This window comes from Neobacillus nitrireducens (assembly GCF_030915405.1).
Taxonomy (GTDB): domain Bacteria; phylum Bacillota; class Bacilli; order Bacillales; family Cytobacillaceae; genus Neobacillus.
Map to the genome: position 1 here is coordinate 922,741 of NZ_CP133262.1, position 115,343 is coordinate 1,038,083.

Consider the following 115,343-nt stretch of genomic DNA (forward strand, 5'->3'; position numbering starts at 1 on the left):
AACTTGTTTATAGGAAATTTTTGTCCGCTTTTCCTTCCCGTATTCATAGAGGAAGCTTCCGTTTTTATCATAAAACTTCGTTGAAAGCGGATCTGCCAGTTTAGAAGAATCTAAATTGGGGACATCCTTAATCATGGAAGCGAACGTGATAGCTCCTGCTCCTGTTATAACAAGGCCAAGGAACAAACAGACGATGATCACTTTTTTTATGAAAGACCCTTTTTTAGGCGAGCCTTTACTTGTTTGTTGAATCTGTCTTGTTTTTTCCGCTTGTTTTCGTTCCTCGCGAGATTTGTATGTTTCTTCTGTCATTCTTCTTCTCTCCCATGCACGTTTACTCAAAGTTGATTCATTCCAAAAAAAGGAAGTATGACTCTCCCTGCTTAACTTTATATACGTTCGTAAAGTATCTTCCGTTTATGAGGGAAATGAATAAATTCTCCGTCCCAATGGCACGCAAAAAAAGCCAACATCACTTAGGATGCTGACTTTCTCTCTTAAAATAACATTTTAGGTTTATCCCCAAAAATCTTAAATTAGCTTGAGTCCACTTACAAAAATCAATACAGCAACAATCGTTCGCAGCGGTCTTGTCGGGACTTTAGCTGAAATACTGCTGCCGACCAATACGCCAGGAATAGAACCCAAGAGTAAATTACCAACTAGCATATAGTTCACATTTCCATAAGAAATGTGGAGCAATCCTGCAACGGTTACCAAAAGAAACGCATGAGTAATATCCGTTCCAACCATCTCTGATGTCTTCATTTGATACAGATAAATCATTGCCACAGCGAATAATGAACCTGATCCTAAGGATGTGAGTCCGACGATAAATCCAAAAAGGCAGCCAATAAAAATCGTTAACGCCTTCTTTTCTTTCAAAGGCTTTAATTGCCAGCGATTCGGTCTTATTTTTTTCTCCACAAAGGTTCTGATAATGATCGCCAGGGAAACAATTATTAGGATGTATCCGAGGGCATGCCTGATAATCTGTTCCTGATTATGGTAAGAGGCTTCAAAATAGTGAAGAGAAGCTATCGCAACCACCGCACTCGGAATACTTCCTAACGCTAATAACTTCACCATCTGAAAATTAACTGTTTTTTGTCTCCAATGTTGAAAAAGTCCAAAGAATTTCGTGATGGCGTTATAGACAAGGTCTGTACCAACAGCTATGGAAGGATTCACCCCGATTAGAATCAATACGGGGGTTAGCAGTGCTGCACCTCCAACTCCAGTCAACCCCACCAAAAAACCTACAAATAAACCCATCAGTGTAATCCCTATACTCATATGCGCACGCCCTATCAATTCCTAGTATTTATATAGGATTATATACATTTATAATTATCTTGTAAATAACTAAATATTTATTAGATTCTGCGAGTTTACTACAGGTTACTTTCATCATTGAAAAAAAGAAGGAGTTCACATTTCTGTGGCCTCCTTCCATTACAGTTTAATATTCATAATATCGCCTAAGTCTTTAGCGAATTTCCCTTTTCAAAGATCCTTTAATCAGCTTGATCTCTCCATTTTTAGGAATTAATTCACTAATGTTTTCATATCTTTCTTCCCTTTTTGAACGGTTTAGTTTCTCGACTCCATATTCCTTAAAGGAGCAGCAAAAGAGTTTACGGGCAACTTTTCCTTTTTCACCAATGAAGTTAAACCAACCCTGCCCAACATAAAAAGAATTCGTTAGTAATCTATCAATCACATAAGAAATACCAGCATTTTCTTCCCCTGGATTAAATTTTATTTTAGAAGATAGGGCCAAGATAAAATAGTTTTTAAACCGATCAAATTCTAGTAATTGAAGATGATACTTCTCACGCTGCCTTTGATTAAAATCCCTCAGTACTGTTTTGATACTTTTATCCACATCGATTTCAAATTTACTTGCATCTTTCCAAGTCGTTAAACGAGAGTCAAAGATAGACAATGTGAGGATATAATAAGCAGAATAATTTTGGGGATCATACACTTCATTCTCTTGCTTCTCATCTTCCGGTACCACGATGTAGTTTTTATAGTCAGCAAAGAAATTTTCAATCATAGCGTCTACCTTCTTTCATAATTGATAGAATGGATAATAAATTTAGCTTGATCTATTTGAATCTGCAGATATTTGTTAGATGAAAAACATCCAGAGATGTTCTCCTTATTCCTTTTGAATAGCGCAGTTTTCTTGTAATCTGACAAAATAACTTCTATGAACCACTGAATCGAAATTTAATATAATATATTCCTCTTTTAAAACTAAAAATCCTGCTTATTCCTCCAAAAATCCGCATCTTTCACCGTATTTAATCAAAAAGTCCCATTTATGGTTTTACCATTTGTCGTAACAGGTCTTTTGGCCGAGTAGGTGATAATTACGATGAGAGAGAAATCTTACAGTTTTTTCCGTATCTACTTTTTGAAAAAAACGTCTCAATACTCTATGTAACCAAACTGTAAAACTAATCAACTTAACTGTAATACTAATCTATTTTTTCCATTCATAATATTAGATTTAAACAAGGTAACGAACTAGGAGGACTAGAATCATGAAAAAACTAATTACCATTTTTCTATTACTGGCTTCATTTTTATACGCTTCCCCCGCTTTTGCCTATCCGATTATACAAGGATACCCACTTTCGGACAATTTATCGGGATATAAACACCTTGATGGACTTAATCGAATTTCTGTCCGACAGACTGATGTTACTACAAAACCCAATAATACTAGTAAATCTAATATTGGAAAAATAAGTCTCACAGAAAAAGAAATAGACCTGCTTTCTCGGTTAGTTCGAGCTGAGGCTGAGACGGAACCTTATGAAGGAAAGATTGCTGTCGCTTGTGTGGTCCTTAATAGAGTTGAAAGTAGTAAATTCCCTAAAACGATAAGAGAGGTGATTTATGCCCGAGGTCAATTTCAACCTGTTCAAAATGGCGAAATCAATAAGCCGGCCGATGAGGAATCTATTAAGGCTGTGAAAGCCGCCTTAACAGAACAGCGCAACTTGGCACCGGGAGCTTTATTTTTCTATAATCCTGACATTGCTACCAGTCGTTGGCTCGATACAAGAACAACAACCATGGTCATTGGGCAGCATGTCTTTAAAAAATAGGTACGAGCCAAACCCTTGAAAGTCATAAAAATTTTGAATGATACTTCCTTAACAACATAATCATGAAGTAGCAACTCCATTCTAAGGAGGTAGTAATATGGATCAATCTCCTCTAAACAAAGTTAGACCTTATCTGATTACCAAGAAGTTAGTTCCTGAAAATCAGGAAACACCCATACATTTTCAAAAGTGCGATAACGTGAATGAAAATCTATTTTATAGAAGAAACCATTTTCCTTATCCCAAATTCACATCTTCCTTCTACTTTCTTCCAATTGAAGGATTAGTGTACACTCCAAGAGTTTTTTCTTTACAGGAAATTTACTCATTTCCGGCAAAAACGATAAACCTTGTTTTAGAATGCTCAGGTAATAAGCGAGAATTGTTTGAACCGAAAGTGTTCGGAGAGCAATGGGGAAAAGGCGCGATGAGTCAAGGGATTTGGAAAGGTGTCTCTTTAAGATCGTTAATGAAGTACACAGAATTGCTTGATACTGCCAAAGAAATTGTTTTTGAGGGTTACGATTATGGTGAAAGATCTGATTCTAATCAACTTCACCATTTTTCGAGGAGTTTACCGATTGAAAAAGCCCTTGATCCTGATACCATTCTTGCTTATGAATACAATCATCATCCAATCCCCTTTAAGCACGGATTCCCTCTGAGATTAATTGTCCCTGGCTGGTACGCCATGGCCTCTGTTAAATGGATTAAAAAAATGATTGTGATTGATCACGAATTTAAAGGTCCCTTTCAATCTGTTGATTACGTTTACTATCCGAACAAAGAAAACGATCATAGAAAAGCTCCTGTCAATTCAATCCATATTAACTCAACCATACAATCTCCGCTAAATATGCAAGTATTGAATACAGGGGTGTATGAAATTAATGGAATTGCTTGGACAGGATCAGGACAAATTACCACGGTAGAAATTAGTATAGATGAAGGAAAAACCTGGAAAACGTGTGAATTAGCTTCTTCAACGGAGAAATATGCTTGGGTTCGCTGGAAATATAAATGGGATGCTCTTAAAAAAGGAGAATACACGATAAAATCAAAAGCAACTGATTCTTTAGGCAATATTCAACCATTGAAACCAATCTGGAACAGGAAGGGATATGGTTATAACGCAATAGATTGTATAAAAGTTAAAATCGAGTAACCTTCCAAAAGCACAAGTATGAAAGTAGTAACATCTCTTTCAAATATAAAAATCACATCCGTAAATTGGATGTGACCCTTATGTGTATGTTTTAGCATTTTTATTTCGTCCTATGTAATAGCCCACACAATTTCACTAGTTATGGCTGCTGCGTTCCCGCCCTGACCCGTTTCCTAGTTTCCTCGTTGGACTATAACTCCGCAGGTAGGACTCGAACCTACGACCGACCGGTTAACATCCGATAGCTCTACCACTAAACTACTGCGGAAAAATTTCACTTGATGATGAATTTTTTCAATATGGTTTTTTGGTTATTTAGTGGAAATGACGGGAGTTGAACCCGTGTGCAAAGATATTGGCACTTATACATCTACGAGTGTAGTCAGTAAAATTGATTTCACGAACTTCTTTAGCCTACTGACAGGCGTTGAAGCAGCTAGTCTGGTTCGTCTCTTCCTTCATCCTCAGACGGTGGAATTTGGCGTAGTCCACTTATCGTGAGTCCCTTACCCTACCACATGGACGATGGAGGGAGGAACCGCTATCGTCTGTTATTAGGCAGCGAAAGCAAAGTTGTTGTTTTGTTTGCCAGTTATAGGCTTTATCGTTTTTACGAGGCCGAATCCCTCGACTCGCCATATAAGCTCAAACTATCCCTGTCGATACCAAGACATCCCCATAATATAATGGCAGAGAAGAAGGGATTTGAACCCTCGCGCCGGTTACCCGACCTACACCCTTAGCAGGGGCGCCTCTTCAGCCTCTTGAGTACTTCTCTGTAACGAAAGCTTATGCGTAAGTCGTTAAGAACTTACAAGAGAAATATATCATGTCTGCCAACTGGAAGATAGCTGTAAAATTTGGTAGTTCAAAAGACCCAGCACAAAAGAGTGTCAGGCACTACCCAATGATTGGCTGGTACCAACACTTTTAGTTAGTAAGTAGTTCGATGACTTATTCTTTTAAAGAAACCACCATTTTATGGTATGATAATTCAAATGTTAACCAAATTATTATTATAGTTTACTCTTTAAATCAAAAGGGAGTAAACCATTGGGGGAAAATTATGTATAAACTGCGAGGACATCATCTGTTTTGCCTTCTAGGCTATCGGGGAATGGGCTACTCCAAAGAATACGTCGAAAATATGACACGTTTACATCAAACTTTGAGAAACAACCCAAAAACGTTGATTCTGCTTGTAAAGGGACCAGACCAGTTGTGCGAAAAGTTCCCTAACTCAGGTGAATACCATTGCCAAGACGACCGGATCGATGAAAGAGATGCCGTTATTTTAGAAAAAATGAACCTGAAAATCGGACAAATTCTTAGTTGGGAGGAAATAGAGTCCCATATCCGAAAACATGTCATCCCCGCCGATATTCAAGTGGTCTGTAAAACTTGTTCTTGGCGTTCTTACGGAGTTTGTGAGGAAGGTATTCGCGAGATTCATAATGGGAGGGGCTTAAGAAAAGTTGAATAAGCCCGATAAAACTCACTCCTTTAAATATGTTGTTCTATCCTTAATCGAGTAACCATCAAAAGTAAAATAAGCGGAAATTTTCCGGTTAAATGCGAAATGGAGCTCATTTCGGGATATATAAGCGGAGATTTTCCGGTTATGCAAAGCAAAATCAACCATTTTCGAATTTATCGAGTCAATAGGCGGAGTCTCTCCGTCTATTCAAGCTTTTCTTAACAGGAATTACCAATTAAGCGGAATTTTTCCGTCTATTTATCAACTCGGCCGTCCCCCCTGGCTCCAGTGAACCGTCCGCCTTGCCTCCCCACCCCGCCCATTTGAATATGGACATCTCCCCTCTCTTGTACGGGTGAATATACTGCAGTAACAAGGGAGGTGTGTTGATTGAGTAATCTTTATAAGGATAATCCCTCAAGCAGGAATCATCTAAAAGATTGGGAAAAAAATGCCTTGGAAAAATTTTCGGCTAAAATGAGTGACAAAGAGAAACCATTTCCCTGTATTCCTGCGACAATCGGGTTCACTCAAAATAAGCTCAGGTACAGCTTTATCGGAGATCCTCGAGAACCATCCTCGATTTATGAATTAGCTGAATCATTGAGCAGTTATACGCAAGTTTCACGCGAAATTGGCCATTACACATCACTGATCGTATTTTACGAAACCCCTGAAGATATGAAGGAAATGTATTCTGTGGAAAATTATGAACAATTATTCTGGGAGCATCTTAGCGGATTACGTATGATTGACCCAATCGATTGGCCAGAGGATATACCGTCGGACCCTCATGACCCTGTATGGGAGTTTTGTTTTAATGGAGAGAAATACTTTATGTACTGCGCTACACCTGCACATAAAAATCGAAAAAGCAGACAGTTTGATGTGATGATGCTCGCGATTACACCTAGATGGGTGCTTCAGGAATTTAACAGGTCCCCGAAGTTTGCTATGGGTATTAAAAAGCAAGTAAGAAACCGACTGAAAAACTACGATTCTGCCCCCATTCATCCAGATTTAAACACTTATGGGTCAGATAATAATTTTGAGTGGAGGCAATATTTTCTGCGGGACGATGATTCATCATTGTCCAAATGCCCCTATCACCGGATGCTAAAATTCTTCAAGTTAGATGAATGAACGCAGGAAAACCAGCTGCGTTATTAATTTAGGAGCTAAGTAATTGGCTTAAAACTTCATCCGTTGTCATAATCGTTGCAAATTCATTGTGAAGCATCGCCAATTCATGTTCATGTATTACTTCGGCAGAATGGTAAACTCCTTTGTGATCAGTGATTTCAAATGCGGCGATGGCATCCGATACCAGAAAAGTTTGATAGCCTAAATTTTCGCTCATCCGAGTCGTCGTTGAAACACAGTGCTGTGTGGACAACCCAGTAATGAGAACAGATTTAATCTTCTTTTCTTTTAAGTACATTTCTAGTCCTGTCCCAATAAAAGCACTGTTCACGCTTTTAGGAAAAATGATTTCTCCCTCCCGAGGCTGGATGATTTCCTTAAACTCCGTACCTACCTTATTTTTATGGTGAAGTGGCGAGCCTGGTTGAACGGATAGATGTTGCGAGAAAATGACATGCCCCTGTAGAATCCGCCATTCTGCTAAAAGACGAGCCATATTTTCTTCTGCCTGCGGGTTGTTCCGCTGCCCCCAATAGGGATCATCAAACCCTTTTTGCACATCTAAGATTAATAAGGCAGGCAGTTCTCTTAACTTATTTATCATCACTTTGAAACACCCTTCTGCTTCATTTATCTTTATTTTACCCAAAATAAAAATACTTAATGAAAATTTAAATTCATTCTATATTAGTTTTTTCCTAGAAATTATATATCCAAAGCCAATAACAAGAACTGTAATTGTCATTGGAACCAATAAATGTAAATCACGAGTTAGTAGAGGTTCAAATTTTGGTTCTCCGATGATCATTTCACCTGCAGTCCAAGCTAGAATTCCTGCACCGGCATAAGAGATAGCTGGATACCTTTCCATTGCTTTTAATATGATCTGACTCCCAAAAACAACGATCGGAATACTAACAATAACCCCGATCATAATACCGGCTAAATTTCCTTCAACGGCCCCGGCAATGGCTAGTACGTTATCAAGAGACATGACTGCATCAGCAATAATGATCGTTTTCACCGCGGAAACTAGACTTGAACCCCCTTCCCTAAGATTTCCTTCTTCCTCACCAATTAATAGTTTAATCGCAATATACACGAGCAGGAGCCCGCCAATAAAAGTGACGAAAGGTATGTTTAATAGATAAATGATGGCCACTGCAAAGATTAACCGTAAAATAATGGCTCCAAATGTTCCCCAAAAGATTGCTTTCTTTTGTTGCTTCTTGGGGACATTCCGAGATGCCATTGCAATGACCACGGCATTATCGCCACTTAAGACAATATTGATTAAAATAATTTTCAAGAGAACAGCTAATGACAAATCAAAAGTCTCCAAAATAATCACCTCTGGACAAAGTTAATCTTGTCATTATATGAAGTTAATATTAAAAGAAGACCTGACTTCATCATATAAAGCAACGCAAAAAACTACTCCCAACAAAGATTAGGAGTAGTTCATGAACCTATCGAATTAGGAATTATGCTCCCTACTAAATATAAAACTAGATAGCCCTTATTCCCGTGAGTCACCTACACGCCGCGCTTATTTCCCCAAAGAAGCGCATGTAACTGCGGCAAAACCTTCACATCATTCAATTGCTGATCCGCAACTACACAATTGACTAACCACTCATATTTCAACAGTAGTTTCTGAATCAATTCATTGTTATTGAAATTGGTGATATCATCGTTCCCAACCTGGAGATAAAAAGGGATGTCTGCATAGCGGTTATGGACCATCTTTGCATACTCAAGATCGACCTCATCAAAGATGACTACTTTTAGACTGACTTGATGTTTAAACTCATTGTCGTTTAAATTTTGAAAAATAGAATCTAAGATTTCAAAATTAGTAACCATACGGGAACTTGGCGGTTTTGGTGAAATGGTTAATTCATCGATGTTTAAGAACCAGTCCTGCCACCTGCTGCCTTGTGTTTCAATACCAACTTTGATGTCGTTTTCTCTAAGTAAATCAATAAATACATCTAAATTTTTCAACAGCGCCGGATTTCCCCCTGAGATGGTTACAAAAGAGAAATTATCGCCGCCGATTCGCTTCAATTCAGCCCAAATTTCTTCTGCCGTCATTAACTGAATATCATCTTTGGCACTGCCATCCCATGTAAAGGCTGAATCACACCAGCTGCATGAATAATCACAGCCGGCCGTTCGAACAAACATCGTTTTTTGCCCAATGACCATGCCTTCTCCCTGAATGGTTGGGCCAAATATTTCTAATACAGGAATCTTACTCATTCCTCCATCCACTCCCTTCTTGCTTCTGCGTAGCTGGTTGGAGTTTCAAAAAGACGGACAAATTCCACTCTTGCTCCATCATACTGATGCTTACGATCTTCTGCTGCTAATGCTTCCTTCATTTTCTCGTAAATCCAAACCACCATATTTTCTGCTGTGGTATTCATGAAAGGAAGGGTTTCATTCAAGTATTGGTGATCAAGGAATATTTCGATATCGTTTTTCCAGATTTCTTTTATATCGCCAAAGTCAATCATTAAGCCGCGATCGTCGACAAAGCCGCTTAATCCAAAAATCACTCGGTACGTATGACCGTGCAAATTCTTACATTTCCCTTCATAGCAGTGCAAGTGGTGTGAAGCATCGAACGTAAATTCTTTGCTCACGAGTACACGCTTGGTATGATATTTTAATTGATGCGGATGAATATCTTCATTTATTTTCTGAAGTTTATCAACGATTCTAAAACCCATCGCTAAAACCTCCCATGAAGGAAGTCATCGAGCCCTCGTTTTCTTAATACGCAAGCTGGGCATTCGCCGCATCCGTCTGCAATCACACCATTGTAGCAGGTTAACGTTTTTTCGCGAACAAAATCCAATGCGTCTAATTCATCTGCCATAGCCCAAGTTTGGGCTTTGTTGATCCACATTAACGGGGTATGAATGACAAAATTATCGTCCATGGATAAATTCAAGGTGACGTTTAATGATTTGATAAAAATATCGCGGCAATCCGGGTAGCCGCTAAAATCTGTTTCACAAACACCGGTCACTAGATGCTTGGCACCGGTTTGACGTGCTAACACACCAGCAAAAGTTAGGAATAACAAGTTACGACCTGGCACAAAAGTTGAAGGAAGTTCTCCTTCGCCCCCATCCGTGACCGCAATATCTGAACGTGTTAATGCATTCGGTGCCAGTTGATTTAATAAGGACATATCTAAAATATGGTGTTTTACACCAAGTTCATTCGCTATATTTTTGGCACATTCAATTTCTAAACTATGCCGTTGATTGTAATCAAACGTAACAGCTTCTACTTCTTTAAATTGTTTTAACGCCCAAAATAAACAAGTGGTGCTGTCTTGTCCACCACTAAACACGACAATTGCCTTTTCATTTTTCAACATTTAAATCTAATACATCCTTTCAAATAGAAAAAACAGTACCCCAAGATAGAAGTACTGCTTCATCTTAGTTTTTTTAATGAGGGGGGCTAGAACCTCTATCGCACGATGCGAATTATATAATTTTTAAATGACTAAATGATTATAAACCATTTATTCAACTTTTTCACCTATTTGACGAGATTTTATTAGGAAAATTAAAAAAGACAAGTGACTAGAGTTATCTTTGTCACCTGCCCCTTCGCTGCATATAAAGTTTTCTTTTTATTTCCTTCTCCAATGTTTGAAAAAATGATTCCAAACCCCTATTCGCTCCGCCCTCAATTACACGCTGTCCTGCCAAAGCAAGTGCACCGGTAACCTGGGCTTCCGCCGTACAGTTTAGTTTGGTTGTCCCTTTGATATCTTTTATAAACAGGTCTGCGTTACCGACGATTTCTCCGATATTCCCTGCCCCTTTTACTTGTAAGTGAATTAAGGAAGATGACTGCATTTCATTAAGTCGAATCTTAACGGAAAACAGATCTTGGATGGGGCCCATATTTACCTCTAATTGTGCTTGGTAAACATCCTTAGAAGTTTCCATAAATGACTTACAACCTGGAAGAGAATTTCTCAATACATTTTCATCCTTTATATACTTCCAGACAACATTCCTCGGCAAGCCGAATGTGTAATCGTACTCAATTTTCACTGTGTCCCCTCCAATTGACCACAAGAATAACCATTAATTATATGTATTCAATTGGAGTGTGGAAGGTTATTACATAAAAAAGGGCAGTTTTTAATCTGCCCTTTTCCAACTATTTAAATTATGTCCTATAAAACCCGAACTGTAACAATACCTTCTATTTGGTTGATTTTTTCCAATACCCCCGGAATGATATCCCCATTTACTTTATTGTCAATATCAATCATCGTATAGGCGTATTCTCCGCGACTTCTATTAATCATGTCAGCGATGTTTAAATTATAGCTTGAAATCGCCAATGTGATCTGACCCACCATGTTTGGCACGTTTTTGTGGAAAGCCGCCACACGGCGCTTGCCTGTAAATGGAATAGAAGCATTTGGAAAATTCACTGAGTTTTTGATATTTCCTGTTTCCAAAAACTCTTTCACCTGGCGAGCGGCCATAATGGCACAATTCTCTTCTGATTCTTGAGTAGAGGCACCAAGATGCGGAATGGGAATAGCATTTTTCATTTTCAATACCTTTTCATTTGGGAAGTCTGTTATATACTTACCAACTTGCCCGCTTACAAGAGCTGCAGCCATATCCGTTTCATTGACAAGCTCTCCCCGAGAGAAATTTAAAATATGAACACCTGGCTTCAAAATGCTGAAGGTTGCTTCGTTAAACATACCTCTAGTATCATCCGTTAACGGAACGTGAACCGTAATATAATCAGAATTAGCAAACAGCTGTTCAATCGTCATCGCACGCTGAACATTGCGAGACAAGTTCCAAGCGGTATCAACAGAAATAAATGGGTCAAATCCAATAACATCCATGTCTAAATCAAGTGCATCATTAGCTACTAGCGCACCGATTGCACCCAATCCAATGACACCCAGTGTTTTCCCTTTAATTTCTTTTCCAACGAATTGTTTCTTACCTGCTTCAACCAGCTTCGGAATTTGGTCACCTTCGCCATCTAACGCCTTTGTCCATGTAATGCCGTCAAACAGGTTTCGGGATGAAGCCATCAAGCAAGTTAGCACCATTTCTTTTACAGCATTAGCGTTTGCCCCAGGGGTATTGAAAACCACAATCCCTTGCTCTGTGCATTTTTCAACAGGAATATTATTAACTCCCGCTCCCGCACGGGCAATCGCCTTTACGTTGTTCCCCAATTCTAAGGAATGCATGTTAAAACTGCGGACAACAATCGCATCAGGATTTTCACTGTCATTATCAATGATGAAGTGATCCTTATTGAATACCTTTAACCCGCTCTCTGCAATATTGTTTAACGTTTTAATTGTTTTCATTTTGTCTACTGTTGTTGTGCTCATATTGTTTTCTCCTCTATTCTTTTATGATAGTTTGAAATCCCAAAAATTCCGAGCGAGCAGATATGATTAAATTTTCTCAAAATCTGTATCTACTAAAATATTGAAATATAAAAGTAGCCTTGGCTACAAGCCACTTAATCTATCCCCTCCTAATATACAGAAAGAGGTAAGGAACAATTCCCTTACCTCTGCCCAGGCGAACGGCTTCGACTTAATGTGCTCCCTCACGGTACTCCGTGTTTCGCCAGTTACACATCGTCTTTTCATTTATCTTACAATATCAAATTTTCCAAAAACATTCAAGCGTTATGTGTCAAAAAAAATGCTTTTTTAATATATTATTTTCGACTTCACTTCATGACAGCGCTTCCTACTTTAACTTTTTAAAATCCTCAATAAATGCTACTACCTCTTTCTCTTTTGTTGCCCAAGAGGTTACTAGACGAATAGCTGAATAATCGGTATCAACCTTTTCCCAAATATGAAACAAATAATTTTTTTCGAGTTCCGTAATCAGCGCATTTGGTAATATCGGAAAGATTTGGTTCGATGGAGAATGGGTTAGAAATGGAAAATCTCCCTTGCTGATTTCATTTCTTAGTATGGTTGCCATTTTATTGGCATGTGTAGCCAACTCAAAGAACAAATTGTCTCGGAACAGTTCAAGAAACTGAATACCCAACAGCCTGCCCTTTGCAAGCAGAGCACCCTTTTGCTTCATATGATAGCGAAAATCCTCTTTCAGAGAATCATTGCAAATCACTAAGGCCTCACCAAGAAGCGCTCCATTTTTTGTTCCCCCAATATAGAAAGCATCGACAAGTCCAGGGAGATCGCTTAATTGAAGATCATTCCCCTCCGAACAAAGGGCAGAACCTAGTCTTGCACCATCCATATACAAAAAGAGTTGGTTCTTTTTACAAAAATCACTTAACTGGATGAGCTCGCTCCGGTTATAAATGGAACCTATTTCGGTAGAGTTCGATATGTACACCAGCTTCGGTTTGACCATATGCTCATCAGGATGACCTTCAAGGACCGCTTTCACGTCAGATGGCGTTAGCTTCCCGTTCTTAGCTTCTATCGAAAGAACTTTATGTCCAGTGGCTTCGATTGCACCTGTTTCATGACTCAAAATATGACCGGTACTGGCAGCCATTGCCGCTTCATGAGGTCTTAAGAAAGCTGAAATGGCAATTAGATTAGTTTGTGTTCCGCCTGATAAAAGATGAATATCTACATCTGGCCGTCCCATTTTTTCCTTTAATAGCTCAACCGCTTTTCGTGAAAATTGGTCCTCCCCATATCCATCCGCCTGAACAAGGTTGGATTCCAATAATGCATTCAAAATTCTAGGATGTGCGCCTTCGCTATAATCGTTCTTAAAGCTGTACATCGGATTTCCCCCGTCTACTTTTTTAAATTGTAACTACATGTCCATCCTAACATATTTTTTCAAAACGCAAATGAACAAACTTCATCAACTTAAATAAATCAACAACCTTCATCATTAGCTGGGTTCCGCTTTCCCACAACTTATTTCTGGGCATCCCTTTAAAATATGGTTCGCTGGAAAGTACCTTGATTCTTTTCGACCATCTTTCAAGAACTTTAGGATTGTTGACATAGAAATACATTTTCGCTCCCTTGTTCCCTGTTTTTTCCACTGTACGATTAGAAGTCTTTAACATTAATTTGGATTCCGCATCGAAGAATAGCTCTCCTCCTGGAAAGCGAAGCGCCATCTCCTGAAACATTACTCTTAACTGATTCTCCTGAAAATAGTAGAAAACACCGGCAGAAATAAAAAGGATGCCATCTCCCTCCTTAAAAATCACGTCATCAAACCAAGAAACATCTAAGAAAGATTTGGCAATGCTGATGTTCCTGGGTGAGTCAGGAATGAGGCTTTGCCGGAAAGCGATCGCATCAGGTAGATCCAGGTTGTACCAGTTTAGTGTGCCATTATCCACTCTTGAAAAACTCGTATCTAGTCCAGCACCGATGTTTACAATTGTGGCCCGAGGGCGTTTTTCTATAAACGCTCGGATGGTATCATCCATCTTTCGTGCCCGAACGATATAGCTAATCCCTCCGTATTCACCAAAGGTATTAGCTATTTCCGTAAAATCAAAATCACAACCTTTAATGATCTCGATTGCTTCTTTGTCATTCAGTATTTCCGGATTCTTCACACTAGCAGTTGCTCGTCCCCAAAGAGGAATTAACATGGTGCCTTGAACGGATTGTAAATCTAATGACATCCTAGCTTTCCTCCATTTTTTTTAGTAGATAGTTCACTTTATGCAAAGCATAGTGAAGATCGAGTTGCTCTTCACGATTTAATTTTGTTAGGTCATCAACGAAATTCTGATAAATTTTCGTCCATTTTTCTTGTTGTAAAGATTTTCCTTGCTCAGTTAATTCAATTACAAATGACCTCTTATCCACCCTATTTTGGCTTTTAGTTATAAAACCTTGATCCATTAATCGCTTAATCAAGTCGGTCATTTGCTGCTTAGGTACATTTAAGGCCTCGCTTATTTGCTTGATTGACAGGGGATGCTGATTCATAAACAAAAATTCTAAGATTTGATTCTGCAGGTGCGTTAAGTGACTAGATTTTTGATTTAGCCGTTGAAAATTCTTAAACAAATTAGGGATTAACTCGATATATTCCTTACTAATTTCAGACATAGTGTTTGATCAACTCCTAATATAGTAATGAATTATATACCCATTTTATTATTATTCAAGTTTTTTATCATATTTAGTAAAAAATAATATACTATATTAAATTTTATTCATTTTATAAATACAAAATCTTAGATGTATGTTCACCTGATATTGGCAATACTTTTATGTTTTACGTTCCGAAATAGGTTGTTATAATGGTGGGTATGAAATATTAGGAGGATGTCACATGACCACATTTGAAAAGTTAAAGCCTATTATCGCAGACCAACTGGGTGTCAAAATGGACCATATCAAACCTGAAGCTTCATTCAAAGATGACTTTGAGGCCGATTCCCTTGATATGGTGAACCTGACGATGGAAATTGAAGATGAATTCGCGATCGAAATTAGCGAAAAGGTTGCAGAGACACTTCAAACCGTCGCTGATGTTGTAAACTTTATTGAAAATTCTCGTTAATTAAATAGGAAAAGAGTTATTTTGAATTTATATCAAAATAACTCTTTTTTTATAATGTTGAAAAGCCGCTCTCGCTTTGTGCGAGAACGGCCAGTTCACCAAAAAAGTTTATACCATTATTTTACAAATATCATTAGTAAATTCAACTGGGTCTTGGATTGGTAATCCTTCAATTAATAGTGCTTGATTGTATAATAACTTGGTGTATAGATCCAATTTACCTTTGTCATTTTCAAAAGCCTCTTTTAGTGTTTGGAAGACCTCGTGATTATTATTGATTTCTAAAACCTTATCCGCTTTAACATTTTGGTTATTCGGCATCATCGCAAGAATTTTTTCCATTTCAATCGATATTTCGCCTTCAGTTGCCAAGCAAACCGGGTGGGATTTTAATCGTTTTGAAATCCTAACATCCTTTACTTTATCCGCTAAAATATTTTTCATAAAGTCAAAGAGTTCTTTGTTTTCCTTCTCATTTGCTTCGGATTCGTCTTTAGTGTCTTCTCCTTCGATTCCTAAATCTCCGCTTGAGATCGATTTGAATTCTTTTTCATTGTAGTTTATTAACATTTTAATCGCGAACTCATCGATATCCTCGGTGAAATAAAGAATTTCGTAGCCTTTTTCAGAGACGAATTCTGCCTGAGGTAACTTTTCAATACGATCAATCGATTCACCAGAAGCGTAATAAATATATTTTTGATCTTCAGGCATTCTAGACACATATTCATCTAGGGTAACCAGTTTCTTCTCTTTAGATGAATAGAACATGATTAGATCTTGTAATAATTCTTTATTTGCCCCGAAGTCATTATATACTCCGTACTTTAACTGACGACCAAACGATTGATAAAATTCTTCATACTTTTCTCGTTCTTTCCTTTGAAGGCTCAGTAATTCGCTTTTGATGTTTTTGTTAATATTTTTCGCAATTAGCTTCAATTGACGATCATGCTGAAGCATTTCTCTTGAAATGTTAAGCGATAAATCTTCAGAATCGACCATCCCTTTCACGAAACTGAAATGGTCCGGAAGTAGGTCTGCACATTTTTCCATAATCAGAACCCCATTGGAATAGAGTTCTAAGCCCTTTTCAAATTCTTTGGAATAGAAGTCAAACGGTGTTTTTTCAGGAATATAAAGAATCGCATTATAGCGAATCGAACCTTCGACACTGATATGGATATGTTTGATTGGCTTATCAAAACCGTAGCGTTTTTCGCTATAGAAGTTCTCATAATCAGCATCAGTCAGTTCGCTCTTATTTTTTTTCCAAATTGGAACCATGCTATTGATGATCTGTTCTTCTTGATAATCCTCGTATTCGGACTCACTGCCTTCTTTCAGTCTATTGCTAGTGACATCCATTTTGATTGGATAACGAATGAAATCCGAGTATTTCTTAATAATCGACCTCAAACGATATTCTTGTAAATATTCATCATAATTTTCATCTTCGGTATTCTCTTTAATTTTTAAAATAACTTCTGTGCCAACTGAATCTTTTTCTACTGACTCAATCGTATACCCTTCAGCACCTGTCGATTCCCATTTAAAGGCCTCATCACTGCCTAATGGTTTACTAATTACAGTTACGACGTCAGCTACCATGAATGCAGCATAAAAACCTACCCCGAACTGACCGATAATGTCATAGCCATCTTTAATTTCGTTTTCCTTTTTAAATGCTAGGGAACCACTTTTGGCAATCGTCCCGAGGTTATTTTCCAATTCTTCTTTCGTCATTCCGATTCCGGTATCAAGAATCCTTAATGATCTGTTTGCTTGGTCTGGGATCAATTTAATGAAATAGTTATCTTTGTTGAAACTTAAAGCATCGTCCGTTAACGCTTTGTAATAAATTTTATCAATCGCATCGCTGGCATTCGAAAGTAACTCCCTTAAAAATACCTCTTTGTGTGTATAAATGGAGTTAATCATCATTTCTAGCAATCGTTTAGATTCTGCTTTAAACTGTTTCTTCGACATGAAAAATCCCCTTTCTATCTTTATTATGTAAAAGCTGATTTAGACTATCTAAAAAGTAAATCAGCATTTCTTAGCACTCTAACCACAAGAGTGCTAATCCATATATTTAAATATCATATTCTTAGTCATCCTGTCAATACGTAAACAGATTTTTGCCCCTGAAACAATCGTTGGAAAAATAAAAATCATACCGCTTTTCTAGGGTTCGTATCAATTTCTCACACAACTGTCATATTCGTAACAATATTGACATATACTTTATCAATCGCATAGGAAGGAGGGTGAACCAATGGATAATCGAATTTTCTTATTTCTTGCCACGATATTATCTGGTTTTGCACTTATTAGAGTTCCTTTAGCTGATTCATTTCTTGATAGCATTTCCCCCGTCACAGATATTATTGGCATACTAACTATCCTCATCTTCTCACTCGTGTTAATTTATAAAGGCGTAAAAAGCTTGTTCACTAAGTAAATATAATGAAGAAAAGCACTCTTTTAGAGTGCTTTTCTTCATTAGGACCCCTTTTTTGAAAACACAAACAGCTTTTGCCCAAAATAGTTTAACAACGTGTATAAACAGGTACTTATCAGGACGGAGATATCGGTTTTAACTACTAGGCTGAAGAACTCATTATTCTTTAGAATCCATTCAACAAAACTTCTTCCCATTTCATAAGAAATGAAATAGCAGCCTAAGATAACAACAATAAAGCGGAAACCACTCTTTGAAACTGAATTTTTACTTTTAAATGTAAAATTTCTATTTAAAATGAAACTGACACAGGCCCCTATCGAATTGCCTAAGAAGGTAGCTACCCAATAGGATTGTCCAAGGGCATGTATAAGGAGATACATGATCGATAACCCAACGCCAGTATTCACAACTCCTACCATTATAAAGCGAACGAATGAATATTTCATAACCGACTCCTAATTTATCACTGCTTCACTCTGTTGTTTTTCTCTTATTATATTTGTGTACAAATCTTTTTCAACGGCATATCTTGGCCGTCTTTTAACCTCATGATAGATTTTACCGATATACTCTCCAATTATACCGATACCCAACATTTGTAACCCCCCAACAAACCAAATGGAAATAATTAGAGAAGTCCATCCGGATTCGGTGTGACCTAATAATTCTTGGGTTATCGCATAGCCCCCTGCAATGGCACTTATTAACACAGCCAAAAATCCAATAAATGTGACAAATCGAATGGGGGCGACACTAAAGGATGTCATTCCATCAAATGCGAAAGCAAGCATTTTCTTAAGTGGGTATTTGGACTCTCCAGCAAACCTCTCTTTTCTGTCATAGTAGACCTTTGTAGATTTAAAACCTACAAGTGATACAAGCCCACGAAGAAATAAATTAGTTTCTTTATATTTTAATAGCTCATCTAAAGCACGTTTACTCATCAGGCGAAAATCTGCATGGTTTGGGACAAGTTTAATCCCGATTCTTTCCATTATGCGATAAAATCCTAAAGCAGTTGTCCGTTTAAAATACGTATCCGTCTCTCGGCTATCCCTAACACCCAATACAATATCCTGTCCTTCCCAAAACTTTTCAATAAATTGATGGATAACCGTTATGTCATCCTGCAAATCTGCATCGATTGAAATGACACAATCCGAATGTTTAGCGGCTGTCTCTAATCCGGCAAGGAGTGCATTTTGATGACCAACATTTCTAGCAAGCTTCAATCCTCTAATATTTGGATTTCTTTCATTCTCCACTTCAATTAATTCCCAGGTCCGATCCCTACTGCCATCGTCAACAAAGAGAATCATGCTGTCTATTGAAATCATCGAATCCTCGATTAATTCAAGTAAAACAGAAGATAATTGTGCCGACGTTTCAGCTAATACTTCCTCTTCATTAAAACAAGGGACCACAATCGTTAACACTGGTTTATTCAAATGGAACACTCCTTTCCAACCTTATTTGACTTGGTAAAGGTAAATTTTCCAAGCAGAATCTCTTTGCTCAAAGGCTTTTTTGAATACAAGCCCATTTTCATCTGCATTTAAGATCGGGACCGCTGAGAAGATATATTCTCCGCCCATCTTTTTAAGTACATTTGTATTAATTTCTAAATGGTCAAGCTTTACCTTTGAATCTTTTTTGAACTCATAATTTTTCCCTAACTTTGCGACAAAAAGATAACATCTGCCGCCCCAATCATCGAAGTATTCCTTCAATGCAGGACTTTTATCTAATTCTTTCGAAATGATTTTCCGGAACTCTTTTTTATAAGCTAAGGGATAGAAATTATTATACGTATCAAGTGTATAAAAACCATTGTATTGAGCAATTGCCGGGTGGAGTCCGATACTTACCACCCTGTAACTACTTTGGGGTTTACCGATATATTTTTTAATTTCATGAAATTGACTTGTCGCATAGAATTGCTTTACAGAAGGCTTTCCAGCTACTCTGTAGACAATTTCATCATTTGCTGCAAACAAGACTAAAATTTGAAGAATGAGACATATTTTAACAAACTTCCGCCAGTTCTTTCCTAACTTCCAAAGTAAATACGAACCAACTGCAAAGATGAGATAAATGATTAACGGTCTCAGGAAATGAAATCTTGCAAAGTTGAATGTATTTAGGAGAGAAACACGCTCCTTTAGCGGCTCCCAGCCTTTATAAAACCAAAAAGCATACCAAACTGATAAAACGATATTAAACATGAAAAGATAAAGGTAGCGATTTTCTAACCAGTCTCTCTTTTTATTTTTCAACATACATAAAACCAGAAAAGAAAGTGGGACAATGATAAAGCTGTGAAGTGTTAATACATGTGTATGTCCCCAAAAATAGTTTTTAAAAACTAACCGGATGGTGTGCCAAAAGCTAAGTTTTGAACTAACAAATTCATTTCTGCTGGTCGGTGCATCAGGAAATACTAACGAGTAAACTAGACGATACTCAATCAGTAAATAAATAACCGTCATTAGTGCGATACTGAAAAAGAAGCACCAATTGCTTTTTCTTTTCACAAGAAAATCTCTTAGCCACAATATCCCCATGAAACATAAAAAAAAGAAAAATCCTAACACAAAACTTGAATAGAACGGTAACAATATAAGAGTGAGCCACTCTTTCCAGGTATGACTACCCTCTCTTATATTCAAAAAAGCCCATAAGGCGAGTGGCATTCCCAGCGTACTAAGCATACCCGACGGCCAAAAAGGGGTCAGGGCAAAAGCCACCGATACCCATACACGGATCAGGTACGCTTCTTCATCCCTTACAAAATGTTTCTTTAGGAGAATATACATACCTAGAAAGGCAAACACTCTTGTAATTGCTTGACTAACAGAATAAGCGAACATGGATGGAAACAAGTTATGTAACCACTCGATCCCGCTGAACTCAGTTCCAAAAGCATTTCGCGGCAGACCATTAATAATTTGCGGGAGTGTACTGTTAATCCCGCCAAATAATTGCCCGCTATTTTTCAACACTTTGTACCAGGCAATGTTAGAATCTAAATTATCATGAACCCTTATATGGGCGTTTTCCCCTAAAATAAACAAGGGTGAAACGTATACGATCAATAGAAGTGTTGCAATGTATAAATTCTTTTTCTCTAGATTAGCGTTCTTCCAAAAATTAAACATTTTTTCACCGCATTATATAAATTTCTTCGTAAACTACTTTCAAATCCGTTTCAATTTATTGAGTACAGGGATAGTATAGTGTGACAACCTAAAAATCGTATGAATGAAACATTAAAAATTAGTTAAAAAATTGTTTCAACAGCAAAAAAAAATCGTGAATTCTAATAAGAATTCACGATAACGCGTACTTAATGCCGGCAAGCTTAATATTATTTTTATCGTGTGACCCACAAGGTGTAACCACATAAGTCATTTCACAGCTTGGACAGTTCATAATAACTGTTTCTAATGTAAAGGTCTCTCCGCATTCACAACGAATCTCGTGTGCAACTGTTGGAGCAATATGATCTTTCCCTTTACTTTTCACATGATCAACCAGTTCTTTCCCATCTTTTAAATCCGGATGACAACCGCAGCTCACTAAATACCCCTCCAAGAATATATCATTTAAATAAAGAATAGCATAAAAACGTATTCATCCATGTCTCTAAAAGTAAACATATTATGAACGAAACAAAAAAAGAAAAGGCGATGCTTCTCTAATAGAAGCATCGCATCCCAGACATTACTTATCATCCATCATAACGCTCTCTTTTTCTCTCTTCTTCTTCAAACATTTCGTCATTGTCCTTGATTGGATTGCGTTGGAGTATATCCTGTGATTCGTTTGACGGGTGACTTTTGTTCAATTCCTCTGCGAATTCAGTCAAAAAACTTGGTTGATGTTTCATGATAGGGTTCCCTTTTCTTGTCGTATTCTGCACTTTGCTCCTCGAGGTTAATCTCATCACATAATAAATCAACGAATACACCACTACCATAACAATCCCTGCTACCAGCCCTACTCCCTGGCCGGGAATAAACGGCATACACATGAGGACAATAATCATGCTGATTAAAGCAGTCCAAGAAGTGTACGGATACCCGCGCATTTGACATACACCCTCGGGAGGACAGCCGTTTCTTTTGCGGAAGCGAATATGACTCGCCATAATCACGGTGTATGTAAAGATCAAAGCGAAGCCGCCCGTCGTGATAAGCACCAAATACACTCTAGGAAACAAGAGGCCAAAGCCGAGTCCAACAAGCATTGCAAATCCAGAAAATAGGATTCCGCGATACGGTACGTCCGTTTTATCCCTTAGCACATTTGGCGCATGTCCTTCGTCACTAAGCGACCTAATCATTCTCCCAAGCCCAAATATACAAGCCAGCATAGCAGATAGGATGGCAGATATTAACACAATATTTATTGCTTTCCCTGCCCAGCCAATCCCCCATCTTTCCAAGGAGGCCACCATCGGACTTACGTTTTCGTTAAGAGTTGCTGTAGGAATTAGGGGTAAAAGAACAGCAGCATAAAGGATGTATAAACCAACAAGTGAAAACACGGTATACCGAATCGCTTTAGGAATCGTATCTCGTGGATTCTCAGCCTCTGTTGCCGCAAGTCCAATGATTTCAAAACCTGCATAAGCAAAAATCACCAGCAGCATACTTCCTGCGATCCCCTTTATCCCACCAGGCATGATCGGCTCAGTTTTTAACTCACCCGCACCGATGGGCGGATTTCCCGGAAACAGACCGAGAATTAATACAATGGCCGTGATGATGAAAAAAATAATCGCGAATATTTTTATTGCTGATAAGCCGCTTGCCAGCTTGCCAATTTTATCAGCACCTAGTAGGTTAAGGAGTGTAACACCGATAATAATCGCACTTCCCAATAACCCAATGGATACATTCGGAAACCACTCACGGATTAGAATGGAGATAGCTGTCGCTTCACTTGACATGGATAAAACGGTTCCTGTCCAATAAAGCCAACCCACAACAAACCCCGTTCCCTCGCCAAGTTCTCGAGCCGCAAAAGTACTAAAGGATCCTGTGGTTGGATTGCCGACGGTCATTTCAGATAAGGCATATAGAATTAAATATACTAATCCACCTGCTAAAATGTAGGATATTAAAATTGATGGCCCTGCGGCATGGATTGCGACGGATGAACCTAGAAAAAAGGACCCTCCAATTACACTTCCTAAAGCCATCATGGTTAACTGCCAGGCGGAAAGCCCTTTGCGTGTTTTCTCCATTTATTTAGTTCTCCCATATCAGTTATTTTGTAAAATGACATTAATCGTATTATTTACTCGTCACATTAAAATGATTCTGACAAGAACACAAGTACTCACCTACATTGGGTGATATTATTTTTTTAAAACACTAAAGCATGCTATTCTGTACTTAACTATTCAGTAATATTGGATGATCAGAAAATCAGGGGGAGTATTATTGAAGACCTATACGAATTTAGATAATGTCACAAGCTACAAAACGTTTAAGGATATGAAGAAATGGCAGAAGGAACGCAGGAAGAAAGTGAAAGATTTAACCGTAAACATTGAACAGTGTCCTTCTAAAAAGGTTCTAGAACTAAATGAAAACAGAAGTAAGACTTCCTATACATGGGTGGGTCATTCCACCTTTTTCATTCAAATGAATGGGATCAATATCCTAACTGACCCAGTTTGGGCCAAGCGGATGGGACTAGAAAAAAGGTTAACAGAACCGGGTCTCCCGTTAGCAGAATTGCCCGAGATTGATGTGGTTGTGATTTCGCACGGCCATTACGATCACTTGGATTTCCCAACTCTTAAAAAATTACCAGGGAATCCGCAATTCTTTGTTCCCGCTGGTTTGAAGTCTCTTTTTAACAAAAAAGGTTATCAAAAGGTAGTCGAAATGAATTGGTGGGAAAGTACTGAACACAGCGGAATTAGCTTTCACTTTGTCCCTGCACAGCATTGGACAAGAAGGTCGCTGAAGGATATAAATACCTCACATTGGGGTGGCTGGATCTTTCAAACTCTTGAAGAAACATTGTATTTTGTCGGGGATACCGGCTATTTTAGCGGCTTTAAACAAATTGCCGAACGTTTCACGATTGATACAGTGTTTATGCCCATTGGCGCCTTTGAGCCAGAATGGTTTATGGCACCGGCCCATATTTCACCAGAAGACAGTGTGAAAGCCTTCAGTGAATTAAAAGCAAGATATTTTGTTCCGATGCATTATGGCACCTACCGATTAGCTGATGATACAGGACCAGAAGCGTTGGAACGATTAATCCAAGAATGGGGAAAGCAGCAAATACCTAAGGAACAATTAAAAGTACTGCTACTTGGAGAAACGGTATTTTAGTCCCCCTGCATCCATTCAAAATTTACCTGTTCGTTTCTTCGAATACATTCTCTTAAAAAGGTGACGATATGTTTGTAAGACTTTTTAAGGGAGTGACTATATTGGTGAAAAAAAGCTGGATGACCTTTGTTTTAGCAACAAGCCTTTTTGGATTAACCGGCTGTGCAAATACTAATAACGATGTAGCCAATGACAATAATGCAGGCAATATGGGTGTCAACAATGTTAGAAACAATGCCTTAAATGATGTGAATGTCAGGAATGTTTCTAACCAAAATTTACGTGTTTCCGCTCGTGCCGTTCAGAACGTGGAAAATTTAAAAGAGGTCGATCGTGCAAATGTCATCATTCGCAATAATGATGCTTATGTGGCCGTCCGATTAGAGGGTACTCAAAATGGGACGCGCGCCGGTGGCAGTACAACAGGTACGGGTCCAAATATGCATGCCACATACGGGAATGGCTATAATTCCGGCACCACTGGGGCCAATGGCTCTACTAACCTGAATGCTAATACGGGTAATCGCTACAACGATAACATTACTGGAACCACTGGAACAAGTTTGAATGGACGTGTTAAACGTGCCACTGATCTTAATGGACGCGGCACCACTTCACTGGACCGAAAAATCAAAAATCAAGTTCGTGCTGCTGATCGCAGTATTGACAATGTATATATTTCTTACGATACCGATACGTTCGGTCGAATGACCAACTATACCAATGATATTCGTACTGGAACAAACCGAGATGGTCTATGGAACGATTTTACGAATTCTGTAAATAGGATGTTTAGATAAGAAAGCAGCTGCCGGAAAATTTTCCGGCAGCCTTTTTAGATATAGACCTCTTCTCTCTTCTCTCTTCACTCTAATAGTCTGGAAATCACTACCTACTTATTTCACTCCCTGAATATTTTTGTTATAATTGAATATTCAAGGAGTGGATAATATGAAATTTGTTAAATATCTGTCCGTTTTCGTATTGCTCATTGGCCTTGGTATTTCTGCATGGTTTTTTTATCCACAGTACCAAATACACCAGATGAAAAAACACGCGGTTGCAACAAGCAAGAGCGATAACCAAATCTCTTATCTCAATTATTATCGCACAGCTAAAACATCACCGATACACCATTTGGCGCTCGGCGATTCCATCATACGTGGTGTAGGTGCCGGAAAAAATGAAAATTTTATCAGTTTGTTTTCTAGTAAATTAGCAGAACAAACCGATAAAAGGATAGAATTTCAAAATCAAGGAATGAACGGGATAACGAGTGGTGAACTAAACAACCTGGTTCAGGATGGTCGATTTGATAAATTGATCAAGGATGCCGACATAGTCACAATTAATGTGGGCGGCAATGACATCCTTCGAATGGCAAACGGACAAAACTTTCGTACAGTATTTCAAAGTTATGACCAATTACAAACTACGTTCTCGAACAATTTGTCAGACATTACGGCCAAAATTACTTCGCTAAATCCCAATGCTACGATTGTATTCTTAGAATTGTACAATCCATTACCATCTGATGAACAGATGTATTCATTGGCGGATAAATTGCTGCCGAAATGGAATCTTAATATCTATGAAGTTGCTAATAAAATCCCGGGTCGATTGTCATCGAAACGACCAAGGTTATTAACGGGGATCATCTGCAGAACCTTTCACCTGATGGCGTCCATCCTAATTTGGCTGGTTATACCGCCATCTCCGAGCAAATGATGTATCAATTTAAACATCAATTTAGAAAAAGTTCGGTATGAATTGAAAAAAACACCCTCCACGATTCAATAATTGCTAATTGAATGTGGACGGGTGTTTTTTGTTTCAAGAATACTACTCACATAAACTTAGTGATGACGCTTTCTTTCCTAGGTCAATTATATATAGTTCTGTTTTACTGATTTGAGAGTCAACTCATGTTTATTGCGTCGTTTTTTTAGCCTTTTCGCCTTTTCCTTTTCATAAAAATGGTAGACAATAAAGTATGAGCATGTACCTAGAATCACCCCGAAAATGGTCATTCCTATTAAAGTATGGAACCCTCCATGGAGAACACTAACTAAACTATGAAAATCACCGTGAATTAACTTTTGAAAAGAAAATGACGATTTGTGCCCGCGCCCTAAATGGACCTTCATTGGAAAGATCAATTTCCCAAGTGTTTTAGCAAACGGTATTAAAATAACTGGAAGTAAGGTTAATTTTCCGATGACATTCCCAATAATCGATGCAGGTAAGGAACCTTTCGCTAATCGGACAATCGGAACAAATAATATATAAATAAGTGAACCAGTTGAAAGAACCAACATTTCCAATCCTAGTCCAAGTGCAAATCCTAATGATACTTTTCTTGCTCCACCAGGAGACCGAAGAAGTTTAGTAATATTAAACTTAAAAGCACGTCCAAATCGTTGAAAAAAATTATACTTTTTTGGTTTTATGCTCATACAGGTGTCTCCTTACTACAATTTATAAGTTTATTATACTATTTATAAGCCGAAACTACTATTCTAAAGAATGAAAAAAATTTCCCAATATAATTGGAAGGCTGACCCTTGCCAGTATCTCTAAAGTCCATTATTTATTTTTATATAGTATAATAAGAAAATTATATCAAACAGGAGTAGAGATTATTGGAAAAACAAACAAGCAAGTACCGATGGGTCGTTTTTGTGTCAGTATTATTTACTTACTTATTAATTGTAAGTCAAAGAACCGCACCGGGGTTAATATCCGATCAATTGATGAAGGATTTCAACATTTCAGCCGCTACGATTGGATTACTGACAAGTATTCAATTTTTTGCTTATGCTGGATTACAGATTCCCATTGGGATTTTTTCGGATCGGTTTGGTCCTAATTTATTTCTAGTCATCGGGGCACTTCTTAATGGGGTGGGAACGTTAGTGTATAGTTTAGCCTCGAATGAAGTGGTATTTCTTTTCGCAAGATTATTAGTAGGTATCGGTGATGCGGCTATTTGGGTAAATTTAGTCCTTATCTTAAGTCAATGGTTTAAAGTGAGGGAATTTATCGGATTGCTCGGTATTGCCGGGATGGCCGGCAGTTTAGGATTTTTGCTCGCGACTGTCCCTTTTTCCGCATGGATTACTGTATCAGGCTGGAGAGCTCCCTTTTTTACAACAGGAGTTTTGTTAATTCTTTCTGGCATCCTCCTTTATTTTGTGCTTGTAAAAAAACCTAAATCTTATGTTTGGAATCAAACACCCTCGAAGAAACCAAAAAAGCCTCGTGAAAAAACGGTGGTTATGTTGCGTCGTATTTTTTCCAGTCGTCAAGCTTGGGCAGCCTTCTTTTGCCACTTTGGAACGGTCGGTACCTATGTAGGCTTTATTGGTTCATGGGCGGTCCCCTATGGGATGCATGTGTATGGATTATCTCGATCAGATTCGAGTCAGCTTATTATGGTCGGCCTTGTGGGGGCAATGATCGGTGCCCCATTAACCAGCTGGATCTCGAGCCGTATCGACTCCATCAAGCGTCCGTATCTTGTTGTTCACTGCATCGTGTTTTTAAGCTGGGCTTCCTTCCTAATAATGAATGGTAAGCCGCCAATCTATTTGCTCATGGTTATTTTCTTTATAACCGGTTATGGTAATGGGGCGAGTGCCTTAACCTTTGCCATTGTTAGAAAATCCTTTGATATCAAAGAAGTCGGAGTTGTTTCCGGCTTTGCGAATATGGGCGGTTTTTTAAGTGCCGTCCTTTTGCCAAGCATTTTTGGGAAAGTGTTAGACCACTTCCATTCCTCAGCAAGTAGTGTTGGCTATCATTATGGTTTTATCATTCCGGTCCTTTTCTCCTTACTCGGGTTATTAGGCGGGACGATTATTGTCGAGAAACGTAAGAAAGCTGTGCAAGAACAGGCAATTTAAGATAAAAACTAGGAGACTCCGGTGGAGCCTCCTAGTTTTTTATGTTTTTATTTGATTTTGTAATCCATTACCCATTTGGTGTTTGGCAAATAATTAATTAAGAATCGTCTCCCATCCATATTCTTATCGATGGGGTAGTGTGGATTGGGCGCAATACTCAGGCGTTTATTGTTGATTATGATGGTTACCGGCCCTCCAATTTCACCTTTTGCAGGCTGCTCATAAATAATTTTTGAAGGAATCCCTTCTAATTTTGTGTAATTTTTTTTTATGTAAGCAGGTGAATCTGCCCAAAAGCTTGAGGCACTAAATAATGCCAGAGCTCCAAGCCCTAAAATAACCAAGCGAGATACCCATGTGACGGATGATCCGATATATGGTAATTCTTGTATTCTGTTGAATCCCTTCCAGTCGTTTTTTACTTTTAAACTCAACAATATAAATGATAAACCAGCACCAGTTAGCCCAATTGCGCAGAATGGAAAGTTATTTGTATAAATGCCAAGTGGAACTAATAATAAGAAGGTAATACCAAGTCCTAATATAAATGGTGCTTTCATATATTACTCTCCTTTTCAGATATACTTTCCCTTATATTATGTGTAATTCTTTCCAAAATTAGTTCACCAACTATTTGCATGTAATTGATGGCAAGTAGTTAAACTATGAGAAAAACGGAGAATTAAAATGAACGAAAAAATAGCAATCATAACTGATATTCATGGTAACTACTCTGCCTTAAAGGCTGTTTTAGACGATATTAATGAGGATCAAGAAATAAAGCATACCTATTGTTTAGGGGATTTGGTCGGGATTGGCTATGAAACGAACGAGGTTCTTCAGTTACTAAGCTCACGAGCTGATATTTCCTTTGTGATGGGAAACCACGATGAAGCTATTTTGGATATTATTGCGGGTAGAGAGCCGTATAGCAGGGGTAGTGAAAAGATCCATCATCAATGGATTGCATCCCATCTTGACCGAAAATTTATTCCCTTCTTGAAAGAGATTCCTGTCACTTTAGAATCGGTATACAATAGTAAAAAGCTGTATTTTGTTCATTACCATCTAAGTGAACAAAATGATTTTATCCCACTGGATAAAGAACCATCTGATAAGAAGCTTGATGAGCATTACCGAGCATCCGCAGCTGATATCGTTTGTTTTGGCCACCATCATGTAATTCACCACTTTAAGTCTAAGGAGCGACTCTATCTTAACCCGAGTTCTTTAGGTTGCAATTATCAGCCCTTGGCACCCTATGCAGTTGTGATGATCGGTGAACAAGGAGATATTTCTGTTTCATTTAAAGAAGTGCCCTATGACAATAAAGAGTTCTTGTTAGGTTTTAAAATTCAGAATGTCCCTGATGCTGATTATATTTTAAAGATTTTTTATGGTGACCAACATTTGAAGTATATGTAGGTAAGGAAGATTTCTCTTTATATACGAGGTCCAAACGCTTTAGGAGCAGGGTAAAATGTCCATCGGTCACGTTCCGATGGACCAATCGATGTAGTCATTTACTAAACTTCAATATGCTTAATAACTTTCGCAGGATTTCCACCCACAACTACATTATCTGGTATATCTTTTGTTACGACAGCCCCAGAAGCGACAACGACATTGTTCCCAATATTAACCCCAGGATTAATCACCGCTCGCCCGCCAAGCCAGACATTATGACCGATATTTACCGGGATCCCGTATTCAGCACCTGATACTCTTTCCGTTGGATTTAAGGGATGTGTTGCAGTATAGATATGTACTCCAGGTGCAATAAAACAGTTATCACCGATGCGAATTTCGCAAACATCCAAAAACACACAATCATAATTCGCATAGAAATTTTCACCAAGATGGATGTTATACCCGTAATCACATCGAAATGTTGGTTCTATGTAGAGACTTTTTCCAGTTGTCCCAAACAGTTCTTTTAAAAGTTCGGTCCTTTTGTATACATCGGTTTCAAGTGTTTGATTGAATAACCTGGTTAACCCCTGAGCGTTCAATCTTTCTTTTACCAATTCTGGGTCTGCAGCATTATAAAGTTCGCCATTTACCATTTTCTCTTTTTCAGTTTTCATCTATCAGAATCTCCTTATTTATGTAAAATAAATATTTTTTAAAAACATTATACCATTTTTTATATTGCTTGAAATTCGATATAGGTACAAAGCCTTAAGGAAGATAGATGGATTTACTTTCCTTAAGCATCTCGTAAAATACATAGAAGGAGGTTGTGAAAAATGTTCAAACGAGTAATCATCCTTTTGGTGCTCTCATCAGTTTTAATTGCATTAGTATTAGTTAATGACCATGCATCCGCTCCTGTTAACCATACGATAACTAAAAGTAATGGTTCCACTAATTACACAATGGTAGAATACAAGATTAGCAAAATAAAAGGAAATCAATATTATGGAAAAAATGAAGACGGGACGGATATTATTTTTTCATCAAAGAACATCCTTTCAGGAGACAAAATCCGGGTTCATGATGTGGTCATCTGCTATTTTGAAAAAGATAATTTAGGTAAGGGCCTAGTGAAAGTTGAAAAGAAATAATTTTTAACAGAAAGGATAAAAATTTTGAAGGAATTTACTATTTGCTATACGTTTGATAACGATATAATAACCGAAAAAGTGATAAAAGATTTAGATGTAAAGAAAGAAGATGTTGAACAAGAAGTAGTCGAAATGATGGATCAAAATAGATACTTTATTGTAAAAAATGACCAAGGGAATTATATCATTAATTCATATCTAGTTCGTTTTGTACAGATAATTAATGAAAGAATATTAGTTAAGTAAAATAGGAGAATTAGTTTCGATCACTCCCCTCCTATTTTACTTTTCTTTTTCCTGCTCACAAAGAAAGTAAAGCAACCTATGATAAAACACAACTATAATTAGGGATAGACCTTAACGTATTCTACGTGGGGTTTATCCCTTTTTATTGTACTTTATTGACAGTAAAACCCTATTTCATAATTATAGTAGTCAAAGTATACTACGAAGGTACATTCTGTTTTGTTGAAATTAGGATAAGTCCAATATGATTGAAATTTACTAATGGAGTAAATTCCCCATTAAATAAGTAAAAGAGGATGGTTGGTTATGAAAGTCCAAGAGATCATTGTCTCAGGTAATAGAAAGAGATATTTACTTCAAGATAACCATGGGGAATTTGTAAAACCAGTAGTAAAATTCCTCAAGTATATGGACAACACTGGATCTTCCAGAAATACACTCCGTTCTTATTGCTTTGCATTGAAATTATTTTTTGAGTTTCTGGAGCAAAAGCAGGCAGATTACAGGGATATCGGAATTGACAATATGGCGGAGTTTGTTAGGTGGCTTCAGAATCCCTATCGGGATTTAAAGGTAATTAATATAAAACAAACAGATGTTAAAACGAGAAAGGCTTGTACAATTAATATCTATCTTGACAAGGTCTACTCATTTTATGATTATTTGATGAGGCATGAAGACTACGCTTTGGATTTATCTGAGCGTCTGAAAAGTCAGATACTCGCCTCTAGGGGTAGTTTCAAGGGCTTTCTCCACCACACACTTAAAAATAAATCAAAAAATATTATGATTTTGAAACTTAAGGAACCAAGGGAAAAGTTAAAAGTTTTGACATCAGAACAGGTACAAAAATTAGTTGATGCATGTCGGAACGTCAGGGATAAATTTTTATTGGCACTTCTTTATGAGACAGGCATTAGGATTGGTGAAGCCCTATCACTTCACCTTTCTGATATTGTTCCAGCAGCAAAAAAGATCACAATACGAGATCGTGGAGAACTTATTAATGGTGCAGAGATTAAGACAATATGTAGCCCCCGCACGCTTGATATATCAAATGAATTAGCTAACCTTTACCGGGCTTATATCATAGATATTCATACAGACGAGATTGATACAAATTTTGTTTTTATAAAACTTCGCGGGGAACAAAAAGGGAGCCCCCTCGATTATCATTGCATTCAAGCACTTTTTAATCGTCTTAAAGCAAAAACTGGAATAGATGCGACACCCCATATGTTACGTCATACAAATATAACGGAGTTATGGAAAACAGGTGAAATGCGTCCTGAAACTCTTCAAAAGCGAGCAGGACATGCCCATGTGCAAACAACAATTCAAATGTATATTCACCCTTCTGAAGATGATATACGGAATGATTGGGAGAAAGCTATGATGCAAAAACAATTAAGGGAGGAGAAAAATGAAGAGTAACACTGTTGCTTATCAACCCTGCGTAACATCCGAGAAAACGGCAGTGATTCAAGAGCAATTGTGTGGGTATTTTGAAAATGATGTATGGGATTTAACAAACTCCTTTTTTAAGGTATACGGTGGTGGTAGTTCTTGGTCCGCCTCGAAAACAAAAATAGATTTTACATTCTTATCTAATTCAATTAGACATGAAATTAAATTTTTCTTCGCTAATAAATTGGTGAATGAGAGTTTATCCCTTAGTACATTAGTGTTGTATTCATTTTCACTTGTACACTTAAGTCATTTCTTGGAGAAATATTATTCTAAGATTGAGAGTTTGGTAGATATACCTTTTAATCAGGGCTTAATGAAATACAAAACTTTTTTGACCAATACAGGTATCAGAATAATAACAAAGAGTGGCAATAACTCCTCACATATTACAGTTTTTAATTCAATTATTAAATATTTATCTCACTTCTATGATACACGGGAAGAGCTTGAGAAGGATGTATGGGATTTGAGAAAGATACCGAATGCAAGGTATACAATAAACGGAACCCATTATCTCCTTTCTTTTGAGAAAATCCCTACACCATTTCGAAAAATAGTAAAGGAATATTGTGCTTATGCATTAACCTATTTAAGTCAGGGTAAATTAGCTGGTCATATTATAGGGATCAGTAGTTATTTAAACTACGTTAAGGGACAACATCCAGATTGGAAAGATTTTAGCCAATTAAAAAGAGAAGACATTGAAAAGTATTTAATTTATTTTAATCAGAGTAACTCCTCTTATAGCCCATATTATAGGAATTTTTTGATTTCATCTGTTAAATACTTTTTAGAGTATCTTCAACGTTCTGAACGATCTGAAGCTCCGTTAAAGCATATCGGCACATTATTTTTTAGGGAGGATTTTTTGAAGCAACCGAAGCAAAATGAAAATCAAATTAAATATATTCCTGAAACCGTCATGAATCAGTTGGAGCTTCTTATAAACCTGAATCCAGAAGACGTTAATCCACCTATGAAGGATAATGAAAAAGAATATGTACCAATTGTGATATTACTTATAGCTACCGGATGGAGAATAAGTGATATTTTGAACCTCCGGTTCCAAAATTGTTTGATACCCACAAACAATGGTTATTATTTACAAGGAGATATTCCAAAAACAGATGTGAAACAACACCGAGTGCCTATTGATAAGGAACTAGCTAAAGTTTTACAAGTCATTATAGAGCAAACAAAAGACAAAACAACACATAAGAACAATCCCGAAGGGTATTTATTTGTTCGAACAAAAGGAAAACGGAAGGGAAAACCTTTCACTGACCAAAGTATTCGCGATGCATTAAATCGTTGGGCTGAAAGATATTCCATTGTAGATCAAAACGGAACTGTCTATCACTTTGGAAACCATGCATTCCGGCATACAAAAGGTGTAGAATTAATCAACCTTGGAATGAATTTAACTCACATTATGAAATGGTTTGCCCATTCTTCACCTGAAATGACAATGAGGTATGCCAAAATTGCCGATGATACCCTTAGAAAAGAATGGTTAAAGGCACAAGAAAAAAAGGGTCCACTCTTACGAGTTGACCTTGGTATGGCGAGAGTATCAGAAATGAATTTGGATGAGGACCTTATCCATTGGGAATATATTCAAAGTAATATTGAGGCAGTACGTGTTCCTTTAGGCTATTGTTTGGCTTCTAAAAAAGAGGGTTGTCCATATGTAATTACACCTTGTTTAACATGTCCTAATTTTTGTACAACCCCCGAAAATCTTCCCGATTTTAACAGAGAAATCAAAAAGGTTGAAGAACATATAGAAATGACGAGGCATTACCCAATATACAACGAAAAAACGCTAGAACAATTGAACAATCTAACAAGAGTTAGGGATCAACTTACCGAGGGTAAAGCTCACCGTGGTTCTAGTGCCAAAAGAATATTACTACAAGCTCAGGAAAGAAAAGATAGTGTGGTGAAATAATGAAACACAAAAGAAATACTGAGGCAGTCGTTGCATATGCAAAAAAGAAAAAAGAAGAAACAGTTGATAAGGTTGAACAAACGATTAAACAATTGATCCAGCAGAATGAAAAAATAAATTTCAATACTGTTACAATCGCAGCAGGAGTTTCTAAGTCTTATTTATACAACCAAACTGAACTAAGGGAAAGGATTGAAACCCTTCGTCAGCAACAACGAGAAGTGGCATCTCCAAAGAATATAAAGAAGAATATGAATGTTGAGAATAAAGATAGCTTAATTCAAGTCTTTCGCGAACGCATTCGAGAATTAGAAAAGGAAAACAAGCAATTAAAAGAGGAAATTAAAAGAGTTAACGGTAAGCTATATGAAAACTTTTAGGAGACAACTTTATTACGAAAATTTGAAGAAAGGCTCTCACGTTGTGTACATATACACAACGTGAGAGCCTTTTATTTCCTTACATTTTAATTATTTTAGTCTTGATTTCATAGCGGCGGCTGTCCATACAACTATTCGATTTGCGGGCCCTTCATTATTACTTTATTATAAGCTAATTTAAAACCGCTCTTTCCATATTCCTGGCCGATGTGTTATTCGGTTTAGTCGTCACAGTCAAATAGGTACAACCCTTAGATTTTGCATAATTTATTCTTTCTTCAATCAGCAGGTTTTGATAGCCTCTCCCTTTATGTGTTCGAATCGTACTAGTTAAAAACATTTCACCCAGCTGGTCTGATATCACTATAAATCCACCTGCCACACTTTCTTCCTTTTCTTTTACTAAAAAAGCAGCTGAATTAGATAAATTAAAAAATCCTCTAACTGATTCGATTGAATCCTCTGTTGTTTTCTGATTTTCTGAAAAACCCAATGCAACCGTCCGGGCCCATTCAGATGATTCTTCTGCACTCACTTTTACAATGGAAATATCTTCATTTTTCCATTTGCCCTTACTGGGATTCCAATCCTCTAATTTGAGTATCCAAACCGTTAGAAAATGATCTAGGGTGTAACCTTTAGCCTGGAGTATTTTTAGTAAGGATTGATTAGCATATGGGGTTACTTCAAAATGGATAGTTGCACAATTTCCCTTTTTTCGAATATAGTTTTCTACACTTTCGATATCACTTAATAAAACATCGCCAGTTAAGCCAAAGCCTACCCCAAAACAATAATTATCCATTTGAAACATTGTGCCCTTTGCATTTAATGAGAAATAATCCCCATTATAAGATGTTGACATTTTATTTCGATTAATTATGTATTCCATTGTACCTTTTATTTTTATATTCTCTATTTTTCGTACTAAATCTTCTTTGTATAAAGTCACTATATAGCCCCCGAGCGCATTTATGTCCTAACTATACCTATTTTCACCATAATTATATATTAATTGTAAACATCTTAGAGACGTTCTTATATAATTTTCTTTGGAGATAAGGTAATATTCTTTTTCAAAAATTTTTTTATTAGTCATTTGGTCTAAATCTATCTCATATATTTTATATGAGCATTTTTTATGTATCAAATCCCCTAAGAAATAGGTGAGACCAAAATGTTTGCTGTTCATTTTATTGAAAAAAATAACGTTTTATTAACTCAACTATTAAATACACTGCCAACCGAAGGTGAAGAGTTAAAAATTAAAGGCCGTAAAGCGAAGGTATCAAGTGTTAAGAAAGTTGATGAACTAAATGTTCATGTGCTTGTTACCATCGAGGTCGTTACTAAAAGTAAGTTTGTTGTCGATAATTCAAAAAAGAAAAAGCGGTAGAAATTGTTTATCCCTTATTTAAGGGATTTTTTTATGCTTAAATCTGCCTCTTGAGCTCCCTCTATAAACATTAGACGGAAATTTTCCGCCTATGAATTCTCATACCTACGCAAAAATCAATACGAGAAGGCGGAAATGGTTTGCAAACCTCTTCGACTCGAGTCTTTAAATTACTTTTTAAAAATTCAAATAAATAGTAGCAAAATATCAATACGTGTTATACAATATATTTATTATCAACAATCTGTTACATAACAGAATAACCAAATTAAACATTTCGGGTTACTACTAACATGAATAAGAATTATAAAAAATGAGAGAAAAGGGGAATTTACGATGAACAAAACTGATTCGATTGCACGTAGAATACTTGGTTGGAAGTTAAATCGATGGGATCGCTGGTATGATTATGAAAAGGCTACCTTCATCCACGAATCTGATTTCCAGCCCGAGAAAAATCTTGACCATGCCATGCTAATCGTGGACAGATTAAAGGATTTTGGCTATACCTTTACAACCAATGGAGAATCTGAAGCAAGCTTTAATGACGTCCGTGCAACCGGAAAAACACTATCACAAGCCATTACGAATGCTGCCTACACCATCATTGAAAATAACGTGGAAGATAGGTCGACCATTTGGGCACAATTGTGCTAAAACTAATAACAAAAGGAGTTGATTACCCACGTATGGTAGGTTATCAACTCCTTTTATTCATACCTGAGCTTTCTAATGATTGATTAATTCTGTACCATATGAGTTATCAATTGCACAAAGCCATTCACCTTGTGAATTTTTCTTAAACACATAAGTCGCCTTTCATCAACGTATCAAAATCTTCTGATTTGATTGCAATATCACACTTTTTGATGATCTCTTTTAATTCATGTTCCATCCTCTATTCCCTACCATACATACTCAAATTAACCTCATTTCGGATAGAGAATCTCATCGATGATCCCATATTCTTTCGCCTCTTCAGCACTCATGAAGTAATCCCGGTCCGTATCCTTCGCTACCTTTTCAAGCGGTTGTCCGGTCCTTTCTGAAATTATTTGATTGATATGCTCTCTTAGCTTTAAAATTCTTCGTGCGGAAATTTCAATCTCCGTTGCCTGCCCTTTTGCCCCTCCTAAGGGCTGATGAATCATAATTTCACTATTCGGCAGTGCATACCGTTTTCCCTTTTTTCCGGCAAGCAGTAACATCGCCCCAAATGAAGCGGCCATTCCTGTGCAGATTGTCCTGACGTCCGGCTTAATGTATTGCATTGTGTCAAAGATAGCAAAGCCAGCGGTAGTCAAGCCTCCCGGGCTATTAATATAAAGCGAAATTTCTTTATCCGGTGCGTCTGCTGCTAAAAATAATAATTGGGCAACCACACTATTGGCAGTATGTTCATTGATTTCATCACCAATGATGATAATTCTGTCCTTTAACAATCTTGAGTAAATATCATAAGAACGTTCCCCACGATTCGATTGTTCGATTACATATGGAATGGTACTCATTCCAATCCCTCCTTAAAAGCAATTTGGCTATGCAGCCATGCAGAGAGTGCTTGAAGGAGAATAATCTGATTTGGACCGTATTTTACCTGTCACCAACATAGAAACTTCACTATTTATTCTTAATGGAATTGATTCAATGAGGATAGTTGGATCTTGATTTTTTAATGCCTCATAAAATAGATCCGAAAGCTGTTCCCTTTCATTCTCTTCCCAAAAGGTTTCCGCCGAAAGGAATTGTTGTTCTTCATTTATCTTTTCCAAACGCTTTTTGGCACGATGAAGATTGGACTTCACTGCCATTTCTGTAGAATCTAATATTGATGCGATTTCCTTCAGCTGGTATTGAAATCCCTCTTTTAACAAAAAAATAATCGCTTGATTAGGCGTAAAGTTCTTCAGGAGTATATCCACCAATTCCCTTGTGTCATCCAGTGAATTGGTTAAAGCAGTATTGGCAGAATCGAGATTTGCCTCCACTGTTTCCTTTTTTCTTTTTCGAAGCATATCTACCCAATGATTATAAGCAATCTTATTTAGTAAAGCAGTGGACATCTTTTGCTGATTACTGCAATATTTTAACGCCTTGATAAAAGTCTCTTGTGCAATTTCGTCTCCATCCCATCCATTTCGGGTGAGAAAGTGACAATATCGTTGGAGTTTTGGATAATTTTCAATCCAAAAATCCTCCCCAATCCTATCTTCAAGCTCTTTCCCCTCCAGGGTGACTTGACTAAGTTTGTATGACATTGATTTCACTCCTTTGCACTCTCTACATTATTAACGTTTCAAATTAGCTGAAAAGATACGGGGGGATAATTTTTTTTTGATAATATAGGATGCTCCCATTATATTCATATTTAACCGATGGAGAAGAATTTTAGATGATTTTGGTGAAAAATAATGATGGACTATTTTTATAAGCCTGATATAATCCATATATAAAACAATAATTTATTCTTAAAGGTGGACATTATGGCGAACACTTGTAGATATGTTGTCAACGCACTTGGTAAAGGTGGGGAAACATATTATACGCTTTGTAAAGATAAACAAGAATTACAGAATTGGATTACAACCAATCAAGAGAAATTGATCATGGAAGAATTAAAGGTAACTGATAAGAATCAAACTTTGTTCTCTAAACTATTTAACTTAAAAAAATTATATTAATTTTTCAGATGCCATTCTTAATAGAATGGCGTCATTATTTTTGTAGATTACTAGTCGATGATAATAAGTTGGAATTTTTTGTGAATAAACCTATAATATATTTAATGTAGGGGGTGCTTGTTTGTGGAGGAAATGAAAGAGGATAATAGCCAACCAGGTTCCAATAACAACAAAAATGATATAAGAGTAAATAATCATTTCACTTTAACCATTAACCTTGGAGATCCCTTAAATTTATTTGCACTAATCGGCAGCATATATGTAGTTAAGCGATTGGTAAAAAAACGTAAAGCCAGACGTAAAAAAATGCAATGGCCTTAAACCATAGCATTTTTTTACGTGTACTTTTCAGTCTTCTAATTTTCTTAATTTCTTTCTTAATTCAATCATTACAGCTCTCGGGTTCTCAACTTCAAAAATGACATATTTATATTTTCCGAAATTCTCAAGCTCTATATGGACTAGTGGTACCTTATGTTCAGATGAAATAAAATACCATTCGTTTCCAAACTTGAAACTGCCTTCATAAATATTAAGTGGTGCGATGGCAGTACCAGGCATGCGAAGCATCCACATAGGCGGGTCAAAGTCATCAATATAAACATTTTTAATCGTTTTATAAGGAATTTTTAACTGCCATTTTAGTGCAAAAAGGCTTAAAACCCCTGTTAACTTTAGTACGAATTCTTCCTCTTTAAAGTGCACTTCCCTTCCCATAAAGGGTCACCTCACTTGCAGATTTGAAACATACCATCATTTATATTTTACCACTGGAAGATTCCGGAAGCCAATTATTTTAAAAATTTTCTACACTGACAAATTTTCTCCTTTGAATGTAGATGAGCCTAATGGAAAGGGCGATTCCGGCTGCGAGCAGGCCGATGGTCAAGCCGATCCAATAGCCTCTTGCACCTAAACTAGTGTAATTAGCAAGCAGATAACCTGCTGGAAGACAGATGAGCCAATAAGCGATTAATGACATAATAAAGGCAAGATTGACATCCTTATACCCTCTTAAGGCGGCTTGTGCAGTCGCCTGAATGGCATCACAAATTTGGAAAAATAGTGCAAAGATTAAAAAATTAGCTGTTAAGTTGATAACGGCCGTTTCATTCGAATAAAAACCAGCCACTTGATAGCGAAAGATGACTACCAATAACCCAGTCACAACGGCAATTAGAATAGCCAGATAAACACCTAACCAACTGTATTGTTTGGCATCTTTATAACGCCTTGCCCCTACTTCATATCCGACAAGTACAGTCAGAGCAGTGGAAATACTAATCGGGATCATGTAAAGAAACGAAACAATATTTAAGGCAGATTGATAGGCAGCAATCGTAGTAACATTAAATTTACTTAAAAGAATGGTAACCAATGCAAACATACTCGTTTCAAAGAATGTTGAAAGGCCCATCGGCACACCAATCTTTAATATTTCTTTACATTTATCCCAAGAAAACTCTTTAATATCGGCGAAAACCGGGTACGAAGAGAATGGTTCTTGTGTTCTAACAATGAAGACCGTCATCAGCATAATCGCCAAATACGTAAATGATGTCGCATACCCTGCCCCAGCACCCCCAAGCTTCGGAAAACCTAATTTTCCAAAGATGAGCACATAGTTCAAAAAGAAATTAGCAGGTAATGATAATAACATGATGATCATGATGACCCTTGTTTTTCCAAGGGCATAAATAAAGGATCTTAACACATTAAAAATAAATAAAGGCAGAATTCCATAGCTGAGTCCAACTAGATAATCAAAGGCAGTATCTTGAACACCTGTTGGCAGTTTCATTTTATCCAGGAGCGGGTCTAACAAAAAGCATCCAAAAATGATCACCAATGATGCAATCAGAATGGACAGATAGATTCCATGCTTCACAATTGATGCCACTTCATTGCTCTTCTTTTCACCAAAGCGTTGGGCGGCAATAGGTGAAACAGCTAGAAGTATCCCGCTGATCCCCGTAAATATCGGACTCCAAATCGACGAGCCAATCGCAACTCCGGCTAATGCGGTGGAATTGAACTTCCCTGACATAATCGTATTAAAAAACACCATTGAAAACATCCCTAGCTGAGTAATTAAGATAGGAATTAACAAGATCAATATTTGCTTTGTTTTTTCCTTTAAAGTAAAGGTTTGATTCATAGATTGGTTCTCCTTGATAAATAAAAGTCCGAAACTTCATTATACTCTATATTGGATGAATATTCCTCAATTAAATTGGAGGACATTGAAGTAATTGACTTGTTAAATTCTAATGGACACGATGTGTGATTGTAACCTCTTCTATTCAAGATGTGACTCCAATCACAACTTCAACATTTTCATTATTTTAAAATAAATACAAAGGGACTGGTGATATTGACATGGAAAAACATAGGATTGATTTTGGTGTTTTTGAAAGCTATCACAATCGACAGGTAATTCTGAACTACTATGATGACGAGGATTTTTTATGGAAAAGAGATGGGTTTCACTTTCATTCGATCCAATTATTAAATGACCAGCTTATATTTTCAAAAAAGGATGGCAATACCCTAACCATTTCATTGAAAAATTATGATACCGTTGCTAGAAACAATGATTTTCAAAATTATTTTACATTAGGAAAGGGAGAGGCACGGTTAGAGATCTATCTCCCTTAAAAATATAAAAATAGGACCTCCATGAGAGCGTCCTATTTCTTTACAATTTTTGACGGATTATTGATTTTATATGGCACAGGCACATCTACTAAAAATTCTTCGTCCACATCTTTTCCCTTACCAAGCTTCTTTGCAGCCACTTTTCCATCGAATTCCAGTGAATCCCCTAACACTAGTTCAAACTTTTTGAGTGTCTTGCTGTGACTGCACCAAGCCAGTCCGATTTCAAGTGGATTTTCCGCATGGATGACCTGTACATTTTCTAAGACAACTACTTCATCATTTTCTTCATTAAATGGATTGTAGACAAGCGCAAACTGTTTGACACATGCAGTAAAATGAACTTTATCCATCGGAAGTTCGAGCTTTGGTGCCTTCTCCTTTTTAGGTTTAGGTTCCTTTGCTTTTGGTGGCTTTACTGCTTCCTTTTTGGCAGGTTTTTCGGCAGGTTCAGAGGTAACCTCTGCAATTATTGGGTCATTTCCATCACTTGTCACAAGGTCGGGGCCAGCGGTTTCTTTTTCATCAAAAGTTAACAGGCTTTCCTTTCCAAAGCTCGATTGTTGCATTTCCTTTAAATAGGCCGGGTGGATGCAGGTGAGATTTCCGTCTTGGAATTCAATCACTAACGTATTAATATCCAACGCGCTCCCGTAAGTTTCATATCCTTTAATGGTCACAAGACGCTGATAGTTTCGGTCCTTATACCAGAATTCCTTTTTCGCTTCCCGTGCCGAGGATAAACCCCATTCCTTTAACTTCACCTTATAATGATCAATATCAAGAAAGGTTTCATACTCACCTTTTGGCGGAATATATTTCGTCAACTCTGACTGTTCCAATTGCGGACGCTGAATTATCATCCTAACACTTCCTTCTACTATGTATGTGATTTTATTATATTTCAACTACTGCAAATAAAAAAGGGGGAAGAGCTAATCCTCTCCTCCCTCCATTCTTTATATTGAATCGAGTAGAGGGAAAATAATTAATTATTTTCGCCCCTCTCACACCACCGTACGTACGGTTCCGTATACGGCGGTTCAATTTATATTACAGTGTGTACTTTTAGATAATGTTCTAAAGCGGAGGGAAGTCCCCTCTGCTTTAGTCTTTTGTTCGAAATTGCTCTTTGAACGACTTTCGATAATCCGATGAATCGGTAACCTCTTCGACAGAAAGTTAATCCTTTCGCCTCTTCCTCAGGAATCCCTAATTGAACAAGCGATTTGATTTGTTTCTTCGATACCTTCCATTGCTTCCAGATGATAACTCTAATTCTGGAGCGAAGCTTCTTATCTATCTCAGTCAACGCTTTTTTCATATTTGAGATTCTAAAGTAATTGACCCACCCAAGTATGACTTGTTTCAGTTTTAAAATTCGGAAGTCTAGCGGAACACTCCAGTTTCGCTTTGTTAATTTTCGAAGCTTCCTTTGGAATTTCTGTATTGACATGGGATGGGGTTTTACTTGATACCTCTTGTTTTTTGTATCGTAATAATATCCAAAGCCTAAGAATTTTAACTCTTTTGGGCGAGAGATTTTGCTCTTCTCCACATTGACTATTAATCCTAGTTTTTCTTCTATAAATCTCACGATTGATTTCATCACTCTGTTTGCTGCTGTCTCACTCTTTACAAAGATAAGAGCGTCGTCAGCGTATCTCACGAATCGTAGTCCTCTTTTCTCTAGTTCCTTATCGAGTTCGTTTAACATAATGTTACTCAATAACGGACTAAGGTTTCCTCCTTGCGGAGTCCCGACTGGTGTTTCTTCATATTTCCCTTTCACCATGACTCCACTGACTAAGTATTTTCTGATTAACGAGATGACATTACCATCATCTATTGTGTTGGCAATAATTCGCATGAGTTTATCGTGATGGACTGTATCGAAGAATCTTTCGAGGTCAATGTCTACCACCCAATCGTGCCCATCGTTCAGAAATTCCAAGCTTTTTATAATAGCCATCTCACAGCTTCTTTTTGGTCTAAAGCCGTAACTGAATTCGCTGAATTGCTTTTCAAATATCGGACTGAGAACTTGATGAATGGCTTGTTGAACTACTCTATCCACTACTGTTGGTATTCCCAACTTGCGCATCTTGCCATTTTCTTTTGGGATTTCCACTCTTAAGGCAGCTTGTGGTTGGTATTTTCTTGTTCTGATGCGCTGACGTAGCTCATCCTTATTCTCTCTCAGATATTGCTTTAGTTCTTCGACTGTTACTCCATCGACCCCGCTCGCACCTTTATTTTTATAGACACGCAGGTAGGCTTCGTTCATATTATGATTACTTAGAATCTGTTCTAAAAGTTCCACACTCGTTTCTCCTTCCCTCTCACGTAGTAAGTAATAGCTCCATTTTGGTTAGCCTTTGAGATACGCTCATACTTTCACCATTAATACATTCGGAGTCCGTCACTTACGCATTCGTGGTGTTGAAACACTATAAATTGTTCAGCCCTTCATGAACTAAATTCACTACTATGGCTTCTGCTGACTTCTTGCGGCTAACCTTTTTCGACTGTACTTCCGTACATCCGCAAGACCTCCCAGGGTAAGACAACTATCTTTCCTCTTTTACTCGCCTGATTTACTCTATAAAGTTACGCACATCTTTTGGACTTTGACTTGTATTGGAGTCTCATCCCTTTATAAAGCCTTAGTATCAGATTTCTGTTCGTCGAGCCAAGATTTTATTCCACGCTTCCTTCAGCCCTTACCTCACGGTAAGTACCTTGCGCTTCCTTAGTGGTTGGTCGATGTGTACCCCCACAGTGGACTTTCACCACCTAGGTAGTTGCCATGCCTGGCACACAATTAAAAAAAGGCTCTACGAGAGAGCCTTTTTCTTCACATTTATGTGGTTTAGATTATGCTTTACGAACGTTAGTAGCTTGTGGTCCACGTTGACCTTGCTCAACTTCAAAAGTCACTGCTTGACCTTCGTCTAAAGATTTGAAACCTTCGCCTTGGATAGCAGAGAAGTGTACGAATACGTCGTCTCCAGCTTCGCGCTCGATGAATCCAAAACCTTTTTCTGCATTAAACCATTTTACTTTACCTTGTTCCATTTGTGTTTCCTCCTGCTGTGTGCTTTGCACACATAAAATTACTATCCTTGCTCAGTTCGATCTTTTAGACAAAAAGCAGTATTCCCTTTTTTCATCCTTACCGACTAACAAAAATAATTCTCCCTAACTATAACAGATGGTCCAACATAATGCAAATGTATCTGCGGAATTTATTATATCTATTGTAAAAATACTGGAATTATTCCGTTGTTTTTCAATTCTTAATTAGCATTAATATAACAATCTAGGAGGTGAATTTTTTCTTGTTCAACTTACTTTTTTTCGTTGAACAAGAAAAAAGTTATTTTAAAATATAATTATTTTTTAAAAAAAATGCAGTATTCTTGATGTATAATGACTATAGAATTTTTTATAAAAATGGTGGGTGGACATGCGCACATACAACGAAAAAGTAAGTATCTATCATGGAATGGTGTCGACCATTGCTGTGAACCTTGCTAGTAACTTTTTTCCTATTTTCGCCATATCTATTCTCGGCGCAAGCAACTATCAAGTGGGGCTAATCAGCTCCCTGCCGCCCTTGGTTGCACTTATCATGACCATTCCAGCTGCAATCCTATTGAATCGCTTAGAGCAGCAAAAGAAGACCGTAGCCATGTCTGTTTTATGGGCTCGAATCTTGTTTGCCCTTTTAGCTGGTGTGCTTTTCATTGGCTCAGCTTATCAAGCATGGGCGTTTTTAATCATTGTAGCTGTAATGAATGTTCCGGGAACGATATCAAATATTGGCTGGCAAACACTGATTAGCGGAATGATTAAAGAAGACCGAAGAGGAGCATTTTTCAGTGACAGAAACCGCCTATTAACGATTGTCGGGATGATCACTACGTTGATCATTGGAATCATCATGAAAAACCAAACCGACAATGCCATTGCCTACCAGGTTTTATTTCTGATCGCATTTCTTTTTGGATTATTAGAAGTATTTTTCTTAATGAAGCATAAAGAAACAGTTCAAACGAAAACTACCAAGCAGCAAAAGAATTCGCCCATGGATTGGTCCATTTTTAAGGATAATGGGTACAAATGGTTTCTAATAACTGCCCTCTGCTTTAACTTCTCATGGCAAATGGCCTGGGGATTATTCAATATTTATAATGTAAGATATGCTCATGCTACAATTCTTTGGATCAGTATTTTCTCAGTAGCTAATCAATTAGTACAGATCTTTACCTTCCCATTATGGAAAAAATGGGCCGATCAAAAATCCACCACTTTGGTGCTCGTTTGGGTAGCAGTTGGGATGGCCACTGCCCCGTTCTTGACCGTTTTGTCTACTAATCTAATCTATTTGACATTTGTATCAATGACATCCGGGTTCTTTGTTTCCGGTACGATGCTGCTTTTGTTCAACTTGCTGTTGGAGCAATCTCCACAGGAAAAAAGAACGTATTGCATCACAACTTATAATGTTCTATTATCCTTTGTTGCCTTCATCGCACCGCAAATCGGGATATGGCTGCTCGAAGTAACTGGCATGCAAAAATCGATGGGCATCATATCCATCCTAAGATTCATCAGCGCCATCGTCTTCTTTCTCATGTATGTAAGATTTATGAAAAATAGGAAAACAGCCTTGCAAGAAAGCTAATCATATAGTTTTGGTGTCCGTTTTGGTGTCAGGCACCAACAATGGACATTCGTCCGTGTACAGTGGACATTTATTTTGAAGTTGGTTCAATTGTTAATTTTCGCAGCAAGGTGAAAAGTTGGTCTTTTTCTTCTTTTGTTAATCCACTTGTAAGAAGTTGGTTTGATGTTTCTAAGATGTCTTGGAGGGTTGGATGAAATTCCAGCCCTTTTTGTGTTGGGTAGAGTTGATATGAACGGCGGTCCTCTTTATCAACCCTGCGTTCAATATACCCTGCTTCCTCTAATTGTTTCGCGGCACGCGCAGTGGTAGCTTTATCAAATTTTAATTCTAAAGTCAATTGATCCTGATTGATGCCAGGACGCCTTAATATCTCAATTAAAAAACTATGCTGCCCTCCCCCGCCAATTTGATATACTTTTAATTCTTTTGTTAAGAATTTCTGGTTTTGTCGATTGATTTGAGAAATCAGCTTTCCAAATGGTTTTCGTTCCATCTCGGATCCCCCTTTTAAATGTGTCAACAAAAGAAATATTACCTCAAATTAGTTGCACGCGCAACAATCATAAGATAGACTTTCCGTGACGATATAGTTGCATGCGCAACTATTAATCTACCATTCCTAAAATGAGGTGTTTCCCATGAATCCCCATGCTAAGACCTTTCAAGCCGATGAAATGATTCAAAAAAGACGCTGGTCAATATTAGTTATTCTCAATTTAATTGTCTTTATGTCTACGCTCGACGGGAGTATTGTCAATATTGCACTCCCGGTAATATCAAAAGAAATGCACCTGCCCATCTCCCAAACGCAATGGATTGTCAGCGGTTATCTAATCACCGTTTGCACGTTTATTCTATTGTTTGGTAAATTAGGAGATTTATTTGGGAAAATTAAAATTTTTAAAATAGGGGCCATTATTTTTTTACTAGGTTCCTTATTATGCGGATTTAGTTCCTCTCTCCTAATGCTAGTTCTCTTTCGGATTATCCAGGCGATCGGTGCTTCGATGACGATGGCAAACAGCCAAGGAATTATCACTGAAATTTTTCCACCAAATGAGCGTGGAAAGGCACTAGGTCTAATTGGTACGTTTGTTTCACTTGGGAGTATTGCTGGTCCTAGTCTGGGTGGAATATTAGTCTCTTCCTTAGGCTGGGAATATATATTCTGGGTGAATATCCCAATCGGATTAATCATCATTGCGATTGGCTGGAGAATACTTCCAGTTGATATTACATTTGTGAAGGCAAAGCTTGATCTAATAGGCAGTTTTTTATTTTCCACCTTTATTATTTCCTTGTTTACTGGACTCCTATTAGGGCAGCAAGCGGGTTACGAGGATATTCGTATATTAGTTTCATTTACCATTGCCGTGTTTACCTTTTTCTTGTTTATTAGAGTTGAGAAACAAAAGTCTGACCCCATGCTGCAATTGGCTCTCTTCATGAACCAGTCATTTTCAGTAAGTATACTCTGTGGATTTCTTACCTTTGTGGCAACCTTTTGCTTTAATATCCTTGCACCGTTTTATACGCAAAATATTTTACATTTATCGCCAGTCAATGCCGGATTATTATTAATGTTATTCCCAATAACCATGGCAGTCGCTGCACCACTTAGCGGAGCGCTCTCCGATAAAATTGGGTCGGAACAGCTAACCTTCGCTGGATTACTTGTCATGGTGATTGCCCAAGTTGGCTTTTCCACCTTACATATGGGCAGTTCGATCCTAACGTTTGGATTGTTAGTGGCCCTATTAGGAGTGGGGAATGGACTTTTCCAATCACCTAACAACTCGTTGGTTATGTCTTCTGTCCAGAGATCGCAGCTTGGCATTGCTGGCAGTGTCAATTCACTGGTAAGAAATATTGGAATGGTCGTCGGAATATCAGTAGCAACGACTAGTTTATTTAGCGTTATGAGTTCGAAGGCTGGATACCGGGTCACCGATTTAATACCCAACCGTCCGGATATCTTTATTGAAGGGATGCATTTTGTCTTCATCGGCTCAGCATCGATTTGTTTATTTTCCGCCCTTTTTACCGGCTGGCGCTTACTTAAATCCAAGGCTGCCATTAGTCATTTGTAATCACCTTATCTTTTACTAAAAGAATTTACGAGGATATACCCAGAAATAGCTTGGATTAAAGGAACGAATAGTTTAAAAGTTTCATACTTTTTTAGAAGGAGTGGTTGTGGAAGGAAGCAGGTGCGAAAATGATTAATATAAATCAGCAAACGATTCATCTGGATGACCTTAGTAATTACCTTACAACAAATGAACAGAAAGACATCGTTACGAAAATGGTGAAATCAAAAGAGGTTTTTTATTTTCAGACGTTGAGTGAATTTGAATTCGAGCTGCTGTTCAGAACAAAGACACTTAAGGCTGCACATGATCTTAATAATAGTAAAGTACAGTTTACGACCTTTACGTATGCGTTTTGCAATAGAAAGTATTGGGATCGTCTAGGTAATGGCGGTTTTCTTCTCAAACCAAACGTTAGACCCTCGGGCGCCATTCTTGATATCTTAAAAAATGGATCGCTTTATGCCTTTGACTGTTCCACAGGAATTGCCATTGTCTTATATCTTGCGACCCTGTATTCGATTGGTAGCAGAAGATTTGATCTCCTTTTTGATCGGCTGCTTTTATTGGATTGGCAATTTCATCATCCCCTAAGGCTAACTCAGAAATATGGGGATGACTTCATACCAGGTGATATCGTGCATTTCAATAATCCGGATGTTAACCCGAAAGAAGCGCATTGGCGTGCAGAAAATGTGATTTTTATGAGTGATGACCAATACTATGGACATGGAGTAGGCATCAAAAAGGCAAGCACGATACTTTCCTTCCTAAATAAAAAAAGAAAGCCCAATTCACGAATCCCTGCATATCTCATGAACCTTATCACAAGACCCGTTTATCAAAACTTTTCATAAAAACGAAGACCGCTGCCATTGAAAGAAGGCAGCGGTCTTTTGCATGAAAGTTCAAGAGCAAACCGTCCACCCACAGCGGACAGTTTGCTTGTATTGTCTTTTTGTGGTGCCTGACACCAATATGGTTTAGAAATTAATAAATGCATCCCCAGCTTGGACGGATGGTTTAATGACTTTGTTGTCTTTTAGCCATTGGGCGGTGTTTTTCCATGTTTCAGGGTCTTGGTAGCCGAATGGTTTTTCTTTTGCATCCATCAGCGGGAGGAGGATTTGTAAGCTTTTTGTTTCGACATCCTTCTCTAGTGGTGACGTTTTATCTTCATGGTTCATTAATATCGAGAGACCGTCTTCGGGATGAGACTGAACGTATTTTTGACCCTCTGTAATCGCGGCCATAAACTTTTTAAATACGGCTGGCTTTTCTTTCAATCCTTTTTCACTAGCGACCAATACCAATTCATAATAATCAGGTACGCCAAAGTCTGCAGGATTTAAAGTTCTCATCGGGTGCCCCTCTTTATCAAGCAATAATTTCTCATGGTTAATATAACCGCCGATTAGGGCATCTGTTTTTTTCGTTGCCATCGCGGGGATCAGATCCCAGCCGACATCGACCATTTTAATCTTCTCGGCATTTCCGCCGTCCGCTTTTACCATGGTTTGAACAATCGCTTCATCTAACGGAATCGATGGATAACCAATCGTTTTCCCTGCTAAATCCTTAGGGGATTGAATCGGACCATCGGCTTGCACCATTAATTGATTTAGCGGGTGGCGGACAATCGCACCAAATGATTGCACGGGAATATCTTCACTGCGTGCCACGAGTACCTGTGGTTGATAGCTTAAGGCCATATCCATTTGATTCGCTGCGACAAGTTTGAGCGGATCATTCGTATCTGCAGGCATTTGAATATCTACATCTAAGCCTTGTTGTTTAAAGTATCCCTTTTCCTCAGCTGCAAACAGGAATGAATGGACCGCATTAGGGTACCAATCGAGCATTAAGCTTACTTTCTGAAGTTTCTCGTTCGAACCGCCCTTTTTCTCTGCTGCTTCTTTTCCGCAAGCACTTAATAAAAGTAACAATAGACTGACCATAATCAAAAAACTCTTTTTCATTTTTACGTTCTTCCTCTCTTAGTTGAAGCGATTTCTATTTTTTAATACCTGTTTTTCCAATAAACCAATCAATAAAAATAAAACGATCCCAAGCATGGACAAGAGGAATATCGATGCAAACACGGAGTCCGCCTGTAAGTTACCCGACATTCTTCGACTGAAATACCCTAAGCCTTCACTTGCCCCCAGCCATTCACCAATCGTCGCACCGACGACGCAATAAACAACCGACAATTTTAATCCTGAAAAAATGGCAGGCAACGCCATCGGCAGTTGAATTTTATTAAAAATGTCCCAGCGATTAGCACCCATTGTTAACAGTAATTCACGATATTCAAGACTACCTGTTTTCAGCCCATCATAGGTACTGACGACGATAGGAAAAAATGCAGTTAAAATGGTGACGGCAATTTTGCTCCAAATCGAATACCCGAACCACATGATAAAAATCGGTGAAATGGCAATGAGCGGCACTGTTTGAGAGATGACAAGAAACGGATAAAGAACTTTTTCTAATGAACGGGAAAAATGCATTCCTACTCCCATGATTAGACCGCCGATTACAGACAGTCCGAACCCAATCAGAACTTCCTTTAAAGTTGCGGGTAAATGCTCCTCAAACAACAGTTGTCGATTTTCAAGCAATGCTCCCCAAATAGCTGATGGAGCAGGCAAAATAAATGATGGGATCATTCCCTGCCAGACTACCCACTCCCATCCACTGACGAGAAGGAGGACAACTAATAAAAACAAACCGTACTGGTCTGTCCATTTTTTCAACCTAGCTTTCATTTTGAATCAGCCACTCCAGTTCTTTTCTCATCGTAATAAACTCAGATTGATAGATTAGCTGTGAACTTCTAGGCCGTGGCAGGGTGACCTTCATTTCTTTCATTCCTTTATCGTGGAGCACATAAACTCTGTCGCTTAACAAAATGGCCTCCTCCAGGTCATGGGTAATGAACAATACCGTCTTTTGTAATTCCCCCCACAGCCCTAGTAACCATTGATGCATGTTTCGTTTTGTCAGCGAATCAAGTGCGCCAAACGGCTCATCTAATAATAGAAGTTCTTTTCCCATCATCAGGGTCCTTAAAAAGGCGACACGTTGCTTCATTCCTCCCGAAAGCTCTTTGGGATAGGTATTTTCATAGTCTGCTAATCCAAAACGTGCTAACCACTCTTTTATTTCAGGTAATTTCGCTTGCTTACGCTCCTTAGTAACTTCAAGAGGTAATAATACATTTTCTAATACCGTTCGCCACGGTAACAGCAAATCTTTTTGCGGCATATAGCCAACACTTCCTAATCGCTTTCCAGTCCGTTGACCATCAATCAGGATGTCCCCCTGATCTGGTTCGAGTAAGCCGGTTATCAATTTGAAAAGCGTACTTTTCCCAGATCCGCTCGCACCGATAACAGAAACAAATTCTCCGCGCAGTACATCGAAGGTAAGTCCTTGGAAGATTGGCTTTTCCTCCTCAAAAGAATAGGAGAGTTCTTGAATTGATAACATCATCGAGTTAGACAGGCCACTCGCCTCCCTGGTAAACCATATCCCAAAACATATATTCAAACCGAGATGTTGTCAGGAAATGCTCTTCCAAGATGGCTAACTCCCGCTCCGGTTTTCCATCGGTCAAGTTATCGAGCAAATCAATCAGCCAGGCAGTTAATGAACCAAACTCATTAGATGAGTACATTTTCACCCATTCACCGTAGAGTAGATGTCCGCTAGCATCAGGATAGTTGGCTGCTAGCATCATGCTAATCTCCCGGTAGCTCCACATGCACGGCAAGAGAGCAGAGACTAATTCCGCAAGCGACCCATTCTGTGCGACATTCAACATATACCGTGTGTAAGCTAAATTGATCGGCATTGGTTTTGTATCTTCCAGCTGTTGATCTGTAATCCCAAATCTCGCAGCGTACTGTCGGTGAAGGTCCATTTCTCCATGTAATGTCTCATCCAGAAGCTTAGCAAAAGCTGCCATCGTCTCAATGTCTCTTGCTTTAATTGCCCCTGCCGCAAACAACTTGGAGTAGTCAATTAAAAACACATAGTCCTGTTTCATATAGCGGATAAATGATTCGACGGGCAGCTCCCCTGTTCCTATCCCGACAACAAAGGGATGTTGATGGGTTTTCTCCCAAATATCACTTACTTTTTCAAAAAGTCTCTGGGTAAATCTCATATCACTACTGCTCCTTTCTCGTGTTGCACCACTCAGCGATAAATACAGCTAACACTTTTGTGAAATCTAATAATTGGCGAATCTCCACTTTCTCATTCACAGCATGAGCGTCTTCCAATTTTCCAGGTCCAAAAATGGCTGTTGGAATACCCGCCCGTCCCAACCAGCCTGCATCAGTAACGGTGGTAGACATCCCCACAGTTGGACGGTACGTTAACAATTTTTCAAACGAGTTAGCTAATGCCTTTGTGCCGGGATTATTCACATCAATTTCCAATGATGGAAAAATTTCACCACGGTCGACAATCATGGATTTTCCGCCCCAAACAAATTGTGGTGGATTCTCACGAAGCCATGGATCTGCTGCTGCAACCGCACCAATATGTTGTTCAATTTCATTAATTACCTCTTCGTAGTCTTCATCTGGGTAAAAGTGAACCGTTACCCAAAGGGCACAACGATCAGCGACAAAGGCAGCATGCCGTCCACCTTCAATGACGGCAGGATTTATGGTATTTGTGCCGGCAGGAAAGCCTTCATAGTTTTTCGTAATAGCTCAGTGTCGTTCTAATTCTTGAAGCCCGGAAATAATTTTCATCATTTTCTCAATGGCACTGGCCCCTTTAACACCACCGCCGGCATGAATCATCTTCCGCCGCATTGCATCATGATGGGTTTCCTTGCTTTGAATGGTTATCCATCCGGTAATGACGCCGCCTTGTCCTTGGATATGTAAATCACTCGTATCGACCACTACCGCATAGTCGGCTGTATACCCTCTCTCCACGCATGCTAGGGTTCCAGCCTCCCCAACCTCTTCGCCAATAACCGATTGAAATTGGAGATCGCCTTGGAGCGAAATTCCCATTTCTTTTAAAAGTTTAATCGCGATAAGTGATGCTGCAATACCACCCTTCATATCGGCCACACCACGTCCATAAATATGACCTTCTTTGCAATATGCTGAAAATGGAGACTCCTCCCAATCAGAGTGATCACCCACTTCTGCGACATCGACATGACCATTTACAATTAAACTATTAAAACCTGCAGGAGATTCTCCCGGTAATACACCGACGACATTAGCATCGCCCGGGTAAACGTCCCACTTATCGGTGTTAAATCCCAAGTCTTCTAAATAATCCTTTATAAAATTCTGCACTTCATTTGTATTCCGAGCAGGAGGACTAACCGTTGGGAATGCAATAAGTGCTGTCACCAATTCAATTAATTCCGCTTCTCGCCCTTCTACTTCTTGCGAGATTTTAGCTAGCAGATCTCCATTCATGTGTACACACCCTTATGACCAAAGATTACTTCCTGATTGTTGTGTCATTTTCATTCACAATTAATACTTTTTTCCTTAAAAAAACAGTTAGGATAATAAATCCAAGCAGCGCTCCTGCAAACGAACTAAAAATAAATAAAGGAATAAATCCAAACACAGTCGCTTTTTGGCCAAGAATAAGTGTTGCGATTGGATAGGAAAGGAGTGCGCCTAGGATTCCTGTCCCAATCACCTCACCGATAAAAGCAAGATATAGTTTTCGCGTTTTCCAGAATAAGAGCGAGGCAAGCAATGCTCCGACCATACTGCCGGGAAAGGCAAAAAGTGAACCCGTTCCCATTAAATTTCTGAGTAATGAAACACCAAAGGCCTGGGCAACCGCATAATAAGGACCTAACAAAACCGCTGATAAAACATTCATAAAATGCTGAATCGGAAAGACCTTTGTAAAGCCGATGGGAATATAGAAAAGATTGCTCGAAATGGTTCCAATGGCGATCATCATCGCGGTCAACGTCAGTTTATGGGTTTTTGTCACGATTCCACCACGCCTTTAAGAATGACACTCTTTCTTAATGCCCGCGCTGCTTCCTGCGGTGAGTCTGCCAGGCTGATGGCTGTTATCACTGAAACCCCATCAGCTCCCGCCTCAATAACCGAACCTGCATTTTCAATCGTGATACCACCGATTCCAACAATCGGTGTCTCGCAGCCCTCTTTACGTAGTTTTTCAATCAACGTCGTTCCTCGAGAGGGCTTGGCATCCGCCTTTGTTTTGGTCGGAAAAACAGGTCCAATCCCAAAATAATCCGCTCCATCTTGGATTGCTGTCAGGGCTTCTTCTGTAGAATGGACGGAAACCCCAAGGATTTTATCCGCGCCGATTTTCGTTCGAACTGTTTTTACTGTTTCATCCTCTTGCCCGATATGAACACCGTCCGCATCTATCGCAACAGCTAGCTCAATGTCATCATTCACAATGAAGGGGATTTGATGTTCTCGACAAATGGTCTGTAGCATTTGAGCCAGTGCATATTTTTCAGAACCAGTGAATGCCCCTTCCCCTTTTTCGCGGAATTGAAAAAGGGTAATTCCACCTGAAATCGCCTCATTTAGCACAGCGGCTGGATTTTTCACACAGTTGGTACTTCCCATAATAAAATAAACACGTAATGCCTCTCGCAAATCAATCATGATCTGTTTAACTCCTTTGCGATGTTTCTTTTTCGATAGGCCCAATGGTTAGTTGGCCCATGTCCCTGACCAATCTCTAGTTGATCCTCAATTGCCGCCTGAATAAAATCCTTGGCTTTCAAAACGGCTTCATAAACAGTTGCCCCTTTTGCCAGCTCAGCAGTGACCACAGCGGAAAATGTACATCCGGTTCCATGTGTGTTCTTTGTCTCGATTCGCTGACTTGTAAAGGTGAAAAATTCCTTCCCATCAAATAATACATCGGTGGACTCGGACTCGTTCTCATCGTGACCGCCTTTGATTACAACATTTTTGACACCTAAGTCATATAATCTTTTGGCAGCTTCCCGTTTATCTGCGGTGCTTTGAATCACCATGCCCGTTAGCACTTCCGCCTCAGGAATGTTCGGTGTGATTACTTTGGAACGTGGTAACAAGTATTTTTTCAAAGCCGAAATGGCTTCCATTTGCAGCAAAGAAGCGCCACCTTTGGCAATCATGACTGGATCAACCACCACATTCTCCCATCCATAAAACGTCAGTTGATTAGCGACAGCCTCTATAATTTCCGCATTGAACAGCATCCCTGTTTTTATTGCATCTGCACCAATATCCTCGCCAATCGCTTCAATCTGCTTTCTTACTGCCTCTGCAGACATTGGATAAACCGCATGAACTCCTAGTGTATTTTGGGCCGTTACAGCCGTCAACGCTGACATCCCGAACACCTCTAATTCCTGAAACGTCTTTAAGTCGGCTTGAATTCCGGCACCGCCGCCGCTATCTGAACCTGCGATTGTTAATGCCTTTTTCATTAAAATTACCCCCTTTTATTGATTCACCTTTGTAAATAAAGCATGTGAAATTATATCTTCCGAAGAAACTAAAGCTAATTGATTTAAAAATTCAATTTGGAAACTTCCCGGTCCCATTTCAGCTGTCTGTGCTGCCGCGTTTTCAGCAGCAATCTCATAGAACGTTAATGCAGACACCGTAGCTTGAATCAGATCCTTTTCCACCCCTGCAAATGCCCCAATCACTGAGGTTAATAGACACCCCATTCCCGTCACTTTTGTCATAATCGGATGTCCATTGCGAACAAGATAGGTTGTTTCACCGTCCGAGACGACATCCTCTTTACCAGTGATGACGACAACACATTTCCATGTTTGGGCCGCTTTGATCGCGAGGGTAACAGTATCCCCGTTTGCTGTCGTACCTGCATCGACGCCCTTAATTTCCCATTTCTCCCCGATAACATTAGCTATCTCCGCTGCGTTGCCCCGAATCACAGAGACTTTTACTTCGCTCATTATTCTTTGAGCGGTTTCGGTTCGGTAGGACGTGGCTCCGGCACCAACTGGATCAAAGATGACTGGTACAGCAGTTTCATTGGCCGCTTTTCCGGCAATAATCATCGATTCTACTGTTTGTGGATTTAAGGTACCAATATTCAAAACTAGTGAACTCGCAATCTTAGCCATGTCAGCAACTTCTTCGGCAGCATACGCCATAACTGGTGAGGCACCTAGGGCGAGAAGCCCATTTGCGGTGAAATTTGTGACGACCACATTGGTGATATTATGTACAAGCGGGTTAACCTTTCTTACTTTTTCCAATGCTTCATATAAGCTGTTTTTTTCCATTCCAATCTCCCCTTTTCTTTTTTAAAAAATAAAAAAACCAGATCCATAAACGGACCTGGTTAGTTAGTCAGAGAAAAAACAAAACATTCACTTGGCTACTTTCCTACGCTGGTATTACCCAGATCAGGTCCGAAGGGTTAAAAACTAATCGTTTTCTCTCAGCCTGATTACAGGGCACCCCTAGTAGATCTTGTATTTAATTAATTACATGATATTCCTATGATACTAGAATGTAAAGGAAAAAGATTCAACGAACTATCAGTTTACATAACATTATTATTTTTTAAACTTATACGGAAATGTAACAATAAATGTTGTCCCTTTTTCTTTTTGGGAGTGAATTTCCAACTGTCCCTTTAATTTCTCCAAGCTTCTCTGCACTAAATATAAACCAATTCCTCGATTTTCACCCTTAGTAGAATACCCCTTAACACATATGCAATTAATTATATCCTTATCAATTCCCAGTCCTGTATCATGGACCTCCAACGCCAGGACTTCATCGTAATAGTCAAACCTTAAGGTAACTTTTTTCAGTGGTCGGTCCGCGACTGCATCCAGGGCATTATCGATTAAATTCCCAAGAATCGTGACCACTTCATGCGTGGCTTCTTGCTGCTGCGGTTCCGGTACATTTCCTTCCCCATCAATCAACAATTCACAGCCATTTTCCCTGGCATTGCTGAGCTTCCCTAAGATAAAACCAGCTAACACGGGATCTTTAAATCGACTGACGACAAATTCTACCTCTGATTGTTGGTGGTCGACAATTTTTGTTATGTAGGAAGAAACCCTTTGGTAATCCTTCATGTGGATTAATCCTGAAACCACATGAAGCTTATTCATAAATTCATGTGACTGGGTTCGCAGTGCCTCTGCGTATAACTTTACACCGGTTAATTGTTCAGCCAATTCCTTGATCTCTGTTTTTTCCCTGAATGTTGAAATCGCTCCGACAATTTTCCCCTTCACAATCACTGGGACTCGATTGGTTAAAATAGTAATATGATTTATTTCCTGTTCTTGATCTAACTGTGGTTCACCTGTTTTTAACACAGTAGAGAGTTTGGTATTCGGCATATATTCATCCACTTTTCTTCCTAAAAAAGTCCCCTGAATACCAGCTTTGTGAAGCAGTCTGATCCCCTCATTATTTAAAAGTGTCGTTTTCCCATCTTGGTCAACGGCCAAAATTCCTTCCTTCGTTGATTGCAGCATTGCACTTCGTTCTTCAAGCAATTTGGCTATTTCACTCGGTTCAAGTCCAAACAGAATCGCTTTAATTTTTCTTGCGAGAAACAATGCCCCAAGAATACCGACAAGAATTCCAACGCCAACTCCAATTAAAATAATTTTCCGGCTCTGGGCGATGGCCTGATTTACTTTTTCTAAAGAAATTCCTACTGCAACGGCCCCTATTTGGTGATTCTCATGGTCATAAACAGGAACAAACGAGCGTAAAGACAATCCCAATGTTCCTCTAGCAGTTGAAATATGCTCTTTTCCTTTTAAGACCGGACCTTCATCTCCGCCGATAAAATGCAAACCTATTAGGTTGCTGTTTGGATGTGATTTTCTAAACCCATACATGTCCATGACGACGATAAATTCAACATGTGTTGACCTTTTTATATCGTTCGCATAGGATTGGATATTATTTTCGGTCTTTTTATTGGAAAGTCCCTCAATGACAATCGGTGACCTTGCTACGATCCTTGCAATATCCGTTGCTTTCTCTGCTTGGCTTTTCTCCGTTTCTTTTGAAATACGGTTGGTGATCAATATTTCGGTTACTATCAAGGCCATCACGACCACGATACAAACCAGCAGGGTAATCGTTGATTGCAGCCGAAGTTTTGGTTTTCCTAGCCTTAGTTTCCACCACAACATGAGCCCCCCTCTCTCAAGCAGTCAATTAAATTAAACTCCGTAACGATTGATCGGTCTTCCCACGCCGCCGTAATGGATATGTATTTTCACTTTTCCTTCTTTTTCTAAGTAATCAAGGTATCTTCGAGCGGTTACCCGTGCCATGCCAATGCTTTCCGCTACTTCTTCTGCAGATACAGGCTCGTTTTCCCGTGAAATAAAGGTGGTGATTTTTGTTAAGGTATTCATGTTTAATCCCTTGGGTAGGTTCTCTCTTTCACATTCTTCTTTTCTATCAATAAATAAAAGCTGATCCAGTTCCGCTTGTAAAAGTGCTTTCTTTTCTCCTAGTTTTACACGATAGTTTTTATAGTTATCTAGTGATTTTTTTATTCGATCAAATGTAAATGGTTTCATTATGTAGTCAACTGCCCCTTGTTGAAGGACTCCATGGATGGTTTCAATATCGCTGGCAGCCGTTATTGCGATCACATCAATCGAATAAGCCTCCGAACGCAGCTCTCTAAGCATTTCCACTCCACCCATATATGGCATATAAAGATCAATAATCGCAAGGTCAGGCTTAAGCTCTTTGACTAATCGCAGTCCCTCCATCCCATTGGAGGCGATTCCGATAATCGAGAACCCTTCAATCCTGTCAATAAATTGACGGTGCACCTCCCTAACCATCGGATCATCTTCTATCAATATTACTTTTAACGGAAACATCCCCTGCTCCCCCTTACAGTAAAAGAAATTAATTTCCAGTTTATATTATTATCATGGCCTATTTTATTAAAATAGTAAATTCTTAGATGACAATTTTATTAGATTTTTATGAAAATTAATAAAAATATACTTTCTATAACAAAAGGAACAATAAGACCAATATGACCAAAAACTTAATATTATCTGAATTTTCATTTATTATGTGCTTGGGCGGGAAGAAAGCGTTAACAATTTTTAATAAACAAAGGGGTGTATGAGGAATGAAAATTAATTTCAAAAATTTGACGGTCCAAGTATTACTGGGGATAGTACTTGGGATTGTCATCGGATTTCTTTTCCCGAAATTCGGTACAGAATTAAAGGTTTTAGCGGATATTTTTATCAAGTTAATTAAGATGGTCATTGCTCCGATCGTATTCTTTACAATTGTCATTGGTATTGGAAACATGGGGGATTTGAAGAAAGTTGGGCGTATTGGCGGGAAAGCGCTTCTGTATTTTGAAATTGTAACGACGTTTGCTTTAGCGATTGGTTTACTACTAGTTAATATCATTAAGCCGGGTTCAGGCTTTAATACAGATTCCGTAAAAGGCGGAGATATTTCACAATTTACCACACAGGCAAAAGAAAGCAGTCATGGCGTCATCGAATTTATTTTAGGAATTATTCCCGATAATTTTGTCGGCGCAATGGCGAAGGGCGAGCTGCTCCCAATTTTATTCTTTGCCGTACTTTTCGGGATTGCACTTGCTTCCTTAGGGCAAAAAGGGAAACCAGTCGTTGCCTTGTTTGAACAATTTACGGAGATATTTTTTAAGATTGTTAATATGGTAATGAAATTCTCACCTATTGCTGCATCTGGCGCAATGGCCTATACGATTGGAAATTTTGGTCTTGGCTCGTTAGTTTCCCTGGGGAAATTGATGGGTAGTGTTTATGCTACGATGTTTCTTTTCATCGTCTTTGTGTTAGGGACCATCGCGAAACTTTATGGCTTCAATATTCTAAAATTTATCGCTTATATTAAGGAAGAAATTCTCCTGGTGTTAGGTACCTCATCCTCGGAATCGGCACTGCCAAGAATGATGGAAAGATTGGAAAAATACGGTTGTTCGAAATCCGTTGTCGGGCTTGTTGTTCCAACAGGTTATTCCTTTAACTTGGATGGGACGGCTATTTACCTTTCAATGGCTGCACTCTTTATTGCTCAAGCTTACAATGTCGATATTACCATTTGGCATCAAATCACCTTGTTAGGTATTCTAATGCTGACATCTAAAGGTGCGGCCGGTGTAACAGGTTCAGGTTTTATTACACTTGCTGCTACTTTGTCTGCGTTCCCGGTGATTCCAGTGGAAGGGATTGCCTTATTACTAGGTGTCGATCGTTTTATGTCTGAAGCCCGTGCGATTACTAACTTGATCGGTAATGGGGTGGCTACTGTGGTTGTTTCCAAAATGGAAAATGAGTTCCATCCTAATTCCGAACTCCAAAGTGCCAAAACAGATAAATCGATTAGTGCGTAGAAATTACAGAAAAATGGCTTGGGGGATTTTCCTCCAAGCCACTTTTTTTTGTGGAATTGATAGTTGAATCTTAATTTTTCGCTAGGTCTATTAGTTCCTTTAGTTCATTTGTGAATCCTTTGACTGCACGATTTTCAACGACTGTCACTGGAACTCCAAGAAAGCCGAATTTCTCCACTTCCTTCTGATATTCCGGATTCGCCATCACGTCCCTTGATTCAAAAACTATTCCCTCTTCGGTTAGGACTTTTTTGACCATCGTGCACTCGATACAGTCGTTTGTTGTATAGACGATTACTTGTTTGTTCATTATTTAATTTCCCCTTTATATATTTATAGAAATCAATTTTGTATTAAATATCGATAATTGTCTAATCATGCGCTTTCCCGAGGAATAATTTAGGTTTATTTCCCAATCATCCTTAAAATTTGGACAGCCCTTTTTCAATTATACAAGACATTCGTTTATGCTTGTCCATCAGTTTTACATACTATGATTTATGTAAGGGGCCCCTTATTGAATTGAAATTCATATCTAGAAAGGGGGAAACAAATGAATATTGCTAATTTCATTACTACACTAGGCAAGGTGCTCGTGATTATTTTATTATTGCTTGCATTGCTTGTAGCTAGCTTATTCGGCCTCGATACAACTCCGATTAATAATGCCATCATTGCTATTTTACAAGACCCTTAGTCGGTTTAGCATATGAATGGAGATTATTATTCAAGGAATTCCTAATTGATGGAGCCATGAAATCTAGAAGATTATTAATTAATGATATAATCTTCTAGGTTTTTTCTTAAAATTAGCTGATTTTGATTTTTAAGGCATTAGTTATTTAGAATTTACGGTACTTAGTACTATCCTTAATTAAAAAGGTGGATTAAATATGTCTAAAAATAAGAAAGAAAAAAGTGTCAAGAATTCGGACAACATCGAAGCTCAGGATAATACCCTCGAAAACACAAATAATTTAAATGCAATTCCACTTGATTTAAATTCTTTAATGAACAATTTTGATTTGAAATCTTTAACGGGAATGGATAAAACACAAATGAATAGTGAAAATTCCTTGGATATAAATTCTTTAATGAACAATATTGACATGAATGCATTAATGAAAAACGTTGATATGGGCGCTTTAATGAACACGGCAACCAATCTTTTAAAAGATGATTCTTTAAAGAATTCTGCGAAGGACCTTGGTAATAGTACACAAGTTCCTATCCTAAATCTCCTCAACGGTGCTGATAAAAAAGAAAATGGATCGTTGACTTCAATAGCTGAAAAACTGGAAAAATTATCTAATGAATTTTCGGAGTTAAAAAAAGAACTATTAGAACTTAAAGAACAAAATCAAAATCTTACGATATTAATCAATAGATTATTGGAAAAAAGTGATTCAAAAAAGAAAAGTAAATGATTTGCAGAAACTTTTTCATATTAATAACTAAAAAACCTTGAAACTCAAGGTTTTTTTAATGAGCTTATGGTAATCCATCCCCTAGCACGAACCTGAAAAGCGGCTTTCTGTGGTGCCTGACACCAAGAGTTACCATATAACGAAAAATTGTTTCAATTTGCCGTTAAAGTGGCTGGCTCGTGCCAACTTTCCGGCAAATTGATTGTGTATTTTGATTATTTTCACTAATGAAAGCGCTTTAATAGTTGGCACGATATTTGCATTTAATATATGTGAATACGATTTACAAGGGAGATGGGAAGTAATGTGTACGAATGAAAATCAAAGTGGTGTTGTTCTTATGAATGACACCAAGCCAGAAACAAAGATGATGAAGGCAGCCGTTGTTAACGAGCATCATCAAAAGCTTGAAATTAAAGAAGTACCTGTTCCGGAATTAGAGTATGGCGAAATATTAGTTAAAATTAAAGCATGTGGCGTTTGTCATACCGATCTTCACGCTGTCAATGGAGATTGGCCGGTTAAACCAAAGCTTCCTCTAATTCCAGGGCATGAAGGTGTTGGTATCGTCGAAAAAGTGGCAGAAGGGGTATCTTCCATTAAAGTAGGCGATCGTGTCGGTATTCCGTGGCTGTATTCAGCCTGTGGTGAATGCGAATATTGCTTAACAGGGCGTGAGACGCTGTGCTTGGCACAAGAGAATGCGGGCTACTCCGTCGATGGCGGTTATGCTGAATATTGTAAAGCACCGGCCAACTACGTGGTGAAAATTCCTGATGGTCTAGATTTCCATGAAATCTCTCCAATTTTTTGTGCAGGTGTAACTACTTATAAAGCATTAAAAGTTTCCAATGCGAAGCCGGGTGATTGGGTTGCTATTTATGGAATTGGCGGTCTTGGACACGTGGCCCTTCAATATGCTAAGGCAATGGGCTTCAATGTAATTGCGGTAGATATTCAAGATGATAAGCTCGAACTTGCCACCGAATTAGGAGCGGATAAAACGATTAATGGATTACGGGTTGACCCTGCGGAGGAAATTAAGAGTCTAGTTGGCGGCGTTCAAGCTGCCATTAGTGTGGCTGTAACCAAGAAAGCCTTCGAACAAGCCTATGGATCTGTAAAAAGAGGCGGTACATTAGTAGTCGTCGGTCTTCCAAATGCTGACCTGCCAATCCCAATCTTTGATACAGTATTAAATGGTGTAACGGTAAAAGGCTCGATTGTGGGTACAAGAAAAGATTTGCAAGAAGCGATTGAATTCGCAGCACAAGGTAAGGTAAGAACCAATATCGAGGTTCAGCCGCTTGAAAAAATAAACGAAGTTTTCGAACGGATGGAAACCGGTCAAATTAACGGCCGAGTCGTCTTAACATTGGAATAGCACCTATAAGGGAATAAATAAGAAAAGGCCCGCGACGAACAGGTTTTCATCGCAGGCCTTTTTTGTATGCAAGCTGTCGGTTCTAAGCATTCTTACTAATCTATTTAGCTGCTTTCATTCTTTTCATTTAAAATATATCTGAGCTTCCTCATCGTTATTTGTAATCGTTTTGCTGTTTCCCTTCTATTCCCATGAGTTTCCTTTAACGTTCTCTTTATAAATGCCTTACCAACAACAGACTCTAATTGTTTGATTTGTGCTAAGACTTCCTCCAAATCAATTTCTTCCTTTTGTTCGAAAGCTGATAAAGTTTTTTCGACCCAGCTTTGCAAAAAACCTTCCATATGTAATTCTAAATCTGCTTGTTCTGTTTGTTCTGTCTGCTTAATCGGGGTCCCTGCATTTATAGCCAATGGCAGATTGGCGGGTGTTATGATCGCATCGGCCGAATCTGACAAAGTTACCACCCTAGTAACAAAATTTGAAAGTTCGCGAATATTCCCTGGCCACCTATAGCCCTGAAGCACCTTTAAGGCATCATCCGAAAATGTGATCGAATTGTTTGTGTGACGCTGTAATAAATGTTGAATCAATTGAGGGATATCCTCTTTTCTTTCTCTTAATGGAGGAATATTTAAATGAACCACATTCAAGCGATAAAAAAGATCTTCTCTAAATTTCTTCTGCTGAACAGCTTCTTGGAGGTTTACATTTGAAGCAGCTACTAATCGGGTGTTGGTATGAAGAGTATTCTCGCTTCCCACACGCATAAATTCTCTTGTTTCAAGGACTCGAAGTAGTTTAACTTGAATGGAGTGAGTGGCCTCAGCCACCTCATCAAGGAATAATGTTCCTTTGCTGGCAATTTCAAATAAACCTTTCCGCAGATGCGATGCCCCCGTAAATGCTCCCTTTTCATGTCCAAACAGTTCGCTTTCTAATAACGATTCCGTAATTGCACCACAGTTTACCCCGATAAAGGGCTCGTTATTTCGTTGACTTGCTTCGTGAATAAAGCGCGCCAGTACCTCTTTTCCTGTTCCGGTTTCACCCTCTATTAACACAATTACATTTTTCCCGGCTACTTTATATGCCGTTTCTATTAATTGATTCATTCCAGGGTTTTTTCCAATGATCAATCCGATTTTATTGGCTAGATCATTGATTTGCTGCCGGGTGGTGCTGCCCGTTGAAATTAATAGCTGATCAATTTGTTTTTCCAATATATCTATATCATCAAACGGTTTTTCGATATAATCACTTGCTCCTAATTTTATCGCTTCAACTGCCGTGTGAATCGTACTGTACCCCGTCATTATTACGGCTTTACATGCGGGTTGCTGTTTTTTCAAATCTTTTAAGAGTGTTAACCCGTCTGCATCCGGGAGCTTTAAATCAATCATTGCTGCATGAAAGTTGCTCCTTGAAAAATCGATTTTGGAGAACTCTTTCCCGCTGTTAACTACCTTAACGTTAAAGCCTTTCGATTTAAAAAGGTGGGACAAGAAGTTTCCAATCTCTATTTCATCATCCACTATTAGTAAATTTGTCATCCCTCGACCTCCGGCTCATAAGACAAATGAGATGGTAATCGCAATGTGAAGGTGCTTCCTTCTTCCACAATACTGCTCACTTCGAGTTTACCTCCATGGGCATTTGCAATTCCGAAACTTACAGAAAGACCCAGTCCGGTACCCTTTTCTGCTTCTTTTGTCGTGTGAAATGGATGAAAAATTTCGGATAACCTGTTTTCTTCGATTCCGATTCCATTATCTTTGACGGTTAATTGCACTTCATCTTCTTGATGTGAGCTGATGATAGTAATTTCTTTGTTTCCTTTATCTGACACCTCTAAAGCATCTCTCGCATTTAAAATTAGATTAATAATGATTTGTTCTATTTGCTGCTGACTCCCCTCAATTTCAGGCAGGTCCTCATCAAGTTCAAGTATTATCATAATTTCATTTTTTTCTATTTGGTATCTTAGTAAATTAAGAACTTGGTTTATTCCTTCGTTTAATGAGAAGGCTCCAAAGATGTACTCATCCTGGCGGGAAAAAGTAAGTAAGCTTTTAATGATTCGCTTACAGCGGTCCCCGCAGTTTTTAATATCGTTTAAAAGGATATATGAAGGATCATCCTTTGCTTTATTTCTTAATAAAAGCTGGGAATTACCCAGAATAGCAGTTAACGGACTATTTAATTCATGGGCAATTCCAGCTGCCATCTCGCCTATCGCTGCAAGCTTACCTGAATGGAGGAGTTGTGCCTCCATTTTTCGTTTTTCGGTTACGTCTTTTAAATAGAGAATTACACCATACACCCGATGTTGATGGTTCTGGACCGGATAGGTATACGTTTCACATATGGAGTTATTTTCAAAAAAGATATCTCTATATCCAGTCCTTTGGGAACGAAACGTTTCTTCGATAATCGACTTACATTCTTTCCGCAATATAGCAAACGATGGAGAATGCTCTTTCAATTGAAAAAATGATCGAACGGAATCATTAAATTGAAGGACATTTAAATTTTTATCAAAAACAATAATCATATCATCTACAGCTTTAAAGGTGTCCTCCCATTGCTGCTTCCCGCGGACAACTTCATGGTACAGTTGGGTATTTTCAATGCTGACCGCAAGATGGTCGGTCAATTGTTCAAGAAATAACAGGTCATCATGACCCCATTCAGACGGGTCTTGCCGTCCGATACTTAATACACCTATGCCTTTATTTTTTATAAAAATCGGCAGGACAATCACACTATGTATTTGAAGGTCAAGCAAATATTCATGTTCAAAAAAGTCTTCACTTGAGTCTAGCAATTGATGAAAGATGATCTGTTTGTTTAACAATGCAGACCAGTAGAGAGACTTTCGATTCGGTATCGCAGAGTTAATTTTCAAACCACGATTTTCTTCAGGATATACATTCGTTAATATGAGTTCACTATTCTGAAGCAATAATAAACTCAGCCGATCACAAAGCAACAGGCCCTTTAATTTATCAAGGACATTTTGAAGCATTTCATCTAATGACATGTCTATTTTCATACTTTTCATTACTTCATTAATGATTTCCAGTTGAATGTTCTTCTTTCTTAATTGCTGAACAGTTGTTTTCAACTCGGTATAATAGTTTTTTTTCGATGATTTGACTCCTGTTAAGAGCGCAATCATTTCCTGCTTGTCTTCAAGCACGGGGTTCACCTTCTTACAATGCGTTTTTTAGAAGTGTCTTTACTTGCTCGAGATTGACATCGCGGGGATTGGTAATCATACAAGCATCAATAAGTGCCAGTTGTCCGGCCCAATCAATCATATCCTCCGTTATTCCAACATCCCTTAATCTTTGTGGCGCACCAATATCAGCAGCCAGGTCCCGAACGAATTGAATGGAAGCATTTCCTGCTTCACGCTCTGACATTCCTCTTAGGTCAAATCCCATAATAGCTGCTATATCAGAAAAGCGTTCCGGCGCTGCAATAAAATTAAAATCCATTACATAAGGCAGTAAAACGGCATTGATTTCTCCATGAGAAATCGGCAGCTTTCCGCCGATGGCATGGGAAATGGCATGTGCAGCACCAAGGATGGCATTGGAAAAAGCAAGTCCTGCCTGTAAACTCGCCATGGCCATCGCTTCCTTTGCTTCTTCATTAGTCTTCGAAGCCACCGAGGGCCGTAAAAATTTCGAGACTAAGGAAAGGGCATTTTTTGCCTGAACATCTGTTAGCGGTGTAGCAGCCGTGCTGACATACGCTTCGATTGCATGCGTAAGGACATCCAAACCCGTTGCCGCAGTGAGGCTACTGTCTTTTGTAACAAGCGTTAATGGATCAACAATCGCAATATCCGGGACCAATGTTTTCGAGATGATGCTCATTTTCTTTCCCCGCTTCGAATCGACGATGACAGAGAATTGAGACACCTCAGAGCCGGAGCCGGCAGTAGTCATTATCATAATCATCGGTGGAAGAGGCTTTTCTATTTTATCGACCCCTTCATAATCACTGATTTGTCCGCCGTTTGTGGCGAGGATGGCTATAGCCTTTGCCGAATCTAATGCACTCCCCCCACCCAAACCTATGATAGCGTCACATTCATTTTCAATATAGGCCCGACACCCCTTTACTACGTCGGTATCCTTTGGATTTATTGTGACATCAATATGGGTTGCATACGGCAGGTATGACTCTTTGCAGATAGAGATCACTTTATCGAGCCATCCTGCATTGGCAACTCCGTAATCGCTTACAATTAATACTTTCTTAGCTCCAAGCCGTAAACAAGCATCCCCTACCTGTTTTATAGCATTCTTTCCAAAAATAATCTCAGGCGTAACAAATTTACTAATATGCAATACTACCATCCCCAAATAGTTATTCTTCCCTATTAAATTTCACGAAAATAAAGCAAAATCCTTTATTTCCTCTAAATTATTTCACAGCATCAAGATAATATAATAATTACAGTGCAAATATTAGAATAATTTCATGGAAATAGAGCAGCTACCACTAGTGAACAAAGCATGCATGAAAACAAACGCCATTAAAATCGAAATCCGCCAATCCAAGGAAATTAATCTAAAAAAGCCAATGTCCACGTTGGGTGGACATTGGCTAAATAGTTTCTTTTTATGGTGCCTGACACCGAATATTTTTATCGAAGCATGACTCCAGATAGAAAGGTTAGGAATACATGGGTGCCAAGTTTGACGGTGGGTTGAGCGAATGTATCCTTTAGTGGATCCAGGCAGACGATGTCCATGGCTTTTACTTTGGGATGTTTGGCAGCAGCCAGTACTCCTTCTAGCAGTTCTACTGTTGTCATGCCCCCCGGCGTTGAGGCTGGTACCCCTGGTGCATAGGCGATATCAAGCACATCCATATCGACTGTTAGATAAATAGTATCTACCTTTGCAGCAAGTTCTTCTAAACAGGCCCCCACTGTTTCTTCGATCCCTTTTTTTCGTGTTTCACGAAGTGTAAAATAATTGACGCCTTTTTCATCTGCATACTTCTTCAAATCTTTTGTGTTAAAAAACCCATGCAGGCCGATATTGTACATATTCCTTCCCTCAACGATTCCACTCTCAATTAAGTTACGCATGGGAGTCCCGTTGGAGGGTCCGTTATCGGACATGTCTCGTAAATCAAAATGAGTATCAAACTGTAGAATTCCAATTTTCTCATCAGGCCTCGCATGTTGAAGTCCCTTTACCATCATCGCTGTAATCGAATGATCTCCGCCAATTGCACATATTTTGGAGGTTTCAAAATGCTGATGAAGTGCAGTAGACGCTGCGATGATATTGTCATGGCAACGTTTGATATCGGTAACATGCATCGCTACATCACCAACATCCACTGCTGTCATTTCCGACAAATCGATATCTTCGTCAAGATTATACGTTGTGAACCCCTTCCAAGCACGGCGGAATGCCTCAGGAAATTCAGAAGCACCCGAAGCGCTAATCGATGAGCGAGACAGTGGAACACCAACAACTACAAAGTCGGTGTCCTTACTTTTCTCAGGATCAGAAGAAGCCGAAAGCGGCTGAATCCACTCGTGCACCTTTGCAACCTCGGCCCCTTCATCTGGTCTTACCCATGTAAAACTCGGCGGATTCAGTTTAGGATAGAGAAAGCTCTTCAACTAACTGACCTCCCCTGACAACCACTTGACCATTTTTCACGACCGTATCCGTATGATTCACACCATAAGAGTATTGCAGTTTCATATAATTCCCAAGGTTAAAAATCGTGACGTCCCCTTTTTTACCAACTTCTAAGCTGCCAATTTCACGCCCGCGATTAATCGCATGGGCAGCATTAATTGTCGTGGCAGTAATTACTTCTGCCGGTGTCATCCCCATTTTTAAACAGCCTAGATTCATAATAAATGGCAGTGAAACCGTTGGTGATGAGCCGGGATTACAATCGGTTGAAAGTGCCACCGGTACACCTAAATCTACCATTTTGCGACCATTCGCGGACTCTGCCATTAAAAAGTATGCCGTTCCAGGTAGCAACACACCGACTACTCCTTTATCAGCCATTGCTTTCATGCCTTTTTCTGATGCTTTTAAGAGATGGTCCGCCGAAATGGCCCCAACCTCTGCCGCTAATTCTGCCCCTTCATAGGGCTCAATTTCATCAGCATGTATCTTCGGAATCAAGCCATAGCGCAGGCCTGCTTCAAGAATCTGTTTCGATTGCTCTGGTGTAAACACACCATGTTCACAGAAAACATCATTAAATTCAGCCAGGCCGAGCTCTGCCACCTTTGGAATCATTTCATCAATCAGCAATCTTACAAACTCATCTGGATTTTGTTTGTATTCCTTCGGAACGGCATGAGCTCCCATGAAGGTTGAAACAACATCAATCACATGCTTGTCGTTTAGCTGTTTGGCCACTTCTAGCTGCTTTAATTCGGTTTCCCATTCCATCCCGTAACCGCTTTTCGCTTCAACCGTTGTAACGCCGTGGCGGAGAAATTGATTCAAGCGCTCATAGCTTTCTTGAAAAAGCTCTTCATGTGTTGCCGACTGCGTCCTTCTAGTCGTTGCATAAATCCCGCCGCCGCTATTCATGATTTCCATATAGGTGGCACCTTGAAGTCGCATATTAAACTCATTTTCTCTGCTGCCGGCAAATACAAGATGTGTGTGTGGGTCAACAAGCCCCGGAGTTACCAGTTTACCACTCGCATCCACCACTTCTGCCTCGTCAAGGCGACCGGAATATTTTTCAAAAAGCTCTACATCTGTACCAACAGCCTGAATCACTCCGTCTTCAATCCAAATACTGCCATTCTCAATAATGCCAAGCTCAGACATCTCGCCCTTTACACGGGGAGCATCGGAACTCCCCTGTAATGTCACAAGCTGAGAGGCATTTCTGATAAAAATTGGTGTACTCATTAATCTATCATCCTCTCATTCTTAGTCTTGATTAAGCATTGGCATTTTGATGCCCTTTTCTTTTGCTGTTTTAATCGCAAGCTCATAGCCTGCATCGGCATGACGGACAACACCCATGCCGGGGTCAGTTGTTAATACCCGTTCTAAACGTACTTCCGCATCCTTTGTACCATCTGCAACAATTACCATTCCCGAATGCTGCGAATAACCCATACCGACGCCGCCGCCGTGATGTAATGAAACCCAGCTCGCTCCGCCAACCGCATTAATCATCGCATTTAATATCGGCCAGTCGGAAACTGCATCGCTGCCGTCTCTCATTGCTTCTGTTTCTCGATTTGGTGATGCTACTGAACCGGCATCTAAATGATCACGGCCAATAACGATTGGTGCCGATACTTCTCCCGAAGCTACCATATCATTGATAACTTTACCAAAACGGGCACGATCACCATAGCCAAGCCAGCAAATCCGGGCAGGAAGGCCTTGGAAGCTGATTTTTTCTTGAGCCATTTTTACCCATTTGCAGAGATGTTCATCATCTTTGAATTCGCGAAGCAAGGCTTCATCAATTTTACGAATATCCTCAGGATCTCCTGAAAGTGCTGCCCAGCGGAAAGGACCTTTTCCTTCGCAGAATAATGGACGGATATAGGCGGGAACAAAACCTGGGAAATCAAATGCATTTTCTACACCTTGATCCTTCGCTACTTGACGAATGTTGTTCCCGTAATCAAAAGTGACCGCACCTTTTTGTTGCATTGTAAGCATTGCCTTCACATGTACAGCCATACTTTGCTTTGAAAGTTCTACATACTTAACTGGATCTTCTTTTCGTAAGACAGCCGCTTGTTCTAATGTAAAACCAATTGGAACATAGCCATTTAGCGGGTCGTGTGCAGAAGTTTGATCCGTTAAAACATCCGGATTAAAACCTTTTTCAATCATGATTGGTAAAATTTCTGCTGCATTACCTAATAAACCAATCGATAATGCTTTACCTGCGATCTTTGCTTCATGAGCCATTTTTAATGCTTCCTCAAGGTCATTTGTTTTCACATCGAGGTAAGCGGTTTCAATCCGACGGTCGATTCTTGTTTCATCCACATCGATTGCGATACATACCCCATCGTTCATGGTTACCGATAACGGCTGAGCACCACCCATGCCGCCCAGTCCTGCTGTTAAAGTGATCGTGTGTTTTAATGTTCCTCCGAATTCCTGACGAGCAAGCTCGGCAAACGTTTCATACGTTCCTTGAACAATTCCTTGGCTTCCGATATAAATCCAACTGCCGGCAGTCATTTGCCCATACATCATCAAGCCCTTTTTATCTAACTCGTGGAAGTGTTCCCAATTCGCCCATGCCGGAACCAGGTTGGAGTTGGCAAGTAACACGCGTGGTGCATCCTTATGAGATTTCCAAACAGCCACTGGCTTACCGGATTGAATTAATAACGTTTCGTCATTCTCCAGTTCAAGGAGCGTTTTCACGATCGCATCATAGGACTCCCAGTTACGGGCAGCCTTACCAATTCCACCATAAACGACTAAATCCTCGGGTCTTTCAGCCACCTCTTGATCCAGATTATTCATCAGCATGCGCAGTGCTGCCTCCTGAATCCAGCCTTTTGCATGTAATTCAGTTCCCTTATAATTTTTAATCACTCTTGATTTTGCCGTGTTTGTTTCCATCGATTCCACTCCCTTTTTCTTTATTTATCTATTATTATTATTATAAAAATAAAATCTTCAGAAAAATACAAAGGGAATCTTAGAAAACAGATAATACTTTTTGTTTTATTATGATTTTTTTAGATTTTTTGCCTCAATAATGATAATATCTTTATAAATTAGATATTATCTTTATGTTCGATTGTATAAAAAATGAACCAATCATTTTCCTGATAGGTCCACTTCTGCCTTTATTTTAAGGAACACAAACAAAGAATTAATAATTACTGTCTTTTATTTTTCACCATATCTCCCCAAAAAAATGAACAAAATTCAGTCGGTCTCCTTCTCGCTTTTAAACATCTTCACCTTATTCATGCGAAATTCTCTTGGAGAAGTACCTGTTAGTTCCTTAAACATCCGGCTAAAATAATTAGAATTTTGATAGCCTGTAAGGTTTGAAATTTCATTAATTGATTTGTTCGTTTCAATCAGTAAGCGTTTTGCTTCCTTCATTCTTATTGCCGTCAATAATTCTGTAAAGCTTGAACCGGTTTTAGTATTTATCATATGGCTGAAATAGGAAGGATTTCGGTCAACATACAGGGCCACATCTTCGAGCCTGAGTGAACTATTGGAAAAATGAGTTTCCATAAAGGATATGCCGCGTTCAATCGGATCTTGTTTATGTCTGGTGCTATTCGCTGCACCGATAAACAACTTTTGGATAAATAAGATGAAATTTTGAACCGTACGGTAAAGAACCTTGTCGTACAAAATTGAATTGAAAATATAGCGGTACTCCAGTTCATAGCTTTGGCTCTCGTCTAAGTTATTAGTCTTCATAAATCTTCTCACCTGGGCGAGAATACTCGTAAGCTGAATTCTTACTAATCCTGGATCCGGAAATGGTTCTTGTAATTGCAAAAATTCCTCGTATAGCCACTTCTTTATTTTTTCTAAATCGGCGTTGGTTAGCATGTCGACCCATACTCTTTGTTCTGGAGGTGCTAAAAAAGGGTCAATATGAATCCATTCGGGTGATTGTTCGAATTCAACTACTTGGCGATAGCCTTTATAATAGGTGAAATCCAGCATTTTTCGGGTCTGGAGGTATTTTTGATTCAAACTCATTTCCGCAGAATTACCTTTATGGACAACGATGGCAAGCGGGTCAGAGAATTCCTCCTCCCATTTTCTCATTGCCTTTTGACACTGCTCTGATAAATGATGACCTGTTTCCTTAAACATACTCACGACCATATCGTCCATTGCAAAAATACCCTGGACTCCCTTGAAAGGAAATTCTTTTAAGAAAGAATGCAATGATTTTATTTTTTCGTTACTTTCCGTTTGAAAAGCCGCGATATGAAAATTTGCTGAATCAGAAGATTGCGAAATAAATAACGCTTCATATGATATGTCCTTATATGTATTGGGAATGAGCAATCCGTCTGCTGGATTTTTTGTTCCAAGTTTTCTTGAGGCTTTATGGAAAGCAGATGTAACCTTAGTCGGCGCTAAAGGTTTAATCATTAAATCTAACGCTTGCATGTCAATGGCGAGACGAGCTTTTTCAAAGGTTCCCTCTGCGGAAGTTAACAGTAATACCGGATTATAGATGTGAATTAAGTCACGGAAAGTTGACCAATCCTCCTTAGAGATCATATCAAGTTCGATTAAGACAACGTCCGGCCTTCCTTGTTCAAATCTAACGACAAATTCTCGGTAATTAGAAGCCAATCCTATATTTGTGACAGGGATTGAAGACGTTTTTAACAGCCATTTTAATCCCTCACGTTCATTTAAATCGCGATCGGCTATCAGCCACTTTCCTTCCATCGTACTGCCCCACTTTCTTTCCCATTTCTTATAATAAGATCCAGTTTATTCACTAAATTATCTCTTTGCTGTCGATACTATACCTTTTTTTGCCGATTGGAGAAAATGATCCCGAAAATCATGCTGATCAAAATAGCCATTAAATAAATAGTTCCTGTGGATATCGCCAGGAAATTGATGATCATTCCGAAGCTTTCATTAACCAAACTTAACATAATTCCCTTAAATACAGGTGAGTAAATGATAAGATAAGGGATGAGCACTAAAGGAACAGCCAGCCAATTATGACCGATTATACTTTTGGTCAATAGAAAAGAAATGATTGCTAGCAACACAGCCAATCCGTAAACAAACCAATTGATGTATTGAAGAGCACGTTCCGGCTGATCGAAGAAAGCTAATATATTGAGACATACAACCCAAATGATTGCTAGAATAATCGCGAGAACCTGTGCTTTAAACAAAATTTTCATTTTAAATCCATCCTCAAATCAAAATAAAATAGTTATCTCCACCATACCTGAAACCCAAAACCCTGTCCATTTAGATAATCTTAAACAAAAAAAAAGGACAAAATGGTCAGTCGACCTTTTTGTCCTTTTTGTCTTCAACATCTTAGCCAACGTTTAGGCCGAAGTCTGTTGCGATGCGTGCTAATCCGCCTTGATAACCCGAGCCGACGGCAGAGAATTTCCACTCGCCATTATGACGGTATAATTCTCCTACAACGATGGCAGTTTCAATCGAGAAGTCCTCCCCTAAATCATAACGAATGATTTCCTGGTTAGTTTCTTCATTTACGATGCGGCAGAATGCATTGGATACCTGTCCAAAATTCTGACCGCGCGCTTCTCCATCATGAATCGTAATAACAAAAGAAATTTTCTCCACTTGAGCGGGAACAGCGCTAAGATTTACTTTTACTTGCTCATCATCGCCGTCACCTGCTCCTGTACGGTTATCACCTGTATGTACCACGGAACCATTTCCGCCTTCAAGCTGGTTGTAAAACACAAAATCTTTTTCAGAAGTTACTTTTCCATTCGCACCTAATAAGAAAATACTTGCATCTAAATCGAAGTCATTTCCACCATCATAACGATTGGTATCCCAGCCTAAACCTACTACCACTTTCGATAAACCAGGATTTGTTTTCGTTAAATCGACCTTTTGACCTTTAGACAATGAAATAGCCATAAAAACACCCTTTCACTCTTAAATTTTTTATGTCACCTTCTATTATAAATAGAAAGTTACTAAAAATCGAACTCAACGAAAGATTATTTTGCTTAAAAGGAATAATTTTCTACCATTATTTACACACATTAAATTCAAAGAGTTAGTCTTCACCGGTTTTGAGTAATGAAAAATGGTTAAAATAAGAAAGTCAACAATAAATGATGATAGTTTGTGCTATAATGAACTGTTAGCAAAACGGGGACACCGTTTATTTTAAGCAAGGAGCGATTTTCTTAATGATAAAAATTGAAATACCTAATCCTGATATAGTGATTACCAAGAAAAATCAAGTTGGAGAAAAAGTGGAGGCACCTATAAGCAGCCTTTATGGATTTACTGATTATAATAAAATCCCCAGAGACAAAGGCGGAATTATTTTATTTTCAAACGCAAATGATGAACTTTTATTTGTAGGGAAAGCAAGGAAATTGCGCCCGCGCGTAAAGAAACATTTTGAAGATACCGTTTCACCAATTAAGTTACATCGAGATGAAGTTTATCGGATTGCCGTATGTGTTGTGGAAGATCCAGTGGAAAGAGAAATTTACGAAACTTATATCATCAATACATTACAGGCAAAATATAACGTCGATAAAGTTTTTTATAAATAAAAATAGGAAAAGAGCGGGTCGGATAAATGCCAACCTGCTCTTTTTTTGATCAAAAAATTTACTTAACTAATATCCCCATATTCCAGAATCATTTCTTTTTCAATATGACTTGCCCGGATGCCAAACCTTGGCTTGACCAGCTCTACCTCTTCGCCCATTAATATCTTAATGGCCTGGTACGGAATGTTAATCCCTGACAAACAGCTAATATGCATTCCACCACTCATTCGCGGATTAACTTCCAATAATTTTGGAACACCATGGCTGTTGTATTTTACCTGAATATTAAATATATATGGCAATTTAAACTCCTGATGAAAATCGTGAGCTAATTTAATGAGTTCTGCCTGTTCCACAAGTTCCCTCACTCTTCCATCCCCCTTCATCCGAGGAATCGCAGCATACAATTTTTCATGGGAAGATAAGCAATCAATACTATATTCACTTCCTTCGAGGTATTCCAACACCATTAAATCAGGAAATGTATCTTGCTGGCTCAAAATTTCACAGGCATGGGCATAGGGAATACGGAAACCAATTCCATGATTGAAAAACTGTTCAATCGAAACGATTTGGTCGATTATGACCCGAAATCCGTTGGCACCTTCGCCTATCACCGGTTTAAAACAAACCGTATGGCCTTTTTCCTTAAGTTTTCTATATGCCACCTTAAAATCATCAATATTATTGACAACATAATAATCCGGTAGTAGAGAATTGGCTGCCCCATTTGAAAAAATTTGATAGGTATCCGCTTTATTATCCATTGTCTCCATAAGCTTTGCATCCGGACAAACAAGCACTTTAACACCCAAAGCCTCAAACTCACTTAGCCTTTTTGAAATGAGGACATTTTCTTTCCGTGGGATAAAAATATCAATTCCGTGCTTCTTACAAAATTCAAGACAAAAACTAATATATTCCTCACCAGATATTTCTGGCTCGACGAAGGCGTAATCACAATTTTGTAAATATAGAGCATCTTTGTTCGGATGTGTCCCATATATGATAAATTTCCGGTTATCTTCATTGCCCCGAATCATATCAATGTAATGGGAGACCGTTGTAAACCATCTGTTAAACCAAATCTTCATTTGAATCCTCTTCCTTGTTGTATTAAGACCTTTTTCATTATTATCCAACTTGCTCTTTTTTATAAGCAAAATTTGACAAAAAGATCCATCCGATTGGGCAACTCGTCGAAAAATAGCATAAAAGTCCTGCAAATGAACACAAAAAAACGTCCTGCAAAAGCAGCAACGCTCTCGTGATTTATTTTTATTGTTCATTTCAGCCAACCTTTTTTAATATCTTATTACTATTTGGTCTCATATTAATTAATAAAATAATAAAAGTACTTAAACAGCCAATACATAGAATCACCCATAACGGAACTAAGTCCATTGCACTCTTAATTCCTGCTTGTGCTTGGATAATGGAACCAAAAGTTAAAATAAGATTATAAACAAATCCCTTAACATTTAACATGATTGTTAGAACATATCCAACAGGCTTCCGGATCCAAAGGTAATAGGCTGCCACAATGCATAACGGAACCACGAATGTTAAATCTAATGTGGCAACCAGGTTGTTGGTCGCATGTAAATTAATCATAATTTGTGGGGGATTACCGGTAAGAACAAAATTTACCCACTGGGCAATCCATGCTCCCCCTAGGGTGACTGCTAATAGGATCATAAAAATGCTAATCCCTTTTACAGGCGTTTTCTTCTTAAATGACTTCTCAATTTTGTTGTAATCTAAAAAAACTAAACCGAAAATAAGAGAATACATCGACAAAGTGAACAAGGCGGCATAAATCAGAAAAAAGGCGTTTAATGCAGCACCAAAAAGATAGTAAGAATAATTATAGATCGTAAAATTAAGCATTCCTAACCAAACTAACTGTCCTCTAAGAGAACCCCTTATCGATAGGACCAATGCTGCAATCAAAAGCGGCAACCCGACAATGAGTAAAATAATATCATTGGCATACCATGCACCTAAAGCAAAACTGTTGGTATCCTTATACAATTCGTCAATAAAAAGACCACCTGCTGCAGCAATTAACGTCAGCATAACGATAATAAATGTCATTAGATAAGAGGATTTCATTTTAGAGTCCATCAAATATCACTCATTTCTTCATTCAGAATAGAGATGAGCAAATAATCACCATTAACACAATAGAATAACTAAACAAGGCTTTTCATATGATTTAATTTGGATGCAAATTCCTTGATGGCCTCATAATCTAAATTGGATTGATCGATGGTTGCACCGCTCACTTTTTTGACAATTTGTTTTTCTAGAAAGTTCATTTCTGATAAGAGAAATTCTCCGCCAAATAACCCCATGGCGGCGGAATTTTTGCGCAATTCTTGTGGAAAGGCGTTATTAAATTGCTCAATGGCGGTCTCCCCATCCTGCATGCAGCAAAGAAAAAGGCCGATGTTTTTTTCTAAAAGGGTATCCAGGTTGTTTCTAATAAACTGTTTTATTTTCCGTTGAATATTCCCTGCATGAATCGAGCCGCCAATGATAACGGTATCAAATTTAGTCAGATCCAACTTTTCTTTGTCCCGTTTCAAATCCACCGCGAAAACTTTACCATCAAGACCTTCAATTAAAAATCCAACTGCTTTTTCTGTAGTCCCATGGGATGAGCAATACACAATTAAACATTTCATGTTCTATACCCCTCCTTCATAATCCATTACAAAAAAACCGGCCACATTTACATCCAATCGTGCCGAATATGAAGATTTAACCTTATTATATAACTAATTTACACCCCACCCTGTGTAAATATTGGCAATATTATTACAATTCACATGGGTGTCAGGCACCTCCTTCCTAAAGAAAGAAGAAGGCTCAGTTTACTTAGAGCCTTCTTCTTTATAGGTGGTTATGTAGTTTTAAATTCCCCTTAACCAAATAAACCCGTTCAGGACGACCCACGGTTCCATAGGATATATCCGCGGCAATTTTCTCCTCGGCCATAAGATGTTCTAAATATCTTCTGGCTGTTGTTCGGCTGGCGCCTATTTCTTTGGCTACCCATTCTGCCGTTAATCCGAAATCAACCTTTGAAAGGACCTCCAAAACCTTTTCAAGTGTAAGCGGATCAATCCCCTTCGGCAGATAAAGTTTGTCGCTCACTGAACGTTCGATCTCTTTTCGCAAAAGCTTATCCACCTGCTGTTGGGTAACATCGAGATTTTCATTCCTCATTTCTACCAGCTTTGTATGAAATTCCTGATACCTCAGCAGCGATTGTTTGAATCTCTCAAAAACGACCGGTTTAATTATATAATCAAACACACCAATGCTGATTGCCTCTTGAACCTTATCAATCTCTTTTGTGGCGGTAATCATGATGACATCCATTTGTTTACTATGCTGCTTTGTTTCCTTAAGCAAATCAATGCCATTCATGTCTGGAAAATATACATCCAACAAAATAAGGTCTGGCTGTAATAAATCAAGATAAGTCTTTGCTTCTAGATAACTAGCCGCAATTCCGACTGTTTGAAAACCAGCAATCTGTTCAATGAATCGTTTTTGAATTTCTGCAATCCGTAAGTCATCCTCAACTATTAACACTTCGATATCCGAGTTCTGCTTCATTCAAACACCCCCTGTGTTTTGGTATCGCTACTGTGAAAATTGTCCCTTCACCTTCTTGAGAAGAAAAGGTAATATTTCCGCCTAATCCCCTTATCGATTCCTTAACAAGACTTAAGCCGATTCCGGCATTGCTGTGACGACTTTTCGTCGAAAAGCCAGCTTGAAAAATTTGTTCACCCATGTTCGTGTCAATACCTTTCCCGTTATCCTCAATTTCGATAATCAGGTCTTTTCCCAAGTCCGTTAGAAACAAAGAAACTTTCTTTTGTTCCTTCTCATTTTCTCTGACTGCGTCAAACGCATTATTAACAAGGTTACCGATTATTGTCACTAATGCATCTCTGCTGATTTCCGCTGGGACATCGCTAAAGCTGCTCTCGCGGTCGATTGTAAAATTAATTTTTAATTCGCTAGATAAACTAGCCTTGCCTAAAATAAATCCGGCAATGATCGGGTCAGGAATTTCCTTCATTAAGAAGCTTATGAAACCTTGGGTAACATCCACTTCCTTGGAAATGAAATCAATCGCTTCTTTATAGTTTCCAAGCTGAATCAAGCCAAGAAGTGTATACAATCGGTTAGAATATTCATGTGTCTGAGCGCGTAAGCCTTCTGCATATGCCTTCACATGGGACAATTCCTGCATCAGATTGGAAAGCTCTGACTTATTTCTAAAGCTGGCAACTGCCCCAATTACCTCTTCCTTTTTATTAAAAATAGGAATACGATTCACCAGGAATACCTCGTCTGAAATGGTCAATTCCCGATCATACTCTGCTTGTCCCGTCCGAACAACCTCATAAAGGTGCGTATTTTCAAGTACATCATCAATCCTTCTGCCACGGAGCAGCACGTCACTCGGAACATTGAGAATTTTATGCGCGGTTTCATTGACAACTGTAATTCGCCCGCCCGTATCAATGGCGATGATCCCCTCATGGATAGATTCTAAAATGGCATGTTTCTCCTGGTACATCCAAGCAATTTCTTTCGGTTCCAGTCCGAAAATCGCTCGTTTAATATTTAAAGAGATTAATAGTGCGGCTAGTAATCCTCCTAGTAAAATAATCATTGTTGTGATAAAAATTTTACTTCTTATCTTTGCCACTTCTTTTTCAATATCCGTTTGAAGATACCCTACTGAAACGACACCAATTATTTTACCAGCGCTTATAATAGGAGCTTTTCCCCGTAGAGATGGTCCTAGAGTTCCAATTGATTCAGAGATGACCGATTCTCCTTTAAAAACCTGAGCATTATCCCCGCCAACCATTTTTTGTCCTATTCGGTTAGGATCTGGGTGGGAATAGCGTATTTCGTTTCGATTTCCGATAACAATAAATTCCGCACCCACCTGTTTTCTTATTTTTTCTGCTAGAGGTTGAATAATGGCTGCCGGGTCGGAACTAGAAAAAGCTTTTTGAATCTCTGGCATATTGGAGATGGACTGTGCCACAGATAAGGCCTTCGTTCCTTTTTCGTGTTTAAGATTGGATTCCATAATATTTTTAAAAGTTATTTCAAAAATCCCGCCAATAAGGATGATTAATATAAAAATCCCTAACATTAATTTCGTGTGTAATCGCATACAAGCACCTCTACTTATATCATATAGAAAAAAACTCCTTAGAAAAAGGAGTTTTTTGTAATAATCTGAAATTTACATTTTTTATGCTTCTTCATTTATAATGACATTTTTTCCTCTCATCTTCATGATGACCGGAATAACTAGCCAAAGAACGGTCATGATTAAGAAACCTAAAGAAATCGGGCGGGTGAAAAACGGTCCAAAATCTCCATTTGAAATTGTTAAAGCCCTGCGCAGGTTATTCTCAATCATTGGGCCCAATACAAGTCCTAACACCAATGGGGCAATTGGGTAATCATGTTTATTTAGAAAATAGCCAACTAAACCGCATCCTAATAGAAGTAACAGATCATAAACCGAAACTTGAACGGCATAAACGCCGAAAATTGAGATGGCAATAATAATTGGAATCAAATATTGCTTGGGAGTCTGAATAATTTTTGCAAACACCTTTACTAGAGGGAGGTTGAGAACTAACAGCATGATATTTCCAATAAACATACTGGCAATCAACCCCCATGCAACCTGGGGATGATCTTCAAACAATAATGGACCTGGCTGCACATTATACATCATCAGTGCCCCCATTAGGATCGCAGTTGTACCTGATCCAGGGATACCTAATGTTAATAATGGGATCATTGCTCCGCCTGAGGCGGCATTATTCGCAGATTCAGGTGCTGCCACACCGGCAATTGCTCCTGTTCCAAATTTCGATGGGTCTTTGGAAATCCTTTTTTCTAAAATATAAGAGAAAAAGGATGCGAGCGTTGCGCCTGCGCCGGGTAAAATCCCGATAAAGAATCCTAAGATCGACCCTCTGGCAATTGGTCCGGCAGACTCTTTCAACTCTTCTTTAGATGGCAGCAAATTATTAATCTTTGCCATTTGTGTATCTTCTTCATCTTTTTCTAAGATAGTCTTAAATACCTCACCTAGCGCAAATAACCCAACGGCAATCGTCAAGAATTCAATTCCTTGGTAAAGCCAGGGAATATCAAAGGTAAAACGACCGATTCCTGAAACATTATCAATACCAATCGTAGCTAACAGCAGCCCGCTTACAGTCATAATTAATGCTTTTGTAACCGACTTTCCCGCCAACCCACTAACAGCTCCGAGCCCTAGGAGCATAAGCGAGAAATATTCAGAAGGTCCAAATTTCAGGGCTAGATTTGATAAAGGTGTCGCTAAGGCAATCAGCGCGATCAATGTAACAATTCCAGCTACAAACGAACCAATTGCTGCAATCGATAACGCACTCCCTGCTCGCCCCTTCTTCGCCATCTGATACCCATCCAATGTTGTCACTACCGAAGAAGACTCTCCCGGCGTATTTAATAGAATAGAAGTCGTTGAACCTCCATACATGGCTCCGTAGTAGACACCGGCAAGAAGAATAATGGCACTAGTTGCCGCTTGCTCTGGAGGAAGCCCTCCCGTAATGGAAGCGGTAACAGGAATAAGCAAGGCGACACCGCTCATCGGACCAATCCCAGGTAATACCCCAACAGCGGTCCCAATCAAAACTCCAACAAAAGCAAAAAGTAAATTATACCAAATAAGTGCCGTACCGAAACCGTGCAGCAAATAATCAAGAGTATTCAATCCATTTCCCCCTTTCATCCGAAAAAAACATGGTGCCTGACACCATCATTACTTCAACTAAAACCAAATTGGCCACCCTGGAAGTGTTCCTTTTAATACTTCGACAAATAGGAAATAGACAATTCCTGAAAAACAGCCAGCGATGATCAGTGAGGTCAGCCATTTTGCTCGTTCCATCGTTTGAAAGCAGACAAAGAGAAATACAAAGGTGGTGATTACATAGCCAACAGATTCTAGTGTTAAAATATAAACCAATGTTGCGATCAGGATGATGAGAAAAGGCTTATACTGCAACTTTTCGTTTTTCTTTTCCTGCTTTTTTCCATTAAATGTTTCATAAAATAATCGAATGCTTAAGATTGCTAACAATATTCCGAGGAAGAATGGAAAAATATCCGGGCCAACGACACTTCCATAGGAAGAGCTTGCAATACTTCTGCTACCGATAATAAATAAGACGGCTACAGCTAGAAACAATATCGCAGCGATACGATCAAATTTAATGTCCATCCAAGGGTCCCCCCATCCAACTTTTTCAAAAAAATAAAAGGGAAGGAGAAAGCCGTTCCTTCCCTCTTGGATTCCTTACTTCTGCATTCCTAATGCTTCTAATAATTGTTGTACTTGTGTTTCCTGATCAGCTAAGAACTTTTTAAAATCCGCCCCATTTTTATACTCTAATTCCCAGCCCTGTGTCTCGACTTCTTTTTTCCATTCCGGTGATTGAACTAACTTATCAATGGCTTTTTCCCAATAAGCCTTTGCTTCTGCAGACATTTTTTCCGGGCCAAATACACCTCGCCAAATCGTAAATTCCGCATCTACACCTTGTTCCTTGGCAGTAGGTACATCTTTGAAATCTCCTGACAATCGTTCGGATGAGGTAATTGCCAGCACTCGAACCTTCCCGGCTTTAAGGAATTCTTTTACACTTGATGCATCTGTTCCAATGACATCTGCGTTTCCTCCAAGTAAGGCTGTAATCGCTTCGCCACCGCCGTCATAAGAAACATATTTAATTTTGGTCGGGTCAACCCCATATTTAAAAGCTGGCAGAATGGAAACTAAGTGGTCCATCGAGCCTGGTGCGGAGCCACCGGCAAACGTTAACTTCGTTGGATCCTTCTTCACTTCTTCAAGGACTGCTTTTAGGTCTTTAAATTTGGAATCAGCTTTAACAACAATTGCACCGTAGTCTTTCGTAAGCTGTGCTAATGGTGTTGTATTCTTATACCCATATGGGCTATTTCCTTCCTTCTTTAAATTGTTAATAATAATCGGCGGCGAATTGACAAAGAGCATGTCGTTATTTTCCACTTGCTGTGTTGCATATTCAGCCATAAAAACCGCTCCACCGCCACCAGGCTTATTCTCAACTGTTAATGGCTGCTTGACTAGTTTTGTTTCAGCTAGCACTTTTGTAAACGAGCGTGCCGTTAAATCCCAGCCTCCACCAGCTCCAGATGGTGCAACAACGCTAATGGCCTTGGTTGGATAACCGGTACCTTCCGCTTTTTTACTTGTACTTGCTGTTTCTTTACTGCTGCAAGCCCCCAAACTTAATGCCAACGCACCTGCACACATGACTGCTGAAATTCTTTTGATCGAAAACATTTCATTTCCCCCTTTGTAAACGTTTTCTTAATTTTACAAAAATTCCGAGGATTTCATAGATTATTCATTTAAACAGCATTAAAAACTTAATTTCCATTTTGTTCATAATGTTCATGGCGGTAAATAGTGCTGAACATAGAAAACTCCTGCATCATAACGTAACGTTACGATGCAGGAGTTTTTGGTTTTCAACTATTGAAGACCTTCTTTATATAATCACCCATCTCACGGATAGCTTTTTTCGCTTCAGGTAATCTAGGACCACTAATCTGCCAAACATGCCACATACCATCCCATACCTTTAAGGAAACCTTTACACCTGCCTTCCGTGCTTGGTGGGCGAGCAATTCCGCATCACTTTGCAATATTTCATGATTGCCTGCCTGAATATATAAAGGCGGTAAACCAGTCAAATCGGCAAAGACTGGGGAGATGAGCGGATGATCGAGGGGGTTCTCCTTCCCTGCATACATCCGTGCAGCGTCTTTTACGCCTGGCAGCGTTAAGTAAGGATCCACATCGTTGTTCTTCCGGTAGCTTTCCCCACTGCTGGTAAGGTCGACCCATGGAGAGAGGCAAACAAGCGCACGCGGGAGCGGTTCATTTTGATCTCTTAATACCAACGCAGCCGCCACGCTTAGCCCCCCTCCTGCGGAATCACCAGCAAAAATTATATTAGAAGGTTGATAACCTTGACGAAGGAGCCACTGATACACATTGACGGCGTCGTCAACGGCTGCTGGAAATGGATGTTCGGGCGCCAGACGATATTCCGGAAAAAGGACTTTTACTCCAGCCGCTTTCCCAATACTTGCTGCCAGTGGTCTATGCGTGGTAGCTGAACAAAATGCATAACCTCCCCCGTGTAAATACAGGATTACTTTGTCCTCCACAGCGTTTTCGGAAGAAATCCACTCAGCGTACAATCCTTCAATCTGAAGCTTCTCCACTTTGCAGTTTTTCGGGAGTTTCCCTAATTTTCTTGCCACCGTGTCGAGCATCTGCCGCTGTTCCTCCATCGCCCGATTAGATAAACCCTTCTTCAGCGCTCTTTTTACAGATAGTTTAATTCCTTTTTCAAAAAAATAACTTCGAATACTTGGCATTTCCATACCCCCTTTATCCAAAATTTTCTAATATCATTATACTAGAAAAACCTTTTGATAAATCTATGCTTTCAAAGTATTTTGTAAATATTCTGTAACAAATCTCCCATTTCCTCCTGCCTGTAGTACAATTATAGTAACGGGCAAATATTATCGGAGGTATTCATTTCATGAATCGATTGACCGACCATTTAATTATCATTTCCTTTGATTGCCTTTCATCCTTAGATATTCCCATCTTAAAAGAACTTCCCCACTTTCAGACCCTATTAAAAAACGGAGCTTATGTAGAAAAAGTCAAATCTATTTATCCTTCAGTCACCTATCCATGTCATGCCACGATCGTAACAGGAAATTATCCAAACCGACATGGAGTAATCAATAATACTCTTCTGCAGCCGGGCATGGCATCTCCCGATTGGAATTGGTACAGAGATCGCATTCGTTGTACGACTTTATATGACGAAGTAAAAAAGGCAAATATGACGACAGCAGCCCTATTATGGCCAGTCACTGCAAATGCAAAGATTGACTATAATATGCCCGAAATTTTTGCAAACCGTCCTTGGCATAATCAGATTCTTGTTTCGCTGCTGAGTGGCAGTCCCCGCTTTCAGTGGGAGCTAAATAAACGTTACGGTCATATTCGTAAAGGCCTTAATCAACCGGAATTGGATGATTTCGTCTTGGAATCAACGGTTGACACGATTAAGTCAAAGAAACCGAATTTATTAATGGTCCATTTTACCGATTTAGATACCCAGCGCCATTATCACGGCTTTTCATCTGAAGAAGCAATCGCAGCCCTTCATCGCCACAACCTGCGTCTCGGCAGAATTCTTGAAGCGTTAAAGGAAAGCGGAATCTACGAAAACTCCACAATAGTAGCATTAGGGGATCATAGTGCGTTAGATGAACATAAAGCAGTCAACGTTAATGTTCTTTTCCGTGAACAAAAGCTAATCACCTCTAATGGAAAAGGGAGAATAATTAATTGGGAGGCTTATTGTAAAAGTTGTGATGGCTCTGCATATATTTACATTAAAGATCCACACGATTTAGCAACATATGAAAAAGTAAAAGAAATACTAGAATCTTTATGTGACGATCCTAAAAATGGAATTGAAAGCGTACTCACCAGTGAACAGGCTGCTAATAGAGGAGCCGATGGAACATGTGCCTTTATGATCGAAGCCCACAAAGGATTTTACTTTTTAGAAGACTTTGAGGGGGAATTTATCAAAACTATCACAAAGGAGGACGTAATCACTGATCATAAATACACGTTAGCGTGTCATGGGTATTCACCAGAGAAAGAAAATTATGGAACTATTTTTATGGCAACAGGAAAAGGGATAAAATCTATCACCCTGCCCTCTATCCGCCTCATTGATGAAGGTCCAACCTTTGCTAGGCTTCTAGGAGTAAATTTAGGCCAGACAGATGGAAGGGCTATTGAAGAGATCTTAGAAATTTAAAAGGGGGAAAATCTATGAGTCGGATGTCAAAGCAAGAAAAAGGCTGGGTATTCTATGATTGGGCTAACTCTGCTTATTCAATCCTAATCACAACAGCCATCTTCCCGTTGTATTTTAAAGCGGCGGCCAATCAGGCTGGACTTGAAGGCTCCACTTCGACCGCTTATTGGGGATATGCAAATTCGTTTGCCACACTGCTTATTTCCCTTTGTGCCCCAATATTAGGAAGTATCGGGGATTTCAAAGGATTTAAGAAACGGTTTTTCACTTTTTTCTTTGCATTAGGAATTATCTTTACCTTGCTGCTTGCGGTTGTCCCCACAAATCAATGGCTAATATTATTAATTTGTTACATGATTACCGTTATAGGTTTTGGGGGAACCAATATTTTCTACGATGCATTTCTTGTCGATGTAACAACGGAAGATAAAATGAATCAGATCTCTTCACGAGGTTATGCGATGGGTTACATTGGAAGTACTATACCGTTCATCATCAGTATTGCCCTGATAATATTATCGCAGCAAAACATTCTCCCCTTCTCTGTTACAGTCGCAAGTAAGGCTGCGTTTGCGATTACAGCCTTATGGTGGGGCTTATTCACGATACCAATGCTAAAAAATGTCAAGCAGGTTTATTATAAAGATCCGGTACGTAATCCGATTTCAAATGGTTTTAAACAACTGTTTGAGACCTTTAAGAGGATTAAACTGTACCGTCCATTGTTTCTATTTTTGATTGCCTATTTCTTTTACATTGATGGAGTGAATACGATTATTACCATGTCTACAGCCTACGGGTCGGACTTAGGAATCACTTCTAATAACCTGCTGATTATTTTGTTTGCGACACAGGTTGTAGCAGCACCGTTTGCCATTTTATATGGGAAGTTAGCTGATAAATTTAAAGGAAAAACCATGCTGCTGATTGGAATTTTTGTTTATATAATCATTTGTACGTATGCTTATTTCTTAAAAACAACTTTGGATTTTTGGATTTTAGCCATGCTCGTAGCATCCTCACAAGGTGGTATCCAAGCGTTAAGCCGCTCCTACTTTGCCAAACTCGTTCCAAAGGAACATGCGAATGAGTTCTTTGGCTTCTATAGTATTTTTTATAAATTTGCAGCGATATTAGGTCCATTTCTGGTTGGATTCACCGCACAGTTGACAGGAAATACGAACAGCGGAGTGTTCAGCTTAATTGTCCTTTTCATCATTGGAGGTGTCATCCTCCTTCGTGTCCCCGAAACTAATAATATCTCAAAATCAAATTCTATCTCTTTATAAAAAAACTAACTAGACCTCAGCCTGAGGTCTAGTTAGTTTTTTTGAATGGATTGGCTGTTCATAGTCGGGTTACTTTTTCATTAATTTTTGAATCGTTACCAGTACTTCGTCTAAAACTTCAAAATCACCTTCCTGAATTCTTTCGACAACACAGCTCTTCATATGACCTTCCAGCAGAATTTTGGCTACGCTATTTAAGGCGGATTGAGTGGCTGAAATCTGGTTAATCACATCATCACAATATGTATCTTTTTCAATTAAGCCTTTTATGCCGCGAATTTGGCCTTCTATTCGGTTTAGTCTTGTAACAAGATTATTTTTAACTTTATCCGAATGATGGCTCTTCCGATCACTGCCTTCATGTGAGCAGCAGGTATCATCAAAAAGTTCCTGTTCATTTCCAACTTCATTTGACATACGACCGCCTCCTTTTTGGGATAATTATAACATAACTCGGGAAAATGTCGGATGTAATAAAAATTCCTCACCTCCCCTTCACTTCATACATATGTATAAAAATAATTTATTTTCACACCCACCAAAAAATATTAATATTTTTTAACTTTTCTGATTATTCATTCTGGCTTTATTTCCTTTTCTTCATATATAATATTTATAAAACTATTTTGAAGGGTGTTGGTTAATTTGGCAAACAATGCTGAAGCGAAAAAAATATCTGTTAATTCGACCATTTCTTTAAAAGGAATTGTAAAAGCCATTTTCAACGATACCGTTCATGTGCAAATAGGCGGGAAAATTATTACACTCCCTGCATCAGAGCTCCTGCTTGAAAAACCAGTGCAATAATTTAGCCATTTCTTGCATTTGAAATGGCAACTATATTTTTCCCAAAGAAGCCCTTCATTTCGAAATGAAGGGCTTTTTATTTTTCTTATATTAAAAAATCAGTTCAATTCATTAATAATTGTTTCTTGAATTCTGCGAATGACATCTCCCCTGCTAATCACACCAACTACATGATTGGACTGATCAACAACAGGTAGTTTTTTAAAATGATGCTTAGACAAGAGCGAAACAACTTTTTTCATTTCATCCTCAGGATGGACTGTTAAGATTCCGTGGGTTTTTGCAATCCGAATGACTTCCCTGTCAGCCAATTCACTTAGACGATCCTCCAAGCCTTCTTCTGCAACATATGTGATTAAAGAGAAATAATCATGAATCCGACGATCTACTGGACTGATCGCCCGCAAAATGTCTCCATCGGTTACAATTCCACGAAGGACCCCGTTCTCATCGACAATCGGCAACCCGCCAATTTTTTCCCTAACTAACATGGTCATTACCTCTTTAATCGAAGTACTTGGACTAGCTGAAATAACATCCTTTACCATAAAATCTTTTACCTGATCATTTATCATATCGACACCACTTTCATGTGTTTGATTTTGAATGATTCTTTTCATCGCTATTTTGCAATTGCTGTAGGACATCTGGTGGAAAAACCATCCGGCAAATTACTTTTGAAATTTCTAGAAAATCCGCTTTTTTGCCAGTTTGTCCCTCTTTCCCGTGACCATTTTCCACTATGACTAAAATTGCCCACGAGACAGTTTCTAAATCTAGATCCTCCCAGGTCAATCCTTTTTCCTCCGCTTGTTTTAGCCCTAATAAAATTCTCGAATGAATTTTCCTTCGTGCCTCACCCAAAAATTCAGCAATACTAGGATCTTTCAACACTAACTCAGGCAACACACGCTGTATCCCTAACTCATTAAGGCGTTTATTATGGGCTTCTAAAAGCGATGATAATAATGAGACAGGATCACAAGAAACCCAGTTCGGTTCAGGCGGCAATAACTTGTCTAATTTATCCTCTAATAATGACATTAAAAGTTGACGTTTATCTGAAAAATATCGATAAAAGGTACCAGTAGCAACCCCTGCATGGGCAGCAATTTCCTTAGCTGTAGATTGCTCATACCCCTTGGAAATAAACAAAGTCTGTCCACTTTCAAGTAATGCATTTCTTTTTTGCTGCGCCCGTTCCTGTTTTGGAAGAAAGGGAAATTCACCAATCATTAAGTCATCATGGTCTGGCATTTTATCACCTCATATATATCATAACACGATTTTAAAATTTGAACCACAGTTCATGTTTTTGTTGACAGCCCACTTCAATAATGAGATACTTGAACTACGGTTCATGTTAACTCACTATTATTGTTTAACACCCCTTTGCAAAATAGATGGATAAGAACATGACCGATTTTTTTATAAAAATTCCTTTGCTTTTGCAGGAGTTTATCATATCTTTTTCGAATAACTAGTGTATCTTTAGTGATTTTATCAATTTTCGAAAGGCGTTGATCATGTGGCAAACCAATCTGAATCCAAAAAAGTCTCTGTCAATTCAACCATCTCCTTAAAGGGAATTGTGAAAGCCATTTTCAACGATACCATTCATGTTCAAATTGGCGGCAAGATTATTACATTGCCCATTTCAGACTTTGCGCTTGATAAACCTGTCCAGTCATAAGCAAGCATTAGAAATGCCAATAAAGCCCATCACGGTTGTGATGGGCTTTATTTTTGTCAAATGAGGAGCATCCTACCGGGAATATCATAATATACAAAAGATATCCCTAGCTGCACAGATTTCTACCCCCATCAAGCACGATTTACGGGAAGAGTTTAAGTTGAGTAGGTTGTGAAAATCGTTGAAAAGTAGTTGCGACTTAGAAAAAAGCCTACAAACAGTTACTTCCATCCAACGGACGATTGACATAATGACGGCATTTTTATTATTAACCGGACAAGTGACAGTTGTTAGACTTATTATTGAACCCGGTGGATTTTCCCTATCTGTTGGGGGACCACTAACAGGAATAGGCCGTTTAGAGGGTAAATCAGGAAACAAAACGTTGAGTTTGTTATTGGACATTGGAGATATCCTTTTAGCCATATTATTGATAAGCGACCAGACAAATGTGTCAGGAATTTTTTTAGGTCCGGGCAGGTTTAGCTTTAATATTACAGGACCTATTTTTGGAGTTCCTAAACACGAACCTACATTGCCTGATTTAGAAAAAGTCTTTACACAATTTCGCTGGATTGTCACTGAACATTTTGAAATTGATCCCGAAATTCTAATCTAAGCAAGAAGGAAGTGGTCATCTTGTCTTTAACAGACCTCCCAACGTTTGAGCCATCTAAAGGGGAGATATTTCTTTTTTTACTGTCTATAGCCATTTTTATATTTTTCTTTACACAACCTAAGGAAAGCGATATCTCTTCAATGAGATAATCGCTTTTTTCATTTGTTCGGTAGTTGAGATGTTTTTTGATAACATTCACATGTCACAATATGGTCATTTACCATCCCTGTTGCTTGCATAAACGCATAACAGATAGTAGAGCCAACAAATTTGAAGCCTCGCTTCTTTAAATCCTTACTTAATTGATCGCTAATATCCGTAATAGCCGGAACATCTTTCATTTCACAGAAGTGGTTTTGAATCGGCTTACCGCCCACAAATGACCATATGTACTTACTAAATGAACCAAACTCCTCCACAACTTTCAAAAACGCATGTGCGTTAGTAATAACCGCATTGATTTTTAACTTATTACGGACAATTCCTTCATTATGTATCAATTCTTCGATTTTCTTTTCATCATATTGGATTATTTTTTCCGCTTCAAAGTTATCAAAGGCTTGTCGGTAGTTCTCTCGCTTCTTTAAAATCGTATACCAACTCAGTCCTGCCTGTGCCCCTTCGAGATTTAAATACTCAAACAGCAGTCGATCATCATAGACAGGAACTCCCCATTCCTGGTCGTGATACTCAATATATAATGGGTCCTGATTAACCCAACCGCATCGATTCATTTTTGAAGTACCTCCAGTTCTTGCTTTAGTTTCATAACTTACGTTCACTTAAGTATGGCATATTTTTTTAAAAATAAGAACCTCCCATCATATAAATTATTCAGGCCAATCATTAGTAAAAAAACTAAAAAAATATACTGCCTTCACCCTCTTTTTCCCCATGACTTTCTTCATATATTATTCGGTTCGATCGGAATTGGATTCAATTGTTTATACGTTTTTTACTAGATTTATAGTAAGATAGTTAAATGAAATATATTGTAAAAAGGAGAATATCACGAATGCCTTATCAAATGATTGTACTTGACTTAGACGATACACTTTTACAGGACGATCATACCATTTCAGACCGTACCAAGCGTGCCCTTATGGATGCACAAGAATTAGGAGTGAAAGTGGTGTTAGCATCCGGCCGTCCAACCTCAGCCATGTATGCTATTGCGGAAGAACTTCGTTTGAATGATTACGGAAGCTTTATCCTTTCGTTCAATGGTGCAAAAATAACGAACTTCCAAACTGGCGAAGAACTGTTTAGCAGCACTTTATCACCTGACGTTGTTAACCATTTATATGAATTAAGCCGTCGTGAAGATGTATGGATCCATACGTATGTTGGAGACCAGATCATCACTGAGGCTGGAAACCAATTCACCACTATTGAAGGTGAGATTACTGGCTTAGAAGTAGTGGAGGTTGGAAGTTTTGTGGGAGCAGTCTCAGAACCTGTAGTAAAGGTTCTTATGCTTGAAGAACCTGCCAAACTAGCTATGCTTGAAAAAAAACTGCAGGAAGAGTTAGCGGGGCAGCTTAGTGTCATGCGCTCTAAACCATTCTTTTTAGAATTTACGGAGCAAGGCGTCACGAAAGGTACCAGCCTTAGCCAATTGATTCAAAAACTAGGGATTAAGCGCGATGAGGTCATCGCCATCGGGGACAGTTATAATGACCTGGCGATGATAGAATTTGCTGGTCTTGGTGTTGCAATGGGGAATGCTCCAGACGACATTAAAGAAAAAGCTAACTTTGTGACCGACACCAACATGAATGATGGTGTCGCAAAGGTTGTAGAAGAATTCGTGCTAAAAACACCGTCTCTTGCTTAATAATATAATTTACAAAACCAACGCTTGGAATTTGTCCGAGCGTTATTTTTTTGCTCACTTTCCTTCCAACCGCCCAATCCTGTCCCCTCTTTACTTTTTCAAGCATAAAATATCACAACTAAATAAAAAAAGGCGGAGTGAGGTATGGGATTATTCATTAATAACAGTGATCACCCGGAAGTATACAAACACCATCAACAGCCACAAGCAGTGAATCAAGTCGTATCAAGACAGGATTTCCTGACTGAATTAGTTCAGGAGCAGAAAACGACGAATCTCGCCCTTAAAGGTGCGTTATCTGATCTAGGATTTCAATCACAGCAAAAAGAGGAAACGCAAATCAATCAATGGAACCATATAGGCAATCAACTAACTGAGCTAAAAAGTCGGTTGGAGAGGTACGAGGATGCGAATCATCAGATTGTCCTCAAAATGAATGAACAGCTTGACTTACAAAAAGAAGTGGCCGAAAAAATAGCTAAACATGAGGCATTTCAAGGAGACGTTTTACAGCGCTTGGACAATCAAGAAGCCCTTTTGGATAAAATATCTCGTCAAATCAATCATATTCGTTCCATTCTGTTTGAACGGACCAATTACTTAGCCGCAAAAATAGACGACGGCTATAAAATCACCTCTTCTTATGTCTATAAATTAATGACCGGTTCTGAACAGCCCTTAACATTTTTGTTGATGAATCAAAAGAAAGAAGAAATTCAAAAACATACAGACTAATTATTTTATAAAAAAATGAAAAGACCGTCCATGGAATTGTCCATGAACGGTCTTTTCTATTACTGACCTTTTGTAAAAATATCAGTTAACACAGGAACAATTTGCTTTTTACGAGAAACGACACCTTTTAAGGTAGCCGTGTTATTAGTAAGTGTCACATTATAAGCTTCTTCAACGGCAGCCGTTTTGCTTCCTAATGCAAGACCAACTGAATCATTTGTTAAAATATCAGTTACCACAAACAAAAATAAATCCAAGTTCTTTTCTGCGATAATTGTAGAAATAGCAGCTTCTAACTCCTCTTGGCGGGTAAGAACATCAGCTGTATCCACAACATTCACTTGAGCAATTTCCACTTTACTTGCTCCCATTTCAAATCCCTTTGCATCAAGACTGAGGAGTTCATTAATTGATTTGTCACGAACATCCGCTCCAGCTTTCAGCATTTCAAGTCCATATGCATCGGCATCTACACCAGCAATTTCCGCTAATTCACGAGCTGCTGCTACGTCTTCTGGCGTGCATGTTGGAGACTTAAATAATAAGGAGTCCGAAATAATCGCGGAAAGCATAAGACCGGCAATTTCTTTGCTAATCTCTTTGCTGTTTTCTTTATACATTTTATTTAAAATTGTTGCTGTACAGCCAACTGGCTCGCAGCGGTAATATAACGGATCGCTTGTTTCGAAATTAGCAATGCGGTGGTGGTCGATTACTTCAAGAACACGAACATCAGCGATATCATTCGCACTTTGCTGGCGCTCATTGTGATCTACTAAAATAACAGCGTTCACTTCACTTGATACTGATTCAACTAGGCGTGGAGCCTCAGCTTTAAAGTAGTCAAGCGCATATTGTGTTTCACCGTTAACTTGTCCTAAGCGAATCGGTTCAACTTCCATTCCTAATTGTGTTTTTAAGTCTGCATAAGCAATCGCAGAACAAATCGTATCTGTATCAGGATTTTTATGACCGAAAATAAGTACTTTTTCCATTTTATTTCTCCTAATCCTATTAATTTATGTAGTCCAAGCCCAAATGTCCTGAGAATGGCCCTAACGAAAATTATATAATAATATGATTTAGGATTCAAAAAATTTTTATTGATTTAATTTTTTCACCATTTGTACCTGCTCTGTTTTTTTCTCAAAGCCTAAATCTAGTAACAATGGAATGACAGGATTAGATAATGGTGCATTAATAGTCATGAAGTTGACTGTCTTTTGCTGTTCTCCGGAAATAGAAGTAAAAATTGCCTTTATCGTTTCCTCATTCACTCTATCGAATAGTTCAAGCTGATATAAAAATATTTTTTCCAGATACCCGTTTTGATCCCAGGTCCTTTTATATAAAGAGTATCCTATTGGATTTTGATTGCTGTTGAAATATATTTGAGCTTCTCCAGACCTCACACTTTGCCACTGACATTGCCATGGAACATTTTCTTTATAAAAAGAGAAAGTTGGGAACTGCTCGGGCCGAATCGATTCACTTGTTAGCGGAGTGTTGCTCAAATCTAAAGTCCCACCTAGATAAACAAGCGAATCCGTGATTTCATACCCGAATTTTTCATATAAGCGAATCGCCTTATCATTTTCTTTAATGGCTTCAAGGGTGGCCACAATGACTCCTGCTTCGGAATAAACCTTAATAGCCTCTTCCATTAAGCGGGTGGAAACACCTCTCCCACGGTACTCTGCGGCAATTCCTGTCCCGCCATTCCAGGCAATCTTTTTTCCGTCGACGATCCGGAATCCATTTAATACGATCGCTACAGGTTCTTCCCCGTCAAAAGCAACCAAAGAGTGTTTCAACGATAATCCTTCATTGACCATGCGGTTAAAGAATAGTTCAGCTGTCATTTCTAATGGCACAAAATAGCCTTCAAACCCCCGATTCCACGCTGTTACTGTATCTTGGATGGTGCATTCCGTTAATTTTTTTAATGCAATTTTCATATTTTCAACCTTTCTGGCGGATAGCTTGGATTTACTGGCGAAAAGGCTTTCCCCCTAGTTATGTATAGCTAAAATAAGCAATTCATAAAACCCAGCCAGCATATTTCCGCACCGGCTGGGCCATTATCAATCTATTTCACTGTTAACGGTACGACCTTCTGCCCAATTGCGGCAATCAATTCTTTTGGCATTGGAAAACTCAATGCGGCCGGGTCCTTCATGACCGCCGGAATCGCCAATTGCAAGGCTTCTTCGGTAATATTGAATTGCTTGAAATCAGCCGGTAATCCTACCTTATACTGAAGTAATTTAATTTTTCCAATTACTTTTGCTAATGCTGATTGCGGGGTATCCCCCTTTACATCCACGTTTAAGGCTTGTGCCAATTCTGTTGCCTTTGGCAGATATAAGTCTGGAACCATTTCCATAACCACTGGTAAAAAGACGGCATTTGCTAAGCCATGCGGAATCCGGAACAACGCCCCATATGCGTGGGCCATATTATGGACAGGAATCGCATTTAAGGCAAAGCTAAAAGCAGTGATCCCCATTAAGCTGGCTTGTAATAAATCCATACGTGCATCAAGATTCGATCCATCTGCGACGGCAACAGGAAGATTTTTTTCAATTAGGCGAATCGCATGAAGGGCATAGGCATCGGTTAGACCTGTTGCAGTTGGGGAGGCTAATGCTTCAATCGCATGTGTTAAGGCATCAAACCCCGTAAATGCGGTAATCACAGGTGGAAGCCCCACGGTTAAATCAGGATCCAGGATCGCCATATCTGCGTTGATAAATGGATTGATGATATTTGTCTTCATTTGGATATCTTCATTAAATATAACGGCAATCGGTGAAACCTCTGAACCAGTACCCGCTGTTGTAGGGATGGCTATATGTGGAATCGGCATGTAATTCGCTTTAGGGAACTGCTCATATAATAGTCCGCCAGGAATAGCTTCCTTAATATCAGCTAATCCTTTGTGGAGCGCGTATTTTACCCCTTTTACGGTATCAAGGACACTGCCTCCGCCTACCGCCAGTAATGAATCCGCCCCGATCTCCCTAGCATAGCGGGCCGCTTCATTGATGCATTTGCTCTCGGCATCCTGCTTAATATCAAGAAACTGACCAACTAATTCTGGTCCAGATCCATGCCCTGTCAGCGAAAAAATATCGGCCACTTTTTCAACAATTCCCGCTGCCTCTAAGCCTCTGTCACTTAAGAGCAGCACTCGTTTGGCACCCAAACCTGCAAAAAGACTCGGAACCATCGCCCTTGAGTTGGAACCACTGTAAATTCCCGTACGTAACATAAACTGTGATAAGGTTGTTTTCATTTTCATGCTCACCTCTTCATTAGTTTTGGCCAAACAGAATTCCGTACCAGTTGCGTCGCTCAAGCTCCGGCGTCATTGATGTATGAACATGCTTTACCTGTGTATAGGCATCTAGTGATTGCTGTCCCATTTCTCTGCCAATGCCGCTTTGCTTGTATCCGCCAAACGGGGCATCACTGCGGAGCATATGCCAGTCATTGATCCAGACCACACCCGCTTGCAATTTCCTCGCGACCTCGTAAGCTTTGTTGACGTCGCGGGTCCAGACTCCTGCTGCTAACCCATAAATTGTATCATTCGCCATTCGAATGGCATCGTCCAGGTCTGAATAACGAATCACACAGAGGACTGGGCCGAAAATTTCTTCTTGGGCAATTTTCATCTCATTCGTGACATTTGTAAAAATCGTTGGTTCAATAAAATAGCCCTCTTCACAGCCAGCCACTTTAACTTCCCTTCCTCCGCACAATAGTGTCGCTCCTTCTTGTTTACCCTCTTCAATATAAGAAAGGATCGTTTCCTTTTGTTTTTTTGAAATAACAGGACCTATATCCGTGGTTGGATCGAGCGGATTGCCAAGCTTTAATTTACTGGTGAGAGCGACCAACCCGGCAACCACTTGGTCATAAAGCTTATCCGGGACAAATAATCGCGTTCCTGATTCACACAGCTGGCCTGAATGGAGAAATACACCAAACAGACTTCCAGGCAAGGCAATGCTAAGGTCGGCATCCTCTAAAAGGATATTAGGTGATTTACCACCTAACTCGAGCGTAGTTTTCTTAATCGTGCCGGCAGCAAGTCCCATAATTCGTCTGCCAACCTCAGTCGAACCAGTGAATGCTACTTTGTCGACCTTTGGATGGTTAACTAATGCTTCGCCCACTTCCACTCCAGGACCGGAAACTACGTTAATAACACCCGGAGGGACCACGGCTGAAATAATTTCTGCTAGTTTCAAAGTAGACAACGGAGTATAACTTGCAGGCTTGATGACAATTGTATTTCCCATCGCAAGTGCCGGAGCAATTTTCCAAGTTGCAATTACCATAGGTAAGTTCCAAGGGGTGATTGCCGCACACACTCCGATTGGTTCACGCCAAATAAAATTGTGTGCAGGTCCCGGGAATGGCGGGACTGGCAGTGTTTCTGAGAAAGGATACTCTACCGTAAAGTTGGCTAGTGTTTGAAACAAGTCGACCATTTGCAAAATGTCACTGTTGCCAATTCGTCGCACGGTTCCCCCTGAACTAATCGCTTCTAGGTATGCTAGTTCCTCGGCATGTTCGGCAATTTGATAGGAAATGGCATATAACATCTTGGCCCTGTCTTTGGGCTTCATGTTTTTCCAATCCCCTTGGTCAAACGCTGCGCGGGCTGCATTTACTGCACGGTTCACATCTTCCGTGGTTCCTTTTGCCACCCTTGCTACTAATTCACCAGTTGCCGGATTATGCACATCAAATGTTTCTTGACTGCTTGCTGGCTCCCACTTTCCATTAATAAAATGGGGAAATGTTTGTACATCTACCTTTACCGTCATGATAATTCCTCCTCTTTCAAAAATCGCTAGAGTACGCCAAGTTCACTTTCTGAAAATCTATAAATCTCTTCGACTTTTTTACCTTTCGCCCGCGCTAAAATCTCCATCCGGACTGAGAGTTGTTTTAATGTAAAGTTCATGACGTCCTCAGGATCCCCTCCGAATGCACTTACCTCCCTTCCTGCGATACCCTCTTGGTTAAGCCTAATCGCTAACGGAGTGAGTTCGCCCATTTTGGCAGCTATTAAATCGAAGAGATGTGGATGTTCGCAAATCAGACGTTGCAATAAGAAGGTTCCATAGCCAATATGCCTAGACTCATCCTTTTTTAAATTTCCGATCCCTTCAAGCAATCCAGGCATAATGCCCGCTGCCTCTAAGGCAGCATAAAATGAAAAATAGCCAGTTTCTGCTAATACACCCTCAACAAACATATTGTATACGACCGATGCCTCAGCGATTGCCTCCGGGGATTGGTCGGTAATCAGCCGTTCCATTGTTGTTGGAAGAATTTCATAGAAAATCTTCTGATAGGTTTCCGTATGAAAGTGGGACAAGTCCCCTCGCTCTCCAATCGCATTCAAAACGAGCCGGAAAAATTCTGTATGCTTCGCTTCCTCATATAAAAAGGTTGTCAGAAACATTTCTTCTTCAAGACGCCCCTCTTTAGCAACCGCCATAATGAGTGGAAGCAAGTCCAGTGTAACCGCTTCCTCACCTGCTTGAAATTGAGAAATCAGCCGTAAAATATCTGCTTGCTGCTCAGAATTCATCGCTTTCCAATCTTTTTGATCCTGACTAAAATCAATATCAGCCGGGTTCCATGTCCCTAACCTTTTTGCTTTTTGGAATAAACGGTACGGAAAAGAATCTTCTAGCAAGCCTCGACTGCTGGTTGTTAATATGGTTCTTTTTTCCATATATATTCTCCTCCTATTTTCCTTTACGGTTTGATTACAATTATTGGTCGGCCTGCGGATAGGAGCTTACCCTATTACAAGGTTGAACGATAAATGACAACTGAATCTTGTTCCTCAAACCGAACCTGCTCCCTTTCTTCAAGCAGGTCTAAGTGCCCTTGAATTTGTGATAATCCTAAAAACACTGTATTCCCCTGTAAACGGGGATACATTTTCCTGCAAATTTCATAGATACATTTTCCCCCGTCTGCTAAAATTCCAAGAATCTGCTCGCAGCGTTTCTCCTGTTCTAGTAATCTTGCCTTGATCAGAGAAACATGATCACTAAATGCCTCACCATGACCAGGATAAATCATCTTCAATGGGAGCAGGCTAACTTTCCCAAGCGAGTTCCGATATTGTAATAACGGGCGCGGACGATTTTCTACTATTAGGTCCGGTGGTTCGATAAAGGCATTCACAGAAAATGCCTTTAATAAATGATCGCCGGCAAAGGTATCGCCTGTATCCTTGTTCCATAGTAAAATATCAGATTGACTATGGCCGGGAACGTGAACCACTTGAAACTCCTGCCCGCCTAACGGGATAACAGCACCATCACGTATATAGGTAATATTCCGCCACTTTTCCTCCCTAAAGGGCCGAGCGAAGATATGATTTAAGGGATCGGCACCACAGCTGGTTAGAAACTGATGGAAAAAAGACTGCACACGTTCATACTCTTCAATTCCTGCGTTAATGGACCCTTTTGCCTGTGCATGGACATAGATTGGCAAATCTGTTTCTTCCTGAAGATATGGAATAGCCCCAGCATGATCGATATGGATATGAGTTAGAACAATTTGGTCAATATCCTTCAATGTAACTCCGTGTGTATGTAGTTTGCTATTAAGCTGCTGATATGAGTGTTTACCTGGGTTACCTGTGTCGATTAACGTAACAGAATCACCAATCGCCAAAAAGGCGTTTACCGTCCCCTCGGCAAAATGAGTATTTAATTCAAGCGGGACAATTCTAAACAATTTGCAACCCCTCCCTTGTAAAACCTAATTATTTTGACAGGAGGATTGACCCAATACACTATCAAAACTAAATTACTCTTTTACATAAAATATTATCAGCGGATCTTACTGGTCTATCAGCCGAATTCCTCAACTCAATGAGCGAATTCCTCGGCCCAATGAGCGAATCTCTCAACTCAATGAGCGAATCTCTCAACTCAATGGGCGAATCTCCCAACTCAATGAGCGAATCTCTCAACTCAATGGGCGAATCTCCCAACTCAATGGGCGAATCTCCCAACTCAATGGGCGAATTCCTCAACTCAATGGGCGAATTCCTCAACTCAATGGGCGAATCTCTCAACTCAATGGGCGTATTCCTTACCTAAATGGGCGAATCTCCTACATTGCATGTGCGCCGCCATCGACAACCACGATATCTCCTGTCACAAAGTCAGAAGCTGGTGCCGCTAAGAATAAGGCTACCCCTTTTAGGTCATGATCAGAACCGAATTTCCTTAAGGGAGTAGCTTGGAGAATCCCCTCTCCACCTTGCTCAAGTAATCCTTTTGACATTTTTGTCGGGAAGAATCCTGGCGCGATTGCATTAACATAAATGCCGCTTGGACCCCATTTGACTGCCAAATCCTTCGTAAAAGTTATCACTGCTCCTTTACTAGAGTTGTAGCCAATCGCATTCATATACTGCGGATTGCTTCCTTTTAAACCCGCCACTGAAGCAATATTGATTATTTTTCCTGACTTTTGCTCAAGCATCACTTTACCAACAGCTTGTGACATTAAGAATGTACCGGTCACATTGACATCGATAACCTTTTTCCAAGCTTCTAGAGGCATTTCCTCGACTGGTGCTCCCCAAGAAGCACCGCTATTGTTAACCAGAATATCGATTCTACCAAATCGTTCGACTGTCCGCTCGACGACATTCTTAATGTCCTCCGGATTGGTAACATCACATTTTAAGGCAAAGCTCTCCACACCTAGTCTTTTTAGGACTTCGCTTACTTCCTCACAGGCTTCCAATTTTCTTGAACAAACAACCACATTTGCACCCGCTTCAGCAAATCCTTCCGCAATCTGCTGACCAAGTCCCCTCCCGCCTCCAGTAACAATGGCTACTTTTCCTGATAAATCAAATAACTCTTTCACATTCATAGATCGTTCCCCCTATTAATCCATAATTCCAATTCGACCACTTTTTCCTACCCAAGCCGTTCGACCAGAATGGCCATCCCCTGTCCCCCGCCAATACAAAGAGTGGCTATTCCCCTTTTTTCCTTCCTCCGTATTAACTCGTAGATTAAAGAAGTCATAATTTTTGCCCCTGTTGCTCCTAGTGGATGTCCAAGTGCGATGGCCCCGCCATTTACATTGACCCGTCGGTTGTCTAGTCCCAACTCACGAATCACAGCAAGCGCCTGTGAAGCAAAGGCCTCATTTATTTCAAATAAATCAATATCATTCACGGTTAGTCCCGTTCGTTTTAACAGCTTTTGCACGGCAGGAACCGGACCGATTCCCATCAATTCTGGCGAAACACCTGCTGCCGCCCAATCGATGACCCTAGCAATTGGTTTCAAGCCTAAGTTTTCGGCATGGCTGCTAGAAGTAAGTACCAATGCGGCCGCACCATCATTTCGACCACAGGCATTCCCGGCGGTGACCGTACCATTTTCTTTAAATACTGGTTTAAGTTTGCTTAGAGTATCAATTGTCGTTTCTGGCCTTGGGTGCTCGTCTTCACTAAACAAAAATGAGGTCTTTTTTCCTGTTATCTTTATTGGGACTATTTCATCCATAAACTTATCTTCTCTTATTGCAGCGGTTGCCCTTAGCTGGCTTTCAAGTGCAAAAGCATCCTGGTCCTGCCGAGAAACATTGTATCGTTCCGCAACATTTTCAGCAGTAATCCCCATTCCCAATTGACTTCCGTAAACCTCATGGGGCTGTTGGCCTGCCTCAGTATTGGAATCGACAAGTTTAGCATTGTCTCCACCAAATCGCGTATTTCTTAGGTAAACAGGGGCATTGCTCATACTTTCCGTTCCTCCAGCCACAACAATATTCGCCTGACCGAAGGCAATTTGCTGCGCTGCTGAAGCTACTGCCTGCATACCAGATGCGCATAAACGATTAATCGTAAAAGCAGGTGTGGTGTAAGGCACTCCCGCTCGTAAGGCAGCGACTCTTGACACATTGGAGGATTCAGTAGACTGTCTCACTTCCCCTAAAATCACTTCGTCGACCTGATGGGCTAGAATGCCTGCCCGAATGATCGCCTCCTTAATCACGATGGCCCCGAGGTGTCCGGAATTAAGATCCTTTAATGTGCCGCCATATCTGCCAACTGGTGTCCGAACGGCACTTAAAATGACAATATCATTCATTCTATCACCCTCAAATCTTCCAAAAGTAGATTAGCTATATTCTTTTTCTAATTGCGCGGCAATAATGTTTTTCTGAATCTCCGATGTTCCCTCATAGATTCTCGTAATCCGTGCATCTCGATAAAAACGTTCGACCGGGTAGTCGGCAATATAACCAAGGCCGCCGTGGATTTGCACGGCTTTATCGGCTACGCGGTTATAGACCTCGGAACCATAGAGCTTAAGCATCGCTGCTTCTTTAATTACCCTCATCCCATTGTCCACCATCCAGGCGACTCGGTAGGTAAACGAACGGAGAGCTTCAATTTCTACTGCCATTTCCGCGAGCATATGGCTGACTGCCTGGTTCGTAATGATTGGTTTTCCGAATTGGATCCGTTCCTTTGCATATCTCGTTGATATATCTAGGAGTTTTTGACAGGATCCCAGATTCCGAGACGCAAGTCCTGCACGGCCATTCGTCAAGATCTTTAAGGCATTGACATAACCTTGTCCTTCGATCCCTAATACATTTTCTATTGGGACTTCACAATCCTCAAAGATTAATTCGGCAGAATGCGATCCTCTTAAGCCCATTTTTTTCTCAATTGCCCCGACTTTGAATCCAGGAAAATCTTTTTCAACAATGAACGAAGTAATCCCCTTCGGACCCATCCAGGAATCGGTTGCAGCCATCACGGTAAAAACACTCGCCTCAGTCGCATTCGTGATATAATGCTTCAATCCGTTTAAAATATATTTATCCCCTTTTCTTACCGCAGTTGTTTTCAAATTTGCCGCATTAGAGCCTGCTTCTGGTTCCGTCAAAGCAAATGCACCAATTTTTTCTCCGCTCGCCATTTCGGGAAGATACTTTTTCTTTTGCTGCTCATCGGCCAATTCTACAATTCCAACAGTTCCAATCCCTGTATGTGCCCCGATTAATGTGGTATAGCCGTTATGTGTCTGGCCAATTTCTTCATACAGTGCACATTTACCAACCATGCCAATCCCTAATCCTCCATATTCTTCTGGAATACTTAAGCCAAATAGACCTAACTCCTTTGAAAGATGGATGATACGTTGCGGGATTTGGTCTTCCTCTTCAATTTGCATGGCAACTGCTTCAACTTCTGTTTGAATAAAATCTCTGACATTCTTTTTCAAAAAAAGTATATCTTCATCGAATTCAAAGTTCATTATCCACCTCCACCAATGCTTAGTAGTTACAAGTGAACAATAAACCCAGCATTAAGAAGAGGTTTTTCTTCCTTTTGCCGGGTCTTAGTTCACTCATATATTAATATTGGCGATATAATACCTCACCTTTTAACACTTCATTTCCTTGTTGATTGACTGCTGCGACAGCAAAGCGCAGATTTTGATCCTCTTTCTCTTTAAGTGTCGCTTTCAGCGTAATCACATCATTCAAAAATACCATTCCTTTAAAACGGATCGAGTAATCTTGGACGAAGCCTTCTTCATAATAAGCCGTAAACAGCTTTGCCAGGTTCCCCATTGTCCACATTCCATGAGCAATAATCCCCGGCAGACCTGCTTTTTGAGCCTCCACATCAATGGTATGAATGGGGTTAAAGTCACCAGATGCACCTGAATATTTAATGAGATCCATCCTTGAGACGGGCTCCAATTGAATTTCTTTTACGGACTCACCTATTTGTAACTGTGCTAGTGTACTCACTTTACCAACACCTTCCTCACTGCTTCGGAAATGACAACGATTGAGGTTGAACTAAAAATTAATGCACCTGAAACATCTTCGCCATAATTTTCAATTACTAGGAACCCCATTTCCCCAAAGTTCCCTTTTTTCTCAAAGTAGTTCTTCACTTTGGCAAAGCAGTATACCTCTTCTCCAACCCTTAACGGCCGTTCGTAATGAAATGTTTGTTCACCGTGAATTAAACCTTTATTAGGCAGATTTAATTCTTCGATGTCCCCATAATCGAAGGTTCTCGGAAAGGTGGGCGATGCAATGTTGGCTTTATATCTAGAATTCTCCCCCGTTTCCTCATCAAAATAAATGGGATGGAGGTCTCCAATCGCTTCGGCAAATTTTTTGACGGCTCCTCTTTCAACCACATTCTTAACCTTATTCGATTGTTTGCCTATCCGGTCTTTAAACATTTCTTCATCACCTCTTTAAGATTTTGGTCCACCCGCAACATAAAGAACTTGACCACTCACAAACGATGACTTTTCATCAGCAAAGAAAACTACAGCGTTAGCAATGTCTGCCGGTTTGCCAGTTCTGCCGACTGGAATTTGGGACACACTTGCTTGAATTAATTGTTCAAAGGGGATACCGATTCTCGCAGCGGTCTCCATCGTCATTTCTGTTTCAATAAACCCTGGTGCCACCGAGTTTGCAGTAATTCCGTATCGCCCTAACTCTATGGCGAGCGTTTTGGTAAAACCCTGCAATCCTGCCTTTGCGGCCGCATAGTTTGCCTGCCCGCGATTTCCGAGCGCAGAAGTCGATGATATATTGATAATTCGGCCATATTTATTTTCCACCATATATTTTTGAGCAGCGCGGGCCGCATTGAAGGATCCTTTCAAGTGCACATCCATAACGGTTTGCCAATCTGAATCCGACATCTTAAAGAGCATATTATCACGGATAACACCCGCATTATTAACAAGGATATCGACCGACCCATATGCCTCATAAACTTCTTTAACGGCATCTTCAACCTGCTCGGCGTCAACGACATTTGCAACCTTTGAATAGACCTGATATCCTTTTTCTCGTAATTCATTGGTTGTTTGACTTAACGCCTCTTCATTCAAATCAATCAAAGCTACCTTTGCTCCTTCTTGTGCAAAAAGCTCGACAATCCCTTTTCCAATCCCTCGGCTTCCCCCTGTAACAAAAGCAACCTTTCCTGTAAATCTTCCTGCCATTTCTATTCCTCCTGAGTTTAATAAATTAGTAGATTGCGCTTACATTTAATGGTTTTGTGTGATATTTGTTAAAAGGTTTTACCTATCATTATTCTTCTTAATTAAACATATTGACCAAGCTTCACATGACCTTTAATCAGGTTACGTGCGATTATCATCCGCTGGATTTCATCTGTACCGTCGTATATTCTCCATAATCTTGCTTCACGGTACCAGCGCTCAATTGGCAATTCTCTTGTATAGCCCATCCCGCCGTGAATTTGCAGGACACGGTCAACGACATTGTTGCCCATATTTGCACCATACAATTTGGCCATTGAGGCGAGATGACGATTATCTTCCCCATTATCAAGCGTGAAGGCAGCGTTCAAAACCATCCATTTTGCCGCTTCAATTTCTACCGCTGAATCGGCAATCTGCCATTGGATTGCTTGTCTTTCGGCAATCGGCTTGCCAAAAGTAACGCGTTCCTTAGCATAATCAATCGCCATTTGCAGCAGGCGTTCAGCAGCACCGACTGCTCTTGCCCCAACTACCCAGCGTGCAAACCCAATCCACTCGAGACCCAGATTATAGCCCTTGTGTAATTCGCCAAGGATATTTTCCTCCGGTACACGAACATGATCAAATACTAAGCCGGCTGGACCCCATTCACCCATGGTATGTATATACTCTGATTTCCAGCCCCTATCACGATCGACTATAAAGCAGGTCACCCCTTCCCGGCCATGTGTCGATTGGTGCAAATCTTTATCTGTAATCGCGATCGCCATGACAAAGTCTGCTTCATTTCCACCGGTAATAAATGTCTTTTCACCATTTAGAACCCATTCATTTCCGTCTTTTACGGCAGTCATTTTAATATTTCTAGTATCAGATCCAGCACCTGGCTCTGTCATCGCAAAACAAGACTTTTTCTCCCCATTAATCGTCGGAAGTAAGTATTTTTTCTTTTGTTCTTCATTACCATAGTAAAGAATATTATCCGCGCTCCCGCCGAACTGGAATGGGACAAAGGTTTTGGAACCTTCCATTAGCACGATGGCCATCATCATTTGACCAAGATCTGCCCCGCCATATTCCTCTGGCGTGTTAATACCCCAAAACCCAGCTTCTTTTGCTTTTAGTTGCAGCTCTTTCAGCTTACCGGCCGGAAGACTTGGTTTACCTTCTCGTTCATTGCGAAGGACATCATTTTCAAGGGGTATCAGTTCTTTTTCTACAAATCTTCTAATCGTTTTTTGAACCATTTTTTGTTCATCTGTTAATCGTAAATACATACCATTCACTCCATTCTATTATTAAAATCAAGTTTCATGCGGGTTAAAAATATAATATGCAAGACCGATCGACCAAATACCTACCGGTTGGTATGTTATATTTATTTTATTCCGAACTTTCAGATAATACAAGTTAATATTTTCCTATTAAAAAAATTCTCTAGCTATAAGCGCCAAAGAATTTTTTGCTAACTACACATGACTCATTATTTTTCTTGCAGCCCGCTCTCTTAAAGTGGAAATGGTAAGTGAACTTCCAAGCCAAAAGAGGAGACCGAGAATGATACTAAAAATCCAATTTTCACTGGTTTCCAATGTGATTAAAACAGTGATTACACAAATGATTCCACCAATCATTCCATATACGGAGCCTCTAGCAATATTTGTTGCTTTCTTAGTACCCGAGGCAATACCCACCATAATAACAGCTGTCAGCATAACGGCTGGAAAAGCGGCAAAAATACCGGCAAGTATCTTCCATGGGGATATAATAGTGATTAGATAACTTAAGGAGACTGCTGCCCCACCTAGTAAAAACCGAATCAATAAGTCTTTTTTATTCATGTTGTCCACCTTTTTCATTTAATGAGATGTTATGAATACCACAATAATTGATACCGTAAACCAACAAGCCATTGCATGCAGGATTCCTTTTTTCCACCCGATCTTAGGAAGCAGGTAGCCTGCAAGGATGGCAACAAGAATATTGATGGCCATTCCAAAGATGGCGCCTTTAGATAACATGATTGAATGGGTAATAAGCTGGCCTCCGTGAAAATCAAGACCAATGGTCAATAATGCTGCCAGGTAAACAGCAGGAAATGCAGCAAATATTCCACCAGCTTTCTCTCCTAACTTCTTTGCAACTACAGTACAGGCTACTACAGCTAGACCTCCCATTAGGAATCGAAGAAGCAGTCCGCCAAGTGATAAACTAACCATTTTTCATTCGCCTCTTTTTTTACATACTGTTAATTAATTTGTGAATTGAATCACAATCATTTGATGTATTCATTTTAACCCATTTCCATGACGATGCATGTGAACGTTTTAGTAACGTTTTTGAAGAGTTTTCTCATTAATTTCAAGTTTGATGACTATTTTCCATTCATTTTACAAAAGATAATGGTGATATTCATTAGAATATCGTCGTTTCAAATCCTTTGATGAGGTGATTTTAGATGAGTTATAAAGACCATTTAGATCCGCACTCAGAGCTCTTTCACTACCATACGACGCGTCCAAAACGTCAAAATTCACAAGTGAATGGGCAAACTCAAGTGACGCAGAACACGATCATCTTAAGGAGTAATGCCAAAGCACACCGCTGGTAAGCTTTTGGCAAGGAAACGAATATTGATAGTAATGAAAGTCGCTGTCAATAGAAGAATGGGCCTTTTCTCGTATCATAAATCGAGGAAAGGCTTTTCTTCTTTGTCTGAATTTTGTCCATACGATATTGATAATGTTTGTTCCAAAAGCTATCATAAAATCTAATAAGAATAAATGGGAGTGGAACATGACATGTTTGATGACTTTACTATTAGAGATGCTGAGATGAGTGATTTACCTGTAATTGTCGCTATATATAATACAACCATCGCAAGTCGGATGGTTACTGCTGATCTTGAGCCTATATCTATCGACAATCGAATTCAATGGTTTAACGAACATTCACCAACTGTTCGTCCATTATGGGTGGTCGAAAATCAAGGAGAAATTTGCGCATGGGTAAGTTTCCAATCTTTTTATGGCAGACCTGCCTATCAGGCTACGGCTGAAATTAGTATCTATATTCATCCCGACTTTCGAGGCAAGAAACTTGGTAAATATTTAATCCAAAAAGCCATGGATGCCTGTCCAGGTCTGCAGATTAAAACCTTACTCGGTTTTATTTTTGGGCATAATAAACCTAGCATTAAACTTTTTTCAAGTTTTGGATTTGAAAAATGGGCTCAACTCCCGAATGTGGCCGAACTGGATGGAATCGAACGGGATTTGATTATACTTGGAAAAAGAATTCAATAAACCAAAAATACAAGAATTCTACTATTTTCACTATTGTATTATTCCAAAAGAATGGATTTTCTAGTACTATAGACAATGTATGTTATTTATTTGAAAAGAACTGGAGATTTCCATGAATAAAATAAAAATAATCATCCTCTACACTATTACAAGTGTTATTTGGATTTATGGGACCAATTATTTAATCGAACAATATATGCCTACTGCCCTTATTGAGTTGACGGAAAGGTCGAAGGAGATCTTATATATACTAGTGACTGGAGGGTTTATTTATTTCTTCATTAGTAAAAAAGAGGAATTAGATGTTTCCCAGGAAGATCAGAATCGTCTATCCACTTTAATTAATTCAATGGTTGATTTTGTTAACTTTAAAGACGGCGAAGGTAGATGGATTGAAGCTAATGAATTTGGGTTACAATTGTTTCAGCTCGAGAAGGTCGACTATCGCGGGAAAAAGGACTCCGAATTAGCTGAGTATACCGATTTTTACCGTGATGCGCTCCGATTTTGCGAAATTTCAGATGAAGAAACGTGGAATAATCGAAAAATCACTCGAGTTGAAGAGGTCCTTCCTGTTCCAGACGGATCTGTAAAAATATTTGACACGATCAAGGTACCACTATTTTATGAAGATGGCAGTCGACAAGGTTTGGTCATCATTGGACGTGATATAACAGAAAGAAAGGAAATGGCATTAAAATTAGCTGAAAGCCAGCAACAATATAAATCATTATTTGAATACAGTCCAGATATTGTTTACATGTTGGATTTGGAAGGAACTATTACTAATTTAAACCCACAATTCGATGTCATTACAGGGTTCAACAGAGAAGAAGCGATTGGAAAAAATGTAAAACAATTATTACCGAAAAGGTATAAACCCTATCTTCCAAAATTCATTTCTACTGTTGTCGAAGAAATTAAACCGGTCATGTATGAACTGAACATCCCACATGCAAACGGGAATCGAATCATCTTACAATGTACATCACTTCCGATTATTATTAATGGAAATATCACTGGGATAATTGGTTATGGCAGTGATGTGACTAAATTAAGGGAAACGGAAGAACGGCTTCGCCGGACAGAAAAACTCTCAATTGTTGGCGAATTATCTGCAAGTGTAGCTCATGAAATCCGGAATCCGCTAACGTCGCTTAAAGGATTTGTCCAACTATTACAAATGGAAGATGTAAAGCATCAATTTTATTATCAAATTATGCTCGACGAATTAAATCGAATCAACGATATTGTTGGCGAGCTTTTGTTATTGGCAAAACCACAGCTCTTAAAATACACCAAGGCCTATCTTCAGAAGCTACTACAAGACGTTATCTCATTATTAAACACCGAAGCCAGTCTATATAATGTTCAAATTGAAGTCCATTTTACTGAGAACGAGCTATGGATTGAATGTGATCCAAATCAACTCAAGCAATTATTTATCAATGTGATCAAAAATTCGATTGAAGCCAGCCAAAATGGTGGCAAGGTTGAAATTGTACTAGAGCAAATCGAAAAAAGCCGTGTGTTAATAACCATTAAGGACAATGGTTGTGGAATTTCAAAAGAGAGATTAGAGAAAATTGGCGAACCCTTCTACTCTTCCAAAGAAAAAGGGACGGGGTTAGGCTTAACGGTTAGTTTCAAGATTGTTCAATCACATCAAGGGACGATTCATTTCGACAGTCAGAAAAATCAAGGGACCTCTGTTCAAATTACCCTGCCTTTTAAGCAAACTACTACCAAGAACCAGCACCGGCCGTTCAAGGAAAAGGTATAAAAAGGATTTTAAGCCCGAGCTATCATGCCGGGCTTTTCTTTTTCTTTTTCTTTCTATTCCTAAAGAAGGCGATAACAAGTAACATGGACGGAATGATAATTTGAAAAGGCCAATGTAAATAAACGGGGACAATCACTAACCCTTCCTTGATATGTTCCGCATAATTAGATGCAATGGTAACGGATGCAAATAGCACAATCAGTCCTAACGGAAACCCAATCTTGCGTTGATTCGGTATTCTAAAGATATCAGCTGAAGCAGCAACTGCAGCATAAAAGAAAATCGAAATCTTAAAAAATCCACCAATGATTAAGTAGAGCATGAATAATACATCTAATCGTTCAATAAAATCGGCAATTTGAATTCTCCCTACTGTCATTAGTAGCGGGAAAGTTGACCGCTGAAAGAGCGCTACCCCTAAAACAGAAATATTTACTACCACTGTGATGGCAATATTGATTCCACTTAAAATCATCCCGCCTAAACAGACTAATTTTACTTTCTCTTTATCTTTTAAGAATGGGAGCAGCATCGTAAAAACCACCATTTCCCCAAACGGAAAGGTAATAGTTTGTGTTAGAAATGTTTTAATAACTGGTTTCAGCCCATTTTCTAATATCGGGTTTAAGTTTCCTAATTGAATCAACCCTGAAAAGACGATCAACAGCATACCTAATATCGCTGTCAAATAGACAATGCCAAAGAAAATTTCTCCAACCCGTGCTAATACTTCAAACCCTTTATGGATGGCATATATAATCGTAATGATCATTAGAGAATTAATTACAAATAGGGGAGTACTATTATATATGGTAGATGATAATAACTCCCCAAAATCACGTAAAACCCTTGATGCGCAATATAAAAAATAGACAATATATAATACCCCAATAAACCGTCCAAGCCATTTCCCTGTTATTTCTTGAACATAACTAGATAAGGGAAGTTCAGGATAGTACATATATAATCGGTAATAAATTAAAAAGACGACTAGTCCGCCAGCTAAACCCAGCAATACAGCGATCCATGCATCCTGTTTGGCACCTGAAGCGATCCCAACCAGAATGGCGCTGCCCATTTCAAACAAAACGATCAGCACAAACAATTGAGTTGAACTTATTTTTACTTTTTCCATGTTGGAATGGTCCCCCCTTAAGAAGGGTTATTTATATCTGAGCTAACCGATATTCCCAAACCCCTTCTACTTATGATGGGCTTGTCTTTTTCTTACGGTTACGCAAAAAGGCAATGATAAGTAAGAGGAAGGGGATAATTATTTGAAAAGGCCAAGACAAATACATAGGAACCACCACTAACCCCTCCTGCATAAATTCTGCTACATTGGATGCGATAGTTATTGAACCAAATAAAACAATCAATCCAATTGGAAACCCAAGCTTAAGTTGGTTTTTTAATTGAAAGATATCAGCCGCTCCAGCCATGGCAGCGTAGAAATAAATCGCAATTTTAAAAAAACCGCCAATGATTAAATAGAGCATAAATAATACATCTAAACGTTCGATAAAATCGGCAATTTGAATTCTCCCGATTGTGGCTAGTAAAGGAAAGGTGGATGCATGAAAGAGGCCCACCCCTAGAACAGTTATATTAACTATCGTTGTAATGGTAATATTGATCCCGGCTAATATCATTCCACCCAGACAGACAATTTTCACCTTTTTTTTATCGTTTAAAAACGGGAGCACCATCGTAAAAACAATCATTTCTCCGAAGGGAAAGGTGATGGTTTCTCCTAAAAATGTTTTTATTATCGGTTTTAAGCCATTTTCTAACATTGGTTTTAAGTTCCCTAAATGTATTAAGCCGGAAAAAACAATTAGCAGCATCCCTAATATCGCTGTTAAATAGACAATTCCAAAGAATATTTCGCCTACTCGGGCTAATACTTCAAACCCCTTATGCATGGCATAAATAATCGTCACGATCATAAGGGTATTGATAACAAATAAGGGAGTACTACTATAAATAGTTGTCGCTAACAACTCTCCAAAATCGCGCAAAACCCTTGATGCAAGATACATAAAATAAACAATATATAAAAACCCAATGAATCGTCCCGGCCATTTACCTACTATTTTTTGAAGATAACTAGTTAAGGGCAAGTCAGGATAGTACATATATAATCGGTAATAAATGAAAAAGACAATAACTCCACCACCTAATCCGAACAAAACAGCGATCCAGGCGTCCTGTTTCGCTTGTGACCCGAGTCCCAGAAGAATGGCACTACCCATCTCAAACAGAACAATCAGGACAAACATTTGGAACGCACTAACTTTTGCCTTTTCCATGTACGGTCAATCTCCCCCCTTTTTATAAGGGTTATTTATTAATGTCTGACCAAAACGGATTCGTCCGAACCCCTTCACGGCGGAGGTAAGAATCTACCTTAACATTCACCTCAAGATCAGAAAAATAATTGTTCCAATCTCGCTCTAGCTTTTTCCAAAGATCAGGGTTCGCTTTATGAACCACATCACCAAACCCGAAGATATCACACTTTAGTCTTTTCGCTTCCTTTACTGATATCTGCACTTCCTTTTTAATGGCTTTCTCCGTTAACTTTTCAATTTTTCCAATGGTTTTAGGATCCATTAAGTCAATCGCTGTATTTGCTTCACTAAGCCAGCCCTCATTTTCAATTTTAATATTTATGACGGGTTTCCCTTGTTTAAAAATGGTTGAAACCTTGGTTTTTGACCGAATGGGGACAATACTAAGGGCATTTTTCTTCCCCTTCCATTTAAGCGTAATATCGGTACTCTTCGCTTTATCTAAGACCCATAGGACCCCGCGAGACTTTTTACTCTCAATCCAATCAATTAATGCCCCATCTTTAATGACTGCCAAGCCATCAGCTGTGAGGAAGGCATCGGTCGTCGTTTTTTGCAAATTTTCTGCTTTGTTGGCTTCTTCTTTCATTCCAATCAATTGGTAGCCATTTAGAACTGGTTCTTTTCCGCTTCCGACAATTCCATCAATCAGATCATCAATACTTATACTAAAATTTTCCCCCTTCATTGCCTCAGTAGATTTGATTTCTTTGGTAATTTTGCTTACAGGTAGTTTGTCAAGAATCGTCAAAGTAGTCACTATTTCTTCTGCGGAAGCATCTCTAGCTACTAAAATCTCTGTGGTAGTTCTAAATTCCGGATCCCTTGCAAAGGAATCCAATAGATTGAGAAATTGCGTTCTATCTTTCGCCAATTCCTCACTAACTACGACTACATTGGTGTGTGCATAGTATAAACGGCGTGAGACTTCTTTGGTGGCATTTCTTGCTGCCTCGGTCATCGTTCTACCTGTGCTTTTATAAACTGCAATCGGCAGCCCCTGACCTCCTCCACCTTGCCCTGCTGAAACGTTCCCGGGATTAACGAGTTGAAAGGAAACATGGTACAAATCGTCCTCTCCCTTATCAATACCGAGTGCCATCACAAACGCTAAATCAGTGAGCTCCTTCTGATTCCAGCATGCAGTTAGGATTGGCACTGATAATCCCATTACCAAAATAACCTTTACCAATTTTTTCATTACTCTTCACCATTTTGAGAGGGATTTTCCGTTTGCTTTGGCGGACCTGGCTTTTGATTATCCCCTGACCGCTTCATATTGCCCTTACTAATGAACATCGGTCTATTTTTCATTGCCCAAACGGGAAAACGAACAAAGGCGTCTTGTTGATTACGAATGTTGAAAGGAGCTAACGGCATCATGTATGGAATTCCAAATGAACGAAGCGAACATAAATGAATGGTCATGAACATAAGCCCTAACATAATTCCATAAAAGCCCAACATGGTGGCTAAGCCCATTAGGACAAAGCGAATTAATCTTGCCGCAATCGCCATAGCGAAAACGGGGGTAGAAAAATTGGCAATGGCAGTAATAGAAACAACGATAACCATGACTGGCGAGACTAACCCGGCCTGTACTGCTGCCTGACCAATTACGAGAGCACCCACAATCGACACGGCTTGACCAACTGCCCTAGGAAGCCTAAGACCCGCTTCCCTTAAAATTTCAAAGGTGACTTCCATGATTAATGCCTCCACAAAAGCCGGAAAAGGAACATTTTCACGTTGAGCAGCAATAGCGATTGCCATGGTCGTCGGGATCATCTCTTGATGGAAGGTGGTCGCAGCAATATAAACAGACGGTCCAATAACAGCGATTATGAATGATAAAATTCTTAACATTCGAATCCCGGTTGAAATGTCAAATCGTGAGTAATAATCATCCGGTGCTTGGAAAAATTGAATAAAAAGTGCTGGAACC

At 39.2% G+C, this 115,343-nt stretch carries 122 protein-coding genes, 2 tRNA genes, 2 other RNA genes, 2 pseudogenes and 2 riboswitches (2 of these 130 only partly in view); of the genes and pseudogenes, 39 read left to right on the forward strand and 89 right to left on the reverse strand.

The window, feature by feature from the left end:
* The 3 genes from RCG22_RS04465 to RCG22_RS04475 form a co-directional block, all read right to left on the reverse strand.
* A protein-coding gene (locus RCG22_RS04465) for a transglycosylase domain-containing protein (protein WP_308105908.1) crosses the window boundary here: on the reverse strand, positions 1-312 show its 5' end (the start). It extends 1,854 nt beyond the left edge of the window; only the first 312 of its 2,166 coding nucleotides appear in the window; the start codon lies at positions 310-312; its stop codon lies off the left edge, out of view.
* Between the two features lie 219 nt (positions 313-531).
* Positions 532-1,296 carry a sulfite exporter TauE/SafE family protein gene (locus RCG22_RS04470; RefSeq protein ID WP_308105909.1) on the reverse strand — a complete coding sequence of 255 codons (765 nt, stop codon included), beginning with the start codon at positions 1,294-1,296 and terminating at the stop codon, positions 532-534.
* A 193-nt stretch (positions 1,297-1,489) separates the two neighbouring features.
* Complete coding sequence (locus tag RCG22_RS04475) at positions 1,490-2,062, reverse strand: hypothetical protein (protein WP_098263926.1); 573 nt, start codon at positions 2,060-2,062, stop codon at positions 1,490-1,492.
* A 493-nt stretch (positions 2,063-2,555) separates the two neighbouring features.
* Between RCG22_RS04475 and RCG22_RS04480 the strand changes: the two genes are divergently transcribed.
* Positions 2,556-3,125: a cell wall hydrolase gene (locus tag RCG22_RS04480; RefSeq protein ID WP_308105910.1), complete on the forward strand. Its 570-nt coding sequence runs from the start codon at positions 2,556-2,558 to the stop codon at positions 3,123-3,125.
* Positions 3,126-3,222: 97 nt separating this feature from the next.
* Positions 3,223-4,290, forward strand: coding sequence for a sulfite oxidase (locus tag RCG22_RS04485; protein WP_308105911.1), 1,068 nt, complete (start codon positions 3,223-3,225; stop codon positions 4,288-4,290).
* A gap of 111 nt (positions 4,291-4,401) precedes the next feature.
* On the opposite strand, the gene ffs is transcribed toward RCG22_RS04485, so the two are convergent.
* From ffs to RCG22_RS04505, 4 genes are all read right to left on the reverse strand, one after another.
* An RNA gene (ffs, locus tag RCG22_RS04490) (signal recognition particle sRNA small type) lies at positions 4,402-4,487 on the reverse strand.
* Positions 4,487-4,558: transfer RNA gene (locus RCG22_RS04495), tRNA-Asn, on the reverse strand. Before RCG22_RS04495 ends, ffs begins: the two co-directional genes overlap by 1 nt.
* A 48-nt stretch (positions 4,559-4,606) precedes the next feature.
* Positions 4,607-4,968: a transfer-messenger RNA gene (gene ssrA, locus RCG22_RS04500) on the reverse strand.
* Positions 4,969-4,977: 9 nt separating this feature from the next.
* Positions 4,978-5,068, reverse strand: a tRNA-Ser gene (locus RCG22_RS04505).
* A gap of 288 nt (positions 5,069-5,356) precedes the next feature.
* On the opposite strand from RCG22_RS04505, the gene RCG22_RS04510 reads away from it, so the two are divergent.
* Both RCG22_RS04510 and RCG22_RS04515 read left to right on the forward strand, forming a co-directional pair.
* Positions 5,357-5,773 carry a DUF1284 domain-containing protein gene (locus tag RCG22_RS04510; RefSeq protein ID WP_308105912.1) on the forward strand — a complete coding sequence of 139 codons (417 nt, stop codon included), beginning with the start codon at positions 5,357-5,359 and terminating at the stop codon, positions 5,771-5,773.
* 384 nt (positions 5,774-6,157) lie between these two features.
* On the forward strand, positions 6,158-6,910 hold the full coding sequence (locus RCG22_RS04515) for a YqcI/YcgG family protein (protein WP_308105913.1): 753 nt from the start codon (positions 6,158-6,160) through the stop codon (positions 6,908-6,910).
* 28 nt (positions 6,911-6,938) lie between these two features.
* Here the strand turns inward: RCG22_RS04515 and RCG22_RS04520 are convergent, their stop codons facing one another.
* The 10 genes from RCG22_RS04520 to RCG22_RS04565 all read right to left on the reverse strand — a co-directional run bounded on the left by RCG22_RS04520 (position 6,939) and on the right by RCG22_RS04565 (position 15,020).
* Complete coding sequence (locus RCG22_RS04520) at positions 6,939-7,514, reverse strand: cysteine hydrolase family protein (protein ID WP_308107089.1); 576 nt, start codon at positions 7,512-7,514, stop codon at positions 6,939-6,941.
* 78 nt (positions 7,515-7,592) lie between these two features.
* Complete coding sequence (locus RCG22_RS04525; RefSeq protein WP_308105914.1) at positions 7,593-8,237, reverse strand: TerC family protein; 645 nt, start codon at positions 8,235-8,237, stop codon at positions 7,593-7,595.
* Positions 8,238-8,446: 209 nt separating this feature from the next.
* A complete protein-coding gene (queE, locus tag RCG22_RS04530; RefSeq protein WP_308105915.1) occupies positions 8,447-9,175 on the reverse strand; it encodes a 7-carboxy-7-deazaguanine synthase QueE in 729 nt (242 codons plus the stop codon).
* On the reverse strand, positions 9,172-9,648 hold the full coding sequence (gene queD, locus RCG22_RS04535) for a 6-carboxytetrahydropterin synthase QueD (protein ID WP_308105916.1): 477 nt from the start codon (positions 9,646-9,648) through the stop codon (positions 9,172-9,174). The genes queE and queD overlap by 4 nt, the downstream gene beginning before the upstream one ends.
* A gap of 2 nt (positions 9,649-9,650) precedes the next feature.
* Entirely contained in the window at positions 9,651-10,304 is a 654-nt protein-coding gene (queC, locus tag RCG22_RS04540; protein ID WP_308107090.1) for a 7-cyano-7-deazaguanine synthase QueC, read from the reverse strand.
* A gap of 229 nt (positions 10,305-10,533) precedes the next feature.
* Complete coding sequence (locus tag RCG22_RS04545) at positions 10,534-10,998, reverse strand: SRPBCC family protein (protein WP_308105917.1); 465 nt, start codon at positions 10,996-10,998, stop codon at positions 10,534-10,536.
* Positions 10,999-11,123: 125 nt separating this feature from the next.
* Positions 11,124-12,323 carry a phosphoglycerate dehydrogenase gene (locus RCG22_RS04550; RefSeq protein ID WP_308105918.1) on the reverse strand — a complete coding sequence of 400 codons (1,200 nt, stop codon included), beginning with the start codon at positions 12,321-12,323 and terminating at the stop codon, positions 11,124-11,126.
* Positions 12,324-12,506: 183 nt separating this feature from the next.
* Positions 12,507-12,585, reverse strand: a riboswitch (ZMP/ZTP riboswitch).
* A gap of 108 nt (positions 12,586-12,693) precedes the next feature.
* Positions 12,694-13,719: a threonine aldolase family protein gene (locus RCG22_RS04555; RefSeq protein WP_308105919.1), complete on the reverse strand. Its 1,026-nt coding sequence runs from the start codon at positions 13,717-13,719 to the stop codon at positions 12,694-12,696.
* A 46-nt stretch (positions 13,720-13,765) separates the two neighbouring features.
* A complete protein-coding gene (locus tag RCG22_RS04560) occupies positions 13,766-14,587 on the reverse strand; it encodes a class I SAM-dependent methyltransferase (RefSeq protein WP_308105920.1) in 822 nt (273 codons plus the stop codon).
* Position 14,588: 1 nt separating this feature from the next.
* The gene (locus RCG22_RS04565; RefSeq protein WP_308105921.1) at positions 14,589-15,020 is read right to left on the reverse strand and encodes a MarR family winged helix-turn-helix transcriptional regulator; all 432 of its coding nucleotides are present in this window, start codon (positions 15,018-15,020) and stop codon (positions 14,589-14,591) included.
* A 226-nt stretch (positions 15,021-15,246) separates the two neighbouring features.
* Between RCG22_RS04565 and acpP the strand changes: the two genes are divergently transcribed.
* Entirely contained in the window at positions 15,247-15,477 is a 231-nt protein-coding gene (acpP, locus tag RCG22_RS04570; protein ID WP_066253820.1) for an acyl carrier protein, read from the forward strand.
* 108 nt (positions 15,478-15,585) lie between these two features.
* Here acpP and htpG read toward each other — a convergent pair whose 3' ends face one another.
* The gene (htpG, locus tag RCG22_RS04575) at positions 15,586-17,466 is read right to left on the reverse strand and encodes a molecular chaperone HtpG (protein WP_308105922.1); all 1,881 of its coding nucleotides are present in this window, start codon (positions 17,464-17,466) and stop codon (positions 15,586-15,588) included.
* A gap of 289 nt (positions 17,467-17,755) precedes the next feature.
* Between htpG and RCG22_RS04580 the strand changes: the two genes are divergently transcribed.
* Positions 17,756-17,941, forward strand: a complete 186-nt coding sequence (locus tag RCG22_RS04580) for a hypothetical protein (protein WP_308105923.1) — start codon at positions 17,756-17,758, stop codon at positions 17,939-17,941.
* A 41-nt stretch (positions 17,942-17,982) separates the two neighbouring features.
* Here the strand turns inward: RCG22_RS04580 and RCG22_RS04585 are convergent, their stop codons facing one another.
* The 5 genes from RCG22_RS04585 to RCG22_RS04605 form a co-directional block, all read right to left on the reverse strand.
* A complete protein-coding gene (locus tag RCG22_RS04585; RefSeq protein ID WP_308105924.1) occupies positions 17,983-18,390 on the reverse strand; it encodes a GtrA family protein in 408 nt (135 codons plus the stop codon).
* A 9-nt stretch (positions 18,391-18,399) separates the two neighbouring features.
* Positions 18,400-19,392 carry a glycosyltransferase family 2 protein gene (locus RCG22_RS04590; protein ID WP_308105925.1) on the reverse strand — a complete coding sequence of 331 codons (993 nt, stop codon included), beginning with the start codon at positions 19,390-19,392 and terminating at the stop codon, positions 18,400-18,402.
* A 21-nt stretch (positions 19,393-19,413) separates the two neighbouring features.
* Positions 19,414-21,102 (reverse strand): DUF6044 family protein, encoded by a 1,689-nt coding sequence (locus RCG22_RS04595; RefSeq protein WP_308105926.1) that lies wholly within the window; start codon positions 21,100-21,102, stop codon positions 19,414-19,416.
* Positions 21,103-21,274: 172 nt separating this feature from the next.
* Complete coding sequence (locus RCG22_RS04600) at positions 21,275-21,523, reverse strand: hypothetical protein (RefSeq protein ID WP_308105927.1); 249 nt, start codon at positions 21,521-21,523, stop codon at positions 21,275-21,277.
* Positions 21,524-21,674: 151 nt separating this feature from the next.
* Positions 21,675-23,195: an amino acid permease gene (locus RCG22_RS04605; protein WP_308105928.1), complete on the reverse strand. Its 1,521-nt coding sequence runs from the start codon at positions 23,193-23,195 to the stop codon at positions 21,675-21,677.
* Positions 23,196-23,367: 172 nt separating this feature from the next.
* Between RCG22_RS04605 and RCG22_RS04610 the strand changes: the two genes are divergently transcribed.
* The 3 genes from RCG22_RS04610 (at position 23,368) to RCG22_RS04620 (ending at position 26,031) form a co-directional block, all read left to right on the forward strand.
* Positions 23,368-24,303, forward strand: coding sequence for an MBL fold metallo-hydrolase (locus RCG22_RS04610; RefSeq protein WP_374049428.1), 936 nt, complete (start codon positions 23,368-23,370; stop codon positions 24,301-24,303).
* Between the two features lie 104 nt (positions 24,304-24,407).
* Entirely contained in the window at positions 24,408-25,103 is a 696-nt protein-coding gene (locus tag RCG22_RS04615; protein WP_308107092.1) for a YhcN/YlaJ family sporulation lipoprotein, read from the forward strand.
* A 151-nt stretch (positions 25,104-25,254) separates the two neighbouring features.
* Positions 25,255-26,031, forward strand: coding sequence for a GDSL-type esterase/lipase family protein (locus RCG22_RS04620; RefSeq protein ID WP_308105929.1), 777 nt, complete (start codon positions 25,255-25,257; stop codon positions 26,029-26,031).
* Positions 26,032-26,189: 158 nt separating this feature from the next.
* Here the strand turns inward: RCG22_RS04620 and RCG22_RS04625 are convergent, their stop codons facing one another.
* Positions 26,190-26,759 carry a DUF2062 domain-containing protein gene (locus RCG22_RS04625; RefSeq protein ID WP_308105930.1) on the reverse strand — a complete coding sequence of 190 codons (570 nt, stop codon included), beginning with the start codon at positions 26,757-26,759 and terminating at the stop codon, positions 26,190-26,192.
* 186 nt (positions 26,760-26,945) lie between these two features.
* Between RCG22_RS04625 and RCG22_RS04630 the strand changes: the two genes are divergently transcribed.
* Positions 26,946-28,208: an MFS transporter gene (locus RCG22_RS04630; protein ID WP_308105931.1), complete on the forward strand. Its 1,263-nt coding sequence runs from the start codon at positions 26,946-26,948 to the stop codon at positions 28,206-28,208.
* 47 nt (positions 28,209-28,255) lie between these two features.
* Here the strand turns inward: RCG22_RS04630 and RCG22_RS04635 are convergent, their stop codons facing one another.
* Complete coding sequence (locus RCG22_RS04635; protein WP_308105932.1) at positions 28,256-28,768, reverse strand: hypothetical protein; 513 nt, start codon at positions 28,766-28,768, stop codon at positions 28,256-28,258.
* A gap of 127 nt (positions 28,769-28,895) precedes the next feature.
* On the opposite strand from RCG22_RS04635, the gene RCG22_RS04640 reads away from it, so the two are divergent.
* Positions 28,896-29,633, forward strand: coding sequence for a metallophosphoesterase family protein (locus tag RCG22_RS04640; RefSeq protein ID WP_308105933.1), 738 nt, complete (start codon positions 28,896-28,898; stop codon positions 29,631-29,633).
* A 101-nt stretch (positions 29,634-29,734) separates the two neighbouring features.
* Here the strand turns inward: RCG22_RS04640 and RCG22_RS04645 are convergent, their stop codons facing one another.
* The gene (locus tag RCG22_RS04645) at positions 29,735-30,295 is read right to left on the reverse strand and encodes a sugar O-acetyltransferase (RefSeq protein ID WP_308105934.1); all 561 of its coding nucleotides are present in this window, start codon (positions 30,293-30,295) and stop codon (positions 29,735-29,737) included.
* Positions 30,296-30,457: 162 nt separating this feature from the next.
* Here RCG22_RS04645 and RCG22_RS04650 point away from each other — a divergent pair, with 162 nt between their 5' ends.
* The 5 genes from RCG22_RS04650 (at position 30,458) to RCG22_RS04670 (ending at position 34,822) form a co-directional block, all read left to right on the forward strand.
* Positions 30,458-30,775: a hypothetical protein gene (locus tag RCG22_RS04650; RefSeq protein ID WP_308105935.1), complete on the forward strand. Its 318-nt coding sequence runs from the start codon at positions 30,458-30,460 to the stop codon at positions 30,773-30,775.
* Positions 30,776-30,799: 24 nt separating this feature from the next.
* The gene (locus RCG22_RS04655; RefSeq protein ID WP_308105936.1) at positions 30,800-31,021 is read left to right on the forward strand and encodes a hypothetical protein; all 222 of its coding nucleotides are present in this window, start codon (positions 30,800-30,802) and stop codon (positions 31,019-31,021) included.
* 306 nt (positions 31,022-31,327) lie between these two features.
* Positions 31,328-32,455: a tyrosine-type recombinase/integrase gene (locus RCG22_RS04660; RefSeq protein WP_308104587.1), complete on the forward strand. Its 1,128-nt coding sequence runs from the start codon at positions 31,328-31,330 to the stop codon at positions 32,453-32,455.
* Positions 32,445-34,442 carry a tyrosine-type recombinase/integrase gene (locus tag RCG22_RS04665; RefSeq protein WP_308104352.1) on the forward strand — a complete coding sequence of 666 codons (1,998 nt, stop codon included), beginning with the start codon at positions 32,445-32,447 and terminating at the stop codon, positions 34,440-34,442. The genes RCG22_RS04660 and RCG22_RS04665 overlap by 11 nt, the downstream gene beginning before the upstream one ends.
* Complete coding sequence (locus tag RCG22_RS04670) at positions 34,442-34,822, forward strand: DUF6262 family protein (protein WP_308103758.1); 381 nt, start codon at positions 34,442-34,444, stop codon at positions 34,820-34,822. The genes RCG22_RS04665 and RCG22_RS04670 overlap by 1 nt, the downstream gene beginning before the upstream one ends.
* Positions 34,823-34,994: 172 nt before the next feature.
* Here the strand turns inward: RCG22_RS04670 and RCG22_RS04675 are convergent, their stop codons facing one another.
* Positions 34,995-35,774 (reverse strand): GNAT family N-acetyltransferase, encoded by a 780-nt coding sequence (locus RCG22_RS04675; protein ID WP_308105937.1) that lies wholly within the window; start codon positions 35,772-35,774, stop codon positions 34,995-34,997.
* A 225-nt stretch (positions 35,775-35,999) separates the two neighbouring features.
* On the opposite strand from RCG22_RS04675, the gene RCG22_RS04680 reads away from it, so the two are divergent.
* Positions 36,000-36,218, forward strand: coding sequence for a hypothetical protein (locus RCG22_RS04680; protein ID WP_308105938.1), 219 nt, complete (start codon positions 36,000-36,002; stop codon positions 36,216-36,218).
* Between the two features lie 336 nt (positions 36,219-36,554).
* The gene (locus RCG22_RS04685; protein ID WP_098261556.1) at positions 36,555-36,875 is read left to right on the forward strand and encodes a BC1872 family protein; all 321 of its coding nucleotides are present in this window, start codon (positions 36,555-36,557) and stop codon (positions 36,873-36,875) included.
* A 72-nt stretch (positions 36,876-36,947) separates the two neighbouring features.
* Here the strand turns inward: RCG22_RS04685 and RCG22_RS25410 are convergent.
* From RCG22_RS25410 to RCG22_RS04700, 3 genes and pseudogenes are all read right to left on the reverse strand, one after another.
* Positions 36,948-37,037, reverse strand: a pseudogene (locus RCG22_RS25410) (DUF4440 domain-containing protein); the annotation flags it as partial.
* A 110-nt stretch (positions 37,038-37,147) separates the two neighbouring features.
* The gene (gene clpP / locus RCG22_RS04695) at positions 37,148-37,729 is read right to left on the reverse strand and encodes an ATP-dependent Clp endopeptidase proteolytic subunit ClpP (protein WP_166260093.1); all 582 of its coding nucleotides are present in this window, start codon (positions 37,727-37,729) and stop codon (positions 37,148-37,150) included.
* A 27-nt stretch (positions 37,730-37,756) separates the two neighbouring features.
* Positions 37,757-38,476: a sigma-70 family RNA polymerase sigma factor gene (locus RCG22_RS04700; RefSeq protein WP_308105939.1), complete on the reverse strand. Its 720-nt coding sequence runs from the start codon at positions 38,474-38,476 to the stop codon at positions 37,757-37,759.
* A gap of 225 nt (positions 38,477-38,701) precedes the next feature.
* On the opposite strand from RCG22_RS04700, the gene RCG22_RS04705 reads away from it, so the two are divergent.
* Together RCG22_RS04705 and RCG22_RS04710 are read left to right on the forward strand one after the other, a co-directional pair.
* A complete protein-coding gene (locus RCG22_RS04705; protein WP_066253763.1) occupies positions 38,702-38,899 on the forward strand; it encodes a hypothetical protein in 198 nt (65 codons plus the stop codon).
* Between the two features lie 123 nt (positions 38,900-39,022).
* Positions 39,023-39,220, forward strand: coding sequence for a hypothetical protein (locus RCG22_RS04710; protein ID WP_308105940.1), 198 nt, complete (start codon positions 39,023-39,025; stop codon positions 39,218-39,220).
* A 27-nt stretch (positions 39,221-39,247) separates the two neighbouring features.
* On the opposite strand, the gene RCG22_RS04715 is transcribed toward RCG22_RS04710, so the two are convergent.
* Complete coding sequence (locus RCG22_RS04715) at positions 39,248-39,616, reverse strand: hypothetical protein (RefSeq protein ID WP_308105941.1); 369 nt, start codon at positions 39,614-39,616, stop codon at positions 39,248-39,250.
* A gap of 79 nt (positions 39,617-39,695) precedes the next feature.
* Complete coding sequence (locus RCG22_RS04720; RefSeq protein WP_308105942.1) at positions 39,696-41,057, reverse strand: MATE family efflux transporter; 1,362 nt, start codon at positions 41,055-41,057, stop codon at positions 39,696-39,698.
* Between the two features lie 221 nt (positions 41,058-41,278).
* Between RCG22_RS04720 and RCG22_RS04725 the strand changes: the two genes are divergently transcribed.
* Positions 41,279-41,557, forward strand: a complete 279-nt coding sequence (locus tag RCG22_RS04725) for a hypothetical protein (RefSeq protein ID WP_308105943.1) — start codon at positions 41,279-41,281, stop codon at positions 41,555-41,557.
* A 32-nt stretch (positions 41,558-41,589) separates the two neighbouring features.
* Here the strand turns inward: RCG22_RS04725 and RCG22_RS04730 are convergent, their stop codons facing one another.
* The 3 genes from RCG22_RS04730 to RCG22_RS04740 form a co-directional block, all read right to left on the reverse strand.
* Positions 41,590-42,420, reverse strand: coding sequence for a hypothetical protein (locus RCG22_RS04730; RefSeq protein WP_308105944.1), 831 nt, complete (start codon positions 42,418-42,420; stop codon positions 41,590-41,592).
* 185 nt (positions 42,421-42,605) lie between these two features.
* Complete coding sequence (gene ltrA / locus RCG22_RS04735; RefSeq protein ID WP_308104873.1) at positions 42,606-43,880, reverse strand: group II intron reverse transcriptase/maturase; 1,275 nt, start codon at positions 43,878-43,880, stop codon at positions 42,606-42,608.
* A 554-nt stretch (positions 43,881-44,434) separates the two neighbouring features.
* Entirely contained in the window at positions 44,435-44,635 is a 201-nt protein-coding gene (locus RCG22_RS04740) for a cold-shock protein (RefSeq protein ID WP_066253749.1), read from the reverse strand.
* 391 nt (positions 44,636-45,026) lie between these two features.
* On the opposite strand from RCG22_RS04740, the gene RCG22_RS04745 reads away from it, so the two are divergent.
* Positions 45,027-46,247, forward strand: coding sequence for an MFS transporter (locus tag RCG22_RS04745; protein ID WP_308105945.1), 1,221 nt, complete (start codon positions 45,027-45,029; stop codon positions 46,245-46,247).
* A 70-nt stretch (positions 46,248-46,317) separates the two neighbouring features.
* On the opposite strand, the gene RCG22_RS04750 is transcribed toward RCG22_RS04745, so the two are convergent.
* Complete coding sequence (locus RCG22_RS04750; protein WP_308105946.1) at positions 46,318-46,743, reverse strand: MarR family winged helix-turn-helix transcriptional regulator; 426 nt, start codon at positions 46,741-46,743, stop codon at positions 46,318-46,320.
* 145 nt (positions 46,744-46,888) lie between these two features.
* Between RCG22_RS04750 and RCG22_RS04755 the strand changes: the two genes are divergently transcribed.
* Positions 46,889-48,340, forward strand: coding sequence for an MFS transporter (locus tag RCG22_RS04755; RefSeq protein ID WP_308105947.1), 1,452 nt, complete (start codon positions 46,889-46,891; stop codon positions 48,338-48,340).
* Positions 48,341-48,468: 128 nt separating this feature from the next.
* Positions 48,469-49,197: a protein-glutamine gamma-glutamyltransferase gene (locus tag RCG22_RS04760; protein WP_308105948.1), complete on the forward strand. Its 729-nt coding sequence runs from the start codon at positions 48,469-48,471 to the stop codon at positions 49,195-49,197.
* A 126-nt stretch (positions 49,198-49,323) separates the two neighbouring features.
* Here RCG22_RS04760 and RCG22_RS04765 read toward each other — a convergent pair whose 3' ends face one another.
* The 11 genes and pseudogenes from RCG22_RS04765 to RCG22_RS04815 all read right to left on the reverse strand — a co-directional run bounded on the left by RCG22_RS04765 (position 49,324) and on the right by RCG22_RS04815 (position 59,240).
* A complete protein-coding gene (locus tag RCG22_RS04765) occupies positions 49,324-50,319 on the reverse strand; it encodes an ABC transporter substrate-binding protein (protein WP_308105949.1) in 996 nt (331 codons plus the stop codon).
* Between the two features lie 18 nt (positions 50,320-50,337).
* The gene (locus RCG22_RS04770; protein WP_308105950.1) at positions 50,338-51,111 is read right to left on the reverse strand and encodes an ABC transporter permease; all 774 of its coding nucleotides are present in this window, start codon (positions 51,109-51,111) and stop codon (positions 50,338-50,340) included.
* Positions 51,101-51,835, reverse strand: a complete 735-nt coding sequence (locus RCG22_RS04775) for an ABC transporter ATP-binding protein (RefSeq protein ID WP_374049463.1) — start codon at positions 51,833-51,835, stop codon at positions 51,101-51,103. Before RCG22_RS04775 ends, RCG22_RS04770 begins: the two co-directional genes overlap by 11 nt.
* A 7-nt stretch (positions 51,836-51,842) precedes the next feature.
* Positions 51,843-52,514 (reverse strand): thiaminase II, encoded by a 672-nt coding sequence (tenA, locus tag RCG22_RS04780; protein ID WP_308105952.1) that lies wholly within the window; start codon positions 52,512-52,514, stop codon positions 51,843-51,845.
* Between the two features lie 4 nt (positions 52,515-52,518).
* Positions 52,519-53,802 (reverse strand): annotated as a pseudogene (locus RCG22_RS04785) (acetylornithine deacetylase).
* Positions 53,803-53,827: 25 nt separating this feature from the next.
* Positions 53,828-54,340 carry an energy coupling factor transporter S component ThiW gene (gene thiW / locus RCG22_RS04790; RefSeq protein WP_098261540.1) on the reverse strand — a complete coding sequence of 171 codons (513 nt, stop codon included), beginning with the start codon at positions 54,338-54,340 and terminating at the stop codon, positions 53,828-53,830.
* Positions 54,337-54,996: a thiamine phosphate synthase gene (thiE, locus tag RCG22_RS04795; RefSeq protein WP_308105953.1), complete on the reverse strand. Its 660-nt coding sequence runs from the start codon at positions 54,994-54,996 to the stop codon at positions 54,337-54,339. Before thiE ends, thiW begins: the two co-directional genes overlap by 4 nt.
* A complete protein-coding gene (thiD, locus tag RCG22_RS04800) occupies positions 54,993-55,811 on the reverse strand; it encodes a bifunctional hydroxymethylpyrimidine kinase/phosphomethylpyrimidine kinase (RefSeq protein WP_308105954.1) in 819 nt (272 codons plus the stop codon). The genes thiE and thiD overlap by 4 nt, the downstream gene beginning before the upstream one ends.
* A 15-nt stretch (positions 55,812-55,826) precedes the next feature.
* Complete coding sequence (gene thiM, locus RCG22_RS04805; RefSeq protein WP_308105955.1) at positions 55,827-56,642, reverse strand: hydroxyethylthiazole kinase; 816 nt, start codon at positions 56,640-56,642, stop codon at positions 55,827-55,829.
* A gap of 83 nt (positions 56,643-56,725) precedes the next feature.
* Positions 56,726-56,834: riboswitch (TPP riboswitch) on the reverse strand.
* 84 nt (positions 56,835-56,918) lie between these two features.
* Positions 56,919-58,532, reverse strand: coding sequence for a DcuS/MalK family sensor histidine kinase (gene dcuS / locus RCG22_RS04810; RefSeq protein WP_308105956.1), 1,614 nt, complete (start codon positions 58,530-58,532; stop codon positions 56,919-56,921).
* A gap of 30 nt (positions 58,533-58,562) precedes the next feature.
* A complete protein-coding gene (locus RCG22_RS04815; RefSeq protein WP_308105957.1) occupies positions 58,563-59,240 on the reverse strand; it encodes a response regulator in 678 nt (225 codons plus the stop codon).
* Positions 59,241-59,500: 260 nt separating this feature from the next.
* Here RCG22_RS04815 and RCG22_RS04820 point away from each other — a divergent pair, with 260 nt between their 5' ends.
* Positions 59,501-60,766 (forward strand): dicarboxylate/amino acid:cation symporter, encoded by a 1,266-nt coding sequence (locus RCG22_RS04820; protein ID WP_308105958.1) that lies wholly within the window; start codon positions 59,501-59,503, stop codon positions 60,764-60,766.
* A 70-nt stretch (positions 60,767-60,836) separates the two neighbouring features.
* Here the strand turns inward: RCG22_RS04820 and RCG22_RS04825 are convergent, their stop codons facing one another.
* Entirely contained in the window at positions 60,837-61,076 is a 240-nt protein-coding gene (locus RCG22_RS04825; protein ID WP_308105959.1) for a glutaredoxin family protein, read from the reverse strand.
* Positions 61,077-61,319: 243 nt separating this feature from the next.
* On the opposite strand from RCG22_RS04825, the gene RCG22_RS04830 reads away from it, so the two are divergent.
* The 3 genes from RCG22_RS04830 (at position 61,320) to adhP (ending at position 63,577) form a co-directional block, all read left to right on the forward strand.
* A complete protein-coding gene (locus RCG22_RS04830) occupies positions 61,320-61,463 on the forward strand; it encodes a hypothetical protein (RefSeq protein WP_308105960.1) in 144 nt (47 codons plus the stop codon).
* Between the two features lie 196 nt (positions 61,464-61,659).
* On the forward strand, positions 61,660-62,193 hold the full coding sequence (locus RCG22_RS04835) for a hypothetical protein (RefSeq protein WP_308105961.1): 534 nt from the start codon (positions 61,660-61,662) through the stop codon (positions 62,191-62,193).
* 370 nt (positions 62,194-62,563) lie between these two features.
* Entirely contained in the window at positions 62,564-63,577 is a 1,014-nt protein-coding gene (gene adhP, locus RCG22_RS04840; RefSeq protein ID WP_308107093.1) for an alcohol dehydrogenase AdhP, read from the forward strand.
* 104 nt (positions 63,578-63,681) lie between these two features.
* Here the strand turns inward: adhP and RCG22_RS04845 are convergent, their stop codons facing one another.
* The 9 genes from RCG22_RS04845 to RCG22_RS04885 all read right to left on the reverse strand — a co-directional run bounded on the left by RCG22_RS04845 (position 63,682) and on the right by RCG22_RS04885 (position 75,219).
* Positions 63,682-65,130 carry a sigma-54-dependent transcriptional regulator gene (locus RCG22_RS04845; protein WP_308105962.1) on the reverse strand — a complete coding sequence of 483 codons (1,449 nt, stop codon included), beginning with the start codon at positions 65,128-65,130 and terminating at the stop codon, positions 63,682-63,684.
* Entirely contained in the window at positions 65,127-66,779 is a 1,653-nt protein-coding gene (locus RCG22_RS04850) for a GAF domain-containing sensor histidine kinase (protein ID WP_308105963.1), read from the reverse strand. The genes RCG22_RS04845 and RCG22_RS04850 overlap by 4 nt, the downstream gene beginning before the upstream one ends.
* A gap of 13 nt (positions 66,780-66,792) precedes the next feature.
* On the reverse strand, positions 66,793-67,941 hold the full coding sequence (locus RCG22_RS04855) for an iron-containing alcohol dehydrogenase (protein ID WP_308105964.1): 1,149 nt from the start codon (positions 67,939-67,941) through the stop codon (positions 66,793-66,795).
* A 299-nt stretch (positions 67,942-68,240) separates the two neighbouring features.
* A complete protein-coding gene (locus RCG22_RS04860) occupies positions 68,241-69,236 on the reverse strand; it encodes an agmatinase family protein (protein ID WP_308105965.1) in 996 nt (331 codons plus the stop codon).
* Positions 69,214-70,506 carry an imidazolonepropionase gene (gene hutI / locus RCG22_RS04865; RefSeq protein ID WP_308105966.1) on the reverse strand — a complete coding sequence of 431 codons (1,293 nt, stop codon included), beginning with the start codon at positions 70,504-70,506 and terminating at the stop codon, positions 69,214-69,216. Before hutI ends, RCG22_RS04860 begins: the two co-directional genes overlap by 23 nt.
* Before the next feature lie 21 nt (positions 70,507-70,527).
* On the reverse strand, positions 70,528-72,201 hold the full coding sequence (gene hutU, locus RCG22_RS04870) for a urocanate hydratase (RefSeq protein ID WP_308105967.1): 1,674 nt from the start codon (positions 72,199-72,201) through the stop codon (positions 70,528-70,530).
* A gap of 312 nt (positions 72,202-72,513) precedes the next feature.
* Complete coding sequence (locus RCG22_RS04875) at positions 72,514-74,022, reverse strand: helix-turn-helix domain-containing protein (protein WP_308105968.1); 1,509 nt, start codon at positions 74,020-74,022, stop codon at positions 72,514-72,516.
* A 77-nt stretch (positions 74,023-74,099) separates the two neighbouring features.
* Positions 74,100-74,495, reverse strand: coding sequence for a hypothetical protein (locus RCG22_RS04880; RefSeq protein ID WP_166262663.1), 396 nt, complete (start codon positions 74,493-74,495; stop codon positions 74,100-74,102).
* A gap of 142 nt (positions 74,496-74,637) precedes the next feature.
* Positions 74,638-75,219 carry a TerD family protein gene (locus tag RCG22_RS04885; protein ID WP_098261517.1) on the reverse strand — a complete coding sequence of 194 codons (582 nt, stop codon included), beginning with the start codon at positions 75,217-75,219 and terminating at the stop codon, positions 74,638-74,640.
* A 278-nt stretch (positions 75,220-75,497) separates the two neighbouring features.
* Here RCG22_RS04885 and RCG22_RS04890 point away from each other — a divergent pair, with 278 nt between their 5' ends.
* Positions 75,498-75,872: a nucleotide excision repair endonuclease gene (locus RCG22_RS04890; protein WP_308105969.1), complete on the forward strand. Its 375-nt coding sequence runs from the start codon at positions 75,498-75,500 to the stop codon at positions 75,870-75,872.
* 62 nt (positions 75,873-75,934) lie between these two features.
* Here the strand turns inward: RCG22_RS04890 and RCG22_RS04895 are convergent, their stop codons facing one another.
* The 9 genes from RCG22_RS04895 to RCG22_RS04935 form a co-directional block, all read right to left on the reverse strand.
* Positions 75,935-76,966, reverse strand: a complete 1,032-nt coding sequence (locus tag RCG22_RS04895) for an ATP-grasp domain-containing protein (protein WP_308105970.1) — start codon at positions 76,964-76,966, stop codon at positions 75,935-75,937.
* Positions 76,967-77,162: 196 nt separating this feature from the next.
* On the reverse strand, positions 77,163-77,987 hold the full coding sequence (locus tag RCG22_RS04900) for a hypothetical protein (protein ID WP_308105971.1): 825 nt from the start codon (positions 77,985-77,987) through the stop codon (positions 77,163-77,165).
* Between the two features lie 80 nt (positions 77,988-78,067).
* Positions 78,068-78,562, reverse strand: coding sequence for a flavodoxin domain-containing protein (locus RCG22_RS04905; protein ID WP_308105972.1), 495 nt, complete (start codon positions 78,560-78,562; stop codon positions 78,068-78,070).
* A 208-nt stretch (positions 78,563-78,770) separates the two neighbouring features.
* Positions 78,771-79,502 (reverse strand): response regulator, encoded by a 732-nt coding sequence (locus RCG22_RS04910; RefSeq protein WP_308105973.1) that lies wholly within the window; start codon positions 79,500-79,502, stop codon positions 78,771-78,773.
* Positions 79,465-81,090, reverse strand: a complete 1,626-nt coding sequence (locus tag RCG22_RS04915; RefSeq protein WP_308105974.1) for a sensor histidine kinase — start codon at positions 81,088-81,090, stop codon at positions 79,465-79,467. Before RCG22_RS04915 ends, RCG22_RS04910 begins: the two co-directional genes overlap by 38 nt.
* A gap of 81 nt (positions 81,091-81,171) precedes the next feature.
* Complete coding sequence (locus tag RCG22_RS04920; protein ID WP_308105975.1) at positions 81,172-82,698, reverse strand: tripartite tricarboxylate transporter permease; 1,527 nt, start codon at positions 82,696-82,698, stop codon at positions 81,172-81,174.
* Between the two features lie 57 nt (positions 82,699-82,755).
* A complete protein-coding gene (locus RCG22_RS04925; RefSeq protein ID WP_098261508.1) occupies positions 82,756-83,208 on the reverse strand; it encodes a tripartite tricarboxylate transporter TctB family protein in 453 nt (150 codons plus the stop codon).
* 75 nt (positions 83,209-83,283) lie between these two features.
* Complete coding sequence (locus tag RCG22_RS04930; RefSeq protein ID WP_308105976.1) at positions 83,284-84,312, reverse strand: Bug family tripartite tricarboxylate transporter substrate binding protein; 1,029 nt, start codon at positions 84,310-84,312, stop codon at positions 83,284-83,286.
* 188 nt (positions 84,313-84,500) lie between these two features.
* Positions 84,501-85,418, reverse strand: a complete 918-nt coding sequence (locus RCG22_RS04935) for an alpha/beta hydrolase (protein WP_308105977.1) — start codon at positions 85,416-85,418, stop codon at positions 84,501-84,503.
* Between the two features lie 170 nt (positions 85,419-85,588).
* On the opposite strand from RCG22_RS04935, the gene RCG22_RS04940 reads away from it, so the two are divergent.
* Together RCG22_RS04940 and RCG22_RS04945 are read left to right on the forward strand one after the other, a co-directional pair.
* Positions 85,589-86,896, forward strand: a complete 1,308-nt coding sequence (locus RCG22_RS04940; protein ID WP_308105978.1) for an alkaline phosphatase family protein — start codon at positions 85,589-85,591, stop codon at positions 86,894-86,896.
* A gap of 14 nt (positions 86,897-86,910) precedes the next feature.
* The gene (locus tag RCG22_RS04945) at positions 86,911-88,185 is read left to right on the forward strand and encodes an MFS transporter (RefSeq protein ID WP_308105979.1); all 1,275 of its coding nucleotides are present in this window, start codon (positions 86,911-86,913) and stop codon (positions 88,183-88,185) included.
* A 69-nt stretch (positions 88,186-88,254) separates the two neighbouring features.
* Here the strand turns inward: RCG22_RS04945 and RCG22_RS04950 are convergent, their stop codons facing one another.
* On the reverse strand, positions 88,255-88,602 hold the full coding sequence (locus RCG22_RS04950) for a metal-sensitive transcriptional regulator (RefSeq protein WP_308105980.1): 348 nt from the start codon (positions 88,600-88,602) through the stop codon (positions 88,255-88,257).
* 228 nt (positions 88,603-88,830) lie between these two features.
* Here RCG22_RS04950 and RCG22_RS04955 point away from each other — a divergent pair, with 228 nt between their 5' ends.
* Complete coding sequence (locus RCG22_RS04955; protein ID WP_169801432.1) at positions 88,831-88,992, forward strand: hypothetical protein; 162 nt, start codon at positions 88,831-88,833, stop codon at positions 88,990-88,992.
* A gap of 98 nt (positions 88,993-89,090) precedes the next feature.
* Here the strand turns inward: RCG22_RS04955 and RCG22_RS04960 are convergent, their stop codons facing one another.
* Positions 89,091-89,612 (reverse strand): CBS domain-containing protein, encoded by a 522-nt coding sequence (locus RCG22_RS04960; protein WP_308105981.1) that lies wholly within the window; start codon positions 89,610-89,612, stop codon positions 89,091-89,093.
* A complete protein-coding gene (locus RCG22_RS04965) occupies positions 89,581-90,249 on the reverse strand; it encodes a TetR/AcrR family transcriptional regulator (protein ID WP_308105982.1) in 669 nt (222 codons plus the stop codon). The genes RCG22_RS04960 and RCG22_RS04965 overlap by 32 nt, the downstream gene beginning before the upstream one ends.
* A 271-nt stretch (positions 90,250-90,520) precedes the next feature.
* Here RCG22_RS04965 and RCG22_RS04970 point away from each other — a divergent pair, with 271 nt between their 5' ends.
* Positions 90,521-90,685, forward strand: coding sequence for a hypothetical protein (locus RCG22_RS04970; protein WP_169801433.1), 165 nt, complete (start codon positions 90,521-90,523; stop codon positions 90,683-90,685).
* 181 nt (positions 90,686-90,866) lie between these two features.
* Positions 90,867-91,304 carry a hypothetical protein gene (locus RCG22_RS04975; protein WP_308105983.1) on the forward strand — a complete coding sequence of 146 codons (438 nt, stop codon included), beginning with the start codon at positions 90,867-90,869 and terminating at the stop codon, positions 91,302-91,304.
* Between the two features lie 158 nt (positions 91,305-91,462).
* Here RCG22_RS04975 and RCG22_RS04980 read toward each other — a convergent pair whose 3' ends face one another.
* Entirely contained in the window at positions 91,463-92,038 is a 576-nt protein-coding gene (locus RCG22_RS04980; protein WP_308105984.1) for a DNA-3-methyladenine glycosylase I, read from the reverse strand.
* Positions 92,039-92,319: 281 nt separating this feature from the next.
* On the opposite strand from RCG22_RS04980, the gene RCG22_RS04985 reads away from it, so the two are divergent.
* Together RCG22_RS04985 and RCG22_RS04990 are read left to right on the forward strand one after the other, a co-directional pair.
* On the forward strand, positions 92,320-93,141 hold the full coding sequence (locus RCG22_RS04985) for a Cof-type HAD-IIB family hydrolase (RefSeq protein ID WP_308105985.1): 822 nt from the start codon (positions 92,320-92,322) through the stop codon (positions 93,139-93,141).
* A gap of 144 nt (positions 93,142-93,285) precedes the next feature.
* Positions 93,286-93,876 (forward strand): hypothetical protein, encoded by a 591-nt coding sequence (locus RCG22_RS04990; RefSeq protein ID WP_308105986.1) that lies wholly within the window; start codon positions 93,286-93,288, stop codon positions 93,874-93,876.
* A gap of 59 nt (positions 93,877-93,935) precedes the next feature.
* On the opposite strand, the gene RCG22_RS04995 is transcribed toward RCG22_RS04990, so the two are convergent.
* The 15 genes from RCG22_RS04995 to RCG22_RS05065 form a co-directional block, all read right to left on the reverse strand.
* The gene (locus RCG22_RS04995; protein ID WP_308105987.1) at positions 93,936-94,871 is read right to left on the reverse strand and encodes a manganese-dependent inorganic pyrophosphatase; all 936 of its coding nucleotides are present in this window, start codon (positions 94,869-94,871) and stop codon (positions 93,936-93,938) included.
* Between the two features lie 105 nt (positions 94,872-94,976).
* Positions 94,977-95,834: a GNAT family N-acetyltransferase gene (locus RCG22_RS05000; RefSeq protein ID WP_308105988.1), complete on the reverse strand. Its 858-nt coding sequence runs from the start codon at positions 95,832-95,834 to the stop codon at positions 94,977-94,979.
* A 131-nt stretch (positions 95,835-95,965) separates the two neighbouring features.
* Positions 95,966-97,174, reverse strand: coding sequence for an iron-containing alcohol dehydrogenase (locus RCG22_RS05005; protein ID WP_308105989.1), 1,209 nt, complete (start codon positions 97,172-97,174; stop codon positions 95,966-95,968).
* A gap of 19 nt (positions 97,175-97,193) precedes the next feature.
* Positions 97,194-98,717 carry an aldehyde dehydrogenase family protein gene (locus RCG22_RS05010; protein WP_308105990.1) on the reverse strand — a complete coding sequence of 508 codons (1,524 nt, stop codon included), beginning with the start codon at positions 98,715-98,717 and terminating at the stop codon, positions 97,194-97,196.
* A gap of 26 nt (positions 98,718-98,743) precedes the next feature.
* Positions 98,744-99,637, reverse strand: coding sequence for a R2-like ligand-binding oxidase (locus tag RCG22_RS05015; RefSeq protein ID WP_308105991.1), 894 nt, complete (start codon positions 99,635-99,637; stop codon positions 98,744-98,746).
* Positions 99,638-99,711: 74 nt separating this feature from the next.
* Positions 99,712-100,659 (reverse strand): MBL fold metallo-hydrolase, encoded by a 948-nt coding sequence (locus tag RCG22_RS05020; protein ID WP_308105992.1) that lies wholly within the window; start codon positions 100,657-100,659, stop codon positions 99,712-99,714.
* Positions 100,660-101,040: 381 nt separating this feature from the next.
* Positions 101,041-101,814, reverse strand: a complete 774-nt coding sequence (locus RCG22_RS05025) for an SDR family oxidoreductase (RefSeq protein ID WP_308105993.1) — start codon at positions 101,812-101,814, stop codon at positions 101,041-101,043.
* A gap of 47 nt (positions 101,815-101,861) precedes the next feature.
* Complete coding sequence (locus tag RCG22_RS05030; protein WP_308105994.1) at positions 101,862-103,046, reverse strand: thiolase family protein; 1,185 nt, start codon at positions 103,044-103,046, stop codon at positions 101,862-101,864.
* A gap of 30 nt (positions 103,047-103,076) precedes the next feature.
* On the reverse strand, positions 103,077-104,225 hold the full coding sequence (locus RCG22_RS05035; protein WP_308105995.1) for an acyl-CoA dehydrogenase family protein: 1,149 nt from the start codon (positions 104,223-104,225) through the stop codon (positions 103,077-103,079).
* A gap of 100 nt (positions 104,226-104,325) precedes the next feature.
* Positions 104,326-104,727, reverse strand: coding sequence for a MaoC/PaaZ C-terminal domain-containing protein (locus RCG22_RS05040; protein ID WP_308105996.1), 402 nt, complete (start codon positions 104,725-104,727; stop codon positions 104,326-104,328).
* A complete protein-coding gene (locus RCG22_RS05045) occupies positions 104,724-105,173 on the reverse strand; it encodes a MaoC family dehydratase N-terminal domain-containing protein (protein WP_308105997.1) in 450 nt (149 codons plus the stop codon). The genes RCG22_RS05040 and RCG22_RS05045 overlap by 4 nt, the downstream gene beginning before the upstream one ends.
* Positions 105,174-105,188: 15 nt before the next feature.
* Positions 105,189-105,953, reverse strand: coding sequence for a 3-oxoacyl-ACP reductase FabG (gene fabG / locus RCG22_RS05050; protein WP_308105998.1), 765 nt, complete (start codon positions 105,951-105,953; stop codon positions 105,189-105,191).
* Between the two features lie 101 nt (positions 105,954-106,054).
* Positions 106,055-107,233 carry an acyl-CoA dehydrogenase family protein gene (locus tag RCG22_RS05055; RefSeq protein ID WP_308105999.1) on the reverse strand — a complete coding sequence of 393 codons (1,179 nt, stop codon included), beginning with the start codon at positions 107,231-107,233 and terminating at the stop codon, positions 106,055-106,057.
* 192 nt (positions 107,234-107,425) lie between these two features.
* A complete protein-coding gene (locus tag RCG22_RS05060; RefSeq protein ID WP_308106000.1) occupies positions 107,426-107,797 on the reverse strand; it encodes a DUF3147 family protein in 372 nt (123 codons plus the stop codon).
* Between the two features lie 18 nt (positions 107,798-107,815).
* Positions 107,816-108,175 carry a DUF3147 family protein gene (locus RCG22_RS05065; RefSeq protein ID WP_098261484.1) on the reverse strand — a complete coding sequence of 120 codons (360 nt, stop codon included), beginning with the start codon at positions 108,173-108,175 and terminating at the stop codon, positions 107,816-107,818.
* Positions 108,176-108,414: 239 nt separating this feature from the next.
* Between RCG22_RS05065 and RCG22_RS05070 the strand changes: the two genes are divergently transcribed.
* The 3 genes from RCG22_RS05070 (at position 108,415) to RCG22_RS05080 (ending at position 111,044) form a co-directional block, all read left to right on the forward strand.
* Positions 108,415-108,567, forward strand: a complete 153-nt coding sequence (locus RCG22_RS05070; RefSeq protein WP_098261483.1) for a YpzG family protein — start codon at positions 108,415-108,417, stop codon at positions 108,565-108,567.
* A 190-nt stretch (positions 108,568-108,757) separates the two neighbouring features.
* Complete coding sequence (locus tag RCG22_RS05075) at positions 108,758-109,261, forward strand: GNAT family N-acetyltransferase (RefSeq protein WP_308106001.1); 504 nt, start codon at positions 108,758-108,760, stop codon at positions 109,259-109,261.
* Positions 109,262-109,373: 112 nt separating this feature from the next.
* Positions 109,374-111,044 (forward strand): PAS domain S-box protein, encoded by a 1,671-nt coding sequence (locus RCG22_RS05080; RefSeq protein WP_308106002.1) that lies wholly within the window; start codon positions 109,374-109,376, stop codon positions 111,042-111,044.
* Positions 111,045-111,066: 22 nt separating this feature from the next.
* Here the strand turns inward: RCG22_RS05080 and RCG22_RS05085 are convergent, their stop codons facing one another.
* The 4 genes from RCG22_RS05085 to RCG22_RS05100 all read right to left on the reverse strand — a co-directional run.
* Positions 111,067-112,179, reverse strand: coding sequence for a GerAB/ArcD/ProY family transporter (locus tag RCG22_RS05085; protein ID WP_308106003.1), 1,113 nt, complete (start codon positions 112,177-112,179; stop codon positions 111,067-111,069).
* 70 nt (positions 112,180-112,249) lie between these two features.
* Positions 112,250-113,356 (reverse strand): GerAB/ArcD/ProY family transporter, encoded by a 1,107-nt coding sequence (locus RCG22_RS05090; protein ID WP_308106004.1) that lies wholly within the window; start codon positions 113,354-113,356, stop codon positions 112,250-112,252.
* A 31-nt stretch (positions 113,357-113,387) separates the two neighbouring features.
* Positions 113,388-114,599, reverse strand: coding sequence for a Ger(x)C family spore germination protein (locus RCG22_RS05095; RefSeq protein ID WP_308106005.1), 1,212 nt, complete (start codon positions 114,597-114,599; stop codon positions 113,388-113,390).
* Positions 114,599-115,343 carry the end of a spore germination protein gene (locus RCG22_RS05100; protein WP_308106006.1) on the reverse strand. It continues 842 nt past the right edge of the window, so 745 of the gene's 1,587 nt are visible here — the last part of the coding sequence; its start codon lies off the right edge, out of view — the gene reads right to left on this strand; its stop codon occupies positions 114,599-114,601. The genes RCG22_RS05095 and RCG22_RS05100 overlap by 1 nt, the downstream gene beginning before the upstream one ends.

What these genes read in the sequence shown, in the direction of transcription:
- RCG22_RS04470 (WP_308105909.1), bottom strand. Translation starts at nt 1,296, where the DNA reads ATGAGTATAGGGATTACACTGATGGGTTTATTTGTAGGTTTTTTGGTG.
- RCG22_RS04475 (WP_098263926.1), bottom strand. Translation starts at nt 2,062, where the DNA reads ATGATTGAAAATTTCTTTGCTGACTATAAAAACTACATCGTGGTACCG.
- RCG22_RS04480 (WP_308105910.1), top strand. Translation starts at nt 2,556, where the DNA reads ATGAAAAAACTAATTACCATTTTTCTATTACTGGCTTCATTTTTATAC.
- RCG22_RS04485 (WP_308105911.1), top strand. Translation starts at nt 3,223, where the DNA reads ATGGATCAATCTCCTCTAAACAAAGTTAGACCTTATCTGATTACCAAG.
- RCG22_RS04510 (WP_308105912.1), top strand. Translation starts at nt 5,357, where the DNA reads ATGTATAAACTGCGAGGACATCATCTGTTTTGCCTTCTAGGCTATCGG.
- RCG22_RS04520 (WP_308107089.1), bottom strand. Translation starts at nt 7,514, where the DNA reads ATGATAAATAAGTTAAGAGAACTGCCTGCCTTATTAATCTTAGATGTG.
- queE (WP_308105915.1), bottom strand. Translation starts at nt 9,175, where the DNA reads ATGAGTAAGATTCCTGTATTAGAAATATTTGGCCCAACCATTCAGGGA.
- queD (WP_308105916.1), bottom strand. Translation starts at nt 9,648, where the DNA reads ATGGGTTTTAGAATCGTTGATAAACTTCAGAAAATAAATGAAGATATT.
- RCG22_RS04550 (WP_308105918.1), bottom strand. Translation starts at nt 12,323, where the DNA reads ATGAGCACAACAACAGTAGACAAAATGAAAACAATTAAAACGTTAAAC.
- RCG22_RS04555 (WP_308105919.1), bottom strand. Translation starts at nt 13,719, where the DNA reads ATGTACAGCTTTAAGAACGATTATAGCGAAGGCGCACATCCTAGAATT.
- RCG22_RS04560 (WP_308105920.1), bottom strand. Translation starts at nt 14,587, where the DNA reads ATGTCATTAGATTTACAATCCGTTCAAGGCACCATGTTAATTCCTCTT.
- RCG22_RS04565 (WP_308105921.1), bottom strand. Translation starts at nt 15,020, where the DNA reads ATGTCTGAAATTAGTAAGGAATATATCGAGTTAATCCCTAATTTGTTT.
- acpP (WP_066253820.1), top strand. Translation starts at nt 15,247, where the DNA reads ATGACCACATTTGAAAAGTTAAAGCCTATTATCGCAGACCAACTGGGT.
- htpG (WP_308105922.1), bottom strand. Translation starts at nt 17,466, where the DNA reads ATGTCGAAGAAACAGTTTAAAGCAGAATCTAAACGATTGCTAGAAATG.
- RCG22_RS04580 (WP_308105923.1), top strand. Translation starts at nt 17,756, where the DNA reads ATGGATAATCGAATTTTCTTATTTCTTGCCACGATATTATCTGGTTTT.
- RCG22_RS04585 (WP_308105924.1), bottom strand. Translation starts at nt 18,390, where the DNA reads ATGAAATATTCATTCGTTCGCTTTATAATGGTAGGAGTTGTGAATACT.
- RCG22_RS04595 (WP_308105926.1), bottom strand. Translation starts at nt 21,102, where the DNA reads ATGTTTAATTTTTGGAAGAACGCTAATCTAGAGAAAAAGAATTTATAC.
- RCG22_RS04605 (WP_308105928.1), bottom strand. Translation starts at nt 23,195, where the DNA reads ATGGAGAAAACACGCAAAGGGCTTTCCGCCTGGCAGTTAACCATGATG.
- RCG22_RS04610 (WP_374049428.1), top strand. Translation starts at nt 23,368, where the DNA reads ATGATCAGAAAATCAGGGGGAGTATTATTGAAGACCTATACGAATTTA.
- RCG22_RS04620 (WP_308105929.1), top strand. Translation starts at nt 25,255, where the DNA reads ATGAAATTTGTTAAATATCTGTCCGTTTTCGTATTGCTCATTGGCCTT.
- RCG22_RS04625 (WP_308105930.1), bottom strand. Translation starts at nt 26,759, where the DNA reads ATGAGCATAAAACCAAAAAAGTATAATTTTTTTCAACGATTTGGACGT.
- RCG22_RS04635 (WP_308105932.1), bottom strand. Translation starts at nt 28,768, where the DNA reads ATGAAAGCACCATTTATATTAGGACTTGGTATTACCTTCTTATTATTA.
- RCG22_RS04640 (WP_308105933.1), top strand. Translation starts at nt 28,896, where the DNA reads ATGAACGAAAAAATAGCAATCATAACTGATATTCATGGTAACTACTCT.
- RCG22_RS04645 (WP_308105934.1), bottom strand. Translation starts at nt 30,295, where the DNA reads ATGAAAACTGAAAAAGAGAAAATGGTAAATGGCGAACTTTATAATGCT.
- RCG22_RS04650 (WP_308105935.1), top strand. Translation starts at nt 30,458, where the DNA reads ATGTTCAAACGAGTAATCATCCTTTTGGTGCTCTCATCAGTTTTAATT.
- RCG22_RS04660 (WP_308104587.1), top strand. Translation starts at nt 31,328, where the DNA reads ATGAAAGTCCAAGAGATCATTGTCTCAGGTAATAGAAAGAGATATTTA.
- RCG22_RS04665 (WP_308104352.1), top strand. Translation starts at nt 32,445, where the DNA reads ATGAAGAGTAACACTGTTGCTTATCAACCCTGCGTAACATCCGAGAAA.
- RCG22_RS04670 (WP_308103758.1), top strand. Translation starts at nt 34,442, where the DNA reads ATGAAACACAAAAGAAATACTGAGGCAGTCGTTGCATATGCAAAAAAG.
- RCG22_RS04680 (WP_308105938.1), top strand. Translation starts at nt 36,000, where the DNA reads ATGTTTGCTGTTCATTTTATTGAAAAAAATAACGTTTTATTAACTCAA.
- RCG22_RS04685 (WP_098261556.1), top strand. Translation starts at nt 36,555, where the DNA reads ATGAACAAAACTGATTCGATTGCACGTAGAATACTTGGTTGGAAGTTA.
- clpP (WP_166260093.1), bottom strand. Translation starts at nt 37,729, where the DNA reads ATGAGTACCATTCCATATGTAATCGAACAATCGAATCGTGGGGAACGT.
- RCG22_RS04700 (WP_308105939.1), bottom strand. Translation starts at nt 38,476, where the DNA reads ATGTCATACAAACTTAGTCAAGTCACCCTGGAGGGGAAAGAGCTTGAA.
- RCG22_RS04705 (WP_066253763.1), top strand. Translation starts at nt 38,702, where the DNA reads ATGGCGAACACTTGTAGATATGTTGTCAACGCACTTGGTAAAGGTGGG.
- RCG22_RS04715 (WP_308105941.1), bottom strand. Translation starts at nt 39,616, where the DNA reads ATGGGAAGGGAAGTGCACTTTAAAGAGGAAGAATTCGTACTAAAGTTA.
- RCG22_RS04720 (WP_308105942.1), bottom strand. Translation starts at nt 41,057, where the DNA reads ATGAATCAAACCTTTACTTTAAAGGAAAAAACAAAGCAAATATTGATC.
- RCG22_RS04725 (WP_308105943.1), top strand. Translation starts at nt 41,279, where the DNA reads ATGGAAAAACATAGGATTGATTTTGGTGTTTTTGAAAGCTATCACAAT.
- RCG22_RS04730 (WP_308105944.1), bottom strand. Translation starts at nt 42,420, where the DNA reads ATGATAATTCAGCGTCCGCAATTGGAACAGTCAGAGTTGACGAAATAT.
- RCG22_RS04740 (WP_066253749.1), bottom strand. Translation starts at nt 44,635, where the DNA reads ATGGAACAAGGTAAAGTAAAATGGTTTAATGCAGAAAAAGGTTTTGGA.
- RCG22_RS04745 (WP_308105945.1), top strand. Translation starts at nt 45,027, where the DNA reads ATGCGCACATACAACGAAAAAGTAAGTATCTATCATGGAATGGTGTCG.
- RCG22_RS04750 (WP_308105946.1), bottom strand. Translation starts at nt 46,743, where the DNA reads ATGGAACGAAAACCATTTGGAAAGCTGATTTCTCAAATCAATCGACAA.
- RCG22_RS04755 (WP_308105947.1), top strand. Translation starts at nt 46,889, where the DNA reads ATGAATCCCCATGCTAAGACCTTTCAAGCCGATGAAATGATTCAAAAA.
- RCG22_RS04760 (WP_308105948.1), top strand. Translation starts at nt 48,469, where the DNA reads ATGATTAATATAAATCAGCAAACGATTCATCTGGATGACCTTAGTAAT.
- RCG22_RS04765 (WP_308105949.1), bottom strand. Translation starts at nt 50,319, where the DNA reads ATGAAAAAGAGTTTTTTGATTATGGTCAGTCTATTGTTACTTTTATTA.
- RCG22_RS04770 (WP_308105950.1), bottom strand. Translation starts at nt 51,111, where the DNA reads ATGAAAGCTAGGTTGAAAAAATGGACAGACCAGTACGGTTTGTTTTTA.
- RCG22_RS04775 (WP_374049463.1), bottom strand. Translation starts at nt 51,835, where the DNA reads ATGTTATCAATTCAAGAACTCTCCTATTCTTTTGAGGAGGAAAAGCCA.
- tenA (WP_308105952.1), bottom strand. Translation starts at nt 52,514, where the DNA reads ATGAGATTTACCCAGAGACTTTTTGAAAAAGTAAGTGATATTTGGGAG.
- thiE (WP_308105953.1), bottom strand. Translation starts at nt 54,996, where the DNA reads ATGATTGATTTGCGAGAGGCATTACGTGTTTATTTTATTATGGGAAGT.
- thiD (WP_308105954.1), bottom strand. Translation starts at nt 55,811, where the DNA reads ATGAAAAAGGCATTAACAATCGCAGGTTCAGATAGCGGCGGCGGTGCC.
- thiM (WP_308105955.1), bottom strand. Translation starts at nt 56,642, where the DNA reads ATGGAAAAAAACAGCTTATATGAAGCATTGGAAAAAGTAAGAAAGGTT.
- dcuS (WP_308105956.1), bottom strand. Translation starts at nt 58,532, where the DNA reads ATGTTGTGGTGGAAACTAAGGCTAGGAAAACCAAAACTTCGGCTGCAA.
- RCG22_RS04815 (WP_308105957.1), bottom strand. Translation starts at nt 59,240, where the DNA reads ATGTTTCCGTTAAAAGTAATATTGATAGAAGATGATCCGATGGTTAGG.
- RCG22_RS04820 (WP_308105958.1), top strand. Translation starts at nt 59,501, where the DNA reads ATGAAAATTAATTTCAAAAATTTGACGGTCCAAGTATTACTGGGGATA.
- RCG22_RS04825 (WP_308105959.1), bottom strand. Translation starts at nt 61,076, where the DNA reads ATGAACAAACAAGTAATCGTCTATACAACAAACGACTGTATCGAGTGC.
- RCG22_RS04830 (WP_308105960.1), top strand. Translation starts at nt 61,320, where the DNA reads ATGAATATTGCTAATTTCATTACTACACTAGGCAAGGTGCTCGTGATT.
- RCG22_RS04835 (WP_308105961.1), top strand. Translation starts at nt 61,660, where the DNA reads ATGTCTAAAAATAAGAAAGAAAAAAGTGTCAAGAATTCGGACAACATC.
- adhP (WP_308107093.1), top strand. Translation starts at nt 62,564, where the DNA reads ATGAAGGCAGCCGTTGTTAACGAGCATCATCAAAAGCTTGAAATTAAA.
- RCG22_RS04845 (WP_308105962.1), bottom strand. Translation starts at nt 65,130, where the DNA reads ATGACAAATTTACTAATAGTGGATGATGAAATAGAGATTGGAAACTTC.
- hutI (WP_308105966.1), bottom strand. Translation starts at nt 70,506, where the DNA reads ATGAGTACACCAATTTTTATCAGAAATGCCTCTCAGCTTGTGACATTA.
- hutU (WP_308105967.1), bottom strand. Translation starts at nt 72,201, where the DNA reads ATGGAAACAAACACGGCAAAATCAAGAGTGATTAAAAATTATAAGGGA.
- RCG22_RS04875 (WP_308105968.1), bottom strand. Translation starts at nt 74,022, where the DNA reads ATGGAAGGAAAGTGGCTGATAGCCGATCGCGATTTAAATGAACGTGAG.
- RCG22_RS04880 (WP_166262663.1), bottom strand. Translation starts at nt 74,495, where the DNA reads ATGAAAATTTTGTTTAAAGCACAGGTTCTCGCGATTATTCTAGCAATC.
- RCG22_RS04885 (WP_098261517.1), bottom strand. Translation starts at nt 75,219, where the DNA reads ATGGCTATTTCATTGTCTAAAGGTCAAAAGGTCGATTTAACGAAAACA.
- RCG22_RS04890 (WP_308105969.1), top strand. Translation starts at nt 75,498, where the DNA reads ATGATAAAAATTGAAATACCTAATCCTGATATAGTGATTACCAAGAAA.
- RCG22_RS04895 (WP_308105970.1), bottom strand. Translation starts at nt 76,966, where the DNA reads ATGAAGATTTGGTTTAACAGATGGTTTACAACGGTCTCCCATTACATT.
- RCG22_RS04900 (WP_308105971.1), bottom strand. Translation starts at nt 77,987, where the DNA reads ATGAAATCCTCTTATCTAATGACATTTATTATCGTTATGCTGACGTTA.
- RCG22_RS04905 (WP_308105972.1), bottom strand. Translation starts at nt 78,562, where the DNA reads ATGAAATGTTTAATTGTGTATTGCTCATCCCATGGGACTACAGAAAAA.
- RCG22_RS04910 (WP_308105973.1), bottom strand. Translation starts at nt 79,502, where the DNA reads ATGAAGCAGAACTCGGATATCGAAGTGTTAATAGTTGAGGATGACTTA.
- RCG22_RS04915 (WP_308105974.1), bottom strand. Translation starts at nt 81,090, where the DNA reads ATGCGATTACACACGAAATTAATGTTAGGGATTTTTATATTAATCATC.
- RCG22_RS04925 (WP_098261508.1), bottom strand. Translation starts at nt 83,208, where the DNA reads ATGGACATTAAATTTGATCGTATCGCTGCGATATTGTTTCTAGCTGTA.
- RCG22_RS04930 (WP_308105976.1), bottom strand. Translation starts at nt 84,312, where the DNA reads ATGTTTTCGATCAAAAGAATTTCAGCAGTCATGTGTGCAGGTGCGTTG.
- RCG22_RS04935 (WP_308105977.1), bottom strand. Translation starts at nt 85,418, where the DNA reads ATGCCAAGTATTCGAAGTTATTTTTTTGAAAAAGGAATTAAACTATCT.
- RCG22_RS04940 (WP_308105978.1), top strand. Translation starts at nt 85,589, where the DNA reads ATGAATCGATTGACCGACCATTTAATTATCATTTCCTTTGATTGCCTT.
- RCG22_RS04945 (WP_308105979.1), top strand. Translation starts at nt 86,911, where the DNA reads ATGAGTCGGATGTCAAAGCAAGAAAAAGGCTGGGTATTCTATGATTGG.
- RCG22_RS04950 (WP_308105980.1), bottom strand. Translation starts at nt 88,602, where the DNA reads ATGTCAAATGAAGTTGGAAATGAACAGGAACTTTTTGATGATACCTGC.
- RCG22_RS04960 (WP_308105981.1), bottom strand. Translation starts at nt 89,612, where the DNA reads ATGAAAAGAATCATTCAAAATCAAACACATGAAAGTGGTGTCGATATG.
- RCG22_RS04965 (WP_308105982.1), bottom strand. Translation starts at nt 90,249, where the DNA reads ATGCCAGACCATGATGACTTAATGATTGGTGAATTTCCCTTTCTTCCA.
- RCG22_RS04980 (WP_308105984.1), bottom strand. Translation starts at nt 92,038, where the DNA reads ATGAATCGATGCGGTTGGGTTAATCAGGACCCATTATATATTGAGTAT.
- RCG22_RS04985 (WP_308105985.1), top strand. Translation starts at nt 92,320, where the DNA reads ATGCCTTATCAAATGATTGTACTTGACTTAGACGATACACTTTTACAG.
- RCG22_RS04990 (WP_308105986.1), top strand. Translation starts at nt 93,286, where the DNA reads ATGGGATTATTCATTAATAACAGTGATCACCCGGAAGTATACAAACAC.
- RCG22_RS04995 (WP_308105987.1), bottom strand. Translation starts at nt 94,871, where the DNA reads ATGGAAAAAGTACTTATTTTCGGTCATAAAAATCCTGATACAGATACG.
- RCG22_RS05000 (WP_308105988.1), bottom strand. Translation starts at nt 95,834, where the DNA reads ATGAAAATTGCATTAAAAAAATTAACGGAATGCACCATCCAAGATACA.
- RCG22_RS05005 (WP_308105989.1), bottom strand. Translation starts at nt 97,174, where the DNA reads ATGAAAACAACCTTATCACAGTTTATGTTACGTACGGGAATTTACAGT.
- RCG22_RS05010 (WP_308105990.1), bottom strand. Translation starts at nt 98,717, where the DNA reads ATGACGGTAAAGGTAGATGTACAAACATTTCCCCATTTTATTAATGGA.
- RCG22_RS05015 (WP_308105991.1), bottom strand. Translation starts at nt 99,637, where the DNA reads ATGGAAAAAAGAACCATATTAACAACCAGCAGTCGAGGCTTGCTAGAA.
- RCG22_RS05025 (WP_308105993.1), bottom strand. Translation starts at nt 101,814, where the DNA reads ATGAATGTGAAAGAGTTATTTGATTTATCAGGAAAAGTAGCCATTGTT.
- RCG22_RS05030 (WP_308105994.1), bottom strand. Translation starts at nt 103,046, where the DNA reads ATGAATGATATTGTCATTTTAAGTGCCGTTCGGACACCAGTTGGCAGA.
- RCG22_RS05035 (WP_308105995.1), bottom strand. Translation starts at nt 104,225, where the DNA reads ATGAACTTTGAATTCGATGAAGATATACTTTTTTTGAAAAAGAATGTC.
- RCG22_RS05045 (WP_308105997.1), bottom strand. Translation starts at nt 105,173, where the DNA reads ATGTTTAAAGACCGGATAGGCAAACAATCGAATAAGGTTAAGAATGTG.
- fabG (WP_308105998.1), bottom strand. Translation starts at nt 105,953, where the DNA reads ATGGCAGGAAGATTTACAGGAAAGGTTGCTTTTGTTACAGGGGGAAGC.
- RCG22_RS05055 (WP_308105999.1), bottom strand. Translation starts at nt 107,233, where the DNA reads ATGTATTTACGATTAACAGATGAACAAAAAATGGTTCAAAAAACGATT.
- RCG22_RS05060 (WP_308106000.1), bottom strand. Translation starts at nt 107,797, where the DNA reads ATGAATAAAAAAGACTTATTGATTCGGTTTTTACTAGGTGGGGCAGCA.
- RCG22_RS05065 (WP_098261484.1), bottom strand. Translation starts at nt 108,175, where the DNA reads ATGGTTAGTTTATCACTTGGCGGACTGCTTCTTCGATTCCTAATGGGA.
- RCG22_RS05070 (WP_098261483.1), top strand. Translation starts at nt 108,415, where the DNA reads ATGAGTTATAAAGACCATTTAGATCCGCACTCAGAGCTCTTTCACTAC.
- RCG22_RS05075 (WP_308106001.1), top strand. Translation starts at nt 108,758, where the DNA reads ATGTTTGATGACTTTACTATTAGAGATGCTGAGATGAGTGATTTACCT.
- RCG22_RS05080 (WP_308106002.1), top strand. Translation starts at nt 109,374, where the DNA reads ATGAATAAAATAAAAATAATCATCCTCTACACTATTACAAGTGTTATT.
- RCG22_RS05085 (WP_308106003.1), bottom strand. Translation starts at nt 112,179, where the DNA reads ATGGAAAAAGTAAAAATAAGTTCAACTCAATTGTTTGTGCTGATCGTT.
- RCG22_RS05090 (WP_308106004.1), bottom strand. Translation starts at nt 113,356, where the DNA reads ATGGAAAAGGCAAAAGTTAGTGCGTTCCAAATGTTTGTCCTGATTGTT.
- RCG22_RS05095 (WP_308106005.1), bottom strand. Translation starts at nt 114,599, where the DNA reads ATGAAAAAATTGGTAAAGGTTATTTTGGTAATGGGATTATCAGTGCCA.